At 64.0% G+C, this 111,238-nt stretch carries 106 protein-coding genes, 1 tRNA gene and 2 pseudogenes (1 of these 109 only partly in view); 68 read left to right on the forward strand and 41 right to left on the reverse strand.

Annotated features, from left to right (window positions below):
* Nucleotides 1-123: 123 nt before the first annotated feature.
* Entirely contained in the window at nucleotides 124-999 is an 876-nt protein-coding gene (panE, locus tag AC0L2F_RS16090) for a 2-dehydropantoate 2-reductase (RefSeq protein WP_473249095.1), read from the forward strand.
* Here panE and recG read toward each other — a convergent pair.
* Nucleotides 996-3,104 carry an ATP-dependent DNA helicase RecG gene (gene recG, locus AC0L2F_RS16095; RefSeq protein WP_473249003.1) on the reverse strand — a complete coding sequence of 703 codons (2,109 nt, stop codon included), beginning with the start codon at nucleotides 3,102-3,104 and terminating at the stop codon, nucleotides 996-998. The genes panE and recG overlap by 4 nt on opposite strands.
* 184 nt (nucleotides 3,105-3,288) lie before the next feature.
* On the opposite strand from recG, the gene AC0L2F_RS16100 reads away from it, so the two are divergent.
* The 3 genes from AC0L2F_RS16100 to AC0L2F_RS16110 all read left to right on the forward strand — a co-directional run bounded on the left by AC0L2F_RS16100 (nucleotide 3,289) and on the right by AC0L2F_RS16110 (nucleotide 7,546).
* Nucleotides 3,289-3,579, forward strand: a complete 291-nt coding sequence (locus AC0L2F_RS16100) for an FAD assembly factor SdhE (RefSeq protein WP_473249004.1) — start codon at nucleotides 3,289-3,291, stop codon at nucleotides 3,577-3,579.
* The gene (gene mfd / locus AC0L2F_RS16105) at nucleotides 3,576-7,094 is read left to right on the forward strand and encodes a transcription-repair coupling factor (RefSeq protein WP_473249005.1); all 3,519 of its coding nucleotides are present in this window, start codon (nucleotides 3,576-3,578) and stop codon (nucleotides 7,092-7,094) included. The genes AC0L2F_RS16100 and mfd overlap by 4 nt, the downstream gene beginning before the upstream one ends.
* Nucleotides 7,095-7,336: 242 nt before the next feature.
* Complete coding sequence (locus AC0L2F_RS16110; protein WP_007610535.1) at nucleotides 7,337-7,546, forward strand: cold-shock protein; 210 nt, start codon at nucleotides 7,337-7,339, stop codon at nucleotides 7,544-7,546.
* Between the two features lie 196 nt (nucleotides 7,547-7,742).
* Here the strand turns inward: AC0L2F_RS16110 and AC0L2F_RS16115 are convergent, their stop codons facing one another.
* The 3 genes from AC0L2F_RS16115 to AC0L2F_RS16125 form a co-directional block, all read right to left on the reverse strand.
* Nucleotides 7,743-8,969: a GGDEF domain-containing protein gene (locus tag AC0L2F_RS16115; protein ID WP_473249006.1), complete on the reverse strand. Its 1,227-nt coding sequence runs from the start codon at nucleotides 8,967-8,969 to the stop codon at nucleotides 7,743-7,745.
* A gap of 85 nt (nucleotides 8,970-9,054) precedes the next feature.
* Entirely contained in the window at nucleotides 9,055-10,557 is a 1,503-nt protein-coding gene (locus tag AC0L2F_RS16120; protein WP_007610533.1) for a class I adenylate-forming enzyme family protein, read from the reverse strand.
* Nucleotides 10,558-10,561: 4 nt separating this feature from the next.
* A complete protein-coding gene (locus AC0L2F_RS16125; protein ID WP_473249096.1) occupies nucleotides 10,562-12,430 on the reverse strand; it encodes an extracellular solute-binding protein in 1,869 nt (622 codons plus the stop codon).
* 259 nt (nucleotides 12,431-12,689) lie between these two features.
* Here AC0L2F_RS16125 and AC0L2F_RS16130 point away from each other — a divergent pair, with 259 nt between their 5' ends.
* Nucleotides 12,690-13,490 (forward strand): invasion associated locus B family protein, encoded by an 801-nt coding sequence (locus AC0L2F_RS16130; protein ID WP_007610528.1) that lies wholly within the window; start codon nucleotides 12,690-12,692, stop codon nucleotides 13,488-13,490.
* Between the two features lie 79 nt (nucleotides 13,491-13,569).
* Here the strand turns inward: AC0L2F_RS16130 and hspQ are convergent, their stop codons facing one another.
* Nucleotides 13,570-13,902 carry a heat shock protein HspQ gene (hspQ, locus tag AC0L2F_RS16135; RefSeq protein WP_007590865.1) on the reverse strand — a complete coding sequence of 111 codons (333 nt, stop codon included), beginning with the start codon at nucleotides 13,900-13,902 and terminating at the stop codon, nucleotides 13,570-13,572.
* Between the two features lie 106 nt (nucleotides 13,903-14,008).
* Between hspQ and AC0L2F_RS16140 the strand changes: the two genes are divergently transcribed.
* Nucleotides 14,009-14,962 carry an AEC family transporter gene (locus AC0L2F_RS16140; protein ID WP_007610526.1) on the forward strand — a complete coding sequence of 318 codons (954 nt, stop codon included), beginning with the start codon at nucleotides 14,009-14,011 and terminating at the stop codon, nucleotides 14,960-14,962.
* Between the two features lie 7 nt (nucleotides 14,963-14,969).
* Here the strand turns inward: AC0L2F_RS16140 and AC0L2F_RS16145 are convergent, their stop codons facing one another.
* A complete protein-coding gene (locus AC0L2F_RS16145; protein WP_473249007.1) occupies nucleotides 14,970-16,154 on the reverse strand; it encodes a UbiH/UbiF family hydroxylase in 1,185 nt (394 codons plus the stop codon).
* 87 nt (nucleotides 16,155-16,241) lie between these two features.
* Between AC0L2F_RS16145 and pcsA the strand changes: the two genes are divergently transcribed.
* The 3 genes from pcsA (at nucleotide 16,242) to AC0L2F_RS16160 (ending at nucleotide 18,790) form a co-directional block, all read left to right on the forward strand.
* Nucleotides 16,242-17,009 (forward strand): phosphatidylcholine synthase, encoded by a 768-nt coding sequence (gene pcsA / locus AC0L2F_RS16150; RefSeq protein WP_007610518.1) that lies wholly within the window; start codon nucleotides 16,242-16,244, stop codon nucleotides 17,007-17,009.
* Nucleotides 17,006-17,740 (forward strand): TerC family protein, encoded by a 735-nt coding sequence (locus tag AC0L2F_RS16155; RefSeq protein WP_007610517.1) that lies wholly within the window; start codon nucleotides 17,006-17,008, stop codon nucleotides 17,738-17,740. The genes pcsA and AC0L2F_RS16155 overlap by 4 nt, the downstream gene beginning before the upstream one ends.
* Nucleotides 17,741-17,815: 75 nt before the next feature.
* A complete protein-coding gene (locus AC0L2F_RS16160; protein ID WP_007610513.1) occupies nucleotides 17,816-18,790 on the forward strand; it encodes a quinone oxidoreductase family protein in 975 nt (324 codons plus the stop codon).
* A 97-nt stretch (nucleotides 18,791-18,887) separates the two neighbouring features.
* Here AC0L2F_RS16160 and AC0L2F_RS16165 read toward each other — a convergent pair whose 3' ends face one another.
* Nucleotides 18,888-20,084 carry an acetylornithine transaminase gene (locus AC0L2F_RS16165; RefSeq protein ID WP_473249008.1) on the reverse strand — a complete coding sequence of 399 codons (1,197 nt, stop codon included), beginning with the start codon at nucleotides 20,082-20,084 and terminating at the stop codon, nucleotides 18,888-18,890.
* Between the two features lie 430 nt (nucleotides 20,085-20,514).
* On the opposite strand from AC0L2F_RS16165, the gene AC0L2F_RS16170 reads away from it, so the two are divergent.
* The 3 genes from AC0L2F_RS16170 (at nucleotide 20,515) to AC0L2F_RS16180 (ending at nucleotide 22,375) form a co-directional block, all read left to right on the forward strand.
* Nucleotides 20,515-21,462 carry a hypothetical protein gene (locus tag AC0L2F_RS16170; RefSeq protein WP_473249009.1) on the forward strand — a complete coding sequence of 316 codons (948 nt, stop codon included), beginning with the start codon at nucleotides 20,515-20,517 and terminating at the stop codon, nucleotides 21,460-21,462.
* A 129-nt stretch (nucleotides 21,463-21,591) separates the two neighbouring features.
* Nucleotides 21,592-22,023 (forward strand): MerR family transcriptional regulator, encoded by a 432-nt coding sequence (locus tag AC0L2F_RS16175; protein WP_473249010.1) that lies wholly within the window; start codon nucleotides 21,592-21,594, stop codon nucleotides 22,021-22,023.
* On the forward strand, nucleotides 21,956-22,375 hold the full coding sequence (locus AC0L2F_RS16180; RefSeq protein WP_473249011.1) for a carboxymuconolactone decarboxylase family protein: 420 nt from the start codon (nucleotides 21,956-21,958) through the stop codon (nucleotides 22,373-22,375). The genes AC0L2F_RS16175 and AC0L2F_RS16180 overlap by 68 nt, the downstream gene beginning before the upstream one ends.
* A gap of 84 nt (nucleotides 22,376-22,459) precedes the next feature.
* Here AC0L2F_RS16180 and rimO read toward each other — a convergent pair whose 3' ends face one another.
* Entirely contained in the window at nucleotides 22,460-23,785 is a 1,326-nt protein-coding gene (gene rimO, locus AC0L2F_RS16185; protein WP_473249012.1) for a 30S ribosomal protein S12 methylthiotransferase RimO, read from the reverse strand.
* Between the two features lie 111 nt (nucleotides 23,786-23,896).
* Here rimO and AC0L2F_RS16190 point away from each other — a divergent pair, with 111 nt between their 5' ends.
* From AC0L2F_RS16190 to AC0L2F_RS16210, 5 genes are all read left to right on the forward strand, one after another.
* Entirely contained in the window at nucleotides 23,897-24,487 is a 591-nt protein-coding gene (locus AC0L2F_RS16190; protein ID WP_007610503.1) for an ANTAR domain-containing response regulator, read from the forward strand.
* Entirely contained in the window at nucleotides 24,484-25,647 is a 1,164-nt protein-coding gene (locus AC0L2F_RS16195) for a CmpA/NrtA family ABC transporter substrate-binding protein (RefSeq protein WP_473249013.1), read from the forward strand. The genes AC0L2F_RS16190 and AC0L2F_RS16195 overlap by 4 nt, the downstream gene beginning before the upstream one ends.
* A gap of 331 nt (nucleotides 25,648-25,978) precedes the next feature.
* Nucleotides 25,979-27,760: a NirA family protein gene (locus AC0L2F_RS16200; protein WP_473249014.1), complete on the forward strand. Its 1,782-nt coding sequence runs from the start codon at nucleotides 25,979-25,981 to the stop codon at nucleotides 27,758-27,760.
* A complete protein-coding gene (locus AC0L2F_RS16205; protein WP_473249015.1) occupies nucleotides 27,757-29,364 on the forward strand; it encodes a sulfite reductase subunit alpha in 1,608 nt (535 codons plus the stop codon). Before AC0L2F_RS16200 ends, AC0L2F_RS16205 begins: the two co-directional genes overlap by 4 nt.
* A 200-nt stretch (nucleotides 29,365-29,564) precedes the next feature.
* On the forward strand, nucleotides 29,565-29,717 hold the full coding sequence (locus AC0L2F_RS16210) for a hypothetical protein (protein WP_007590908.1): 153 nt from the start codon (nucleotides 29,565-29,567) through the stop codon (nucleotides 29,715-29,717).
* Between the two features lie 86 nt (nucleotides 29,718-29,803).
* Here the strand turns inward: AC0L2F_RS16210 and AC0L2F_RS16215 are convergent, their stop codons facing one another.
* From AC0L2F_RS16215 to pxpB, 3 genes are read right to left on the reverse strand one after another with little or no spacing between them, the layout of a single operon-like run.
* Nucleotides 29,804-30,574, reverse strand: a complete 771-nt coding sequence (locus AC0L2F_RS16215; RefSeq protein WP_473249016.1) for a LamB/YcsF family protein — start codon at nucleotides 30,572-30,574, stop codon at nucleotides 29,804-29,806.
* Nucleotides 30,575-30,604: 30 nt separating this feature from the next.
* Nucleotides 30,605-31,642 (reverse strand): 5-oxoprolinase subunit C family protein, encoded by a 1,038-nt coding sequence (locus AC0L2F_RS16220; protein ID WP_063996309.1) that lies wholly within the window; start codon nucleotides 31,640-31,642, stop codon nucleotides 30,605-30,607.
* The gene (gene pxpB, locus AC0L2F_RS16225; protein ID WP_473249017.1) at nucleotides 31,639-32,370 is read right to left on the reverse strand and encodes a 5-oxoprolinase subunit PxpB; all 732 of its coding nucleotides are present in this window, start codon (nucleotides 32,368-32,370) and stop codon (nucleotides 31,639-31,641) included. Before pxpB ends, AC0L2F_RS16220 begins: the two co-directional genes overlap by 4 nt.
* 247 nt (nucleotides 32,371-32,617) lie before the next feature.
* On the opposite strand from pxpB, the gene AC0L2F_RS16230 reads away from it, so the two are divergent.
* Complete coding sequence (locus AC0L2F_RS16230) at nucleotides 32,618-33,316, forward strand: ribonuclease activity regulator RraA (RefSeq protein ID WP_473249018.1); 699 nt, start codon at nucleotides 32,618-32,620, stop codon at nucleotides 33,314-33,316.
* A 25-nt stretch (nucleotides 33,317-33,341) separates the two neighbouring features.
* On the forward strand, nucleotides 33,342-33,746 hold the full coding sequence (locus AC0L2F_RS16235; RefSeq protein WP_473249019.1) for a (R)-mandelonitrile lyase: 405 nt from the start codon (nucleotides 33,342-33,344) through the stop codon (nucleotides 33,744-33,746).
* A 143-nt stretch (nucleotides 33,747-33,889) separates the two neighbouring features.
* Here AC0L2F_RS16235 and AC0L2F_RS16240 read toward each other — a convergent pair whose 3' ends face one another.
* The 3 genes from AC0L2F_RS16240 to AC0L2F_RS16250 form a co-directional block, all read right to left on the reverse strand.
* The gene (locus AC0L2F_RS16240; RefSeq protein WP_473249020.1) at nucleotides 33,890-34,240 is read right to left on the reverse strand and encodes a hypothetical protein; all 351 of its coding nucleotides are present in this window, start codon (nucleotides 34,238-34,240) and stop codon (nucleotides 33,890-33,892) included.
* A gap of 179 nt (nucleotides 34,241-34,419) precedes the next feature.
* Nucleotides 34,420-35,322, reverse strand: coding sequence for a DUF2147 domain-containing protein (locus tag AC0L2F_RS16245; protein ID WP_473249021.1), 903 nt, complete (start codon nucleotides 35,320-35,322; stop codon nucleotides 34,420-34,422).
* Nucleotides 35,323-35,494: 172 nt separating this feature from the next.
* Entirely contained in the window at nucleotides 35,495-36,277 is a 783-nt protein-coding gene (locus AC0L2F_RS16250) for a transporter substrate-binding domain-containing protein (protein ID WP_473249022.1), read from the reverse strand.
* A 138-nt stretch (nucleotides 36,278-36,415) separates the two neighbouring features.
* Between AC0L2F_RS16250 and AC0L2F_RS16255 the strand changes: the two genes are divergently transcribed.
* Nucleotides 36,416-36,913, forward strand: coding sequence for a DUF1993 domain-containing protein (locus AC0L2F_RS16255; protein WP_063996957.1), 498 nt, complete (start codon nucleotides 36,416-36,418; stop codon nucleotides 36,911-36,913).
* A 33-nt stretch (nucleotides 36,914-36,946) separates the two neighbouring features.
* On the opposite strand, the gene AC0L2F_RS16260 is transcribed toward AC0L2F_RS16255, so the two are convergent.
* The 6 genes from AC0L2F_RS16260 to AC0L2F_RS16285 form a co-directional block, all read right to left on the reverse strand.
* Nucleotides 36,947-37,462: a hypothetical protein gene (locus tag AC0L2F_RS16260; RefSeq protein ID WP_007590921.1), complete on the reverse strand. Its 516-nt coding sequence runs from the start codon at nucleotides 37,460-37,462 to the stop codon at nucleotides 36,947-36,949.
* A 185-nt stretch (nucleotides 37,463-37,647) separates the two neighbouring features.
* A complete protein-coding gene (locus AC0L2F_RS16265) occupies nucleotides 37,648-38,637 on the reverse strand; it encodes a hydroxyacid dehydrogenase (RefSeq protein WP_473249023.1) in 990 nt (329 codons plus the stop codon).
* A gap of 34 nt (nucleotides 38,638-38,671) precedes the next feature.
* Nucleotides 38,672-39,772 carry an ABC transporter ATP-binding protein gene (locus AC0L2F_RS16270; RefSeq protein ID WP_063996314.1) on the reverse strand — a complete coding sequence of 367 codons (1,101 nt, stop codon included), beginning with the start codon at nucleotides 39,770-39,772 and terminating at the stop codon, nucleotides 38,672-38,674.
* Between the two features lie 6 nt (nucleotides 39,773-39,778).
* The gene (locus AC0L2F_RS16275; RefSeq protein WP_018457902.1) at nucleotides 39,779-40,690 is read right to left on the reverse strand and encodes a carbohydrate ABC transporter permease; all 912 of its coding nucleotides are present in this window, start codon (nucleotides 40,688-40,690) and stop codon (nucleotides 39,779-39,781) included.
* Nucleotides 40,690-41,628: a carbohydrate ABC transporter permease gene (locus tag AC0L2F_RS16280; RefSeq protein ID WP_007590928.1), complete on the reverse strand. Its 939-nt coding sequence runs from the start codon at nucleotides 41,626-41,628 to the stop codon at nucleotides 40,690-40,692. The genes AC0L2F_RS16275 and AC0L2F_RS16280 overlap by 1 nt, the downstream gene beginning before the upstream one ends.
* A 147-nt stretch (nucleotides 41,629-41,775) precedes the next feature.
* Nucleotides 41,776-43,116 carry an ABC transporter substrate-binding protein gene (locus AC0L2F_RS16285; protein WP_063996315.1) on the reverse strand — a complete coding sequence of 447 codons (1,341 nt, stop codon included), beginning with the start codon at nucleotides 43,114-43,116 and terminating at the stop codon, nucleotides 41,776-41,778.
* Nucleotides 43,117-43,600: 484 nt separating this feature from the next.
* Between AC0L2F_RS16285 and AC0L2F_RS16290 the strand changes: the two genes are divergently transcribed.
* Both AC0L2F_RS16290 and AC0L2F_RS16295 read left to right on the forward strand, forming a co-directional pair.
* Nucleotides 43,601-44,389 (forward strand): Spy/CpxP family protein refolding chaperone, encoded by a 789-nt coding sequence (locus AC0L2F_RS16290; protein ID WP_473249024.1) that lies wholly within the window; start codon nucleotides 43,601-43,603, stop codon nucleotides 44,387-44,389.
* A gap of 111 nt (nucleotides 44,390-44,500) precedes the next feature.
* Nucleotides 44,501-44,878, forward strand: coding sequence for a response regulator (locus AC0L2F_RS16295; RefSeq protein ID WP_063996316.1), 378 nt, complete (start codon nucleotides 44,501-44,503; stop codon nucleotides 44,876-44,878).
* 61 nt (nucleotides 44,879-44,939) lie between these two features.
* Here AC0L2F_RS16295 and AC0L2F_RS16300 read toward each other — a convergent pair whose 3' ends face one another.
* The 3 genes from AC0L2F_RS16300 to glk all read right to left on the reverse strand — a co-directional run bounded on the left by AC0L2F_RS16300 (nucleotide 44,940) and on the right by glk (nucleotide 46,556).
* The gene (locus AC0L2F_RS16300) at nucleotides 44,940-45,095 is read right to left on the reverse strand and encodes a hypothetical protein (RefSeq protein WP_473249025.1); all 156 of its coding nucleotides are present in this window, start codon (nucleotides 45,093-45,095) and stop codon (nucleotides 44,940-44,942) included.
* A gap of 143 nt (nucleotides 45,096-45,238) precedes the next feature.
* Nucleotides 45,239-45,442, reverse strand: coding sequence for a hypothetical protein (locus tag AC0L2F_RS16305; protein ID WP_063996317.1), 204 nt, complete (start codon nucleotides 45,440-45,442; stop codon nucleotides 45,239-45,241).
* Between the two features lie 142 nt (nucleotides 45,443-45,584).
* The gene (glk, locus tag AC0L2F_RS16310; protein ID WP_473249097.1) at nucleotides 45,585-46,556 is read right to left on the reverse strand and encodes a glucokinase; all 972 of its coding nucleotides are present in this window, start codon (nucleotides 46,554-46,556) and stop codon (nucleotides 45,585-45,587) included.
* Nucleotides 46,557-46,810: 254 nt separating this feature from the next.
* Between glk and pncA the strand changes: the two genes are divergently transcribed.
* From pncA to ilvD, 12 genes are all read left to right on the forward strand, one after another.
* Entirely contained in the window at nucleotides 46,811-47,449 is a 639-nt protein-coding gene (pncA, locus tag AC0L2F_RS16315) for a bifunctional nicotinamidase/pyrazinamidase (protein ID WP_473249026.1), read from the forward strand.
* A gap of 16 nt (nucleotides 47,450-47,465) precedes the next feature.
* Nucleotides 47,466-48,581, forward strand: a complete 1,116-nt coding sequence (locus tag AC0L2F_RS16320; RefSeq protein WP_473249027.1) for an alpha/beta fold hydrolase — start codon at nucleotides 47,466-47,468, stop codon at nucleotides 48,579-48,581.
* Between the two features lie 141 nt (nucleotides 48,582-48,722).
* On the forward strand, nucleotides 48,723-50,756 hold the full coding sequence (locus AC0L2F_RS16325; protein ID WP_473249028.1) for an NAD(+) synthase: 2,034 nt from the start codon (nucleotides 48,723-48,725) through the stop codon (nucleotides 50,754-50,756).
* 14 nt (nucleotides 50,757-50,770) lie between these two features.
* Nucleotides 50,771-51,175, forward strand: coding sequence for a GrlR family regulatory protein (locus AC0L2F_RS16330; protein ID WP_473249029.1), 405 nt, complete (start codon nucleotides 50,771-50,773; stop codon nucleotides 51,173-51,175).
* Nucleotides 51,176-51,267: 92 nt separating this feature from the next.
* Entirely contained in the window at nucleotides 51,268-52,530 is a 1,263-nt protein-coding gene (locus AC0L2F_RS16335; RefSeq protein WP_473249030.1) for a DUF1236 domain-containing protein, read from the forward strand.
* Nucleotides 52,531-52,995: 465 nt separating this feature from the next.
* Nucleotides 52,996-53,811, forward strand: coding sequence for a sugar phosphate isomerase/epimerase family protein (locus tag AC0L2F_RS16340; RefSeq protein ID WP_007610437.1), 816 nt, complete (start codon nucleotides 52,996-52,998; stop codon nucleotides 53,809-53,811).
* Between the two features lie 29 nt (nucleotides 53,812-53,840).
* On the forward strand, nucleotides 53,841-55,478 hold the full coding sequence (locus AC0L2F_RS16345; RefSeq protein WP_473249031.1) for an ABC transporter substrate-binding protein: 1,638 nt from the start codon (nucleotides 53,841-53,843) through the stop codon (nucleotides 55,476-55,478).
* Between the two features lie 3 nt (nucleotides 55,479-55,481).
* Nucleotides 55,482-56,465 (forward strand): ABC transporter ATP-binding protein, encoded by a 984-nt coding sequence (locus AC0L2F_RS16350; protein WP_473249032.1) that lies wholly within the window; start codon nucleotides 55,482-55,484, stop codon nucleotides 56,463-56,465.
* Nucleotides 56,462-57,454 carry an ABC transporter ATP-binding protein gene (locus tag AC0L2F_RS16355; protein ID WP_473249033.1) on the forward strand — a complete coding sequence of 331 codons (993 nt, stop codon included), beginning with the start codon at nucleotides 56,462-56,464 and terminating at the stop codon, nucleotides 57,452-57,454. Before AC0L2F_RS16350 ends, AC0L2F_RS16355 begins: the two co-directional genes overlap by 4 nt.
* Nucleotides 57,454-58,383 (forward strand): ABC transporter permease, encoded by a 930-nt coding sequence (locus tag AC0L2F_RS16360; protein WP_473249034.1) that lies wholly within the window; start codon nucleotides 57,454-57,456, stop codon nucleotides 58,381-58,383. The genes AC0L2F_RS16355 and AC0L2F_RS16360 overlap by 1 nt, the downstream gene beginning before the upstream one ends.
* Nucleotides 58,380-59,240, forward strand: coding sequence for an ABC transporter permease (locus AC0L2F_RS16365; RefSeq protein WP_473249035.1), 861 nt, complete (start codon nucleotides 58,380-58,382; stop codon nucleotides 59,238-59,240). Before AC0L2F_RS16360 ends, AC0L2F_RS16365 begins: the two co-directional genes overlap by 4 nt.
* A gap of 256 nt (nucleotides 59,241-59,496) precedes the next feature.
* Nucleotides 59,497-61,347 (forward strand): dihydroxy-acid dehydratase, encoded by a 1,851-nt coding sequence (gene ilvD / locus AC0L2F_RS16370; RefSeq protein ID WP_063996328.1) that lies wholly within the window; start codon nucleotides 59,497-59,499, stop codon nucleotides 61,345-61,347.
* Between the two features lies 1 nt (nucleotide 61,348).
* On the opposite strand, the gene AC0L2F_RS16375 is transcribed toward ilvD, so the two are convergent.
* Nucleotides 61,349-64,759 (reverse strand): autotransporter outer membrane beta-barrel domain-containing protein, encoded by a 3,411-nt coding sequence (locus AC0L2F_RS16375; protein ID WP_473249036.1) that lies wholly within the window; start codon nucleotides 64,757-64,759, stop codon nucleotides 61,349-61,351.
* A 516-nt stretch (nucleotides 64,760-65,275) separates the two neighbouring features.
* Here AC0L2F_RS16375 and AC0L2F_RS16380 point away from each other — a divergent pair.
* The 13 genes from AC0L2F_RS16380 (at nucleotide 65,276) to AC0L2F_RS16440 (ending at nucleotide 74,972) form a co-directional block, all read left to right on the forward strand.
* Nucleotides 65,276-65,602, forward strand: coding sequence for a hypothetical protein (locus tag AC0L2F_RS16380; RefSeq protein WP_035969507.1), 327 nt, complete (start codon nucleotides 65,276-65,278; stop codon nucleotides 65,600-65,602).
* 187 nt (nucleotides 65,603-65,789) lie between these two features.
* Nucleotides 65,790-65,876 (forward strand) — tRNA-Ser (locus AC0L2F_RS16385).
* Between the two features lie 188 nt (nucleotides 65,877-66,064).
* Nucleotides 66,065-67,402: a tyrosine-type recombinase/integrase gene (locus AC0L2F_RS16390; protein ID WP_473249037.1), complete on the forward strand. Its 1,338-nt coding sequence runs from the start codon at nucleotides 66,065-66,067 to the stop codon at nucleotides 67,400-67,402.
* A gap of 3 nt (nucleotides 67,403-67,405) precedes the next feature.
* Complete coding sequence (locus AC0L2F_RS16395) at nucleotides 67,406-67,942, forward strand: hypothetical protein (protein ID WP_473249038.1); 537 nt, start codon at nucleotides 67,406-67,408, stop codon at nucleotides 67,940-67,942.
* Between the two features lie 111 nt (nucleotides 67,943-68,053).
* Nucleotides 68,054-68,317, forward strand: a complete 264-nt coding sequence (locus tag AC0L2F_RS16400) for a helix-turn-helix domain-containing protein (protein WP_473249039.1) — start codon at nucleotides 68,054-68,056, stop codon at nucleotides 68,315-68,317.
* Between the two features lie 111 nt (nucleotides 68,318-68,428).
* Nucleotides 68,429-69,289: a hypothetical protein gene (locus AC0L2F_RS16405; protein ID WP_473249040.1), complete on the forward strand. Its 861-nt coding sequence runs from the start codon at nucleotides 68,429-68,431 to the stop codon at nucleotides 69,287-69,289.
* Nucleotides 69,286-69,744, forward strand: coding sequence for a hypothetical protein (locus AC0L2F_RS16410; protein ID WP_473249041.1), 459 nt, complete (start codon nucleotides 69,286-69,288; stop codon nucleotides 69,742-69,744). Before AC0L2F_RS16405 ends, AC0L2F_RS16410 begins: the two co-directional genes overlap by 4 nt.
* Nucleotides 69,741-70,154 (forward strand): hypothetical protein, encoded by a 414-nt coding sequence (locus AC0L2F_RS16415; RefSeq protein ID WP_473249042.1) that lies wholly within the window; start codon nucleotides 69,741-69,743, stop codon nucleotides 70,152-70,154. Before AC0L2F_RS16410 ends, AC0L2F_RS16415 begins: the two co-directional genes overlap by 4 nt.
* Nucleotides 70,151-70,543, forward strand: coding sequence for a hypothetical protein (locus AC0L2F_RS16420; RefSeq protein WP_473249043.1), 393 nt, complete (start codon nucleotides 70,151-70,153; stop codon nucleotides 70,541-70,543). Before AC0L2F_RS16415 ends, AC0L2F_RS16420 begins: the two co-directional genes overlap by 4 nt.
* Before the next feature lie 29 nt (nucleotides 70,544-70,572).
* On the forward strand, nucleotides 70,573-71,718 hold the full coding sequence (locus tag AC0L2F_RS16425) for a hypothetical protein (protein WP_473249044.1): 1,146 nt from the start codon (nucleotides 70,573-70,575) through the stop codon (nucleotides 71,716-71,718).
* A 161-nt stretch (nucleotides 71,719-71,879) separates the two neighbouring features.
* A complete protein-coding gene (locus AC0L2F_RS16430) occupies nucleotides 71,880-72,344 on the forward strand; it encodes a hypothetical protein (RefSeq protein WP_473249045.1) in 465 nt (154 codons plus the stop codon).
* A complete protein-coding gene (locus tag AC0L2F_RS16435) occupies nucleotides 72,304-74,253 on the forward strand; it encodes a phage terminase large subunit family protein (RefSeq protein ID WP_473249046.1) in 1,950 nt (649 codons plus the stop codon). The genes AC0L2F_RS16430 and AC0L2F_RS16435 overlap by 41 nt, the downstream gene beginning before the upstream one ends.
* 137 nt (nucleotides 74,254-74,390) lie before the next feature.
* Nucleotides 74,391-74,972 carry a histidine phosphatase family protein gene (locus AC0L2F_RS16440; protein WP_473249047.1) on the forward strand — a complete coding sequence of 194 codons (582 nt, stop codon included), beginning with the start codon at nucleotides 74,391-74,393 and terminating at the stop codon, nucleotides 74,970-74,972.
* Between the two features lie 137 nt (nucleotides 74,973-75,109).
* On the opposite strand, the gene AC0L2F_RS16445 is transcribed toward AC0L2F_RS16440, so the two are convergent.
* From AC0L2F_RS16445 to AC0L2F_RS16460, 4 genes are all read right to left on the reverse strand, one after another.
* The gene (locus AC0L2F_RS16445) at nucleotides 75,110-75,760 is read right to left on the reverse strand and encodes a hypothetical protein (protein ID WP_473249048.1); all 651 of its coding nucleotides are present in this window, start codon (nucleotides 75,758-75,760) and stop codon (nucleotides 75,110-75,112) included.
* Nucleotides 75,761-76,028: 268 nt separating this feature from the next.
* The gene (locus tag AC0L2F_RS16450; RefSeq protein WP_473249049.1) at nucleotides 76,029-76,748 is read right to left on the reverse strand and encodes a PEPxxWA-CTERM sorting domain-containing protein; all 720 of its coding nucleotides are present in this window, start codon (nucleotides 76,746-76,748) and stop codon (nucleotides 76,029-76,031) included.
* Nucleotides 76,749-76,890: 142 nt separating this feature from the next.
* Nucleotides 76,891-78,501 carry an ORC-CDC6 family AAA ATPase gene (locus AC0L2F_RS16455; RefSeq protein WP_473249050.1) on the reverse strand — a complete coding sequence of 537 codons (1,611 nt, stop codon included), beginning with the start codon at nucleotides 78,499-78,501 and terminating at the stop codon, nucleotides 76,891-76,893.
* The gene (locus tag AC0L2F_RS16460) at nucleotides 78,464-78,847 is read right to left on the reverse strand and encodes a hypothetical protein (protein ID WP_473249051.1); all 384 of its coding nucleotides are present in this window, start codon (nucleotides 78,845-78,847) and stop codon (nucleotides 78,464-78,466) included. The genes AC0L2F_RS16455 and AC0L2F_RS16460 overlap by 38 nt, the downstream gene beginning before the upstream one ends.
* Before the next feature lie 700 nt (nucleotides 78,848-79,547).
* On the opposite strand from AC0L2F_RS16460, the gene AC0L2F_RS16465 reads away from it, so the two are divergent.
* Complete coding sequence (locus AC0L2F_RS16465; RefSeq protein WP_473249052.1) at nucleotides 79,548-79,964, forward strand: tyrosine-type recombinase/integrase; 417 nt, start codon at nucleotides 79,548-79,550, stop codon at nucleotides 79,962-79,964.
* A 110-nt stretch (nucleotides 79,965-80,074) separates the two neighbouring features.
* Nucleotides 80,075-80,413: a tyrosine-type recombinase/integrase gene (locus tag AC0L2F_RS16470; RefSeq protein WP_473249053.1), complete on the forward strand. Its 339-nt coding sequence runs from the start codon at nucleotides 80,075-80,077 to the stop codon at nucleotides 80,411-80,413.
* Between the two features lie 223 nt (nucleotides 80,414-80,636).
* On the opposite strand, the gene AC0L2F_RS16475 is transcribed toward AC0L2F_RS16470, so the two are convergent.
* Nucleotides 80,637-81,860 carry a glycosyltransferase gene (locus tag AC0L2F_RS16475; RefSeq protein WP_473249054.1) on the reverse strand — a complete coding sequence of 408 codons (1,224 nt, stop codon included), beginning with the start codon at nucleotides 81,858-81,860 and terminating at the stop codon, nucleotides 80,637-80,639.
* Between the two features lie 195 nt (nucleotides 81,861-82,055).
* Here AC0L2F_RS16475 and AC0L2F_RS16480 point away from each other — a divergent pair, with 195 nt between their 5' ends.
* Genes AC0L2F_RS16480 through AC0L2F_RS16495 form a run of 4 tightly spaced genes read left to right on the forward strand, consistent with a single transcriptional unit; the run spans nucleotide 82,056 to nucleotide 86,409 of the window.
* Nucleotides 82,056-83,342 carry an efflux RND transporter periplasmic adaptor subunit gene (locus AC0L2F_RS16480; protein WP_473249055.1) on the forward strand — a complete coding sequence of 429 codons (1,287 nt, stop codon included), beginning with the start codon at nucleotides 82,056-82,058 and terminating at the stop codon, nucleotides 83,340-83,342.
* Nucleotides 83,339-84,070 carry an ABC transporter ATP-binding protein gene (locus AC0L2F_RS16485; RefSeq protein ID WP_473249056.1) on the forward strand — a complete coding sequence of 244 codons (732 nt, stop codon included), beginning with the start codon at nucleotides 83,339-83,341 and terminating at the stop codon, nucleotides 84,068-84,070. Before AC0L2F_RS16480 ends, AC0L2F_RS16485 begins: the two co-directional genes overlap by 4 nt.
* A 9-nt stretch (nucleotides 84,071-84,079) precedes the next feature.
* Complete coding sequence (locus tag AC0L2F_RS16490; RefSeq protein ID WP_007610423.1) at nucleotides 84,080-85,240, forward strand: ABC transporter permease; 1,161 nt, start codon at nucleotides 84,080-84,082, stop codon at nucleotides 85,238-85,240.
* Nucleotides 85,241-85,242: 2 nt separating this feature from the next.
* Entirely contained in the window at nucleotides 85,243-86,409 is a 1,167-nt protein-coding gene (locus AC0L2F_RS16495) for an ABC transporter permease (RefSeq protein WP_473249057.1), read from the forward strand.
* Between the two features lie 133 nt (nucleotides 86,410-86,542).
* Here AC0L2F_RS16495 and AC0L2F_RS16500 read toward each other — a convergent pair whose 3' ends face one another.
* The 7 genes and pseudogenes from AC0L2F_RS16500 to AC0L2F_RS16530 form a co-directional block, all read right to left on the reverse strand.
* Nucleotides 86,543-87,580 carry a hypothetical protein gene (locus AC0L2F_RS16500; protein WP_473249058.1) on the reverse strand — a complete coding sequence of 346 codons (1,038 nt, stop codon included), beginning with the start codon at nucleotides 87,578-87,580 and terminating at the stop codon, nucleotides 86,543-86,545.
* 744 nt (nucleotides 87,581-88,324) lie between these two features.
* The gene (locus AC0L2F_RS16505) at nucleotides 88,325-89,713 is read right to left on the reverse strand and encodes a hypothetical protein (RefSeq protein ID WP_473249059.1); all 1,389 of its coding nucleotides are present in this window, start codon (nucleotides 89,711-89,713) and stop codon (nucleotides 88,325-88,327) included.
* The gene (locus AC0L2F_RS16510) at nucleotides 89,706-91,094 is read right to left on the reverse strand and encodes a hypothetical protein (protein ID WP_473249060.1); all 1,389 of its coding nucleotides are present in this window, start codon (nucleotides 91,092-91,094) and stop codon (nucleotides 89,706-89,708) included. The genes AC0L2F_RS16505 and AC0L2F_RS16510 overlap by 8 nt, the downstream gene beginning before the upstream one ends.
* A gap of 2 nt (nucleotides 91,095-91,096) precedes the next feature.
* A complete protein-coding gene (locus AC0L2F_RS16515) occupies nucleotides 91,097-92,515 on the reverse strand; it encodes a condensation domain-containing protein (protein ID WP_473249061.1) in 1,419 nt (472 codons plus the stop codon).
* Nucleotides 92,516-92,548: 33 nt separating this feature from the next.
* Complete coding sequence (locus AC0L2F_RS16520; protein ID WP_473249062.1) at nucleotides 92,549-92,830, reverse strand: acyl carrier protein; 282 nt, start codon at nucleotides 92,828-92,830, stop codon at nucleotides 92,549-92,551.
* 208 nt (nucleotides 92,831-93,038) lie between these two features.
* A pseudogene (locus AC0L2F_RS16525) lies at nucleotides 93,039-93,260 on the reverse strand (PIN-like domain-containing protein); the annotation flags it as partial.
* 8 nt (nucleotides 93,261-93,268) lie between these two features.
* Nucleotides 93,269-94,000 carry a hypothetical protein gene (locus AC0L2F_RS16530; RefSeq protein WP_473249063.1) on the reverse strand — a complete coding sequence of 244 codons (732 nt, stop codon included), beginning with the start codon at nucleotides 93,998-94,000 and terminating at the stop codon, nucleotides 93,269-93,271.
* 384 nt (nucleotides 94,001-94,384) lie between these two features.
* Here AC0L2F_RS16530 and AC0L2F_RS16535 point away from each other — a divergent pair, with 384 nt between their 5' ends.
* Nucleotides 94,385-95,140, forward strand: coding sequence for a DUF7168 domain-containing protein (locus tag AC0L2F_RS16535; protein ID WP_473249064.1), 756 nt, complete (start codon nucleotides 94,385-94,387; stop codon nucleotides 95,138-95,140).
* 29 nt (nucleotides 95,141-95,169) lie between these two features.
* Here AC0L2F_RS16535 and AC0L2F_RS16540 read toward each other — a convergent pair whose 3' ends face one another.
* Both AC0L2F_RS16540 and AC0L2F_RS16545 read right to left on the reverse strand, forming a co-directional pair.
* Nucleotides 95,170-95,415, reverse strand: a complete 246-nt coding sequence (locus AC0L2F_RS16540) for a hypothetical protein (RefSeq protein WP_473249065.1) — start codon at nucleotides 95,413-95,415, stop codon at nucleotides 95,170-95,172.
* A gap of 241 nt (nucleotides 95,416-95,656) precedes the next feature.
* Nucleotides 95,657-95,911 carry a DUF3551 domain-containing protein gene (locus tag AC0L2F_RS16545; protein WP_084777566.1) on the reverse strand — a complete coding sequence of 85 codons (255 nt, stop codon included), beginning with the start codon at nucleotides 95,909-95,911 and terminating at the stop codon, nucleotides 95,657-95,659.
* Nucleotides 95,912-96,123: 212 nt separating this feature from the next.
* Between AC0L2F_RS16545 and AC0L2F_RS16550 the strand changes: the two are divergent.
* From AC0L2F_RS16550 to AC0L2F_RS16570, 5 genes and pseudogenes are all read left to right on the forward strand, one after another.
* A pseudogene (locus tag AC0L2F_RS16550) lies at nucleotides 96,124-96,507 on the forward strand (DUF7168 domain-containing protein); the annotation flags it as partial.
* A gap of 368 nt (nucleotides 96,508-96,875) precedes the next feature.
* The gene (locus tag AC0L2F_RS16555; RefSeq protein ID WP_473249098.1) at nucleotides 96,876-97,163 is read left to right on the forward strand and encodes a hypothetical protein; all 288 of its coding nucleotides are present in this window, start codon (nucleotides 96,876-96,878) and stop codon (nucleotides 97,161-97,163) included.
* A gap of 187 nt (nucleotides 97,164-97,350) precedes the next feature.
* Nucleotides 97,351-99,384 (forward strand): VTT domain-containing protein, encoded by a 2,034-nt coding sequence (locus AC0L2F_RS16560; protein ID WP_473249066.1) that lies wholly within the window; start codon nucleotides 97,351-97,353, stop codon nucleotides 99,382-99,384.
* Nucleotides 99,384-100,079 (forward strand): endonuclease/exonuclease/phosphatase family protein, encoded by a 696-nt coding sequence (locus AC0L2F_RS16565; protein ID WP_473249067.1) that lies wholly within the window; start codon nucleotides 99,384-99,386, stop codon nucleotides 100,077-100,079. Before AC0L2F_RS16560 ends, AC0L2F_RS16565 begins: the two co-directional genes overlap by 1 nt.
* 129 nt (nucleotides 100,080-100,208) lie before the next feature.
* On the forward strand, nucleotides 100,209-100,400 hold the full coding sequence (locus tag AC0L2F_RS16570; protein ID WP_007610384.1) for a hypothetical protein: 192 nt from the start codon (nucleotides 100,209-100,211) through the stop codon (nucleotides 100,398-100,400).
* Between the two features lie 49 nt (nucleotides 100,401-100,449).
* Here the strand turns inward: AC0L2F_RS16570 and AC0L2F_RS16575 are convergent, their stop codons facing one another.
* Complete coding sequence (locus AC0L2F_RS16575) at nucleotides 100,450-100,674, reverse strand: hypothetical protein (protein ID WP_007610373.1); 225 nt, start codon at nucleotides 100,672-100,674, stop codon at nucleotides 100,450-100,452.
* 250 nt (nucleotides 100,675-100,924) lie between these two features.
* On the opposite strand from AC0L2F_RS16575, the gene AC0L2F_RS16580 reads away from it, so the two are divergent.
* Nucleotides 100,925-101,242: a DUF1476 domain-containing protein gene (locus tag AC0L2F_RS16580; protein ID WP_007610371.1), complete on the forward strand. Its 318-nt coding sequence runs from the start codon at nucleotides 100,925-100,927 to the stop codon at nucleotides 101,240-101,242.
* Nucleotides 101,243-101,260: 18 nt separating this feature from the next.
* Here the strand turns inward: AC0L2F_RS16580 and AC0L2F_RS16585 are convergent, their stop codons facing one another.
* Entirely contained in the window at nucleotides 101,261-101,845 is a 585-nt protein-coding gene (locus AC0L2F_RS16585; RefSeq protein ID WP_007610369.1) for a TIGR00645 family protein, read from the reverse strand.
* Nucleotides 101,846-102,004: 159 nt separating this feature from the next.
* Between AC0L2F_RS16585 and AC0L2F_RS16590 the strand changes: the two genes are divergently transcribed.
* Together AC0L2F_RS16590 and AC0L2F_RS16595 are read left to right on the forward strand one after the other, a co-directional pair.
* Nucleotides 102,005-102,307 carry a hypothetical protein gene (locus tag AC0L2F_RS16590; RefSeq protein ID WP_063996340.1) on the forward strand — a complete coding sequence of 101 codons (303 nt, stop codon included), beginning with the start codon at nucleotides 102,005-102,007 and terminating at the stop codon, nucleotides 102,305-102,307.
* Nucleotides 102,308-102,980: 673 nt separating this feature from the next.
* Nucleotides 102,981-103,916: a septal ring lytic transglycosylase RlpA family protein gene (locus AC0L2F_RS16595; protein WP_473249068.1), complete on the forward strand. Its 936-nt coding sequence runs from the start codon at nucleotides 102,981-102,983 to the stop codon at nucleotides 103,914-103,916.
* Here the strand turns inward: AC0L2F_RS16595 and AC0L2F_RS16600 are convergent.
* A complete protein-coding gene (locus tag AC0L2F_RS16600; protein WP_007610365.1) occupies nucleotides 103,913-104,866 on the reverse strand; it encodes an alpha/beta fold hydrolase in 954 nt (317 codons plus the stop codon). The two genes, AC0L2F_RS16595 and AC0L2F_RS16600, sit on opposite strands and share 4 nt — an antisense overlap.
* Before the next feature lie 151 nt (nucleotides 104,867-105,017).
* Here AC0L2F_RS16600 and AC0L2F_RS16605 point away from each other — a divergent pair, with 151 nt between their 5' ends.
* The 6 genes from AC0L2F_RS16605 to AC0L2F_RS16630 all read left to right on the forward strand — a co-directional run.
* Nucleotides 105,018-106,280, forward strand: coding sequence for a D-alanyl-D-alanine carboxypeptidase family protein (locus tag AC0L2F_RS16605; protein ID WP_473249069.1), 1,263 nt, complete (start codon nucleotides 105,018-105,020; stop codon nucleotides 106,278-106,280).
* Nucleotides 106,281-106,282: 2 nt separating this feature from the next.
* Nucleotides 106,283-106,969, forward strand: a complete 687-nt coding sequence (gene tmk, locus AC0L2F_RS16610) for a dTMP kinase (protein ID WP_007610357.1) — start codon at nucleotides 106,283-106,285, stop codon at nucleotides 106,967-106,969.
* The gene (locus tag AC0L2F_RS16615; protein WP_473249070.1) at nucleotides 106,966-108,012 is read left to right on the forward strand and encodes a DNA polymerase III subunit delta'; all 1,047 of its coding nucleotides are present in this window, start codon (nucleotides 106,966-106,968) and stop codon (nucleotides 108,010-108,012) included. Before tmk ends, AC0L2F_RS16615 begins: the two co-directional genes overlap by 4 nt.
* 109 nt (nucleotides 108,013-108,121) lie before the next feature.
* Nucleotides 108,122-110,128: a methionine--tRNA ligase gene (metG, locus tag AC0L2F_RS16620; protein ID WP_473249071.1), complete on the forward strand. Its 2,007-nt coding sequence runs from the start codon at nucleotides 108,122-108,124 to the stop codon at nucleotides 110,126-110,128.
* Nucleotides 110,129-110,141: 13 nt separating this feature from the next.
* A complete protein-coding gene (locus tag AC0L2F_RS16625; RefSeq protein ID WP_063996346.1) occupies nucleotides 110,142-110,918 on the forward strand; it encodes a TatD family hydrolase in 777 nt (258 codons plus the stop codon).
* Between the two features lie 13 nt (nucleotides 110,919-110,931).
* Nucleotides 110,932-111,238, forward strand: partial view of an MBL fold metallo-hydrolase gene (locus tag AC0L2F_RS16630; protein WP_473249072.1) — the 5' portion only. 491 nt of this gene lie beyond the right edge of the window; the window shows 307 of its 798 coding nt (coding positions 1-307); its start codon is at nucleotides 110,932-110,934; its stop codon lies off the right edge, out of view.

A 111,238-nucleotide genomic window follows, 5' to 3' on the forward strand; every position in this document is an offset into this window, starting at 1 on the left:
GGAGGAGACGGCGCGCGGCCCATCTGTTATTGTTTCTGCGGAAGCAATTCTTCCGCAATGGGAGTTCGAATGAGAGTGCTCGTCATCGGCGCGGGAGCGCTTGGAGGCTAATACGGAGCGCGCCTGGTCCGAGCCGGCGGCGACGTGACCTTTCTGGTGCGGACCGGGCGTGCGGAGCAATTGCGGCGGAATGGATTGCAGGTCGTGAGCCCGCACGGCGATTTCGCCGTGCAGCCGAAGGTCATCCTGGCCAACGATCTCAAGGAAACCTTCGACGTCGTGCTCGTCGGGGTGAAATCCTACTCGCTCGACGAGGCGATGGCCCAGTTTGCCCCGGCGGTTGGTGCCCAAACGATGATTTTGCCGATCCTCAACGGGTTGAAACATGTCGACGCCCTGACTGCGCGGTTCGGCGCCGCTCAGGTTCTCGGCGGGCTCGCGAACGTCAGTGCCGGGCTCGATGCGGACGGCCGTGTCGTTCAGTTCATGGCCAATCAGACCATCGTCTTCGGCGAGATCCAGGGTTCGTTGAGCGAGCGCGTGCTCGCGCTGGAGACACTGCTGCATGTGCCCGGTATCGACGTGCGCGCCAGCGAAGCGATCATGCAGGACATGTGGGAGAAATTCGTCCAGCTCTCGACGCTCGCCGGCATCACCTGCCTGATGCGTGCAAGCATCGGAGACATTCTGGCCGTGCCGAACGGCGAGCAATCCATCTTCCGCCTGTTCGCCGAATGCTGCGCCGTCGCGACGGCCTCGGGTTTCGAGCCGCGAGCGCCTTTCATCGAGTTTGACCGGAAGCTGTTCACGACCCTGGACTCCCCGCTCAAGGCCTCGATGCTGCGTGACATCGAGCGCGGCTCGATTACCGAGGCAGAGCACATCCTCGGCGATATGGCCAACCGGGCCCGTGCACTTGATATCGACACGCCCTTGCTGGATCTCGCCCGGGCGCATGTGGCGGCTTATGAGATTGGGCGGCAGAGAGCGGCCAGCTAACCCGCCCCGATCAGCGGGATCGCCTCGTCCCGCTCGTAGAGATACAGCAGGCACCGCAGCGCCTCGCCGCGCTCGCCCTTGAGCTTTGGATCGTCCTTGAGGATGCGCAGCGCCTCGTCGCGGGCCTGGGTGATGAGCTGGCCGTGCACCTCCGAGCGGGCGATGCGGTAGCCAGGCAGGCCGCTCTGGCGCACACCGAGCACATCGCCTTCGCCGCGCAGCTTCAGATCTTCCTCGGCGATGCGAAAACCGTCGGTGGTCTCGCGGATCACCTTCAGCCGCGCCTTCGACATCTCGCCGAGCGGCTCGGAGTAGAGCAGCAGACAGGTCGAGGCCTCCGAGCCGCGCCCGATGCGGCCGCGCAATTGGTGAAGCTGGGCGAGGCCAAAGCGTTCGGCGTTCTCGATCACCATGATGGTCGCCGCCGGCACGTCGACACCGACCTCGACGACGGTGGTCGCGACCAGCAGGCCGATCTCGTGGGCGGCGAACTGGCCCATCACGCGGTCCTTCTCGGTGCCCTTCATCTGGCCGTGGACGAGGCCGACGCGGTCGCCGAAACGCTTTTGCAGGCTTTCGAAGCGCTTGGTCGCATTGGTCAGGTGCTCGGTACCCTCGGCCTCGGATTCCTCGACCAGCGGGCAGATCCAGTAGACCAGCTTGCCGGATTCGAGCGCGCGGCCGACGCTATCGGTGACCTCGCCGAGGCGGCTCATCGAGATGGTGCGGGTTTCGATCGGCTGGCGGCCGGCGGGCTTCTCCCTGAGCTCGCTGATGTCCATGTCGCCGAAATAAGTCAGCACCAGCGTGCGCGGGATCGGCGTTGCGCTCAGCACCAGCACGTCGACTGCCTCGCCCTTTGACGTCAGCGCCAGCCGCTCGCGCACGCCAAAACGATGCTGTTCGTCAACGACGGCGAGGGCGAGATCCTTGAAGATCACGTCGTCCTGGATCAGCGCATGGGTGCCGACGAGCAGGTCGATCTCGCCGGCTTCGATGTGTGCCAAGAGTTCCCGCCGCTCCTTGCCCTTTTCGCGGCCCGTGAGGATCGCGACGCGCATGCCCGCGCGCTCGGCGAGCGGCGTGATGGTCTTGATGTGCTGACGGGCCAGAATTTCGGTCGGCGCCATCAGCGCCGCCTGCTTGCCGACCTCGGTGACGGCGGCGGCGGCGAGCAGCGCGACCACGGTCTTGCCGGAGCCGACGTCGCCCTGGAGCAGGCGCAGCATGCGCACGGGTTGTTGCAGATCGCTCGCGATGGCCGCCGCGGCGTCGCGCTGGGAGGACGTCAGCGCATAGGGCAGGGCATCGATGATCTTGTTGCGGAGCTGCCCGTCGCCTGCATTGCGCACACCGGCCGGGCGCCGCAATTGCGCGCGAATGAGGGCAAGCGCAAGTTGCCCGGCCAGGAGTTCGTCGAAGGCGAGGCGCGACCAGAACGGCTGGTCGGGCAGAATGTCGGTGAGCTCGACCGGCTGGTGCACGCGGGTGAGCGCCTCGGCGATCGGCGGGAAGCCGCAGCGGCGCAGCACCTCCGGGCTGATCCATTCCGGCAGCGCCGGCAGCTTCTGCAGCGCCTGCGCGACCGCGCGGCGCAGCGAGCCGAGTGCAAGGCCTTCGGTCAAGGGATAGACCGGATCGATGCCGGACAGTTTTGAAATCGCCTCTTCGTCCAGCACCCGGTCGGGATGCACGATCTGGGGGATGCCGTCGTACATCTGGAGCGTGCCGGAGACGAAGCGCTTCTCCCCGATTGGCAGCAGCTTTTCGACATAGCCGGGCTTTGCGCGGAAGAACGTCAGCACGACGTCGCCGGTATCGTCGCTGGCGTAGACGAGGTAGGGCGCGCGCGCATTGCGCGGCGGGGGCGGGCGGTGGCGGTCGACGGTGACCTCCAGCGTCACCATGGTTCCCTGCGTGGCGTCGCGGATCTTCGGCCGTGCCCGGCGGTCGATGACCTGGCTCGGCAAATGCAGCAACAGATCGACCAGCCGCGGCGTCTCATTGCGGCTCAGCAGATATTGCAGCAGCTTGTCCTGCTTCGGACCGACGCCGGGCAGGCTGGTCACGGGGGCAAACAGCGGATTGAGCAGGCTGGGGCGCATCAGGCGAACCTAGGATCGTTTTCGCTCGTCATGCCCGGCTTTATGCCCGGCATCCACGTGTTTTTTCGTGCCCCTGCGGCGGCAGCGGGCCATGATAAATCGAGGGCTGACAGGGCCCGCCCGAGTGGCTATATCACCCCGGCCCGGCACGTCCGGGCTTTTGGCGTTTGACTGGAATTGAGACATGACGGGAACGACACGATCGAGCGACGGGCTGGACGACCGCCGCAAGCGGCTTCTGTTCCGCTGCTGGCACCGCGGCACGCGCGAGATGGACCTGATCCTCGGTCGCTTCGCGGATGCCGAGATCGGCAATCTGTCCGAAGACGAGCTGACGCAGCTCGAGGCCCTGCTCGAAGAGGCCGATCCCGACCTCTATGCCGCCATCACCGGCGACAAGGTGCTTGCCGCCGAAATCATCGGCCCGCTGTTTGCGCGCATCAAGGCGTTTCCGATCGCGGACCGCGACGTATGAAGCAGGGGATGAAATCGCCGGCCGAGCTGCTCACGCCCGGCCGCGCGCTGACGCTTGCCAATGTCGCCGAGGGTGCCGAGGGCCTCGTTGTCTCCGATCTCGCGCGCGCCATCGCGGCGCGGCCGAAGAAGCCGGCTGTCAGCCTCGCGGTGGTCTGCCGCGACGGGCCGCGGATGCAGCAGCTCGAACGGGCCCTGCAATTCTTCGCGCCCGATTTGCCCGTGCTGACCTTCCCGGCCTGGGACTGCCAACCCTATGACCGCGTCTCGCCCCATGGCGGTGTCCTCGCGCAGCGCCTGACGACGCTGGCGCGCCTTGCGTCACTGACCGGCAGCGACAAGCCGCTGATCGTGCTGACCACGGTGAACGCCGTCGTCCAGCGCGTGCCGGCGCGCGAGCTCGTCGCGGCGCAGGCGCTGTCGGTCGCGCCGGGCAACGTCGTGCCGATGGACACCATCATCGCCTGGCTCGAGCACAACGGCTACAACCGCTCCTCGACCGTGCGCGAGCCCGGCGAATATGCCGTGCGCGGCGGCATTCTGGACCTGTTTCCGGCCGGCCTCGACCAGCCCGTCCGCTTCGACTTCTTCGGCGACAGCCTGGAATCGATCCGCACCTTCGATGCCGAGACCCAGCGCACGCTGCTCGACATGCGCGCGCTCGATCTCGTGCCGATCTCCGAATTCCAGCTCGTCACCGACACCATCCGCCGCTTTCGCATGGGCTATGTCGCCGAGTTCGGCGCGCCCGAGCGTGACGATACGCTGTACGAAGCCGTCAGCGAAGGCCGCCGTCATCCCGGCATGGAACATTGGCTGCCGCTGTTCCAGGACCGGATGGACACGTTGTTCGACTATCTTCAAGGAGCTTGCGTGGCGATCGAGCCGCAGGCCGAGGACGCCATCCGCGAGCGCTTCAAGCAGATCCTCGACTATTATCAGGCCCGCCGCGATGCCATGGAGCATCCGGGCGGCGGTGCCATCTACAAGCCGCTGCCGCCTGACAGGCTCTATCTGACCGAGGAGGAGTGGGGCAAGCGCGAGAGCGGAATGCCGCTGGTGCGACTGACGCAATTTTCGGTGCCTGCTGATGGTACCAGCGTGGTCGATGCCGGCGCACGCAAGGGACGAGACTTTGCGCCGGAGCGCAACGACAACAAGGTCAATGTCTTCGAAGCCGTCGTCGCACATGTGCATGGGCTGCTGACTAACCGCAAGAAAGTGGTCATCGCGCTCTGGACGGAGGGCTCGCGCGACCGCATGATTTCGATGCTGCGCGATCACAAGCTCACCCCTGTGACCAGCGTCAACAGTTGGCGCACGGTGCAGGCGACCCCGCGCAACGAGACCATGCTCGCCGTGCTCGGCCTCGAAAGCGGTTTCGAGACCGACGAGATCGCGCTCATCAGCGAGCAGGACATTCTTGGCGATCGCCTGGTCCGGCCGCGCAAGGCGAGCCGCAAGCTCGACAATTTCATCTCGGAGGTGACGAGCCTTGCCGCCGGCGACATCGTGGTTCACGTCGATCACGGCATCGGCCGCTTCATCGGCTTGCAGACGCTCGACGTCGCCGGCGCGCCACATGACTGCCTCGAGCTGCATTATGCCGCCGAGACCAAGCTGTTCCTGCCGGTCGAGAACATCGAGCTGCTGTCGCGCTATGGCTCCGACCAGACCTCGGTCGAACTCGATCGTCTCGGCGGCTCGGGCTGGCAGACGCGCAAGGCCAAGCTCAAGAACCGCATCCGCGAGATCGCGGGCGAGCTGATCAAGATCGCCGCCGAGCGCCACCTGCACGAGGCGCCAAAGCTGCCGGTGCAGCCGGGCCTCTATGACGAATTCTGCGCGCGCTTCCCTTATGACGAGACCGAGGATCAGCTTGGCGCGATCGAGTCCACGCTGAAGGACCTCGAGCTCGGCCGTCCCATGGATCGGCTGATCTGCGGCGACGTCGGCTTCGGTAAGACCGAGGTGGCGCTGCGCGCCGCCTTCGCGGTGGCGCTCGAAGGCAAGCAGGTCGCGGTCGTGGTGCCGACCACGCTGCTAGCTCGCCAGCACTACAAGACGTTCACCGAGCGTTTCAAGGGTTTCCCGGTGCAGGTCGCGCAGGCCTCGCGGCTGGTCCCGGCCAAGCAGCTCAATCTGGTCAAGAAGGGCCTCACCGACGGCGCGGTCGATATCGTCGTCGGCACCCACGCGCTGCTCAGCAAGTCGATCAAGTTCCGCGATCTCGGGCTGCTGATCGTCGACGAGGAGCAGCATTTCGGCGTCACCCACAAGGAGCGGCTGAAGCAGCTCCGCGCCGAGGTGCACGTGCTAACGCTGTCGGCGACGCCGATCCCGCGCACGCTGCAGCTCGCGCTCACCGGCGTGCGCGAGCTCTCGATCATCGCATCGCCCCCGGTCGACCGCCTCGCGGTCCGCACCTTCGTCGCTCCGCACGATCCCTTGATGATCCGCGAGGCGCTGCTGCGCGAGCGCTATCGCGGCGGCCAGGCGTTCTACGTGGTGCCGCGTATCGACGACCTCGCCGAGGTCAAGGACTTCCTCGACAAGAACGTGCCGGAGATGAAGGTCGCGGTCGCGCACGGGCAGATGCCGCCCGCCGTGATCGAGGACATCATGACCGCGTTCTACGACGGCAAGTTCGACATCCTGCTGTCGACCACGATCGTGGAATCCGGCCTCGACATCCCCAACGCCAACACGCTGATCGTGCATCGCGCGGACATGTTCGGCCTCGCTCAGCTCTATCAGCTCCGTGGCCGCGTCGGCCGTTCCAAGCTGCGGGCCTATGCGCTGTTCACGCTGCCGGCGCAGCAGAAGATCACGGCGCAGGCCGAGCGCCGGCTCACCGTGCTGCAATCGCTGGAGACGCTGGGCGCGGGCTTCCAGCTCGCCTCGCACGACCTCGACATCCGCGGCGCCGGCAATATCCTGGGCGAGCAGCAGTCCGGCCATATCAAGGAGGTCGGCTTCGAGCTCTACCAGTCAATGCTGGAGGAGGCGATCGTCAACCTCAAGGCTGGCGTTTCGGAGCCCGCCGCCGATCGCTGGTCGCCGACCATCACCATCGGCATGCCCGTGCTGATTCCGGAGGACTATGTCGGCGATCTCTCGGTGCGACTGTCGCTCTACCGGCGGCTCGCCGACCTCGACAGCGAGGAGGAGATCGAGAACTTCGGCGCCGAGATGCGCGACCGTTTCGGCGTGCTGCCGGACGAGGTGCGCTATTTGTTCAAGGTCGCCGCGATCAAGGCGTTCTGCCGCCAAGCCAATGTCGGCAAGATCGACGCCGGCCCGAAGGGCGCCGTCATCGCCTTCCGCGACAATTCCTTTGCTCACCCCGATCGCCTGGTGAGCTTCATCCGCAGCCACGGCCAGGCCGCGAAGGTGCGGCCGGACATGAAGGTGGTGTTCCTGCAGGACTGGGAGACGCCGGAAGAGCGGCTGGCCGGCACCACCGAGATCATGCGCCAGCTGGCGCAGCTCGCGCAGAGCAAGAAGGCGGCGTAGAAGTTTCCGGAGGCGGCGCGGCGCGAAACGACGCGCCGCATCCGGATCCCCGAACAGCGACATATGATCACTTGCGGAATGATCGAACAGTTGCTACGTTCAGTCTATCGAGTTTCGGCCGAACGACTTGGCCTCGCCGCTGAAAAGCGCGCCTGACTGACGACCCTCCCTCCAGATCTCGACGACACACGCCGCGCTTCTGAGCGCGGCTAAACGTTTATCTATCTTAAAGGACGATCCCCATGACGACGGGAACTGTGAAGTGGTTTAACAGCCAAAAGGGCTTCGGATTCATTCAGCCGGACGAGGGCAGCCAGGATGTCTTCGTTCATATCAGCGCCGTTGAACGCGCCGGCATGAATACCCTCAACGAAGGGCAGAAGGTTTCCTTCGAAATCGTTGCAGATCGCCGGACCGGCAAGTCTGCTGCTGAAGATCTGCGCGCCGCATAGGCTGCCGCAATCTCAATGACGTTGCTTTGACCACGGATGTACTGGCAGAGCTTCGGATCTTTGGACCCGCGACCGTTTATCGGCCGCGGGTTTTTTGCGCCGGCTGTCGCCCGCCGCGAATGAGAATGCGAACGGTCACGCAACGATTCCATATATGAGCAGTCGAGCTCCGACGGCAGCGAGCGCTGGCGGATGACTACGACGCCGCCCGCGACGCGTCGGCCGACAGCCGTCCCAGCAGCGACCTTGCCGTATCCGACGGCGACAGCGAATCCACCGAGACGACGGGATCGCTGCGCATCTCGTGCTTGCCGTTCGACGTGTGCCGCATCACCGCGGAGAGACGGCGGGCGATCATGTGGGCGGTGCGGAAGTCGGTCTCGGCGAACACGACGATGACCGAGCCGTCCTTCTGCGCCACGCCAAAATCCATCTGCCGCATCAGGCGGCTGAGAATGCGGGCGGCATCGAGCTGGGCGCGGGAATTGCCGGGGTCGAAGGCGAAGCGCGCGACCGAGAGGCCGCCGCCGCGGGCCAGCGTCTGCTCGACCGTCTTGGCAAAATCGCGCGCAAAAGCTTCCGCCGTGAGCAGGCCGCTGCGCGGATCGAGCCAGCCGCCGGCATCAATCGAGCGCAGCGTGCGGCTCAGCTGGGCTTCCATGGCGTGCTGGCGGATCAAGGGCAGCGCGTTGGCGGCGACCTTCGTCGGCTCGCCCGGGATGAGCTCGAGATTGGGCAGGTCGTAGGTCTGCGTCAACTGATGCGCAGTGACGATCACGGGCAGGCTGCGGAAGCGGGTGTCCTCGGCGAGCACCGTGAGGAAGGCATCGGTCACGCGGGGGGTAAAACCTTCGGCGAGCACGACGCCGTCGAGATCGCGGGTGTTGAGATGCTTGGCCGCCGCCTCGATCGAGAGCGCCCCGATGACGCCGACGCACTCGCCGAGCGCAACGGAAAGCGCGGGGTAAGCCGCGCCGCGACCGATCAGAAGCACCGTGGCATCGCGAACGGGATCGGCCTCCGGCAGCGCGACTTTCACCTCGGGCAGCCGGCGCAGCACCGTGGCATGGAGCGTGCGAATCCGTAGTGCGGCGCGAAGCCGCGCGATCAGGCGTTCGGAATGGCCGGCGCGCGAGGAAGAGAAGGGCAGGGCGTTGTGAGGGAGCGCGCCCGCCGCATCCAGCGCCACGAAGGGAAGGTAAGGCGATTGCTCCGCGATCTTCTTGGCGAGCGGCGCCAGATGCGGCTCGTGCCCGGTGTGCATCGCGGCGAGAACCGCGGCCGGCTGTACCTCTTCGACCGCGCGCACCGCGCCGGCCCAGCTGGTGTCGATCACGGGGAAGAATCGCGCCTCGTCCAGCGCCGCAATGAAGGCCGGCCGCTCGGCATTGGACACAAACAGGATCGGGCCGGCCTGGGACATCGAGGAGCTCTGATCACGCGACAGGTGCCGCGCAATCTAGTCCGGCCGCCTTAATGCAGCGTCAATGGAACCGTCGAAATGACCGTCAACCCGGCCCGGACCGGTCGCGAAAAGCCTCGACCATCAGGGGGTTAAGCCCGAGTTCGCTGAGCGCTTCGCGGGCGCGGGCATTGTCCTGGGCCCGGCCCGCGAGCCGGTGACCGGAGAGCCGGTCGGGCAGCGCGGTCAGCAGGGCGCCCTGGCCGAGCCGGCGCGCCCATTCCTGGAGGTCGTTGGAGAGGAAGCGGTAGCCGCCGACGGCCATGATCCCGGAGGGCGGCGCGGTAATGCAGATCGCGCCGCTGGGGCGGTCGAGCCGTGCGGCATAGCCGGTGTCGACATAGTCGCGTGGCGGCTGCGCGATCAGGCTGTCGCCGACCGGCGGCGGAGGGGCGTAGGCCGCGATCGGCACCATCGGGCCGCGCAGGCCGAGCGTGCCCTTCGGTGTCAGCAGAATCTCGCCGGCGATCGACGAACCCGACTGCTCGCGCGGCGCGCCGTGCGGTCCCGGCATCACCGGCACCGGCATGCCGTCCTCGCCACGCCGGGCGCCGAACAATCCGGCCTCGCCGAACAGATAGACGTCAGTGAACGGCGCGTGAGGCGCGATCCATGCCTCGCTCGCCGCCACCTGCTCGGGGGCACGCCACAGGCCGATGACGTTGCGCAAGGTCGGCATCCGCGCCGCCAGTTCGGAATCGCCGAGCCGCTGGGCGAACTGTGCCGGTGCGATCAGCACGTCGCATTCGTGCGCGTTGACCTGCTGCTCCAGCACGTCGTTCTCGAACGGATGATGCAGCGCCAGCGTGCCGCCGCACAGCAGCCACACCGCGAGCGAGGAGGCGAGCCCTGCGAACGACATCGGCGTGAACGCCGCCATCACGGTCGCGCCCTGCCTGATGTCGGCTTCCAGCGACATCGCGAGCCCCCCGGCGATCAGGCTGAAATGCGGCCGCGGCACCGGACGAAAGCCTTCCGCGGTGACGTCGAAGGAGATCATCGCCGCCTTGCGACCATCCTGAATCACGGCGCGCGCGGTGCCGGGCGGACGGGCCTGCACGTCGTCGAGCGAGGCCATGCCTTCGGGCAGGTTGGTGCCGAAGCCGCAGACGTGGCGGATCGAGAAGGCCTCCGCGGCCGCGTGCATGGCGAGATCGGCATAGCTGACGCCGTCGACCGTGCTCATGGTGACGATGGCGCGCGCCGCGGTGCGGTTGAGAGCGGCGGTCAGTTCGGCATGGCGCCAGAGCAGCGGCAGCACGGCGACGACGAGGCCGGCGCGATGGGCGGCGAGAACGGTGAGCACGAACTCGACCGTATTCGGCAGCTGGATGGCGATGACGGAATTGGCCGGCAGGCCCGATTCGACGAAATAGGCGGACAGCGCCTCGATGGCCGTGTCAGCCTCGGCATAGCTCATCCGCCGCGGCTGGTGCCCGGTCACGCGGAACTTGTTCAGGGGGTCGAGCAGAGCGGTCGCGTGCGGCTGCCGCATCAGCGTGCGCTGAAACAGCGTGTCGAGCGTCGGCGATACGGCTGGCTGGTTCACGGCGTCACTTTGCTTGATGAGCTTCCGGCTGCCCCTTCGACCACCAGGTCTCCGGCAAATAGCCGGACAGCGAGGTGGCCTCTGGCCGTTCTATCCGATTCCAGCGCGCGATCCATTGCTCGGATACGTTAAACAGGGGGATTGTATAGAAACCGGAGATCAAAGCGCGATCGAGCGCCCGTACCGCGGATACGAAATCCGTATGTTCACGGGCTTCCAGCAGTGCGGCAATCATCGCATCGACCGCGGGATCCCTGGCCCCCATGTAGTTGCGGGTGCCCGGATTGTCGGCGGCAGCGCTCCCCCAGTAGAAATATTGCTCGTTGCCGGGCGACAGCGACTGGTCCCAGCGGTTCTGGATCATGTCGAATTCGTAGGCGAGCCGGCGCTGGTCGAACTGCACAGGGTCGACCGATCGTACGCTGGGCTCGATGCCGGCGCGCCTGAGGTCGCGCTGGAAGGCAAGCGCGACGCGTTCCTGGTCGCGGGTCGTGACCAGGATCTCGAAGGTGAAGGGCGCCTTGGTCGCGCGATTGCGCAGCACGGTTCCGTCGAGATCGTAGCCGGCCTCCGATAACAGCTTCAGCGCCGCGCGCAGCGTGGTCCGGTCGCGCCCAGAGCCGTCGGTTACCGGCAGGCGGTAGCTGCCGTCCAGGATGTCAGGCGGGATCTGCGCGGCGAACGGCTTGAGCAGCTCACGCTCGCGAGCATCCGCAGGCTTGCCATACGCTGACAGGTCCGAGCCGGCAAAATAGCCGGCGACGCGCGAGTAGAGGCTGAAGAAGTAGTTGCGGTTGACCAACTCGAAATCGAACAGCAGCGTCAGCGCCTGGCGCACGCGGATGTCGGCGAAGATGGGACGCCTCGTGTTGAACACCAGAAATTCGGAAGGTTGCGGCACGCCCGGCTTGAAGGTGTCGCGGATCACGTCGCCATTCTTCGCCGCGGGAAAGTCGTAGCCGTCGTGCCAGCGCAGCGGCTCGTGCTCGATGCGGAAATCATAGAGGCCGCGCTTGAAAGCTTCGAACTGGCCGTTGGCCTCGCGAAAATAGTCGAGCCTGATCTCGTCGAAATTGTAGAGCCCGCGATTGATGGGCAGGTCACGGCCCCAATAGTCGGGATTGCGGGTGAGCGTCACGCTGGCACCGGGCCTCACCGCGGTGACGCGGTAGGGGCCGGAGCCGACCGGGGCCGTCAGCGTCGTCTCCTCGAAAGCCGCGACGTCGACGGCGTGTTTCGGCAGGATCGGCATCAGGCCGAGGATCAGCGGCAGTTCGCGGTCATTGGCTCCCGCAAGGTCGAAGCGGACGGTGAGGGGATCCGGCGCCTCGGCGCTTGCGACCTTGCCGTAATATTGCCGGTGGTTGGGGCGGCCGTGGTCGCGCAGCAACTGCCAGGAGAACAGCACGTCCTCGGCGCGGACCGGCTTGCCGTCGGAGAAGCGGGCGCGGGGATCGATGTGGAACGCGACAAAGCTGCGCGCGTCATCGGTCTCGACCGATCTGGCGAGCAGGCCGTAGAGCGTGAACGGCTCGTCATTGCCGCGCGCGAGCAGACTCTCGACCACGTAGTTCCGCATCTGCTGCACGGCCAGTCCCTTGACGATGAAGGGATTGAGGCTGTCGAAGGTGCCGAGAACGCCCCAGGTCAGCCGGCCGCCCTTGGGGGCGTCAGGGTTGACGTAAGGCATATGGGTGAAATCGGCAGGCATCGCCGGCTTGCCGTGCATGGCGATGGCGTGGGCTGCCTCGGCCCCTGCGCCGCTGGCCGGGAGCCCCAAGGCGAACGGGAGCCCCAAGGCGAAAGCCAGGATACAGAGGCGGACGCAAAGACCTTCAGGACGGCCCTCGAGAAGGCGCTGGAACATGAACATCTGCACACGTTGATTCGAGGACCGCAGGCCTGAATCCTATCACAGGGATTTTCCCCGGGGCGTACGCCAGCGCGCGGCCAAAGACGCTTGTCGGCATTGATCTTTTCGTCGGCCACGTTAAGAAGGCGGGCAATCGCGCACGAGCGCCGAGCCGTCACTTATCCGCCTCATTTGACGGGGAGAGAGCCGCGCCCAACGTGGCCAGGCTCGGTGCGTCGAAGCGGTTCGGGCGCTTCCCGTTCAGAAAGGGTTTTCCGCAATGAATTTCCGTTACTTGGCCGCGTCCGTCCGGCCGCGCGGGCGACTTCTCGCCCTGTTGACGGCGACGGCGTTGGCCGTCCCGTTTGCCGCCGAGGCCCAGGCTCCCGCTCCGGGTGCGCCCGCGCCCAAGGCGGCTCCGAAGGCCGCTCCGAAGGCCGCCCCAAAGGCGCCGGCCCCGGCCGCTCAGGCACCCGCCCAGCCGGCTCCCGCCCAAGGCGCTCCGGCGCAGCAGGGCGCGGCCCAGCCGGCCGATCAGCAGATCCAGCTGATCTACGCCCCCTGGACCAAGTTCTGCCTCAAGGGCCAGGACGCCAATGCCAAGCAGGTCTGCTTCACCGGCAAGGACGGTCGTATCGAGTCGGGCCAGCCGGTCATTGCGGCCGTCATCATCGAGCCGGAAGGCGAGCCGAAGAAGATCCTGCGCGTGACGCTGCCGCTCGGCATGCAGCTGGTGCACGGTACCCGCATCATCGTGGACAACAATCCGCCGTTGCAGAGCCCGTATGTGATCTGCTTCCAGAACGGCTGCATGTCCGACTACGAGGCCACGCCCGAGTTCATCAACAACATGAAGAAGGGCCAGAACCTCGTTGTTCAGGCGATCAATGCCAACGGCGCACCGCTGACCTTGCCGCTGCCGCTCGCCGGCGAATTCCAGAAGGCCTATGACGGTCCGCCGACGGATCCGAAGGTGTTCGAGGAAACCCAGAAGAAGCTTCAGGAAGAGCTTCAGAAGAAGGCTGACGAGCAGCGCAAGAAGCTCGAGCAGCAGGGCACGCCGCCCGCCGGCCAGAAGTAATCGGGACCCGATCCCGGACATGAAAAAGGCGCTCGGTTTCGAGCGCCTTTTTTGCTGGCCAGCTGATGGCTGCGAAAACTCAGTTCAGCGACGGATTGCGCGGGCGGTAACCGCCGGTCTTGTCCTTGACGAAGATCTCGGCGACCTGGGAATGCCGGACCGGCTCGCCAGAATCGTCCGGCACGAGATTCTGCTCGGAGACATAGGCGACGTATTCCGATTCCGAGTTCTCCGCGAGCAGGTGATAGAACGGCTGGTCCTTGTGGGGCCGCACCTCCTCCGGGATCGACAGCCACCACTCCTCGGTGTTGTTGAATTCCGGATCGATGTCGAAGATCACGCCCCGGAACGAGAAGATCCGGTGGCGCACGACCTGTCCGATCTGGAATTTGGCGGTCCGCGCTTTAATCATTCCCCGTCGATAGACCAGGATTGTGGCCGATGCTAGTGCCCTGATCTGGAATTAACCCGCGGTTGCGGGGCAGATAACCCCCCAATCTTCAGAAAACGCTTCATCAATGGTCGATATCCTCAATCTGGCTCTACCTTATTTCGGCTTGATCTTCGTTGGATTCGCCTGTGGCAAGGTCAAATCGCTGCCGGAATCGGGCCTCGCCTGGATGAACTTCTTCCTGCTCTATGTGTCGCTGCCGGCGCTGCTGTTTGCGATCATGTCGAAGACGCCGTTCTCGGAATTGAACAACCCGCCATTCCTGGTCGCGACCACGCTGTCGACCGTTGCGGCGTTCACACTCGCGCTGGTCGTCGGCAAGGTTCTCGGCGGGCTGACGCTGCGCGAGGCGACGCTCGCCGGGCTCTCCGGCGGCTACGGCAATATCGGCTACATGGGACCTGGGCTGGCGCTTGCCGTGCTCGGGCCGAAGGCCTCGGCGCCGACTGCGCTGATCTTCTGCTGCGACAGCATCTTCCTGTTCACGATCGTGCCGCTGCTGATCGAGCTTTCCGACCGCGATCATCCCTCGATCGTGCATGCCTTCGGCGTCGTGCTGAAGCAGATTGTGCTCAACCCGCTGATCATGTCGGCCTGTTTCGGTGCGGCCTTCGCATCGCTGCATGTCGAGATGCCGGTCGCGCTCGATCGCACCATCACGTTCCTCCAGAACGCAGCCGCCCCGACCGCGCTGTTCGTGCTCGGCGTGACCGTGGCGCTCCGTCCGTTCGATCGGGTCCCGTGGGAGGTGCCGGGCGTGATCGCGATCAAGCTCCTGGTCCATCCGCTCGCAGCGTTCGGCCTGATGCTGGCGTTCGGCCCGTTCGCGCAGCCCTGGGCCGCGACCGCCGTGCTGATGGCCTCGCTGCCGCCGGCGCTGAACGTGTTCGTCATCGCCCGGCAGAACGACGCCTGGATCGAGTCGGCCTCCGTCGCGGTGTTGCTCGGGACCTTTGCGTCCGTGGTTACGCTGACCAGCGTGATGTGGGCGATCCAGACTGGCCGGTTGGCGTTTCCCTGAGCGGCGGTTACTTCCGCCAAGTCGGCGTCAGGCCTTCGCGCATCGCAAAACGCCGGAGCGGGCCGATCGCGCCGAGCAGGTGCATGCCGACCGCGCGGACCGGCTGCAGCGGGAGGAAATCGTTGAGCAGCGAGCGGTTGGCGATATCGATCGCAAAGGTCCGGCTCAGAATGTCCGGACGCCGGGCCCGGTCGTAACGCTTGAGCACGTCGGGTGCGCCGGGATCCTGGCCTGATGCGATGGCCTCGCCTGCAAGCCTCGCAATGTCGGCGGCATCGCGGAGGCCGAGATTGAGACCCTGGGCGCCGATCGGGGGAACCACATGGGCGGCTTCGCCGATGAGCGCGATGCGGTCGCGGCCAAAGGATTTTGGACGCTCGATCGCCAGCGGGAACAGATGGCGGCCCGGCTCGACCGTCATCCGTCCGAGGATCGAATGCGACTGCTTCTCGATCGCGGCGGACAATTCCTCATCGCCCAGGCCGCGAAGCCGCTCGGCGTCCGCAGGCGCCGAGATCCAGACGACGCTGGAGCGATCGCCTGGCAGGGGCACGAACACGCAAGGGCCATGCGGGGTGTGGAACTCGGTCGAGACGTTGCGATGGGGCCGCGCGTGGCCGACATTGAAGGTCAGCGCCGTCTGGGTCAGCTCGCGCTGCGTCACCGCGATGCCGGAAGCTTCGCGGCACAGCGAATGCCGGCCGTCGGCGCCGACCACGAGGCGGGCCGAGAGAAATTGCGCAGCGGCGGTGCGGATGGCGACGTCATCGGCTTCGATGACCACAGTTTCGGCCTCGTCGTCGAAACGGACGAGCTCGGGCAGTTCGGCCGCGCGCGCTTCCAGCGCCAGCATCAGCGAGCGGTTGTCGATATTGTAGCCGAAGGCATCGAGGCCGATTTCGTGGCAGGAGAACCGGACCTCCGGGCTGCGAAACAGCCGGCCGGTGTCGTCGACGAGCCGCATGATTTCGAGCGCGGACGCCTTGTCCTTGCAGCGCGGCCAGACGTCGAGGCTCTCCAGCAGATCGACGGAGGCGCCGAGTAGCGCCGTGGTTCGATTGTCGGCATAGGGCACGCGACGCGCCACCAGCGCGGTCCGTGCGCCCGCCTGCGCCAGTGCGATGGCCGCGCTAAGTCCCGCCGGTCCGCCGCCGATCACGGCCGCGTCAAAGAGTGTCGATACATCTGTCATGGAACGACATTGGACACGCCCCGCAGCAAATTCAAGCCCGCTGATATTTCCCTGATTTTATGACGAATTGTGCGACCGGACGCCGCAATGGCTTATGTGCAAACCGGTGTCATTCTGATAGCAGAAGCCATGGACAGCCAAGAGGATTCCCTGAAACCCAGGCCCGCGATCCGCGCCGCTGCCTTCTCGGTGCATATCTTCACCGCGTTCGGTGCGGCGATCGCGCTGCTGGCGATGCTTGAGGCCGTGCGCGAGCACTGGGCGGCGATGTTTCAGTGGCTGGGCGTCGCCCTCATCATCGATGCGATCGACGGGCCGATCGCGCGCCGACTCAACGTCAAGGACGTGCAGCCGAACTGGTCGGGCGACGTGCTCGATCTCGTGGTCGATTTCGTCACCTACGTCTTCGTGCCGGCCTATGCGATCGTGGCCAGCGGCTTGCTGCTGCCGGTCGCGGCTCCCTTACTCGGCGTCGCCATCATCGTCACCAGCGCATTATATTTCGCCGATCTGCGCATGAAGGCGGACGATAATCATTTTCGCGGTTTTCCGGCGCTGTGGAATGCGGCGGCGTTCTACCTGTTCCTGCTGCACTGGCCGCCGCTGCTGTCGACACTGCTGGTAGCGGCCCTGGTGGTGCTGACCTTCGTGCCGTTCCACGTGCTGCATCCGGTGCGCGTCGTGCGGCTGCGCTGGCTGACGATGACGCTGATTGCCATCTGGGCTCTGCTCTCCTTCTACACGCTGCAGATGGACTTTCGCGTCGGCACCGGCGTGACTGTTGCGCTCTGCGCGATCGCGCTCTGGATCAGCTTCAGCGACGCATTGATACGGCTGACAAGATCCTTCGCATGATGCACCTGTTGACCAGCCCCGAAGCCTGGGCCGCGCTCCTCACTTTGACCGCGCTCGAGATCGTGCTCGGCATCGACAACGTCATCTTCCTGTCGGTGATCGTCTCGCGCATTCCCGAGAAGCAGGCGCACCGCGCCCGCCAGATCGGGCTCGCGCTGGCGTTGATCTTCCGCATCATCCTGCTCAGCGTCCTGGTCTGGCTGATCGGCCTGACCGCGCCGGTGTTTTCGTTTTCGGGTTACGGCTTCTCCTGGCGCGACCTCATCCTGATCGGCGGCGGCCTGTTCCTGATCGCGAAGGCGACGCACGAGATTCATGGCGAGGTCGAAGCAGACGAGGGCGCGGGCGACGCGAAGTCCCCTCGTAACGCTTTCTTCTGGGTCATCGTCCAGATCGTGATCATCGACATCGTATTCTCGCTGGACTCGATCATCACGGCGATCGGCATGGCGCAGGACATCGAGATCATGATCGCGGCCGTCGTGATCGCCTGCCTGATCATGTACATTTCGGCCGGGCCGGTGTCGCGATTCGTCGCGGAGCACCCGACAACGAAAATGCTGGCGCTGGCCTTCCTGGTGCTGATCGGCGTCGCGCTGGTTGCGGACGGATTCCAATTCCACATCCCGCGCGGCTACATCTATTTCGCGATTGCGTTCTCGGCGGCGGTCGAGTTCTTCAACGTGCTGGCGAAACGCAACCGCAGGAACACCCGCAAACGGTCGGTCTAGGCGTTCCAGCCGGCGTCGAGTTGACAAGGCGGGCGCGATGTCTTTCGCTGGCCCGCGAGAAGAGGAGGTCAGGTGATGACCAAAGCCGTCCGTGTGCACAAGGTCGGAGGCCCCGAAGCCCTGGTCTATGAGAGCGTCGATGTTCCGGCGCCCGGGCCCGGCGAGGTGCGCATCCGCCAGCATGCCGTCGGCCTGAATTTCATCGACGTCTACTATCGCACCGGCCTCTACAAAGCGCCGGGGCTGCCCTTCATCGCCGGCAACGAGGCCTCGGGCGAGGTTCTCGCGGTCGGGCCGGGCGTGACGAATTTCCATCCGGGCGACCGCGTCGCCTACTACCACAATCTCGGCGCCTATACCGGGGAGCGCAACATCCCCTGGGAGCGGCTGGTCAAGCTGCCCGACCACATCACCTACGAGCAGGGCGCCGTGCTGATGCTGAAGGGGTTGACGGTCTGGTATCTCCTGCACAAGACCTTCAAGGTCGAGCCGCATCATCGCGTGCTGATCCATGCCGCGGCCGGCGGCATCGGCCTGCTCGCCTGCCAATGGGCGAGGGCAATGGGTGCCCACGTCATCGGCACCGTCGGCTCGCGCGAGAAGGCTGCGCTTGCCGAGGCCAATGGCTGCGACCATGTCATCCTCTACAACGAGGAAGACTTCGTCGCGCGCGTCAAACAGATCAGCCGCAACGAGGGTTGCGATGTGGTCTATGACGGCGTCGGCAAGGCGACGTTCCCGGGCTCGCTGTCCTGCCTGAAGCCGCGCGGGATGTTCGTCTCCTTCGGCAATGCCTCGGGCCCGGTGCCGCCATTCTCGATCGCCGAACTCAACACTCACGGATCGCTGTTTGCGACCCGGCCCAAGCTCAACGACTATATCGGTACCCGCAAGGAGTTGCTGGAAGGCGCCGACACGCTGTTCGCCGCCGTGATCAACGGCAAGCTGCACGTGCCGATCAACCATGCCTACGCGCTCAAGGACGCCGCCAAGGCGCATATCGATCTCGAAAGCCGCAAGACCACGGGCGCATCGATCTTGAAGCCGTAACTCACCGTCATTGCGAGCGAAGCGAAGCAATCCAGAATCTTTCCGTCGAGGCAGTCTGGATTGCTTCGTCGCTTCGCTCCTCGCAATGACGAACGCGTCACGCCACGCGCCGTGCCGCGCCTGCCCTGGTCAAAATCGCGTCGAGACAATCGATCATCTCGGCGATCTCGGCCCGCGTGACGTTCAGCGCCGGCATGAAGCGCAGCGTGTCGACCTGCGGCGCGTTGAGGAGCACGCCGGCCTCGAACGCCTGTGCGACGATGCCGGGTGCGATCGGCAGCTTGAGGTCGAGCGCCAGCAGGAGCCCCCGGCCACGCACTTCGCCGAGCCCGTGCCGCGCCGAGACCTTCTGCAATTCGCTTTCGAGCAGCAGTCCGGTTTCGGTCGCCGTCTTCAGGAAGTCCGGCTTGCTGACCTCGTCGAGCACCGCGAGCCCCACCGCACACATGATCGGGTTGCCGTTGAACGTGCCGCCCTGGTCACCGTGCTCGAAGCAGGCCGCGCGTTCGGTCGCGAGCAGCGCCGCGAGCGGCACGCCGCCGCCGATGCCCTTGCCGAGCGTCATGATGTCGGGCGCGACGCCGGTGTGCTCGTAGTGGAAGAGCTTGCCGGTCCGGCCCATGCCGGTCTGGATCTCGTCGAAGATCAGGAGGAGGCCGTGCGCGTCGGTGAGGGCGCGCAACTCCTGCAAGAACTGATCAGTCGCCGGCCACACGCCTGATTCACCCTGGATCGGCTCGAGCATCACAGCGACGGTGTTGTCGTTGATCAGCTTTTTGACTGAAGCAATGTCGTTGAGCTTCGCCTTCTTGAAGCCGGCGACCTTCGGCTCGAACAGCGGCTCAAAGGCCTTCTTGCCCGAGGCCGACATCGTCGCCAAGGTGCGGCCGTGAAAGCCGCCTTCGAAGCTGATGATCTCGAACGCGCCACCTCTATGCAGGCTGCCATATTTGCGCGCGAGCTTGATCGCGCCCTCATTGGCTTCCGCACCGGAATTGGCGAAGAACACCTGGTCGAACGCGCTGTTTGCGACAAGCTGCTCAGCGAGCTTCAAGCTCGGTTCGTTGTAGAAGGCCGGGCTTGGCGTCAGCAGCCGCTTGGCCTGCGCGGCAAGCGCGTCGGCGATTGCGGGCGGGGAGTGGCCGAGGCAGTTGACGGCCCAGCCCTGCACGAAATCGAGATAGCGCTTGCGGCTGTCATCCCAGAGGTAGGAGCCGGCGCCGCGGACGAACACGGCCTTGGGCCGAGCGGTGATGTCCATCAATGCGTCATACGGATGGGTGGCGCTGGTCATGTCGAACTCCTCTGGAGGCGGGTGGGGAAGGGCGCGCGAAAAGCAAAAAGGCCGCACCTTGCGGGTGCGGCCTTTTCGAGAACGGGGCTGAACTCAGTGGTTCAGCGGCGTCGTCGGACATGGCGCAACCCGTCATCGTCGCGGGAGCGACGACGCATGGCCTGGCGCAGATGGGTCCGAGAATTGATCATGGGGCGGGTCCGTACAGCCGAACGACAGGGCTTGTCAAGCAGGCAGTTTGCGAGACGCTCGTCCGGCGTGTGCCCAAGGGGCGGCATCGTGGGCCGGACTTATTCGTAAGTCTTCAATCGTCCGATCAGAAACCATCGCGCCTCTGGCGCGTTTGTGATCGAAGGACGCGAATTGGTTCGAACCGGATGCATGGCGGTTCAGACCAAGAGGGGCGGGACCAACCAGATAGTTTAAAGCCTTGTCCGAGACGCCTTATCCGATCGACCTCGACAGCATTCGCGGCGCGTTTCCGCCGGGTGTCGAGGCACCGTCGCTCCTGGTCGACTTCGCCGGGTGGCTGAACGGGCGCCCCTGGGGCAGCGTCGGCTGCTTTTCCTTGCAAGGCCAATTCTCCGATCACGCTCCGATTGTCGACGGTAGTCCATTGCGCGACAGGTTTTCGCTGTTCATGCGGCTGCCGGATGGCTCGGCTGTTGGCGGCTGGTATGGCGCGGGTCTCGACCGCGACAATCCCCCGATCGTGGGGCTTGGGTCCGAGGGCGACTACGAGCTGCTGGCGCCCAGTCTCGACGGCCTGCTCGCGAAGTTGACGTCGCAACAGTTCGACAGGGCCTGGAGCGATCTCAAGCCGCATGACGATGTCGAATGCCAGACGGTCGAGCTCGCGCAATGGCTCACCGGACGGCTGAGCGGGGAGATCGCGGCGCCCGATGACGATCCGTCGGAGCTGCCCGACTTTCGCGGCTTCGTGGAAAAATGGAGCCGTGATCGCGAAGACTATTGGGCCAATCATCGCTTGATGGCCGAACTCGGGTGGCGCCTCGCCGCGCATCTGCCGAAGGGCAAGAAGCCCTGGGACAAGACGAGCTTCGAGATCGCGATCGTCGGCAGGCAATACCAGGCGCGCGTCCTGTCGCGCGGACCGCAACCGTTCGAGGAAGCCGCCTCGATTGAATCCCTGCTGCGCGATCTGCGCGAGGAGATGCGGAAGGCGCAGCCCGAGCTCGGGCTGTGGTACGCGATGAAATTCGGCCTCTATGCCGACGGGCGCGTCATGCCGAACTTCGAGTACGATGTGCGCCCGAGCATCGACGGCGAGCCTGCGAAGCTGTCGGAGGCGCAAGCCGATCTTGCCCGCGCGCCGCGGCCGGAGCGCTGGGTACCGAAATGGCTGGCGGGATCCTGAAGCTCGGAATCTCGCGACCTCCGCTGTCGCGCCACCATGACCTCGCGGGAACGGCCCTTTCGATCCCCCTTGACTTAGAGCGCGCTCGAAGGGGTATCTGTATGTGCGTCAGTACGAGAACGGGCACACATGAAGATCGGCGACCTCGCAAAACGGACCGGCCTGTCGACGCACACGCTGCGTTACTATGAGCGCATCGGGCTGCTGCCCTACGCTGACCGGGATCGCTCCGGCCAGCGTGACTTTGACGCATCGATCCTCACATGGATCGCATTCCTTGGTCGGCTCAAGACCACGGGAATGCCGATCCGGGACATGTTGCGTTACGCGGCGCTTCGTGACGAAGGCGACGTTACCGGCACAAGCCGGCGGCAGATGCTGGAAGTCCACCGCGAACAGGTGCGCACGCAGATCGCCGAACTCCAGGAATGCCTGCTCGTCCTTGATACCAAGATCGCCGGCTATGCCAGCGACGAACAGAGGACGAAGGAAAATGACGCACGCCCAGACACAAGACGAAAGCCGCTTCGATCGCGGCCAGCGGGCCCTGTCACGCATTGACGGCAGTGCCGGCGAAAAGGTCGTCGCTTCACTCGCTGACATCGCTCCGGATTTCGCACGATATGTGATCGAGTTTCCGTTCGGCGACATTTACTGCCGCCCGGATCTCGGCTTGCGCGATCGAGAGATCGCCACGATTGCCGCGCTGACGGCGCTCGGAAATGCCGCGCCTCAGCTCAAGGTGCATCTCGAGGCGGGTCTGAACGTCGGGCTGTCTCGCGACGAGATCGTGGAGATCATCATGCAGATGGCCGTCTATGCGGGCTTCCCGGCGGCGCTGAACGGACTGTTCGCAGCCAAGGAAGTATTCGCCGCGCGGGACGAACAGCAGGTGTCGGAAGAAGCGACATGACCTCCTAGTCCCGCGCCCAGCCTCACGCCGGCTGCTGGAATGCCTGAGGCGCGCCGGTCTTGCCGGCGTGCCGCAGCCGGAATCTCAGAATCCCGCCACGCTGCCGTGCAGGTCGTACTGGTCCGCGCGTTCGATCTTGGCGGTGACGATCTCGCCGACGCGCAAGGGGCGGCGGCTCGACAGGTAGACGGCGCCGTCGATCTCGGGCGCATCGGCCTTGGAGCGGCCCTTCGAGACGGTCGGGCCGACCTCGTCGATGATGATCTGCTGCCGCGTGCCGACCTTGCGCTTCAGCCTGCGCGCGGAAATCTTCTGCTGGCGCGCCATCAGCGCGTTGTAGCGCTCCTGCTTGATCTCTTCCGGCACGGGGTTCTCGATCCCGTTCGCGGTCGCGCCGGCAACGGGCTCGTACTTGAAGCAGCCGAGCCGATCGATCTCTGCTTCGTCGAGCCAGTCGAGCAGATACGCGAAATCGGCATCGGTTTCGCCGGGGAAGCCGACGATGAAAGTCGAGCGCAAAGCGAGATCGGGACATTGCTCGCGCCAGCGCTTGATGCGCGCCAGCGTCTTGTCCTGCGCCGCCGGGCGCTTCATCGCCTTCAGCACCTCGGGGCTCGCGTGCTGGAACGGGATGTCGAGATAAGGCAGCACCTTGCCCTCGTTCATCAGCGCGATCACCTCGTCGACATGCGGGTAGGGGTAGACATATTGCAGCCGCACCCAGGCCCCGAGTTCGCCGAGCTCGCGCGCGAGGTCGATGAATTTGGCTCGGACCTGGCGATCCCTCCACGGGCTCTCGGCGTATTTGAGATCGACGCCGTAGGCCGAGGTGTCCTGCGAGATCACCAGCAGCTCCTTGACGCCGGCGCCGACCAGGCGCTCGGCCTCACGCAGCACGTCGTTGGCCGGTCGCGAGACGAGGTCGCCGCGCAGTTTCGGAATGATGCAGAAGGTGCAGCGGTTGTTGCAGCCCTCGGAGATTTTCAAATAGGCGTAGTGCCGCGGCGTCAGCTTGATGCCTTGCGGCGGCACCAGATCGAGATGCGGATTGTGGGCGGGCGGCAGCGCGCGATGCACGGCGTCCAGCACGCTCTCGTATTGCTGCGGGCCGGTGATAGAGAGCACGCCGGGATAGGCCTGCTCGATCTGCTCGGGTTCCGCGCCCATGCAACCTGTTACGATCACCTTGCCGTTCTCGGCCATGGCCTCGCCGATCGCGGACAGCGATTCCTGCTTGGCGCTGTCGAGGAAGCCGCAGGTGTTGACGATGACGATGTCAGCCCCGTCATGCTTGCGGGCGAGCTCGTAGCCCTCGGCGCGCAGACGCGTGATGATGCGCTCGGAATCCACCAATGCCTTGGGGCACCCGAGCGACACGAAGCTGACCTTGGGCGCAGCCGTCTGATCCATATCCAAATCTGCCTGATTGACAGGGTTGAGCTAGTCCCAATTGCCCATAATTACAACCCTTTGCATGGCCGGCGGGCATGCTATGGATGAATCGCTGGTGGTGAGTGAGCAATGAGCGCCGAACAGTCGCCCAAAATCGTGATCGTCGACGAAAGCCCGATCCGGGCTGCGATCCTCGAAGAAGGGTTGCGTGAGGCTGGATTCACGCAGATCGTCCATATCAGCGAGATGCAGAGCCTGCTCGCCCGTATTTATGCGGTCGATCCCGACATCATCCTGATCGATCTGGAAAACCCCAGCCGAGACGTGCTGGAAGCGATGTTCCAAGTCAGCCGCGCCGTGAAGCGGCCGATCGCGATGTTCGTCGACCAGAGCGATTCATCCTCGATCCAAGCCTCGGTCGAGGCGGGAGTCTCCGCCTATATCGTCGACGGGCTGAGGAAGGAGCGCATCAAGCCGATCCTCGACCTCTGCGTGTCGCGCTTCAATGCCTTCGCAAAACTCCAGGAGGAGCTGGAGCGCACCAAGTCGCAGCTCGAGGATCGCAAGGTCATCGAGAAGGCCAAGGGCATCCTGATGAAGGTGAAGGGCCTGACCGAGGACGAGGCCTATGTGCTGCTGCGCTCCACCGCGATGCGCGAGAAGAAGAAAATCGGCGAGATCGCCCAGTCGATCATCACCGCGTCGGAGATGCTGAAATGACCGTTCCCCTCCGCATCGGGTTCATTCCGCTGGTCGATGCCGCGGCGCTGATCGTTGCCGTCGACAAGGGATTTGCCGCGGCCGAAGGGCTCCAGGTCGAACTGGTCCGCGAGGTCTCCTGGTCCAACGTCCGCGACAAGCTCAATATCGGCTTGTTCGACGCCGCGCATCTGCTCGCGCCCGTCGCGATTGCGTCCTCGCTCGGTCTCGGCCACGTCAAGGTGCCGATCGCGGCGCCCTTCAATCTCGGCATCAACGGTAACGCGATCACAGTCTCGCCGGCGCTTCATGCCGCGCTGATGGAGGAGATCGACGGCGACCGCTTCGATCCGCTCGCCACGGCAAAAGCGTTGGCGCGCGTGGTCGCCAAGCGGCGCAAAGCGGGCGCCGATCCGTTGACCTTCGGCATGACCTTCCCCTTCTCGACACACAATTACCAATTGCGGTTCTGGATGGCGGCGGCCGGCGTCGATCCCGACGAGGACGTGCGGCTGGTGGTGCTGCCGCCGCCCTATATGGTCGACAGTCTCGCCAATGGGCATGTCGATGCGTTCTGCGTGGGCGCGCCCTGGAATTCGATCGCGGTCGATCTCGGGATCGGCCACATCCTGCATTTCGTCTCCGACATCCTGGCGCATGCGGCGGAGAAGGTGCTGGCGCTCCGCCAGGTCTGGGCCGACAAGAATCCGGATGTGGTGGCTAGCCTGGTGCGCGCAGCGGTGAAAGCCGCGGAGTTCATCGAGCATCCGGAAAACCGGACCGAAGCGGCGCGGATCCTGGCGCAGCCGGAGCGGATCGGCGTCGATGCCGAAGTCATTCAGCGCACCCTCACGGGACGCCTCAAGATTTCGCCGGACGGCACCTTTCGCGAGAGCGGCAGCTACCTCCTGGTGGGACGCGAGGAAGCAGGGCGCCCCGATCCGGTCCAGGCCGCCTGGCTCTATGCGCAGATGGTGCGCTGGGGGCAGACGACGCTGACGCCCGACGGCGTCAAGACGGCGATGGCCGTGTTCAGGCCCGATCTCTACGACGGCGCTCTCGGCCGCCGGCCACCCGCCCAGGCCCCCGCGGCATTCGGCGCATTCGCCGGCCCCGCCTTTGATCCCGCCAACATTCGGGGGCATCTTGAGGCCTTCGAGGTGGGCCGCTGGAAGGTGTGATTCGGGCCTGCATCGTTTTTGAGCGCTGGAGATCCGAGTCTAAATTTTAGGCCGGCTGCTCGAATTTCATAAAAGTTCAAGAGCCCAAAGTTCCCCAAGGCGCTCTTAATTACCTGATACGACACACATTTTCATTTTGTCGAAGCTGGCACGCAACTTGAATGTTGCAGTGCGGCCAGCCTGTCACAGATGCCTGCTGCGCCAGTCCCCAGCAACGAAGCTGATCGGACCGTTAGGTGCACAGCCGGCTCTCGAGCCAGCCGAGCTCCTCGCGGGTCGTGCACTTTCCGTCGATACCACCCAGGTGGCCGCAGGAGCTTCGTTACTGACCATGAAACTCGACACCGTCTCAGTCGACTTTACCGACGACCAGAAACGCTATCTCGAAGGCTTCACGACCGGTCTGCAGATCAGCCGCGTCGGTCGCGGTCTCGGCGGCGGCGCCGGCAAGGCGAACGCCGAGCCCACCGGTCCCGATGCCGTGCACATCAAGGCGCAGGACAAGGTCATCGCCGCGGGCAAGAAGCTCGCCGACCAGGAGAAGGTCAAGCGCGACGAGCATCCCTTCGATGCCTATCCGCGTCTGCGCCAGCAGGCGCTCGATAATGCGCCGCCGAGCCCGGCGGACAATTTCCGCTGGCGGTATTACGGGATCTTCTATGTCGCGCCGACGCAGGACTCCTACATGTGCCGTCTGCGCATTCCGAACGGCATCATGAAGCACTGGCAGCTGGCCGGCCTTGCCGATCTCGCCGATGAAACGTGCGGGCCCTACAGCCACGTCACGACGCGCGCCAACCTCCAGCTTCGCGAGATCCCGCCGAAGAACGCCGTGAAGCTGATCGAGGGCATTCAGGACCTCGGCCTTTGCTCGCGCGGCTCCGGCGCCGATAACATCCGCAACGTGACGGGAACGCCGACGGCCGGCATCGATCCTCAGGAGCTGATCGACACGCGGCCTTCTGCGCGCGAGTGGCACTACCACATCCTGAACGATCGCTCGTTGTATGGCTTGCCGCGCAAGTTCAACGTCGCCTTCGACGGTGCCGGCAGGATCGCCGTGCTCGAGGAGACCAACGACATCGCTTTCACGGCGGTCGAGGTGAAGGACGGCTTCGGCGTCGAGCCCGGGGTCTGGTTCCGCCTCGGCCTCGGCGGCATCACCGGCCACATGGATTTCGCAAAGTACTCCGGCATTATCGTCAAGCCGGAGCAGGCGACCGCTGTTGCGGACGCCATCGTGCGCGTCTTCATCGAGCACGGCGACCGCACCAACCGTAACAAGGCGCGGCTGAAATACGTGCTCGACGCCATGAGCCATGACGGCTTTCTCAAGCTGGTCGAGGAACGGCTGAAGACACCATTCACGCGTGTGCCGGAAGAGGCGTTTGCGCCGCGGCCGGCCGCCGACCGTATGGCGCATATCGGCGTGCACAGGCAGAAGCAGGACGGCTTGAACTGGATCGGCGTGTCGCTGACGCTCGGCAAGATCAGCTGTGATCAGATGCGGGGCCTCGCCAAAGTGGCGCGGGACCTCGGCGACGGCGATGTCCGTCTGACCGTCTGGCAGAACCTGCTGATATCAGGGGTGCGCGACGAGAATGTCGAGCTTGCCGTCGCGGCGATCAAGCAGATCGGGCTTGCGGTCGAGGCCTCGCACATCCGCGCCGGCCTGATCGCCTGCACCGGCAATGCCGGCTGCCGCTTTGCCGCCTCCAACACCAAGCGTCACGCCGCGGAGATCGGCGACTGGTGCGAGCCGCGCGTCGAGATGGACAAGCCGGTCAACATCCACGTCACCGGTTGCCACCATTCCTGTGCCCAGCATTACATCAGCGACATCGGCCTGATCGGGGCTCGCGTGCCTGTCAACGAGGAGGACACGGTGGAGGGATATCATCTCTTCACCGGCGGCGGTTTCGGTCCTGAAGCCGACGTCGGGCAGGAGGTCTATCACGACCTCAAGGCCGAAGACGCGCCGAAGACGGTCGAAGGGCTGCTCAAGGCCTATATCGCCCATCGCTCGTCTCCCGAGGAAACCTTCCTGTCCTTTGCGCGCCGCCATGACGGCGAAACGCTGCGCGAGCTTGCCGATGCACAGGTGTCCGCATGAACCAGATCAGCCCTCCGCCGAAACTCGACATCATTCCCACGAGCGCCCCGTTCTCCGACGCGCAACGCTCCTGGCTGAACGGCTTCTTTGCCGGGTTGCTGTCGCCTGACGCAGCCACGCCGCTGTCGGCCGAGCAGGGCGCCGCTGTCATGCAGGCCGGTGATGGTGACGACGGCGAAGCGCCCTGGCACGACCAGACCATGCCGATCGCCGATCGGATGAAGCTCGCCGCAGGCCGTCCCGTGCGGCGCAAGATGATGGCGGCGATGGCGCAGCAGGATTGCGGGCAGTGCGGCTACAATTGCCACGACTATTCGGAGGCGATCGCGAGCCGCAGTGAAGCGCGGCTCAACCTCTGCGTCCCCGGCGGCAAGGAAACCGCGCGGATGCTGAAGTCGTTGCACGATGAGCTGGACAAGGCGCCGGCGGCCAAGACGTCCGACAAGGTCGATGCGGTGGCGGCCCCCGCCGTGACCGTGACGATCGCCGAGCCCGGCCGCTCCCGCGACAACCCTGTTGCGGCGACCTTCCTGTCCCGCCGTCTTCTCAACAAGGGAAAGTCGGAGAAGGAAACCTATCACGTCGAGTTCGATCTTTCCGAGAGCAAGCTCGACTATGTCGTCGGTGACAGTTTTGGCGTGTTCGCGCGCAACGAGCTCGGCCTCGTCGACCAGGTGATCGCGTTGCTCGGTGCCTCCCACACCACCAAGGTCAACGGCAAGACACTGCGTGAGGTGCTGATCGACGACGTTTCGCTGTCGCCGGCGCCCGACACGCTGTTCGAACTGCTCTCCTTCATCACCGGCGGCGCGCAGCGCGAGAGGGCACGGGCACTGGCGCAGGGCGAGGATCCCGATGGCGACGCCGCCACGCTCGACGTCATGGCGGCGCTACAGAAGTTTTCGGGCACGCGGCCGCATCCCGAAGCCTTCGTGGAGGCGCTGGAGCCGCTGCAGCCGCGGCTCTATTCGATCTCGTCCTCGCACAATGCGACGCCCGGAAAGCTGTCGCTGACGGTCGATTCCGTGCGCTACGTGATCGGCAAGCGCAAGCGCATCGGCGTCGCCTCGACCTTCCTCGGCGAGCGAATCGCCGAGGGCGAGAAACTCAAGGTCTATGTGCAGAAGGCGCACAATTTCGGCCTGCCACAGGATCCGAAGACGCCGATCATCATGGTCGGGCCCGGCACCGGCATTGCGCCGTTCCGCGCCTTCCTGTTCGACCGCAAGGCGACCGGTGCGCCCGGCAAGAACTGGCTGTTCTTCGGCCATCAGCGCAGCGATTGCGACTTCTTCTACCAGGAGGAGCTCAACGCGATGAAGACCTCGGGCCTGCTCACGCGCATGTCGCTGGCTTGGTCGCGCGACGGCGAGAAGAAGTTCTACGTGCAGGACCGCATGCGCGAGGTCGGCCGCGAACTGTGGACGTGGCTCGCCGAGGGGGCGCATTTCTACATCTGCGGCGATGCCAAGCGCATGGCCAAGGACGTCGAGCGCGCACTGGTCGATATCGTCGCCCAGTTCGGGGCGCGCTCGACCGATGAAGCCGTCAGCTTTGTCGCCGAGCTCAAGAAGACCGGCCGGTTCCAGGCCGACGTCTACTAGCTGTCATCCTGTCGTCATCCGAGCCAGTTCCAACTCGCTCGAATTTGAACGAATAAGATTCTCGGAACTGGCAAGCGAGGAGAATTTGCTCCTGCAATGCGGGGTCTGCAGAGAACTGGCATCGCTATTTCCGCGGGTCTCTTGCTCGCCACCCCGGTCGATCCCTCATAATCCCGCAAATGGGGCGTTGGAGATCGACCATGCGCGAACTATCGGCGGAAGCCAGGCTGCACTTCTACGCGCGTTCGCTCTCGCGGCGGACCGGTGCGAGCGTGCATCATGCCGCGATGTACAGCGCCTTCGCCGTCATCGCCGCGATCGTGTTCGGCACGCTGTCGGTGCACCCGTTCTAAGTTGTCGTTCCGGGGGGCGAAGCCGAACCCGGAACCTCGAGATTCCGGGTCTGATGCTGCGCATCATCCCGGAATGACTGAAAGCCTCACGCCCCGCGCTTGAACGGCGCGACTTCGATGCCTGCATCCTTCAAGGCCTGCCGCAAACCGCGCGCGATGTCGACGGCGCCGGGCGTATCGCCGTGGATGCACACCGTGTCGGTGCGCATCTTGATGACCTTGCCCGTGACCGAGACCACCGCGCCGTCCTGCACCATGCGCACCACGCGGTCGGCGATCGCCTTGGCGTCATGCAGCACCGCGCCTTGCTTCTTGCGCGAGACGAGATTGCCATCGTCCTCATAGGCGCGGTCGGCGAACACCTCATGCACCATCGGCAGATTGGCGGCTTCGCCGGCCTTCACCAGCTTCGAATTGGCGAGCACGACGAAAATCAGGCTCGGGTCGACCGCCTTGATGCCGGCGGCGATCGCCTTCGCCGTCATATCGTCCTCGCAGGCGACGTTGGAGAGCGCGCCATGCGCCTTCACATGCGTCACCTTGTGGCCGGCCGCGGTCGCGATCGCCTGCAACGCGCCGATCTGGTAGGCGACGAGGTTCTCGATCTCGGAGGCTTTCAGGCCCGCGATCGGATGGCGGCCGAAGCCGTGCAGGTCGCGATAGCCAGGATGCGCGCCGACCGAGACGCCGCGCGCTTTCGCCAGCTCGACCGTCCGGCGCATGATATCGGGATCGCCGGCGTGGAAGCCGCAGGCGACGTTGACCGAGCTCGCCAGGTCGATCATGGCGGCATCGTTGCCCATCTCCCACGCGCCAAAACCTTCGCCGAGATCGCAATTGAGATCGATCGTCTTCATGGGTGCTCTCCGCCTCTGGTCGTCTTGTCGTTACGGTTCCACCGCGACCTGCCAGGTCCCGGCATCAACGGCACTCACAGCATAGCCCGCGACATTGGCATCGCTGAGCGCTTCGATGTTGAGCGCGACGGTATCGGCGGAGCGCAGGCGATCGGGCAGGTTGCGGATCAGCTGCGCAAATTTCCTCGCCTCGTCCTGCGCCTCGGCCATGCTGACCGCCTCGAAGCGGAACGCCGTTCCTGCCGAGGTCTGCGCGAGACGGCCGACATCGGCCGTGATCACGGTCGCGATCTTCGGGTAGCCGCCGGAGGTGCCGCGATCCATCATCAGCGCGATCGGCGCGCCGTTGCCGGGCACCTGGATGCTGCCGTTGACCGTTCCGTCGGAGACGATGTTGTGGCCATGCAGATGCTTGATCGCGGGACCTTCCAGTCGGTAGCCCATGCGATCTGACGTCGCCGAGATCTTCCACTCGCTGTCGAGGAACAGCGCCTTGTTGACGTCGTCGAATTCGTCGTCCTGCGGTCCGAGCAGGACGCGAATCGGACCGCTCGATGGCTTCGGCAGTTCGATGCGCAGGTCCGGTGCACCGCTTGCGGCATCGACGGTGAATTCGTCGCCGGCCTGCAACGGGCGCGGGTAGGGGCTGCCGAGACCGGCACGGGCGTTAACCGCGAGACTGCCGAACACCGGCTCGCCCTTGATCCCGCCTTCGATCGCCAGATAAGTGAACGCGCCGCCGCGGGCAAAGCCCAGGGTCAGCGTCTCGCCGTCTTTCAAGGTCACCGATGTGTCCATGGCGACTGGACTACCGGCCACGTCCGCATTGCGCGGTGCGCCTGACATCGCGACGCGCACGGCACCGTCGCGCGCGGTGAACGAGGCGCCGAACGGGCCGACCTCGACAACGGCTGCGAACGGTTCGTTGCCGACAAGCGTGTTCGCCGCCGCGAGCGACAGGCGGTCCATCGCTCCGCTGACCGTCAGGCCATAGCGTTGCGCGCCATGGCGTCCGCCGTCCTGGACCGAGCTTGCGGGCCCGATGCTGGCGATTACGAGCCGGCTCATGCGACCACCTGCTCGGCGATGATCTCGCCGGCCTCGGCGGCGCGGTCCTGTTCCTCGAACGTCTTGTGGTCGATGGCGAAAAACGTCACGCGATCGCCGGGTTCAGTGAGGAAGGTCGGATTGCGGTGGAGCTGATAGGTTCTGACCGGCGTCCGGCCGAGCAGGTGCCAGCCGCTCGGTGCTGCCAGGCACTGGATTCCGGCCTGGATGCCGCCGATCGAGATCGTGCCGGCAGGCGTCAGCAGCCGTGGTGACTGCCGCCGCGACATCTGCAGGGATTTGTCGAGGCCGCTGAGATAGGACCAGCCCGGCGTGAAGCCGATCATGGCGACCTTGTAGTCGCCGGCGACGTGGCGCGCGACGATGTCGTCGGGCGTGGTGTTTAGCGCCTTCGCGACGTCCTCGAGGTCGATGCCGTGCTCGCCGCCATAGGCGACGGGGATGCGCCAGCGGCGCGCTTTGGTGGGCGGCGGCAGCGGCTGGCTGGCGAGCGCGAGCAGCTTTTCGCCAAGAGCACCGAAGCCGATCTTGCCGGGATCATAATGCACCAGCAGCGAGCGATAGGTGGGCACGGACTCGGTGATGCCATCGATCGGGCTTGCTGCGAGCACCTTGTCGAGCGCCAACACGCGCTGGTTGGCGCCGTCGTCGATGGTACGGCTGAACTCGACCGTGACGGCGCTGTCGCCACTGGGCAGAAGGCGGGGCGGGGGAAGCGTCGCGGACATGGGCTGTCGAAATCGGGCTTCTGGAGATGCGCGGGCTCGGCCTTGAGCTCCGCTTGTTCCTGCTTCGCGTAAATGCGCCCGCAAGTCCAATAAATTAATGCAGGGGGAGCCGATAAAGCCTTGTTATCGCGACGCATAACTGCGCTGCGGCCCTGCATGATTGGTATCCTCTTGGCCCTTGACGCAAGGCCCGCACCCCGCAAGATGCGCGCGTTCTTTCCCGCCCATCCGGAGCTCGTCTGTTTCCATGTCGCTGTCCCCCGAAGCCCGCAAGACCCTCGCCGGCATCACCACTGCCACCATCACAACGGTCCTGCTGAAGAAGGGCCTGCGCAACATCTGGATGCGCGGCGCGCGTCCGCTGCGCCCGGGTCTTCCCCGCCTGGTGGGACCGGCCTTCACGCTGCGCTTCGTGCCGGCGCGCGAGGATCTGGCGACGCCGGAATCCTGGTCGTCGCCGATCTCGACCCGCACCGCGATCGAGGCGATGCCGGAGGGCTGCATCGCCGTGGTCGATGCCATGGGCATCACCGACGCCGGCATCTTCGGCGACATCCTGTGCGCGCGCATGATGAAGCGCGGCGTCACCGCACTCGTCACCGACGGTTTCGTGCGCGACGTCGAGGGCGTGCTCGGCACCAACCTGCCGGTCTGGTGCGACGGCTATGCCGCGCCGCCGTCGGTTGCCGGCCTGACCTTCGTCGGCTGGGGCGAGCCGATCGGCTGCGGTGGCGTTGCGGTGTTCCCGAACGACATCGTGGTCGCCGACCAGGACGGCTGCGTGCTGATCCCGCAGGCGATGCTCGAACACGTGCTCAACGAGGGTGTCGAGCAGGAGCGGATGGAAGCCTGGATCGTCAACGAGGTGAACAATGGCGCGGTGCTCCCGGGCCTCTATCCCATGAACGCCGAGACCAAGGCGCGCTACGCCGCAAGCAAGAAGTAATCGGGAAGGAAACGAGGTAAATCCAATGGAGATCACTGTTGCAGGCACGCGGCCGACACGCCGTGCGCCGAAGGAACATTTCACCGGCACCGTGTGGCAGGACCCCGTGATCATGGCGCCCGCGCCGGCGCGGCTGAACTGCTCGCGCGTCTCGTTCGAGCCAGGCGCGCGCACCAACTGGCATCACCATCCGCTCGGGCAGACGCTGTACGTGATTTCCGGGGTCGGGCGCGTCCAGACCAAGGGCGGGCCTGTCATCGAAATCCGTCCCGGCGACACCGTCTGGATTCCACCGGGCGAACTGCACTGGCACGGCGGGTCGCCAACCAACGGCATGACCCACATCGCCATGCAGGAAGCGCTCGACGGCGTGTTCTCGACCTGGCTGGAGCCGGTGACCGACGCGGAGTACGGGGCGGCGGTCGGGTAGCGTCTCGTGTCCCGGACAAGACGCATCGCCGCAAGGCGATGCGGCGCCGATCCGGGATCCAGAGGTTTGGGACCCACGAAGAATGCTGGTCCCGGCTCTGCGGAGCAGCGTTGCGCGCTGCACCGCGTCCAGGACAAGAGCACCTACATCCGCTCCGCCGTCCAGGTGCCCGTGCACATGGTGCCGCGCCATGTGCCGGAGCCCGAGGTGCCGCTGAGCCGGCCGAAGCCGACGGCGCGCTTGATGCCGGTGCTCAAAGTGACGTTGATGCTGCCGGCGTCCGCGACGCGGCCTGACGCCGTCACCATGGCGCTGCTCGAGGCGATCTGACCGTTGTTGATGCCGATCGCGACGGTCGAGCCGTTGCCGCAGGTCTCGCTCGACGACGAGATACGGACATTCCATGCGCCGTCAAAAGTGCTGGCGCTGGCCTGCGCAGCCGGCAACGCGATGACAATGATTGTGGCGAAGAGAGCCTTGCGAAATCCGTTCATGACACGCCCCTTGGGTTGATCATGCGGGGATCGTGTCACGGCCTTGAAACCGGCGATGTGAGGGCTGTCACGCGCGCGACGGGCTCTGTGATGTCGCGCACGCCGCAATCGATTTGGCGGGCGAAAGCAAAAGGGCCCGCATTGCGGGCCCTTTGTCTCGGTCGGAGTGTCGCCGGAAGTCAGTTCACCCGCGTCCAGGTCTGGCCGCCGCAGAACATGCCGCCGAAAGCGCAGCCCTGCACGCGCAGGCGATCGGTGCCCTTCAGCGCGATGGTTGAATCATAGGTCGAGCCGGAGTTCGGATCGAGGATGCGGCCGGACCATTTTGGGTCCTTGTTCTGGTCCTTGCCGGGCTTCATGTTGATCAGAACCTGCTCGCCATTCTGGTTCGATTTCGAATCGACCGAGTAGCCGCAGAGATTGCTGCCGCATTGCTCGATCCGGACCTTGCCTTCCTTCTCCTCGGTGAGCCAGACGCCGAGCGGTGAATTGAGATCGCGCGTGGGCGCGGTTGCGGGAGCTGGCGGCGCGACGGCCGCCGACTGAACGGGGGCAGGTGCCGGCGCCGGGACGGGAGGCGGAGACGGCGCCGGAGGCGCGGCTGCGACGGCCGGGGCTGGCGGTGGTGCGGGCGGTACTGCGGCCACCGTCGGGGCAGCACTTGGGGCCGGCTGAGGCGGCGGCACAAGCGCGTCTTCCGCCGGAGCGTTGTTAGCCGTGGTGGCCGGAGGCGCCGGCGGGGCAGGAGGCGCGACGGCCACGGGAGCTTGGACGGGAGCTTGGACAGGGGCCTGCTCGGCCGCCGGAGGCGCCGCGACAGGTGCCGGCGCCGGATTGGCAGGCGACCGCGGGTCAGCCTTGGCTTGTTGCGGTGCCTGCGGGTCGGCTTTCGGAGCCCCCTTGGCATCGTTCTTGGTTTTCTTCGCCTTGCCCTGGCCGGTGTTGTCGTAGACGCCGGGAATTTGCACCGTGCCGCGGTCGGGATCGATGCGGATGGTACGCCCGCCATAGTCGAATGTGTACTGCGCCTGCGCAGCGGTGCTCGCCAAAAGGAATGCGGCCGTGGCCAACAGCTTCCTCATTTCGCATCTCCTGAAACAGGTGGTCCCCGCACCGACGCTTACGCCCCGGTTCGATCGCAAAAAGTGATCTAGATCACTGTCACCGTATGAGTCGTGCTCCGGCGGCTGCGGGTTCAATAACACCGGAGCCGGTCCAAAGTTTGGCCGGGGCAAGCGACAGGAGGACGCGGTCCTAATCGAACCAGGCGGCGTAAATCTTCTTGTAGCTGCCGTCCTGCATGGAAATGTGCAGCCATTGATCGACGAACGCCTTCAGCGCCATGTCGCGCTGGAGCCAGTAGGCCTTCTCGGAGAAGTCGAACGGCTTGTCGGGATGCACCGCGCAGAGCACGCCTTGATGCTGCTTTTGCTGGTAGCGCGTCTCGGAGGCGTCGGTCATCATCAGGTCGGCATTGCCCTTGGCGATCTCGTCGAAGATCACGGTATTGTCCGGGAAGACGGTGATGTCGGCGTCCTTGATGTTGGCACGCGCGAAGCGCTCGTTGGTGCCGCCGGGATTGACGATCACGCGCGTGCCCTTCTTGTCGATGTCGGTGATGCTCTGGTACTTGCCGACATCGGCACAGCGCGCGATCGGCGTCTTGCCCTCGCGCATGATCGGCGTGGAGAAGAAGCCCTTCTTCTGCCGGTCGAGCGTGACCGAGACGCCGCCCATGGCGATGTCGAACTGATCGGCCTCGAAATCCTTCATCAGCTTCGGCCAGGCCGTCGGCACGAATTCGACCTTGACGCCGAGCGCCTTGCCGAGCGCCTCCGCCATGTCGACATCGAAGCCGTTGAACTGCTGCGTCGTCTTGTCGAGATAGGTGAAGGGCTTGTAATCGCCGGTCATGCCGACGCGCAACGTGCCGCGCTTGACGATCTCGTCGAGGCGGGACGGCGCCGTCTGCTGTGCGTGGGCCGACAGGCTTGCCAGCAGGACCACGGCCAAAGTCGCCAGAATTCGACTGGTCATTCGAACGATCATCTCTTTTCCACCCATGCCCAAGCTGTCATTGTGCAGCTCTCGATGCCTGTCTTGAGGCTTGGATTTAGACCAGATGCCCGTCGCTGGCGAGGCGGAAGTGAAGGGAATTTTGAAGTGACGATCTCGATGTATGACGCCTCGGTCGGACTCTTCGTGCCGTATCTGCGCAACCTGTCCGCACTGCTCGACAAGGGCGTTGCCTATGCCGAAGCGCGGAAGTTCAATCCGGCCGTGCTGCTCGGCATGCGCATGGCGCCCGACATGTACGATCTGGCGCAACAGATCGGCGAGGCCTGCCGCCATGCCACGGTCGCCGCGGCCTTGCTCGCCGACCGCGAGCCGGTGACGCTGCCGGTGCTGGAGCACGACATGGCCGGACTCCAGGCCCGCATCGCGACGTCGATCGAGTTCATCGAAAGCCTGCCGCGCGCGGAGATCGACGCGGCGGCGGACCGGAATGTCTTCTTCAGGCTGAAGAACGGGACCGAGTTGCCCTTCACGGGGCGGACGCTGCTGCTGACCTTCAGCGTTCCGCAGTTCTTCTTTCACGTCACGACCGCCTACGACCTGTTGCGGCACGCAGGCGTCGAGCTCGTGAAGAAGGATTATCTCGGACGACGATGAGCCGAACCGGCATCCAGTTCGCGCGAAAACGCGCTAGGCTTCGCCCTTGCGCTCATAATCGGCGAGCGAGCTGCGGCCGGCGATCTCGCTGCGCAGCTCCTCGAAGCGCCGATGGGCCTCGTCCTCATGCGCGTCGACGAAATGCACCGCGGCTTCGCCGGTCATCGGGCCGCTGACCACGGGCACGGACTGCTCGCCGATGGTCTCGTGGACGTAGAACTGGCCGTCGTCGCCGCGATGGACCGTCCATTTCAGACGGATCGCCACCATCGGCCCGGGGCCGACCTTGCTGTAGCCGTCGGCGTCGGTGTGCTCCGGCACCAGGGGCTGCTCCTCGACCACCGGATGCTCATCGACCGTCAGGTGCTCGTCGACGAACGCGTGCTCGTCCGCGACCCCATGCTCACCGGCAACCACCATTTCGGTCACGGTGACGGTCTCGGTTTCGCGCACGGTCTCGGTCTCGCGCACCACGAGGACGGGTTCGGGATGCTCCAGGATGCTGGCAATGGTCGCCAACGCGTGGTCGGTCGGGTCGATCTCTGACAAGGGTCCATCCTCCAGCTCGACGCGGCCGGCAAGTCTGTCCCACTGCCGCCGCGGCCGGACTATTACGCGGGTTTGATTAAGGCTGAGTGAGGGCTCGATCTGCACCAAAATGGGACTCATTCTGGCGTTCCGAAGGCGGGCGAGTTGATCGTCCGTCCAGAAGAACCCCCGCCCGGGAGACCAGCCTAGCCCAGGACGTCCTGATTGATGATGTTCTGCCGGATGGGATCGCCGTCCAGCACACTCAGGATGTTGCGCGCGGTCTGCTCGCTCATCCGGCTCACCGCCTCGACCGTGACGCCGGCGACATGCGGGGCCATGATGACGTTGGGCAGTGCGAACAGCGCGTTGCTGACCGGCGGCGGCTCGATCTCGAACACGTCGATGCCGGCGCCGGCGAGCTTGCCCGAGACCAGTGCGTCGTACAGCGCCGCCTCCTTCACGATGCCGCCGCGCGCGGTGTTGATGAGATAGGATTTCGGCTTCATCCGGCCGATCCGCGCCGCGTCGAACAGGCCGACGGTCTCCGGCGTCTTCGGGCAGTGGATGGTGACGAAATCTGCGTGCGGCAGCGCTTCATCGAGATCGGCGACCGGCTCGCAGCCAGCGGCCTTGATGTCTGCGGCGGGTTTGTAGGGATCATAGACCTGCACATTCATGTCCATCGCCAGGCAGCGCTTGGCGGTGCGGGTGCCGATACGGCCGAAGCCGATGATGAGGACGGTCTTGCCGTAGAGATCGAACGGCAGCATGCCGAGCCGGTCGGCCCATTTGCCGTCCTTGACGCAGGAATGCATCTCCTGCGCGCGTTTGGCCAGCGTCAGCATCATGAACAGCGCCTGCTCGGCGACCGAGGGCGAGTTCGCGCTGCCCGCGACCATCAGCGGCACCTTGCGGCGGGAAAGGGCTGGGACGTCGACGGCGTCGTAGCCGACGCCGATCCGGGTCACTACCTTCATGTCCTTTGAGGCTTCGAGCTCGGTCTCGCCGAAAGCGGTGGCGCCGAGCGCCACGCCATGGACCGGCGCGTGGCTCTTCAGCAAGGCTTCGAAGTCCCTGGCGGAGATCAGGTTCGGAAACTCGATGAGCTCAATGTCATCTCGCTGGGTGAGGAGGGCGCGCGCCCCTTGCGACAAAGTTTGCGTGACAAAGATTTTCTTCTTGTTGGTCGACATCGTCCCTACCTGCGCGAGCTTCTTGGCCGGGCCGTCACAATACGGCGCCGGTCGCCTCGTTTAGCAGGTGCATATTGTTGAGGTCCATCGCCAAACGCATGGGTGCCCCGTCCTTGGCGCCCGCATTGGGATCGACACGGCCGCAGACGGGCGTGCCTTCCAGTCCGAAATAGACCAGCGTCTCCATTCCCATCGGCTCGGTGACATCAAGCACGGTGTCGAAGGTCTCGACACCCGGCTCGAGATGCGCGTGCGATTCCGTGAGATGTTCGGGACGGATGCCGAGCAACAGGTTTTCAGCTCGGGGCAGCGCGCTGTAACGGGCGGCACGGGCCGGCGGCAGCGGGAACGAGATGCGGTCCGTCAGACGGACGTTGAGGTTGCCGCCGACGTCCTCGAGCCGGCACGGAATGAAGTTCATCGCCGGCGAGCCGATGAAGCCCGCGACGAAGCGCGTCGCCGGCTTGTGGTAGAGCTCGTTCGGGGTGCCGATCTGCTCAATCCGCCCCTTGTTCATCACCACCACGCGATCGGCCAGAGTCATCGCCTCGACCTGGTCGTGGGTGACGTAGACCGTGGTGGTGCGCACCTTCTGGTGCACCTTCTTGATCTCGATCCGCATCTGCACGCGCAGCTTGGCGTCGAGATTGGACAGCGGCTCGTCGAACAGGAAGACCTTTGGGTTCCGCACGATGGCCCGCCCCATCGCGACGCGCTGGCGCTGGCCGCCGGAGAGCTGCTTCGGCTTGCGGTCGATCAGGTCGGTGATGTCGAGGAGGCGGGCGGCTTCGGTCACCCGCGCCTTGATCTCGGCCTTGGGATAGTGCTTGAGCCGCAGCCCGAACGACATGTTCTCCGCGACCGTCATGTGCGGATAGAGCGCGTAATTCTGAAACACCATTGCGATGTCGCGGTCCTTTGGCGGCACGTCGTTGACGACGTCCCCGCCGATCATGATGTCGCCGTCGGTGATGTCCTCTAGGCCCGCGATCATCCGCAACGTCGTCGACTTGCCGCAGCCGGAGGGGCCGACGAGCACGATGAACTCATGATCGGAGATGTCGAGATCGATGCCGCGCACCGCCTCGACGTCGTCGTAACGCTTGATCACCTTCCGCAACGCAACCTCAGCCATAAGACATCAACCCTTTGTCGCGCCGGCGGTCAGGCCGGCAATGTAATAGTCCATCAGGAAGGCGTAGATGACCAGCGGCGGGGCTGCGCCAAGCAGCGCGCCGGTCATGATCTGCCCCCAGTTGAAGACGTCACCCTTGATCAGCGTAGTGGTGATGCCGACCGGCAGCACGAGCTGGTCGATGGATGTCGTGAACACCAGGGGATAGAGGAACTGCGCCCAGGACACGGTGAAGGCGAAGATGGTCGCCGCGATCAGGCCGGGCAGGGCGACGGGGATGAAAATCCGCGTCAGGGTCTGGAGCCAGGAGGCGCCGTCGATGAGAGCAGCCTCGTCCAGCTCCTTCGGGATCGAGGCGAAATAACCGATCATGATCCAGGTGCAGAACGGCACGGTCAGCGTCGGATAGATGAACACCAGCACGTACCAACGGTTCAGAAGAGTGATGCCGGTGACGTCCTGGACCACCGCGAGCATCTTGAACAAGGGAATGAACAGGAGGCTGTCCGGGATCAGATAGGTGAGAAAGACGCCGGTCGCGAGCGTCGCCGAGCCCCAGAACTTCATCCGCGCTAAAGCAAACGCCGCCGGAATGCTGATCAGCATCGTCACGATCACGACCACGATCGAGATCATCGACGAATTCCAGAAGAACCGCAGGAATTGGTTCGAGGTCAGTAGCTCGACATAGTTCGACAGGGTCGGATGAAATACCCACCACGGATTGGTGGCGGCCGAGATCTCCGCGCTGCTCTTGAGCGAGGTGATCAGCATGTAGATTGGCGGGATCAGGAAGAAGATCGCAAACAGCACCAGGAAAAAGTAGGACCAGCGCAGCGCCCAGGTGCGGTCGCGGCTCATGCTTCGAAGCTTGACCTTGCGTGTCGGTCCGGCCTTGTCGATTGCGAGCGTGCTCATCAGGCTTCGTTCCCACGTTTGTTGACATCGCGCAGGATGAAGACCGCTGCGACGGCGAGGATCGGCACCATGAACAGCGAGACGCAGGCGCCGAGCGGAATGTCGCTGCTCTGGATGCCGACCTGGAACGCCCAGGTGGCGAACAGATGCGTCCGGTCGAGCGGACCGCCGGAGGTGAGGATGCGCACGATGTCGAAATTGGCGAAAGTGACGATCAGCGAGAACAACGTGGTGATGGCGATGATGTTGCGCATCATCGGCAGGGTGATGTGCCAGATCTTCTGCCACCAATTGGCGCCGTCGATCGCTGCGGCTTCGTAGAGCTGGTCGGGTACGGATTTCAGCGCGGCCAGGTACATGATCAGGAAGAACGGCGCGCCGTACCAGACGTTGACGAGGATGACGGAGAAACGCGCCCAGAAGGTGTCGCCGAGCCAGGGGATGGGACCGATGCCGAAGAACGAGAGGGTATAGTTGAAGGCGCTGTAGGACGGGTCGAACAGCCACAGCCATGCCAGCGTGCTCATCGCCGGCGGGATCACCCAGGGCACCAGCAGCATGCCGCGCCATTTACGTTGCTTCTTGCCGGGAATGTTGTGGACGAAATGCGCGACGATGAAGCCGATCAGCGCCTTGAAGACCACGGCGGTAATCGCAAAAATGCAGGACTGTCTCACCACCATCCAGAACGTTTCGCGCTTGAACAGGAAGGTGAAGTTGCTGAGGCCGACGAACTTCGTCATCGCCTTGTTCAGCGTTGCCAGGTAGACCGAATAGAAGGCGGGATAGAGCACGAGCAGGGCAATCAGGAGGATCAGCGGCAGCGTCAGGAAGAACGCGACGGTCGATTTCCTTCCCATTGCGTTGCGCAGGCTCGCCCGTTTGCGCGGGCTTGCGGCTCGAGCGGGACGGCCTTGCTCAACGACGACATCGGCCATGACGTTAGCCTCTTTTGCAGGACACGTAGCAGGACATCTGGAACGGCGAAGCCGGCGCAGCCGTCGGCTTCATTCGGCAAGCGGATCGAGCGAGGGTGCCTCGGCGGCTCACGCGCGAAGCGTGAACCGCCATGGCACGTACCCGGCTCAGGTCCGCATGAAGCCTTCGCACTCGCCCTCGGCCCAGGCGAGCGCGGTTTCCAACTTCTCTCCTTGCGCAAAGCGCAGCGCCATCTTGGTCAGCGTCGCCTGGAAGTAGATCTGCTGGGCGATCTTCGGCGGCGCCGGAGACGCGGCGATCGACATCGTCTGCTGCTTGTAGGGATCCGGATAGTGGAAGAGCGTGCCCTTCGGCGGCCCTTCCTCGGCCCAGGTCTTGAACTTCGTCATGTTCGCGTAGGCCGGGAGATCGTACCCGCCGCTCGCCGCGACGAACTTCTCGATCGCCGCTGGCGAGGACAGGTGAACGAGCAAGCTCTTGGCCGCTTCCTTGTTCTTGCCAAAGGCCCAGACGCCCCAGAAGTACGGCAGGAAGGGCGCAAAACGTCCCTTCGGACCGGACGGGAAGCCGTGCGTCCAGCACTGTTCGGCGACTTGCGGTGCGTCGCGCTTGGCGACCGCCCAGGCACTCGGCGGATTCAGGATCATCGCCCCGCGGCCCGAGATCAGCCATTTGTTGTTGGAGGCATCGTCCCAGGACGGTGCATCCGTGGGCAGGACGGCGATCAGCTTCTTGTAGAATTCGAGTGCCTGCCGCACTGCGTCGGTCTTGACGGTGATATCGCCCTTGGCGTTGACGAGCTCGGCGCCGAACGACTGGAAGATCGCGCCGGCGGTGTCGACGCTGTCGGTGGTCTCGCCGAGACCGATGCCGAAGGGGAAGCCGGCCTTGTGGCAGGCCTCGGCCGCCTTCAGGAACGTCTCCATGGTCCAGTTGTCCGCCTTCGGCGGAGCGCCGATTGGATACATCTCCTGCACGTCGATGCCGGCGTGCTTCTTCATCAGATCTATGCGGGAGCAGGGGCCCTTGATCTGGCTTCCCGGCGTCGCGGGAACTGCGAGCCATTTGCCGCCCGACCGCCCGAGATATTTGACGGTGTCGTTCACCTCGCCGTTCTGCTTGATGAGCGGCTCCATGACGTCGTTGAGCGGTTCGAGATTCTCGGAATAGGCGTGCGGCCACCAGCTCGGCATCTGGAGAATGTCGTGACCGGACTTGGCCTGGGCCTCGGCCGCTGCCGTCAGCTCGATCTTCTTGTTGTTGCTGGTGATGTAGTCGATCGAGACCTCGACCTTCTCCTTCTCGCCCCATTCCTTGACGAGCGCGGTGGAGGCATCGTTGGCGCCGGGCACCCAGTGGTCCCAGAAGCCGATCGAGAGCTTGCCGGCGGCGTAAGCGCCTCGGACATAGGGCGCCGTGATCAGCGCCGCGGAGGACAGTGCAGTGGCAGCCACAAATTGACGTCGCGTCAGTGTCTTGCGTGACATCTCGTTTCCTCGCTTGGGTGTTTTATTGTTCTGGCGTTTCCTCTGAACTCTTCCGAGTTCTACTTTTGATTTTCTTTTCCAAAGTTTCTTGTTCGACGTTTCTTGTTGATGCCGTCGGCTTCGAAGGCAAATTGGTAGCGCGATCAGATCATGATTGATTGCGTCTGTCGAGAAAACCGAACGGCTTGCGCCTAGAACTAACGTTGTGTCCGGGAACGCGGCAGCGCCCTCGACATTATGCGCGGGCCATGAACCACGGCGGGTTGTTTTGCGACGCACACTCGGCGCTGGCGCGCCAGGCCGACATGTGCGCAATTACGCCGCACTTTCCAAGGAGCCTGCATAAGCACCTCGCGGCAAAGACTTTTCGGGCGTGGATAGCAATTGCCCTTGGCTAGACCTCGAAGCGGTGAAAACGATAGAGTTGCAACTGGCAAGTGGTTCTCACCCCCAACAGCCTAATCAGATCGAGATGGAGACCAGAATGATCAACCCGGCGCCGCCCGCGCGGCCTAACCTGCGACGATGGTTCGCGCTGGGATCCGTTTTCGTGTTGCTGCTCGGCGCAGCCGCGGCGAACGCTCAAGGCCTGGTCAAAGGGGTTCAGGAAGGAGCGGCGGCCGGGAACAAGGCGGCAGGTCCGGTCGGTGGCGTGCTCGGCGGCGCCATCGGCGGTGTGGTCGGTGTCTTCACCGGCGTGCTCGGCGTTGGCAATAATGGCAATCAGGCGCCTGCAGCCAAAGATGCGAGCAAGGACGCCAGCAAGGATGCGGCCAAGGACGCCAAGCAGGGCGCCGGCAAGGACAAGGATGCCAAGAGCGCCAAGCCGGGCAAGGGCGCCAAGGCGAGCAAGGAGGCGAAGAACGCGCCGCAGGACAAGGATGTCACGGTCCTGACCCAGACCGGCGCGCCGCAATTGACCGCCGACCAGATCGTCACCAACAGCGACTCCTATATCGAGCGGATCAAGGCCGAACTGAACCTCACGCCCGAGCAGGAGAAGCACTGGTACGGCTTCTCGAGCGCCATGCACTACCTCGGGCATAACGGTGCCGAGCGGCTCAACCTGCGGGTTGCGCGCGCCAAGCGGGATCCTCCCGACGACATCGTCGAGCAGATGCGCAACGAAGCCCAATTCCTCATCGACCGCGCTGCCGATCAGCGCAATGTCGCCGACGCCGCCGAGCCCCTCTATTCGAGCCTCGATGACAAGCAGAAGCAGGTGTTCGTACAGGAGATGGTGCGGCTCAGCCACGAACGAGGACTGGATTGATCAAGTTGAATCGGATCGGGCGCGTCTGAATTAACGGCGCCCGCCACGAATTCGTGAATCCTCTTCGCGATTCGGTTATGATTAGCTTCGGAAGCTGATTGCGGGGTTGATATGGCGGACGGACTCTCCGTTTTCCTGGTCGAAGACGAGACGTTGATCCGGATGATGATGACGGACATGGTGGAGGAACTCGGCCACCACGTCGCCGCGGAAGCGGATAATGTTCGGGACGCCAGCGCTTTCGCCATGACCGCGCAGTACGATCTTGCGATCCTCGACATCAATCTCAAGGGCCTCTACGTCGATCCGGTCGCCGATTTGATCGAGCGTCGCGGCAAGCCGTTTTTGTTCGCCACGGGCTACGGTCCGGAGCTGCTGCCGTCCTTGCTCAGGCGCCGGCCGATCCTGCGCAAGCCGATTTCGATCGATCAGCTAAAGGCGATGATCGATTCGATGTTTCCGGAAGCGGCAGCGAAGACGCCGCACTGAAACCAAGAACAAAATGGCCGCCCGTCAGGGGCGGCCATTTCGCGACGGAATGCGTCGCGTCTCACATCAGGCCGGCGCCGAGATCGATGCCGTGCGCCATCAGGCCGAACGAGGCGACCAGGCCCGTGCAGCAAAACAGCAAGATGGTCTTGAACGAAGAATCAGCCAAACGCCTTTCGATGGTGGCCGGCATCGCGGCGATCGAAATCATGCTCATGTTCATTCCCCCCTTTGTTGCCCCTGAATTGGATCAGGTGAGGGAACTTCTAGAGCAAAAAGTTTGACGCGAGCTTTCGAGGGATCGTTAACGAAATGGCAATTGATGCCGCGTTTTCCGGCACCGTAGCGCAATCATTCGTTTCACTGGCGCCCGTTCTTCAGCACGGTAGCGATAGTGTGGGCTGTCATGGCGGCGCGGTCCGAAGCGCGCTGGGCGGCAAGCCGGTCACGCGCCTTTTCCTCGATCAAGAGCTCGATCAGCGCCAGCCGCTTGCCCTCGTCGTCCGCCTCGAGCAGAAGGCGGTGATAGCGGTGATAGTCGAAACCCAAATCCTGCTTACGCATGTCACGCCCCCGCAACTACGCCACACACAAGCCAAGATTGTTTCTCATCCGGGACGTGCGCGCAAGCACGATCCCGCGCCGAACGCGCGTCCTGTGCAATCAGCTGTGCATGACTGGAACCCGCGGGCGGAGGCGCGCGCCGTTAAGGCTGGTTGTGCTCGGCGAACATCGTCAGGCCAACAAAACTCGCATCGGGTTTCGTGACCAGTCTGGTCGGGATTTCGCGGAGATAGTCCTGGAAGCGTCCCTTGGCTTCGAAGCGCGCCCGGAATGCGGAGGCTGCAAGGAAGTCGGGAAAGCGCGGCACGATTCCGCCGGCGATATAGACGCCGCCGCGTGCGCCGAAGGTCACCGCGAGGTTGCCCGCGACCGAGCCGAGAATGGCGCAAAACATCTCCAGCGTTTTGCGGCTGAGCTCGCAACTGCCTTCCAGGGCCGCCTTCGTGATGGCGGCAGCATCGCGATGCGGCACCTGAGCGCCTTCCACCTCGGCCAGCGCCTCGTAGAGGCTTTGCAGGCCGGAACCGGACAACGCGCCACGCTCGATGGAGACATGGCCGAGGCGTCGGCGCATGCACGCGATCACGCGTTCCTCGCGCTCGTCCTCTGCCGGCAGGGTCGCGTGGCCCGCCTCGGTGACGACGGCCAGCCGTGAGCCGTGGCGCTCGACCAGGCAGGAAACGCCAAAGCCGGTTCCGGGTCCGACGACCAGCAACGGCTCTCCGGGAAGACCCTGCTGTCCGCCGAGCGGGATCAGGTCGGCGGGCTGCAGGGCGGGCAGGGACCAGGCCACCACCTCGAAATCGTTGAGAACATGGACGCTGTCAAAGCCGAGGGCCGGCTGAAGCTCGTTGCCGTCGATGACCCAGGGGCTGTTGGTCATGACGCAGCGGTTGTTGGTCACCGGCCCCGCGACGGCCAGCACGACCCTTGAGGGAGGTTTGCCGTCGGAGCGACGTGCGAGAACATCGGCAATGGCTTCGCGGACGGTCGGGAAGTCCGCCACTTTGACGTAGTCGATCGGTCCGGTCTGATCGCCCTGACTGAGCGCGAAGCGCGCATTGGTGCCGCCGATATCGGCGAGAAGAATCTGTCCTGTCTTGCCGATGGTCATGTCCATATGGCTGCCGCGGCCTTTCGGGCTGCGGGAACCGCTTCCTCCGCTCTATCCGATCGCAAAATGCGAACGGCTTTCAGAATCCGCCCCCGGCGGGATCTAGTCAACACGCATCAGCCCAAACCGTTGCATCCCGGGGCCGACGGGGTGCATTCGCGCAGATGGCCGCACCTGCGGGTGGTTGCGAAGCAGCGCGGGAAGATCGACACTGGAGACGTGCCTTCGGCGCCGGTCGCGCGGGATGGCCTGGAATGGACCATGCGATGAAGATTTCCGACCGCGACGTGCTGCTGGTCATCGACGTGCAGAACGATTTTTGCACGGGCGGGGCGCTCGCGGTGCCGGGCGGCGAGAAGGTCGTCCCCGCCATCAATCGGATCGCCCAAAAATTCGCCAATGTGGTGCTGACCCAGGACTGGCATCCCCGCGATCATGTCTCCTTTGCGCCGAACCATGCGGGCAAACAGCCGTTCGAGACCATCGTGCTCGACTACGGCGTCCAGGTGCTGTGGCCGAGCCATTGCGTCCAGGGCACGGCGGGCGCTGAATTTCATCGCGATCTCGACACCGCCCGCGCAAGCCTGGTGGTGCGGAAAGGGTTTCGGCGCGGCATCGATTCCTATTCGGCGCTGTGCGAGAACGATAAGAAAACGCCGACCGGCCTGCTCGGATTTTTGCGCGAACGCGAGTTGAACACCGTCTTCGTCGCCGGCCTCGCGTTCGACTACTGCGTCCGCTTTTCGGCGGAGGATGCCCGCAAGGCGGGGTTCGAGGTCGCCGTCATCGAGGACGCCTGCCGCGGCATCGATCTCGACGGCTCGGTGGCCGCGACCCATCAGAGTTTTCGGGAGCGCGGTATTTCGCTCGTCAGCTTCGAGGCCTTCCTGTGAAGACCGTAAAATAGCCATGGCGGAGAAGACCGGTAAACAGCTGCGCGCACCGGGCCCGGTCCCGGATGACCCGCTGCTGTGGCCGTTCGCTGCTGCTCGGCTGGCCATGGACGCCTGCTTCGGATGGCTCGAGCGCGGTTCGCCGGAGCAGGCCGACAGCAGCCTGCCGTGGACCACGCCCAACTCCGTCGCGCTGGAGCTTGCGACCATGCGCCTGCGCAATTGCGCGCGGACGGGGGCCGGTCAGCCGGCACTGGTCTGCGCGCCCTATGCGCTGCATCGGGCCCTGATCGCCGACTTCGCCCCCGGCCACAGCGTGGTGCAGTCTCTGCAAAATGGCGGCATCGACCGGGTCTATCTTACCGACTGGCGCTCGGCCGCACCCGACATGCGCTATCTCTCGATCGACAGCTATCTCGGCGATCTCAACGTCGCCATCGACGAGATCGGCGCGCCGGTCGATCTCGTCGGCCTGTGCCAGGGCGGCTGGCTGTCGCTGCTCTATGCGGCGCGCTTTCCCGCCAAGGTGCGGCGGCTGGTGCTGGCAGGCGCGCCCGTCGACCTCTCGATCGAGTCCAGGCTGTCGCACCTCGCCCGCAACGCGCCGGAGATGGTCTATGACCAACTCGTCGCGCGGGGCGGCGGCAATGTCAGCGGCGACGAGATGCTGCGTGTCTGGTCGAAGGCGCCGAGCCGCGACGACATCGTGACGGCGCTGCAAAGCGACCTCTCCGGGGAGGAAGGCGCGGCGTTGCTGGCACGCTTCGAGCGCTGGAACGCCGAGCCTCTTAATCTGCCCGGCACCTATTATCTCGAGATCGTCAATTGGATTTTCCGGGAGAACCGGATCGCGCGCGGCGAATTCACGGTACTCGGCCGCGTGATTGATCTGAAGGACGTCAAGGCGCCGGTCTTCCTGCTGGCCGGGCTCGATGACGACGTCGTGCCGGCTGCGCAGGCGCTCGCCACCGCCGGCTTGCTCGGCACACGACCGGCCTTCATTGCGGCGGCCTCCCAGCCTAGCAACCATCTTGGCCTGTTCATGGGCGCGCGGACCCACACCCATGCCTGGCCCCGGATCGCCGAGTGGCTGCGCGACGATCTGCCCGGCATGCTGGTGCGCAGAGCCTGAGACGACCCCAAGGGCCGGGCGGCGAAGCTGCAAATCCGTTATGCATGCCGTCGAATGGCCTGCACGGGGCCATGTCGATGGGTTAAATGGAGTCCAGAACTGGCGGAGGCCGGTCGCGACGAGACAAAGGGACTGTGCTCGATGAGTTTCCACTCGATCTATGCCCACGGATTTGCGCGCGTGGCAGCCTGCGTTACCACTTCTCATGTGGCCGATCCCACGGCCAATGCGAAAGCGGTTCTGGCGGCGGCGAAGGACTGCCACGCGCAGTCGGCGGCGGTTGCCGTGTTTCCCGAGCTCTGCCTGTCCGGCTATGCGATCGAAGATCTCGTAAAGCAGGACCCGCTGCTCGATGCGGTCGAGCGCGGGCTTGTGGCCATCGTCGAGGCATCCTCGGCGCTGATGACCGTCCTGATCGTCGGCGCGCCGCTGCGCTTCGGCAACCGCATCTACAATTGCGCGGTCGTGATCCATCGCGGCAAAGTCCTCGGCGTCGTGCCCAAGAGCTACCTGCCGACCTATCGCGAATTCTACGAAGGACGGCATTTCGCCTCCGGCGCCGGCATCGTCGGAGAGATGGTCGCCTTTGGCGGGCTGCACGCCCCGTTCGGCGTCGACCTCCTGTTCGCGGCCGAGGACGTACCGGGCCTGACCATCGGCGTCGAGATCTGCGAGGACATGTGGATCCCGGTCACGCCGGCCTCCGAGCTCGCGCTCGCGGGCGCGAGCGTGCTGATCAATCTCTCGGGCAGCCCGATCACGATCGGCCGCGCCCGCTCGCGCGCGCTGTTGTGCCAATCGACTTCGGCGCGCTGCCTTGCGGCCTACGTCTATTCAGCAGCCGGGGCAGGGGAATCGACCACCGATCTTGCCTGGGACGGCCAGACCTCGATCTACGAGAACGGCGTCCTATTGGCCGAGGGTGAGCGGTTTCGGCAGGGCGGCCAGATCACGCTGGCCGACGTCGATCTCGACCTGCTCAGGCAGGAACGCGCGCTGATGGGAACCTTCGACGACAACCGCCGGCAGCGCGAAGCCTTCTTTCGGAAAGTCGGCTTCGCCCTGAAGCCGCCGACGGCCGATATCGGCTTCCTGCGCAAGGTCGAGCGCTTTCCGTTCGTGCCGAGCGACGAGAGCCTGCTCGAGCAGGACTGTTATGAGGCCTACAACATTCAGGTCGCGGGCCTCGTTCAGCGCATGCGCGCGACCGGCACCAGGCGCGTCGTCATCGGCGTCTCGGGCGGGCTCGATTCCACCCACGCTTTGATCGTCGCCGCCAAGGCGGTCGATTTGCTCGGCCTGCCGCGTGAGAACATTCTCGCCTACACCATGCCGGGCTTTGCGACCGGCAGCGAGAGCAAGACCAATGCGCTGGCGCTGATGAAGGCGTTGCAGACGAGTTGGCAGGAGCTCGACATTCGCACCACGGCGACGCAGATGCTGAAGGACATCGGCCATCCCTTCGGCAAAGGCGAGAAGGTCTACGACGTCACCTTCGAGAACGTGCAGGCGGGCCTGCGCACCGACTATCTGTTTCGGCTCGCCAACCATCAAGGCGGCATCGTGATCGGCACCGGCGATCTCTCCGAGCTCGCGCTGGGTTGGTGCACCTATGGCGTCGGCGACCAGATGGCGCACTACAACGTCAACGCCGGGGTCCCGAAGACGCTGATCCAGCATCTGATCCGCTGGGTGATTGCCTCGAAGCAGTTCGGCGACGACGTCAACCGGACGCTTGGTCTGATCCTGGTTGCTGAAATCTCGCCCGAGCTGGTTCCTGCCGAGCCGGGCGAGAAGCCGCAGAGCACGGAAGCTTCCGTCGGTCCCTACGAGCTCCAGGATTTCAACCTGTTCTACACACTGCGGTTCGGCATGCGGCCGTCCAAGATCGCCTTCATGGCGCTGCAGGCGTGGAAGGACGTGGCCCACGGCGAATGGCCGCCGGCATTTCCGACCGATAAGCGCAAGGCATACGATCTCAAGGAGATCCGCCGCTGGCTGGAGGTGTTCCTGCGCCGCTTCTTCGCATTCAGCCAGTTCAAGCGCTCGGCGATGCCGAACGGACCCAAGGTTTCGGCCGGCGGCTCGTTGTCGCCGCGCGGCGACTGGCGCGCGCCGTCGGATTCGAGCGCAGCGGCGTGGCTTGAAGATCTCGAGCGGAATGTGCCGGTTTGAACGGGAGATGAGCGATGTCGGCCGGCGATGGGCCCGAGCAGGGCGGCAACCCACAGAAGGTCCTCAACGGCCTCTACATCTTTGAGATTGAGATGCGCGACGGCAAGCGTGGCCAGGCCAAAGGCGTCGTCGTGCTCTGCGAGGGCCGCATCATGGGCGGCGACAGCTATTTCTACTACACCGGCAGCTACACCTTCCGGAACGGGAAATGGCGCGGCGACATGACCGTCAATCAGCACACCGAGGCCGTCGGCAAGCCACTCGCGTTCGGCGGCAGGGAAGTGACCTGCGGCTTTTCGGGCGACTACTCCGCCGACGGCGCCGAGGTCGAAGGCATGGCGCTGGTTGGCAAGACCAGCGTGACATTCACGGCGCGGCTCACGCTGAAGGACTCGATGCGAGACCCGCCTGAGATGTGACACCCGCGTGATCGTCCCTCGTTCCTGATCAGGAACCTTCGCACCCACAGAACGTTCGCGTCGGTTGTTGCGAATTTCCGAGGAGAGGGACCATGCGCAAGCACTTGATGTTATCGACCGCAGCTATCGGACTGATGCTTGCTTCGGGCATCGCCTACGCCCAAGCGCCCGGTGAGCGGAGGGACGAGCCGAGACGGACCGAGGAGCCGGCGAAAGGCGCTGCGACGCAACGCGGCGGCGGCGCCCAGGAACGTGTTCAAGAGCGCGCGCAGGGCGCCCAGGAGCGATTGCAGGGCGCCGGCCGCGAGGAGAAGGGCGGCGCTGCCAAGCAGGAGGCGAGTGACGATAAGCGCCAGCCGGCCGGTTCTGCAGAGCGCAACCAGCCGAAGTCGAAGGATCAGGCCCAAGACTCCCGCGAGCCCTCCCGCGAGCCTTCGCGCGATCGCAACGCGGAAAGCACGAAACCCGGACGCGACAGCAAGAGCAGCGCCGAGACGAAGCAGGACAAGTCCGCGCCGCAGAAATCAACAGCGGAGTCCGAGAAGTCCAAATCCGGTACGTCTAGCCAGCAGAACGAGCGCACGGGAGCTGCGGCCAACCAGAACGAGCGCAACCAGACGCAGCCGCCGCGCAACGCGGCTGAGCAGCAGCCGTCCGCCCAACAGCACAACCGGCCGGCCACCGCGACCGACACGAACCGCACGGCGCCGACCAACAATGCGCAGACCGCGCCTGCCAATTCGGGCACGCAGACCAATCAAGCCAACCAGACGACCCAGACCAACTCGCAAACCAATCAGCAGACGCAGGTCTCGTCCGAGAAGCAGGTGCGGATCTCCGAAACGGTGAGCCGTGCTCACCTGGCGGAGCCGGAGCGCAATCTGAACATCTCGATCCGTGTCGGCGAGACCATTCCCTCACGCGTGCGCCTCCACAGGCTTCCGCCCGAGATCGTCTCGATCGAGCCCGAATATCGAGACTATGAATACTTCACGACCGGTGACGACGTCGTCATTGTGGAGCCGCGGACGCATCGCATCGTCAGCCAGGTGCCTCGCGATCCCTCACGAGCCCGCGCCCAGATGAGCGGCGGCACCTCATCGAGCGTGGCGGCCGCCGGCGGCAGCAATGTGAACTGCCAGATCATGCGGCGTGACGCCTCGGGCAATGTGGCCCAGGCAGAACCCTCGACCGTAGGCTCGACCGCGCGAAGCGATTCCCTGAGCGTGACTGTCCAGATGCCCGGCGGCGGCTCGTCCGCGCCAATCGCCCTCGGTGCTCCCGCGGGCAACATCGTGGTCGCGACGCAAGGGCAGGGCGACTGCACGGTGACGATCGAGCCGCAGACGCGCTAGCGCCCGTGTCGGCATAACGACGCTAAAACGACTTCGCGCCGCACGGCTGATCAAGCCGGCGGCGCGAAATCACGTTCAATCTAGAAAGTCCCGAGGTCCGGAGTGCCTAGGAGTCCGGACCTCGTAACCTTGCCCCAGCCTTTGATCCCCCCGCCCCATGTGGTCCCCCAACCCCGTGGTGCGCGATCAGAGGGTGATGCCCTTGGAAGGCCGCCGATCGATGTCCCGCGATGTACGCGACATCGAAATAGGATTCCATTCCGGATCACTACGGACTCGAACGCGCTTGATCCGCGCGCGGATGCATGCGTCTGCACGCGCCGCACTCGCTGTGCCTGAATTCGATGCACGCGACCGCGGGGATGTCCACACCTCCTCATCGCTGCGGAACCTGCATTTCACCGGCCTGTCATTGAACTGGTCTAGCGCTGCTCCCGTGATCGCTGACGGTCAAAGGAGCAAGCCATGTCAAAGCCGGTACTGGGCGCCGCGTTGTCCATCAAATCGATCCCCGCGCACCGCGACTGGCTCCTGGAACGGCAGCGCGATCTCGAGATTCAGGATTTCTTTCGCGCGGATCTGCTCGACGGCGACTGGCGAAGTGCTGCTAGCGAAATCAAGCAGATGCTCTCAGGTCACACCGGCCGGCTCGGCATCCACGGACCGTTCTGGGGCTTCGCGATCGGGAGCCACGACCCGATGATCCGCCAAGTCGTGACGAAACGCCTGCTTCAGGGCCTCGAAGCCGCCGAGTTTCTCGGCGCGACGCAGATGGTGATCCATTCGCCGTTCACGACCTGGGACCACAACAACCTCGACCTCTATCCGGATAATCGCGGCAATCTCGTCGAACGCGTCAAGGCGACACTGGCCGAGGTGATCGTGCGCGCCGAAACCATCGGCTGCGAGATCGTCATCGAGAACATCGAGGACAAGGATCCGCGCGATCGCGTGCGTCTCGCCAAGGCGCTCGAAAGCAGCAAGGTGCGCGTCTCCCTCGACACCGGCCACGCCAACTACGCGCACATCTCCACCGGCGCGCCGCCGGTCGACTACTATGTCGAGACTGCCGGCGACATGCTGACGCACGTCCACCTGCAGGACACCGACGGTTTTGCCGACCGGCACTGGGCCCCGGGCGAAGGCAATATCCCGTGGGTCGCAGTGTTCCGCGCGCTGGGCCGGCTGAATTCCAACCCCCGGCTGATCCTCGAACTTCGCAATCACGACGACGTCCGCGCCGGCGCAGCCCATCTCGCCGCGCTTGGTCTCGCCGAATAACCGCATCATCCAGGGCAGGGGTTCCCATCATGAGCAAGCTTACCCGTCGCACCGTTCTGAAATCCGGCGGCGCTGCCGCAAGCACGCTGCTGCTGCCGCGTTTTGCCATCGCGCAGGCCGACAACCGTCCTTCGGTGACGATTGCCGTGCAGAAGGTGACGAATTCGAACGTGCTCGACGTGCTGCGTGAGCAGTCCAATGTCGGCGAGCGCGTGTTCTTCTCCTCGATCTGGGAAGGCCTGATCTCCAAGAACTGGCGCGGCAGCCTTGAGGCGGTGCCGGGGCTTGCCACCGAATGGCGCCGCATCGACGACCAGACTGTCGAGGTGAAGCTGCGCCAAGGCGTCAAATTCCACAATGGCGACGAACTGACGTCCGAGGACGTCGTCTTCACGTTCAGCCGCGAGCGCATGTTCGGTGAGAGCGAGGCCAAGAGCCGCAGCACCATCCAGGCTTTTGAGAAGATCCCGACGCCGCGGCCGGGCAAGGAGCTGCCGCCGGACGTGCCCGCGGTCGCGCGCCGGATCTGGCCGGACCTCGTGCGCGTCGATGCCGTCGACAAGTACACGGTGCGCTTCTACAACGCGACGCCCGACGTCACGATCGAGGGTCGGCTGTCGCGCTACGGCTCAGATATCGCGAACCGCCGCGCCTGGGCTGAATCCGCGAGCTATCTCGACTGGGCGCGCAAGCCTGTTACCACCGGTCCCTACAAGGTCGTCGAACTCAAGCCCGACGTGTGGCTGACGCTGGAAGCCCACGACGAATATTGGGGCGGCCGTCCACCGCTCAAGCGCATCCGCTTCCTCGAAGTGCCCGAGGTCGCGAGCCGCATCAACGGGCTGCTCTCGGGCGAGTATCAGTTCGCCTGCGACATCCCGCCGGACCAGATCGCGGGCATCGAGAAGAACGCGGCCTTTGAAGTGCAGGGCGGCACCATCCTCAATCACCGCCTGACCGTGTTCGACAAGAACCACGCCCAACTCGCCAATCCGCTTGTAAGGCGCGCCTTCACCCATGCGATCGACCGCCAGGCGATCGTCGACAGCCTGTGGGCCGGGCGCACCCGCGTCCCGAAGGGCCTGCAGTGGGAGTTCTACGGCGACATGTTCAATGCCGACTGGAACGTGCCGGCCTACGATCCCAAGCTGGCGCAGGACCTGCTGAAGCAGGCCAACTACAAGGGCGACCCCATTCCCTATCGGCTGCTCAACAATTACTACACCAACCAGGTCGCGACCGCGCAGGTGCTGGTCGAGATGTGGAAGTCGGTCGGCCTCAACGTCCAGATCGAGACCAAGGAGAACTGGTCGCAGATCATGGAGCGCGCGCCGACGCGCGCGGTACGCGACTGGTCGAACTCGGCCGCCTTCAACGATCCGGTGTCGTCGCTGGTTGCCCAGCATGGCCCCAACGGCCAGCAGCAGCAGATCGGCGAGTGGACCAATGCCGAGCTGAACACGCTGTCGGAGTTCCTGGAAACCTCGATCGACCGGGCTGCCCGCAAGAAGGCGTTCCGTCGCATGCTGGAGATCGCCGAGCGCGAAGACCCGGCCTATACGGTGCTGCACCAGAACGCGACCTTCACGGCCAAGCCGAAGTCGATCAAGTGGAAGGCGTCGCCCGCCTTCGCGATGGATTTCCGCGCCGGCAATTTCGAGGCCTGATCGGTGTCGCCGCTGATCAGCATCAAGGACCTCAGCGTCGCCTTCCACGGCGTGCCAGTCCTGCGCGGTGTCGATCTCGCCTTGCACAAGGGCGAGGCCCTTGGCCTCGTCGGCGAGTCCGGATCGGGCAAGTCGGTGACGTGGCTTGCGGCCCTCGGCCTCTTGCCGCGGAATGCCCGCGTCTCGGGCTCCGTTCGTCTCGACGGTCGCGAGATCCTCGGTGCGCCCGCCGCCGAGCTCGACCGTATCAGGGGCGGGCGCGCCGCCATGATCTTCCAGGATCCCGCGAGCGCACTCAATCCCGTGCTGACCATCCGCAGGCAGCTCTGCGAGTCCCTGGCGCTGCATCGCGATCTCTCGGGCGGCGCGGTGAAAGCGGAAGCGCGGCGGCTGCTCGATCTCGTCGGAATTCCCGACGCGGCGCGCAGGCTCGAAGCCTATCCGCACGAATTTTCCGGTGGCCAGGTCCAGCGCATCATGATCGCGATGGCGCTCGCCGGAAATCCCGACCTGCTGATCGCAGATGAACCGACGACGGCACTCGACGCCACGATTCAGGCGCAGATTCTGGAACTGCTCTCGACCATCCGCCGCGAGATGAGCATGGCGATGGTCCTGATCAGCCACGATCTCGGCGTGGTCGCGGAAAACTGCGACCGCGTCGCCGTGATGTATGCTGGCCGCATTGTCGAGGAAGCGCCGGCGAACCAGCTCTTCGCCGATCCCGTCCATCCCTATGCGCAGGGCCTGATCGGCGCGTTGCCGCCGCTCGACGGGCCGAGGCGCCGCCTGACCGCCATTCCCGGAACGGTCCCCGATCCCGCGAGGATGCCTGACGGATGCGCCTTCGCGCCGCGTTGTGCGCTCGCAGAGGCGCCGTGCGGACGTGTGGCCCCAACCCTTGCGCCGATCGCGGAGGATCGCGCCGTCGCCTGCGTCCGCGCCGAGGCTTCGCGTCGCGCGCTGCTCGGGGTCGCTGCCGAATGAACGGTCCCCTCGTCGACGTGTCGTCAATTTCGCGTAGTTATAGCATGCGCTCCGGGATGTTCGGCCGAAGTGCCGCCGTGCATGCGGTCGATGGCGTGTCGCTGACGATCCGCAAGGGCGAGACGCTGGGCCTCGTCGGCGAGTCCGGCTCGGGAAAATCGACCACCGGCCGCATCGTGCTCGGCCTCGAGCGGCCGGACCATGGCGAGGTGCGGTTCGACGGCAAGCCGATGGCCACGCCCGGAACGCCTGCATGGCGTGCGCAGCGCGCGCACATGCAGATGATCTTTCAGGATCCGCTGGGGGCGCTGGACCGGCGGTTGCCGGTCGCAGCCCAAATCCGCGAGCCTCTGGACATTCACGGCCTCGGTACGCCCACCGAGCGCGAGGAGCGTGTCCGCGAATTGCTGCGCGCCGTCGAACTGACACCCGCACATGGTGCGCGCTATCCGGGTGCGCTCTCCGGCGGACAGCGCCAGCGCATCGTGCTGGCGCGGGCGCTGGCGACTAAGCCGGATTTCCTGGTCTGTGACGAGCCGGTCAGCGCGCTCGACGTCTCGATCCAGGCGCAGGTGGTGAATCTGCTCGCCGATCTCCAGGCGCAGCTTGCGCTGACCTTGCTCTTCATCAGCCACGATTTGCGGGTCGTCCGGCAGATCAGCAATGTGGTAGCCGTGATGTATCTCGGCCGCATCGTCGAGATCGGCAGCGCCGATGATCTGTTCGCGCGGCCGGAGCACCCTTACACGCAAGCACTGGTCTCGGCATCGCCCGCGCCGGGCCGCCGCAGCGCAGGCCGCATTGTGCTGGCGGGCGACCCGCCGAACCCGGCGGCGCGTCCCCAGGGCTGCGCCTTCCATCCGCGCTGCCCGCGCGCGATCGCGCGTTGTGCCAGCGACGTGCCAGCGCTGTCGAACGTCGGTGGCAACAGGCAGGTTGCCTGCCACCTCGTGACCGGGCCGCAAGTCGAGACGCGGGACGCGGCCTGATGGGACGCTATTTCGCCCTTCGCATCGGACGCGCGGCGTTGACGATCGTGCTCGTCGTCACCTTCGCCTTCGTGGTGCTGCGTCTCTCGGGCGATCCCGCGCTGATGATTTTGGGACCGGAAGCGCCGCCGGAAGTCCTCGCCGCCTTCCGCAAGGCGTGGGGTCTCGATGATCCAATCTGGTTTCAGTATCTCGACTATTTTAGCGCGATCGCCAAAGGCGAGCTCGGCCGTTCCATGCGTGACGGGCGGCCTGCGATCGAGCTTGTGCTGGAGCGGATTCCGGCAACGCTGGCGCTGACGCTGCCGGCCTTCGCATTCAAGGTCGCGCTCGGCATTCCCGCCGGCATTTACGCGGCGCTGCACCGCGGCTCGGGAATCGACCGCGCGGTGATGATGACGGCGGTCGCCGGCTTCACCGTGCCGAGTTTCGTGCTGGCGCTACTGCTCGTGCTCGTCTTCGCCGTCCAGCTCGGATGGCTGCCCTCGGGCGGGCAGGACAGCTGGCGTCACGCCATCCTGCCGATCGTGACACTCAGCTTTGGCGGTGCCGCGGTGCTGGCGCGCTTCACCCGCAGCGCCATGCTGGAGGTGCTGGGCCAGCCCTACATCCGCACCGCCTCGGCGAAGGGCGTGCCGTGGCGAAGAGTCGTGACGTCGCATGCGCTGCCCAACGCGGCGATTCCGACCGTCACCATTCTGGGCTTCATGGTGGGCACGCTGATCGCGGGCGCGGTCGTGGTCGAGAGCGTGTTTTCGTGGCCGGGGGTAGGGCGCCTGCTCGTCGTCGCCGTCGCCAACCGCGACCTCGCCGTCGTGCAGTGCATCCTGTTGCTGGTGGCGATGACCATGGTCACCTCCAACCTGATCGTCGACTTCCTCTACGGCTTCCTCGACCCGCGGCTGCGTGCCAAAGGAGCGCATGCATGACGGACACCACGCTGAAGGACGCAGGCGTCCGCCGCCGCATGAGCCTCCCGGCGATCCCGGTCTCGGTCGCCATCGCGATCGGCTGGATCGTCGCGATGCTGGTGATCGCGGCCTTCGCCGAGAAGATCGCCCCCTACGGCTATACCCAACTCGACCTGCGCAACCGTCTCGCTGCACCCGGCAATGTCGCGCACTGGCTCGGCACCGACGAGCTCGGCCGCGACGTGCTGTCGCGGCTGCTCGTGTCGATCCGCATCTCACTCCTGATCGCCTTCGGCGCGACGGCCATCTCGGCCATCGTCGGCACCACCCTCGGCTTCCTCGCCGCGCATTTCCGCGGGCCCGTCGAGCAGCTCGTGCTGATGCTGTCCGACTTCCAGGCCAGCATGCCCTTCCTGATCCTGGCGCTCGCGGTGCTCGCCTTCTTCGGCAATTCGCTGCCGCTCCTGATCGGCCTGATGGGATTTTTCGGCTGGGAGCGTTACGCCCGGATCGCGCGGGGCCTTGCCATCTCGGCCAATGCGCAAGGCTATGCGGCGGCGGTCCGCCAGCTCGGCGCGACGCCGGCGCGGATTTACCTCCGGCATATCCTGCCCAACATCGCCTCGACCCTGATCGTCTCGACTACGCTGGTCTTTCCCGAGGTGATCCTGATGGAGTCGGGCCTGTCGTTTCTCGGCCTCGGCGTGCAGCCGCCGATGACCAGCCTCGGCAACATGGTCGGCTACGGCCGCGAGTACCTGACCCGGGCGCCCTGGATCATGCTGGCGCCGGCCACCACCATCGTGGTGACCACGCTGGCGGTCTCCGTCATCGGCGACTGGCTGCGCGACCGGCTCGATCCCGAGCTGCAATAGAGCCAAGGGCGCCCTTGTAGCCTGGATGGAGCGAAGCGTAATCCGGGGCCGGTCCCGGCCGCCGGCGCGCACTTGCCCCGGATTGCGCTGCGCTCCATCCGGGCTACGAAGTCCCCGCGCCGGGAGCAGGGGAGCCCTGTCCGGCCCAAGTTCCCGTTGCGCCTGACCAGTCCGTGCGCTATCCGGCCGGAAACGCCTGAGGCGGCTTCGAAAATTTGCCGCGCCCGGCCAGCCAAACCCGAGGACGGAAACCGCCATGCCAGCCTATCGCTCCCGCACCACCACCCACGGCCGCAACATGGCGGGCGCCCGCGGCCTCTGGCGCGCGACCGGCATGAAGGATGGCGATTTCGGCAAGCCGATCATCGCGGTGGTCAATTCCTTCACCCAGTTCGTGCCCGGTCACGTCCATCTGAAGGACCTCGGCCAGCTGGTCGCCCGCGAGATCGAGCAGGCGGGCGGCGTGGCGAAAGAGTTCAACACCATCGCGGTCGACGACGGCATCGCCATGGGCCATGACGGCATGCTCTACAGCCTGCCGTCGCGCGAATTGATCGCCGACAGCGTCGAGTACATGGTCAACGCCCATTGCGCCGACGGCATGGTCTGCATCTCCAATTGCGACAAGATCACCCCCGGCATGCTGATGGCGGCGCTGCGGCTCAACATCCCCGCCGTGTTCGTCTCGGGCGGACCGATGGAGGCCGGCAAGGTGACGCTGCAGGGCAAGACCAAGGCGGTCGACCTGATCGATGCCATGGTCGCCGCCGCCGACTCCAAGGTCAGCGACGAGGACGTCAAGGTGATCGAGCGCTCGGCGTGCCCGACCTGCGGCTCGTGCTCGGGCATGTTCACGGCCAATTCGATGAACTGCCTCACGGAAGCCCTTGGCCTTGCGCTCCCCGGCAACGGCACGGTGGTCGCAACCCACGCCGATCGCAAGCGCCTGTTCGTCGAGGCCGGCCACACCATCGTCGACATCGTGCGCCGCCACTACGAGCAGGACGACACTAGCGTGCTGCCGCGCAATGTCGCGAACTTCAAGGCGTTCGAGAACGCGATGACGCTCGACATCGCGATGGGCGGCTCGACCAACACCGTGCTGCATCTGCTCGCGGCCGCCCATGAAGGCCAGGTCGAGTTCACCATGCAGGATATCGACCGGCTGTCGCGCCGCGTGCCCGTGCTGTGCAAGGTCGCACCATCAGTCGCCGACGTCCATGTCGAGGACGTGCATCGCGCCGGCGGCATCATGGGCATCCTGGGGGAGCTCGACCGCGCCGGCCTGATCGACACGTCGGTCTCGACCGTGCACGCGCCGACCATGAACGACGCGCTGGAGCGCTGGGACATCAAGCGCTCGAAGAGCGAGTCTGTCCGCACCTTCTTCCGTGCCTCGCCCGGCGGCATCCCGACCCAGGTCGCGTTCAGCCAGGAGCGTCGCTACGACGAGCTCGATGCCGACCGCGAGAAGGGCGTGGTGCGCAACCTCGCGCACGCCTTCAGCAAGGACGGCGGCCTCGCCGTGCTCTACGGCAATCTCGCGCAGGACGGCTGCATCGTGAAGACCGCCGGCGTCGACGCCTCGATCCTGAAATTCTCCGGCCCCGCGCGCGTGTTCGAGAGCCAGGACGCGGCGGTCGAAGGCATTCTGGGCGGCAAGGTCGTCGCCGGCGAGGTCGTGGTCATCATCTATGAAGGCCCGCGCGGCGGCCCCGGCATGCAGGAGATGCTGTATCCGACCAGCTATCTGAAATCGATGGGCCTCGGCAAAGCCTGCGCGCTCGTCACCGACGGACGCTTCTCGGGCGGCTCGTCGGGCCTGTCGATCGGCCATCTGTCGCCCGAAGCGGCCGAAGGCGGCAACATCGGTCTGGTCAGGACCGGCGATCGCATCGCCATCGACATCCCGAACCGCAGCATCACGCTGGAGGTCTCCGACGAGGAGCTGGCCAAGCGCCGCGCCGCGGAAGAGGCGAAGGGCGATGCCGCCTGGCAGGCGATCGGCCGCAAGCGCAATGTCTCGACCGCGCTTCAGGCCTACGCTGCGCTCACCACCAGCGCCGCGCGCGGCGCGGTGCGCGAGGTGAAGCGGCGCTCGCGCTAGATCAGAACGCCCAGGAGAATTTGCCCTTGGCGGCGTGATCGGTGACCGTGTTGCCGACCTGGCCGACATAGGAGAGGCCGACCGTGATGTGTCGGCCGATCGCAAGATCGAAGCCCGCCTCCGCGAGCAGCGAGTCGCGCGCAACCGGCACACCCGCGATCGTGAACGGGGCCGGGGCGACCTGGAACGCCATCACGGCAGCCGGGGTCACGTTGTTGAATGCATGCTGCCAGGCGACGGTCGTGCGGGGGATCAGCGTCATGTCGTGCGCCAGCGGCACGAAGGTCGCGGCGCGCCCGCCGAGCGTCGCATAGCCGGTTTCGAAGGTCTGCGCCGCAACGTTCAGCGCCGCCGGGCCGCCGAGTTCGGCGGTGGCATCGGTGTGCACACGCACCCATGCGGCGCCGGCGAACGGTTCCAGCGCCAGCTTGCCGAATGCGACGCCGTAGCCGATCTCGCCGAAGATCTGCCCGGTGTTGCCATCGGTCCGTGAGGTCAGGCGATCGGCGAAGCCGATGAAGTTCGCCAACCGGTCGGTATCGATCGAATGGAACGCATAGGCGCCGCCGCCGCGCAGGTTGATGCTGCCGAAGCGCCATCCGCCATAGCCCGCGATGTGGGCGGTGTCGACATTCGAGGCGCCGCGGCCGTCGAGTGTGTTCTTGCTGCCGGTATAGCCAGCCGCGATGCCGAGGCGACCAGCACCGCCGATGCGGGTGTCGAAGCCGGTGATGAAGCCGGCAAGATCGCGCCGCACGCTGGCCGCGTTGCCATCGCTGTTGAACGTGCCCCGGCCGCCGAAGCCCTGGCCCCAGAACACCGTGTCGGAGGTCGGCCGCTTGGCCGTCACCGGTGCCTTCGTCAGGATCGGAGATTTGCCGTAGGCGAGTGCGCTCTCCATCGCGTATGCGGCGAACGCGGTCTGCGATCCGCCGAACGACAGCGCGGCCATGGAGTCGATGTCGCCTCCATACGAGGCCTGCCGCAGCCGCCCCAGGATCGCGCCGCGCATCGCCAGGCTGTCATTCGCCAGCGTGCCGACCGTCGAGGCGTGCACCTCGCCCGAAAGTTGATCGAGCGCGGCGTTAAGCTGCGGAGACGTCAATCCAATCAGTGCGGAGAAAGCGCTGCTGCCCGCAAGGAAGGCGGCATCAACCGCTCCCGCCGTCGCGACCTGGTTGCGGGTGCCGTTGATCAGGAAGGGCGAGACGAGCGCCTGATCAAGCACGAGATAGACGTTGTTGGCGTCGTATTCGACATGCGGCCGCGTAACGCCGAAATTGCCCGAGATCGCCAGCGCGCCGAAGCTGCCGCTGAGCGTGCCTGCTGCATTCATGACGGTGTAGTGCGTGCCCGGCGTGTAGGTCCCGCCGGTGCCGATGGCGCGGAGCGTGCCGGCGAGCGTCGCGTTGCCGGTCACGTTGGTGCGATCCGCCGTGGCCGGCGAGACCTCGACCACGTAATTGCCGCCGCCGGCGAGGGTCAGATTACCGCTCACCGTGAGCGTGCCGATCGAGTTGCCGGGCGCAAGCGAGCCGCCGGCATTGATGATGGTGGACGACACCGTGCCGATCCCGCCCAGCGTGGCGCCGGCATTCACCGTGACGCCGCCGGTCGAGCTAATGTCGCCGTTGACCGACAAGGTGCCGCCGTTGACCGTCACGAATGCGGTTGTCGTCGACGTTCCGGTCAGCGCCCAATTCGAGGAGCCTGTCTTGTCGATCAGCCCCCAGCCGGCGTCGATCTGGCTCGCATCGAATGTGTTGGAGCCGGTGCCGGAGAAACGGATCGTATCGGAGCCGCTGCCGACGACCTGGCCGGTGAGAGTGGCGTTGGATCCCTGCATCTCCAACGTGCTGCCGGCGCTATCGAACCGGACCCCCTCGGAAAAACTCGCGATCGTGCCGGCATTGACGATCGTGGTCGCGCCGGTGGCACGGACACCGCCGAATCCGCTGATGGTGCCGAAATTGTTGATCACGTTGTTCGTGCCGCTGACCGTGATGCCCTCGAACTGAGACCCGGTGACGGTCGCGCCCGCCGCGATGTTGATGGTGGCGCCGCCGCTGCCGGATGCGGTCGCCGCGATGCCTGGGGCGAGAAAGCCGGCGGCGCTGCCGCGGACGGTGCCGGCGTTCACGTTCACGGTGATGCGGCCGTCTACCGCGTTTGCGACAATGCCGCCGCCGAAGGGGCCGTTGATCGTGCTTGAGGTCGTGATGTTGATGTTGCCGCCTCCCGCGGTGACGGCGTTGATGCCTGTGAATGTAGCATCGACCGTGCCGCTGCTCGTGACGGTGATGTCGCGAGAATTGGCGGCGTTGAAGATCACGGCATTGATGCCGAGGGCGCCGCCCGTGATCGCGCCAGCCTGGTGCACGGTCACGGCACCGGTGCCGTTCGTGCTGGCGTCGATGCCGCTCGCCGCCGGATCGGTGAGCGTGATCGCGCTGCCGGACGCCGTGTTGACGATGACGGAGCCCGATCCCGTGGCGCCGCTGCTCGCGTTGATGCCGAAGTTTGTCGCGAAGATCGTGCCACCGGTCTGATTGACTGTGACGTCGCCGCTGCCGGCGGTCGCTATCGCGAGGATGCCGGTGCCGAACGACGTGGCGGCGCTGGCGCCGCCGATGGTCGCATTCGACGTCACGGTCATGGTCCCGGTGCCGAAGACGTCGAGACCTCTGGCCGCGGTAGCGCCGCTCGCGTTGACGATGGCGCCGTTGCCGGTCAGTGCGACGGAGACGTCCCCGCCGCTGATCAGGGCGCCATCGCCGAAGGACGACAGCGTCGTCAGCGAGCCTCCGTTCAGGGTCATGTTGATCGAGCTGGCCGCGATGAGCTGCATGGTCGTCGATCCCTGGAAGTTCGGCGTGACGGGAGTTCCGCTCGTCCCCATCGTGATGGTGCCGGCCCCGTTGGTGTTCATGTTGAGGCCGATGCCGGAGCCGGCCGTATTGCTGGCGCTGCCGTTGCCCGAATAAACGATGTTCCCGGTGCTGGTGCTGATGTCGAGCGCGTGCACGGCCTGGGTCGTGGTCACGGCGCCGTTGTTGACGACGTTGATGCCGGCACCGTTCGCGCTGATCGCAAGTCCATAACCGCTGACCGTCTGGCCCGGATTGATCGTGGCGCTCACGGGCCCCGCGCTGAATGCCTGCGAGCGGTCGACTGACGACGCCGTTGCGGCGTCGGTATTCGTGGTGTTGGTCGTGACGGTGCTGTTGCAGGTGACTGTGTTGGGACCCGCCGTGACGGCGCAGGCGGCGAGCGCGCTGCCGGGATGCCCGGCAATGACGGCAATGAATGCGCCCGTGAAGGCCGTGCTGGCGAGCAGGGCGCGCCTGTTGCCGAGGCCGAGCTTCCCGCTCAAGGCGCGCTGGTGGCGCCGTGACACTGGTCGATGATGCATCCTTCCATCCCCTGCCGGCGGGTTCGCTTAAGTAACTGGCAGTGATTCCCAACCACGAATTATGGCAAATCCGGCTACGGGCGTCAGCAGGACGCGATGCAATCAACGCGCGAGAAATGCACAAGATGCGGTCACACCCCGGGGCTGTTGGCGGATTTTCCGGCGAGTGTGATCCGGCGGCAACGCCAACCCGCACCGAGACCGGCCGGGCGCGAGCGGCAGCGGAAGACATCTGATCGGGCGTTGCGGATGCGCCAGGGCGGCCCATGATCGTCGTCGGCGAGCCCCGACCATTGCTCGACCGATCGACAGGCGCGCCCGAATGGTCAACGAGTCCTTAGCGGCCGGCGCACGCCGGCTGTTTGCATTAAGGATGCCCCGACGAACTTCGGCAGCTCAGAATTTGGCGGCGTATACTGATGCGACCTTCGCAAATCCATTTCGGGCAATTGGGGCACCACAATAATGTCTCGCACTCTCGCTGTCGTTTTCTCGACCGTCGTCGCTGCGATTTCCATGACGAGCGCTGCTTCCGCCGGCTGCTACAATTGCTACACGCCGCCGCCGTGCACGACCTGCTACCAGCAGCAATACGTGCAGCCGCAATACCGCACCGTCGACGAGACCGTGATGGTGTCGCCCGGCGCCGTCGTGGCGCACCGCGCGCCGGCGCAGTACCGCACCGTGATGGTGCCGCAGACCGTGATGGTGGCGCCGCCGAGCGTCCAGTACGAGCGCATCCCGCCGCAATACGCCACGCGCCAGCGCGTCGAGATGGTCCAGCCGGGGTATTCGTATTACGCGCCGGTGCAGATGGGGTGTGCGTCCTGCGGCGGCTATTGAGCTGACTAGGCTACGAAGAGTTTCCAGCGGCGCTCCCCCGTTTCGTTTGAGGACAGCAAACGAGCCCCGGGACGGAGGCGATCCAAACCGGGCCTCGCAATCAGCGACGCCCTGCGAGATGGGGTGGGCGCCAACTTCGCGTTGCCATGCGCCGTCGACTACGTTAAGCGACAGCCATTCCGGGTTTGGAAGGGTGGCCGAGTGGTTTAAGGCACCGGTCTTGAAAACCGGCGTGCCCGCAAGGGTACCGTGGGTTCGAATCCCACCCCTTCCGCTCCCTCGCCCCCTCAAGTCGCTGGTAGGTCTAGCTAAATCTACGCTAACCGATTGGATATGCTAGCGTGCCCTTGTTTTCGTGAATTGTTGATAATTTTCTGAGTTCCACTACATATCGACGCTGGGTGGGGGAAGGGGTGGGGGAAGCCCCATCGCTACGCCGCCGGCACCGATTGGAGGTGGGAAATGGCGAAGCAAGCTTCTACCGGAAAGCTTACGGCTCTCGGCATCGGACGGCTGGGCCCTGGTCGGCATGGGGACGGCAACGGCAATGGCTTGTACTTGGTGGTCGGTGCAAACGGCGGACGATCGTGGATCGTGCGTTACAAAATCAATGGCCGCTCACGGGAGATGGGGCTAGGCGCCCCGCCGGTGGTTACCTTGGCTGATGCGAGGGACAAGGCCATTGATGCTCGGCGGTTTCTGGCGAAGAGCATCGATCCTATCGAGCACCGCAAAGCGGAACGTGCCGAGACGAAGCGGGCTTCGGTGACGTTCGGCGCGTTTGCCGGCGACTACATCAAGGGCAAGGAGAGCGGTTGGCGGAATTCAAAGCACCGCGACCAATGGCGCATGACGCTTCTCGGTGTCGATCCGAAGGGAGAGGCGGCCAAACACGATTATTGCAAATCGCTGCGACAACTGACCCTCGACGCTATCGATGTCGCTGCGGTGCTCAAAGTGTTGCAGCCGATCTGGTCGGCAAAGCCAGAGACGGCGAACCGGATCAGAGGGCGGATTGAAGCTGTCCTCGACGCCGCAAAGGTTGCCGGCCTGCGATCGTCAGGCGAGAACCCGGCGCGGTGGAAAGGCCAGCTTGCGCACATGCTGCCAGCGAAGCAGAAGGTTCGGCGCGTGCAGCACTTCCCGGCACTGCCCTATGCTGAGATCCGTGCTTTCATTGCCGAATTGCGGAAGCATCAGGACAGCATTGCCGCTGCCGCGCTCGAATATTGCATCCTGACCGCGAGCCGCCCTGGCAACGTGCAGATGGCGCGCTGGCGGGAAATCAACCGCGCGAGCAAAACTTGGTCGATCCCGGCCGATCTGATGAAGGGCGAAGCGGAGCACATTGTTCCGTTGTCCGACGCGGCGCTCGCCGTGCTCGACCGGATGGAGAAGGTCGGGAACAGCGAATTCATCTTCCCTTCGCTGATGGGCAAGGGCAAGGGCCGCCGTCCCAGTGTCGCGGGGGGGCCGATCTCGAATGCTGCGATGGCCGCTGTCATCGATCGCATGAACGCCGAGACGAAGGAGCCGCGCTGGATCGATCCCACCTCCGGACGCGCGGCAACACCGCATGGCACCGCACGATCGAGCTTCCACGATTGGGCGAGCGAAACGGGTGCAGCGCCCGAACCGGTGATTGAAAGCTGTCTCGCGCACGTTGTGGCCGACGAAACGATCGCCGCATATCGCCGAACGAAATTCCAGGACTGGCGGCGGCGCGTGATGGTGGGGTGGGCCGACTACATCGCGGGCACGGTTGCCGGTAACGTTGTGCAGTTGAGGCCGGAGGCCTGAGCGGTGGCCGGTTTCAAATACAGTCAGGCCGACTGGCAGGCGATTCTCAACGAACTCGGCGACATCGCGACAGATGCTGCTGCGGCTGAGGCGCTCCGGCGAGAAATCGAGCTGGCGGCTGGTTGGTATCTCGAAAGTGCAGAGCGGCCAAGACCCGACACACGCGCCGATCTCAAACGGTTGAGCGATGCGCTACGCGGCTTGAAGGGGCTGCGCGATCTCAAGGGCATGTCGAGCCTGCGGAGCAACGCGGCTGACCTTGAAGCGCACGTGTCGACAATGATTGAGGAGCTACGCGACTACAGCAAGCGACATACGGGCCGCGCCAACCCGCAACGCGAGATGTTATACGCCTTTGTGCTCAACATCTGGACTGATCGGCTTGGGCAGCAAGCGAAGGTTTCGCGGGACCGCTGTAACATGCCGTCCGGTCCTACATTGCGCTATCTCGAGGCCGTGCTCTCGCCGATCATGGGCGATCAGACGCCGGCGCCGGAGACCTTGCGCAACGTCATAGACCGGTATGCGTTTAACCGCTAGATCGCCTCCGACATGGTGGATTGATCGCTGAAAATCGCATTCTAATCCACAACGTCACTGGCTCGTTTTTCTGTGTTTCTTGTTCTGTCAACCGTTCGAGAGGAGGTTGGCATGATCACGTTATCCGGAACTCCGGCCATCACTGGACTGAAGCGAGGTCGGGGCCGCCCGAAGGGCTCGCCCAACAAGCCGCGTCCGCAGCCGCAGGTCAGCCGACTTGGTTATCGGATTGCGGAGCTTGCCGTTGCCGTCGGCGTCTCGCGTACGACCGTTGCTCGGTACGTGGCCGAAGGAACTATCAAAACGGTTTTGATCGGCAAGAACCGCATCATCCCGGTTACTGAGGCGCAACGGTTGATGACGCCTCAATCTTAAAAAACGAAACCGCCGCCCGTCGTTGTGCGACTGGCAGCGGTCCATTCTGAAATACGAGGGGCAGCCGGGGCGGGCCGCCTTCCTCTCGCCACGGGATCAGCCGGAGGCGATATGAATTACATAAAACAGGGACAACGGGTGCGCAAGCTTGCGCAACGCGGGCGCGAGAGGCGGCATGCAGTCGGGTTTTTCGAGGCCCGCCTAAAAGACATTCGCATCGTTTTGGAGAGGCGTAATCGCGGCACGTCGTTGCCCGATGACGACGCGGTCCGCGCGGATGTTGCGATTTATGCGCAGCACTTAGCCGCCTCAGGCGAGACGATCTCAAACATTGTTCGCGCTCTGCGTTGTTGGTGCGAGTGGATGACGGACGGGACCGCGCGAGACGTCGCCGAGCGAGCCAAACCGATCATGTGGCGAGCCCGGCGGCTCGGCATTGAGTTCCGGTTGACGGCTGCCGAGCGCGCCGCGTGGCACATCACCACGATTGCAGCTTTTGATCAATCGCCGGAGGAGGCGGCGGCAGCGGCGAAGGAACACAAGCGCGAGAGGGACCGAGCCCGACGCGCTCGCAAAAGCAGGGGCAGGCTGCCCGGCCGGCCGCCGCGATCTGAGACGGCGCCGTGGGTGCTCGCCGGGGTCAGCCGTGCCACCTTTTTCCGGCACAAAAGGGCCGCCGAAGCTGCGAAAGGTGAGACTAAAACCCCGCGCCGAATTTCAAAAAGCCGAAGCGTAACGCGTGAGACTAAAACCCCGCGCGAGCCTATTCTTAATAGCGGCGCGCAGTTTCGGTCTCACGTCACCGCCGCCGCAGCCACGGTTTCAAGGGATGCACCGGACGGCCCGCAGGCTCCGTCAACGCAAAGCCAAACACTCTTGCCGCGAGCCAAGGCCGGTAACGTGGAGGCTGTTTCCCTCCGCGTTGCGTCCCGCGCTTTTTGGGTCCGTGTCGACATAGGGGGAGCCCCATGAAACCGTCGCTCGAAATGGCGCGATCGGCTGCCTTTTTGCCACTGGGCGCGTCCGCGAGGTCAGTGCTTCGTGTGCTCCTGGAGGAGTTCGACAGTCCTGCCGCGAGTGTGCAGTTGGAGACGGAGTTTTTCCTCGCGGCCGGGTTGTCGAGCACCGCTTTGAGCACCGGCATCGTCGATCTGACGGCGGCGGGCTTCATCAAGGTCTCAGGCGTTGGGACTGCGGCCAGGACGTTCGCTTTGGCCGACGGTTGGCGCTCCATTTCTGATCAGACTGAAGCCACGAGCCGCATCGCCACGGCTCGGACGGCCAAGGCGGCGCAGGGGCCGGCGCGGCGTCCTCGTGTGGCGGTTGCGGTAGAAGCAACCGTTGATGCCGGGCCGACGGCTCGTCTGCCTGAAGGCATTCGGCGAAGCACATGGCCGGCGATGCCGTGGCATGGTGACGTTTCATGACGGCCTTGCGGGAAACTGAGCAGCACGTCGAGCGTGGCAACCGCGCGCAGCGTCGTGCCCGCCGCGCAAAGGTCGAAAGATTTGGACGAGGCAAAAAGACGATCACCACGGCGCTGTTAGATGCGCACGACGTCAACCTGCACCCGCTTGCGGACGTATTTCACAGGGCGGCCACAAGATGCCGGACGTGTTCGGCGGACTGTTTCGTCTGCCGTGGCTCCAACCCTTATGCAGGCGCGTTTTTGTTCGGATGGTCGGGCGCGGCGCCATCAACGGTGGCGGTCGCCGGCATGTGTGCCTCTTGCTGGCAGTTCGCCGACGAACCCACGATCGACGACAGCGCTGCGCGCGTACTGCGTGAAGCGCTGCCCGATGGCAAATTCATCGATCCGATCAGGGCAGCACCGTGAAGCCGCTGCTCGCCGACGAACTCGACACCGCCGAGCCGATCGGCCATCGCGGGCCTGGGAAGCGCACGCCAGACACGCGGGCGGCGATCTACATCCGCAATGCGATGCTGGTTGAGGCAGCGGCGCTGTTCTGCGCCGGCATGTCATCCAACGCGGCGGCTCAGGCGCTCCATAGGCAACTTGCGCGCTATCGCGAAGGCGCATGGCGTCGGCACCGAAGCGAAGAGCGCATGCCGGCGGAAGTGGTGGGCAAAGCCGCCGAGCTATTTTGGCACTGCTTGAAGGCGAGCGACGTGGTGCCGGCCGCGCGATCAATCCGCGCCGCGATCGACGCTGCGAAAAAAAGAATAGTCGGGCGCATCCCTTGCCAACGGCGCCCGTTACGGTGATGGCGACAACGACCGAGAGGAGATAGGCCATGCCATTTGAGAGAGTACCAAACGCGAGCAATGTCGTTGCAGGTTTCATGCCCGGCCTTCCGCCGCCGGTCGACGTCGTCGAGCTGTTGCCGCCATCGCGCCGACCGTTGCTGCTGTCGCTGCGGCAACAGGCGGAAGATGCCCGCCACGTGGCTCATCCGCTGCAAGATCAGCTCGACGACCTTCGCGGCGACAAACACCGGCTGACTGCGCGGCTTACAGACTTGAGGCGACCGCGCGGCCAAGGGGGGCCGGGCCTGTCCGACGACGACGTCCAAGTCATCGACGTTCAGCGCAAGATCGCCGCCGGCGATGCCGAGATGCGCAGGCTGGCCGAGCTGCTCGAAGTCCGTCGAGCTGTCGCTCGCAATCGCGCCGCACTTGTGCAGAGCCTTGAGGCTTGGCTTCGGGCGGGCCGTCCGGGCGGCACTATGATCACCGAAGCGCCAGAGATCGACGTCGCGACAGCAGTTCTGAAGAAGGGCGAGACCGCAGCGACCGCCCTCGACCGACTGCGCCATCGGCTCCGCGAACTGGACGCTGATGCGCATCGCACCGAGAGCGCGCCGTTTCCGGCCGGGTATTCCAAGGCAAAGATGAGGGCAATGATCGGCGCCATCGCCGATCGTGGCGCGCCGGACCTTTCCGCACTCGTCGAGGCTGACCGCCCTGATCTTGGTTGGCCGCTCACCTTGCAAAGGCTACCGCTGTCCGGCGTCGTCGGGCGGAGCGGCGACATGCTCGTCGGCAATGCTACGGGCGAGATCGTCGACACACAGGCACTGATCACATGGCTGTTTAAGGACGCCTTGATCGCGCGGCTGGAGCAGGAGATCGACGGCGTGAGCGACGACAAGTCCGCGCTGTCGCTTCAACAAAGGGAAGAGATCGCCGCACAGATAGCGGCGGACACACTGGCGATAGAGCGCGCGGAATGCACCTTGATCCGCAAGATGCAGGCCGATGGCGCGCTGGTCGAATTCAGGACCGACAGCGACCCGCTCGCCGTGCTCGGCATCGAGTTGGTCGCGGGCGCACCCGCCGTTGTCGGGCCGGTCGGCATGGCTGCGGCGGCGCTGGAGCATGCTGCTCGGATATTGCAGATCCAACCTCCGGCCGATGCCAGCGAGAGGGCCCCGCGATGACGCAGCGCGGGCCGTGTGTGAGGCGACGGTCGAAGGTCGGGCAAGGGCACTGGCTGCGGCGGGAGGCCCCAGCGGCTCGTTTGGGTCCCCCCAGCGCCAAAAAGGAACTCGGGGAACGCGCCACCTGGGCATGCCCCTAGCCACAACGTTGAAATCACACCATGAAAACTGAACCCGTCACCGCTGCCGAACTGGCCCGCCTGCTCGGCATTGCTCGGGGCACCGTTAGCAATTTGGCGAGCGATGGCATTCTGCCGCGCGACGGCCGTGGCACTTTCGATCCATCGCATGCCGTGCAGGCGTTCATCAAATACAAGGTGGCGTCGGCGACAGCGGGCGATGAGAACGCGGCGAACCTGACAGCGGAGCGGAGCCGCTTAGCTCGATTGAAGGCCGACCGCGCCGAGATCGAGGCCAAGACGATTGCCGGCGAGCTTGTCCCGGCCGCCGATGTCGCGGCGGCCTGGGTAAAGGTGGCCGGAGTGGTTCGCTCCCGCGTGCTGGCGATCCCGACCAAGCTCGCGGCGAGGATCGTCGCGGCAAGGACGCCCGCTGAGGCGCAGGCAATGCTCCAAAAGGAAATTCATGCAGCCCTCACCGAGATCAGCGTCACGCCCACGATCTAACGTGCCGTCACAGTCTAACACGTTAGACTGTGTCTCCGGTCGGACGTTGGCCGCGTTCGCGCCGCCGCCGGTGTTGACCGTGTCGGCATGGGCAGATGCTAACCGCATGCTGTCGCCGGAGGCGAGCGCGGAGCCTGGTCTTTGGGACACCGGACGCGCCGAATACTTGCGCGGCCCCATGGACGCGATGACGGACGCCTCGATCAGCCGCGTCGTGGTCGCGAAGTCTGCACAAGTCGGATTTACCGAGGCATTGAACAACATCTGCGGATTTTTCATTGCGGAAGACCCGTGCTCGATGCTTGTCGTGATGCCGAACGTCGAGGCCGGCGAGATGTGGTCCAAAGATCGCTTCAGCCCCATGCTTCGCGACACGCCAGCGTTGATTGAGAAGGTTTCGGCGCCGTCATCGCGGGATAGCTCGAACACGCTGCGCATGAAGCAGTTCCAGGGCGGCCGCTTGGCTGTTGTCGGCGCCAACGCGCCTGCTGGTCTCGCCTCGCGCCCCGTTCGGATCGTGCTCGCCGACGAAGTCGACAGATATCCCGTCTCCGCCGGCAGCGAGGGCGATCCTCTGTCGCTCGCGGCCAAGCGGCAATCGACATTCTGGAACAGGCGGACGCTAATCGGCAGCACGCCGACGCTGAAAGGCGCGTCTGTCGTTTGGCGCGAGTGGTTGGCGTCCGACCAACGCAAGTTCTTTGTGCCGTGCCCCGACTGCGAGCATGCGCAGGTCTTGGCATGGTCGAACGTGCGATGGGACAAATCGCCGTCCGGGAAGCACCTGGCGCATACCGCGCACTACGTTTGTGAGCACTGCGGATCGATCTGGAACGACGCCGATCGTCACGATGCGGTCGCGCGCGGTGATTGGCAGGCAACGAACGCGGACGGCGCACCGGGCGTCGCGGGCTTCCACATCAGCGCACTGATGTCACCGTGGGTGGCGCTGTCGGAGGTGGTGACGGAATTCCTCGCAGCGCGGAAGGACGCCGCGCTGTTGCAGGTCTGGACGAACACCGTCCTGGGCGAACCATTCGAGGAGGAGCGCGAAATGATCGAAGCAACATCGCTGATGACGCGCGGCGAGAACTATGGCCCGCAATCGATCCCAGAGGCCGTGCGCTTCCTCACAGCCGGCGTCGACACGCAAGGCGACCGGCTCGAAGTGCAAATCGTCGGCTGGGGACCGTACGAGGAAGCCTGGGCCGTGCGCTATGCGGTGCTTCCCGGCGACCCGGCGCAACAGCATGTTTGGGATCAACTCGACGCCGTTCTGCGGGAAGCGTATTGCCGCGAGGATGGCCGCGAGATGCGGGTCAGGTTGGCCGCGATCGACAGCGGCGGCCACCATGCGCACGCCGTGTATTCCTATTGCCGTCGCCGCAAGGGCGTCGTGGCGATCCGTGGCACCGCCGGTCCGAAGCCGATCTGGTCGGGTCGCGCGAGTAAGACCAAACATGGGCACCGCGTCTTTTGGGTTGGCGTCGACACGTGCAAAGACACGGTCTATGCGCGGCTCCGCTTCGGCGAGGCCGGTCCGGGCTACATGCACTTTCCGGTCGGCGGCATGTTCAACGAGGATTTTTTTCGGCAACTAACAGCGGAGCAAGTGCAGACGCGCTACGCCGAGGGCCGTCCCTATCGCGTCTGGATGCTGCCGGGCGGCAGGCGCAACGAAGCTCTCGACACGATGGTGTATGCCTTGGCCGCGCGCACCGCATTGCCGTATCGGCTCGACATAGTGCCGTCTCCGAAGCCTCCAGCGCCGAAGCCGCCGCCGCCAATGACCACGATGGCCGAATTCACCAAGGTTGCGGAGAACGTGCCTCCCGCGCCGTCGCCGCTCCAATATCGAACCGGTATGCGGCGGGGCCGGATGATCGTGCGCAGCTCGTTCCTGGGATGATAACCGATGCCCATCTTGGACCCGCGCGCGCTGGTGCCTGGTCCGGTCGAACGGAGATAGCAGACTTCACAATAGCCTAAGGCTTCTTCGGCTAAGAGCAACTTGCAGTCGTTCAGGCCATCATTCATTCTATCCTCATGTCAACGCTTGTTCGTTACTTGACTCATCCGCAGGTGCAAGTCGATCCCGCAGTGCCCGTACCGTCGTGGGGGTTGAATGCCATTGGTCTTGGGCGTGTATTGGCAATAGTCGCTTCTGGTTGGCTGCACGGAACAACGCAGGTCGTAGCAAGTGCTGAGAAGAAGGCATTGCAAACAGCGGAACCGATTGCGGGCGCTCTCGGTGTACAGGTCGAAGTCCGCGAGGCGATGCACGAGAATGATCGTTCGTCCACTGGCTTCCTTGCGGCCGAAGAATTCGAATCCGTCGCCGACGAATTCTTTGCTCGTCCAGACACGAGCATTCGTGGATGGGAGCGTGCTATAGACGCCCAAAACCGTATCGTGCGCGAAGCCGAGGCCGTGCTCGGCCGAAGTCACGAAGGCCACGTACTTTTTGCTGGTCATGGGGCAGTCGGCACGCTTCTCTATTGCCATTACGCCAACGTCGAGATCAATCGGGCGCACGATCAGCCACCCGGGGGTGGTCACTACTTCACAATGATCAAGTCCAGCCGCGAGGTGCTGCATTCGTGGCGGCGCATGGAAGACGCGTCCTAAGCCCTCGGTCCAAAGTCAGCGGCCTTTCGGCAACCCGCCTGCTTACGTCCGGTTGAGCACCGGGAGCGGACATCTCCTGCGCCGGTCGGGAGGTCCGAGATGGATCATAAGCGGACCCATCCAATCCGCGTGGTGATTCAGGGGTTCTTCCCTAAGATGTATTCAATCGCAGCCGAAACCCATTGAGTTAGAAGTGAGCGTGCTTCCCATAACTCCATGGGGCGCCTGTGCGGCTTGATCTTTTCATTGGGGTGATGCCGCTGCCCGGCATTTGCGGTCTGTTTAAAGCGCGTGATCTCACTGTCAGATATGCCGCCGTTCGGCATATTCTTGAGAGCCTCATATGCCTTGTACAACTCGAACCAGCTAGGCTTATCCTGCAGGTAGCGCAGGGCGCTGCCAATTTCGGGCTCCAAAGCCGCCGCGCGCATCCAAAGCTGCGCTCTGGATGGTGCAGGTGGCTCAATCACATTGCCCTGCGCGTCTTTCGCCGTTAGCTCGGCAATTCCGCCACGCAAGCCCATCGCGATGCCTTCCACTTCTAAGTAATGATTTCTGCGGGGCTGGGCGCCGGGGACAAACTCGATCACCGCACCGTTGGTTACGGGATCGGCGTCCGCGTTCTTCGACATCACCACGTTTAGCGTATTGAACAACTGCTTGGCCGCCCGATGGACCTCTTTCGCAGTCGTCATCCCATCGAACGCTGATGATCGCAGGGCCAGATAGTCGCCGCGCTCATCCTTAAGTTCGTCGACGAACGGATCGAAAGGCGGCTTCAGCAGCATGAGCCAAGCCTTCTGATCCGCTTCATGGCCGTTCAGCTCTATGCCCCACCGGTTACCCACTTAGCTCACCTCTAGGCGTACCGGCCGGAGAGCAGATCGCGGAGCACGGTCTCTCGGTTGGTGGCCTGCTCCATCCGTCTCCCGCCAAGCTCAGCCGAGACGGACGCCGAAGTCCTCCAAACCGGATAAATGTGACCGTCCAGACGATCGATCGATAAAATTGAGCGGCTGGCGCAAGACGCCGTCCGACCTGCGGGCGAGCAGCCTTTTAAAGTGGTCTTGCGCAGGTGGGGCGGCAAAGGGCATACTCCAACGTCTTCGCCTCCGATTTGAGAAGCCTGCGTCGAGCCACAATTCCTAGTGAGGCGAATCCGATCAACAGCATCGCCCAGGTCGACGGCTCAGGAACCGCAGCGGGGAAAAACGAGTCAGGAATTTCGCTTGCGCTTAAGATTGTGAACCGCAAGAAGGTCGGTGTGGGATTAGTCCTATCCCAAGGGGGCCGATCGGTGAAATCGAGAGTACCCGAGCCGGTTTGACCAAACGTGTACTGAAGGTCTAGGTCGGCAGTGAAGAACGCTGCCATGTGGTACCATTCTTGGAGGACATGAAACGTTTGTGTCACTCCAGTCCGGCTCAGGGACATCTCCGCTCGACCGAGATTGGCGATGTCGTATGTGTCTAATGACGGAATTTTCGAGCCCGAAAAAGTCGCGTATATTGGCGAATACGAGGAGGGGTTGAACGGGTCGAAGTCAGGCTCCGAAAGTTTAAAGCCGTCCGATTTGGCCTGATAAATGCCGGTTGACGTTTCGAACGAGGTCGTGATCGTCGTCGGCCCCAAGAATGTCGAAGCTTCGCTGTTTTGGCCATCACTGTAGACGGCGCTTGTCACATTGACCAAGTAGGCAATTTTGAGGACGCTGGCGCGCGCCCCTGAAAGGCAAAGCGCAAGAAAAAGCGCTGCTAAGATAATAACCGATCGCATGTCCGATCTCCCAAAGAATGCAATTTCATGCTCCCGCCGTGGTTGCGTCAATGTGACATTAGTTCTATTTGGCAGCGACGCCTAATATGAAGGAGCGATGGTTCAACTCAATCTCCGGCGCTAATATGCTCGCTGAGTCCTGCTACGCATCGAAGGGGATTATGTCCTCAGGTCTAAGGATCGCCCGACGAATAGAACGGTAGTCGTCGGGGGGGACGTCGACGTAGGAGCCCTCGTTCTCACCAGCGAGAAGTCCGCCCGGCGCACGAGAGGTCGAGATGAGATCGACATAACAGCCATAGTCGATCTTATATACGTGATAGCGTTTGCCGGGCTCGTCGTTTGAAGCGATGCTTTTCTTTAGCAGGTGAAGAAGGCGGGCATCGTACAAGCGGTCGATCTCGGCCGAACTGGAGGCTGCGGGAAAAAGGAACGCCCTGGTACGCCTATTTTCGATGACCTCGTTAATGATGTGATGGAGAACCTCTGCTAGCATGGGCGCGCTCTTAGTGACCGACATCTTGTCCTGTTGATACCACTCTCGCGCGGCCTTCCTCACGTCTGTAACAGCGATCTTGCGGCCGAAAGCGATACGTCCCATTGCCGCAGCCAAATTGAGAGCGTCGCGCGGGACCCCTTCGATTGCGCGAACATACTCCTCAAACGCCGTGACCTGAGTGAACGTTGCAGAGATCAACTTATCGGCTGTGTCGATGGCTGGATCGGCTCGCTCGCTTACCTGGTAGTGCTTAAAGAGTAGGTTCTTGAAGAACTCGGTGGCTCGACGCTGATCCACGTCGTACACGACGAAATCATCAAGGTTGATATCGGCGGTCACATCGGCTCCGATTTCGATGCCTACATATGATCCGCCATGGCCAAGCTCTGCGAATTGCGATCTGTGCTCGATCGCTGCGATTTTTACGATCATACGCGGTTGCGGGAGGATCGTGCGCCGTATCAGATCAGCTAGGTAGGGTTGCAGATCGATTGGTATCTCGCTCCATTCGTCGATGAGCAGCCAAATTGTTGGCGAACCGAGGACGTCCACCAACCCCGACAGCGCACCCTGAAGCGGCCCGAAATCTATGCTTATTGAAGCTTCTCCCGAATGTTTCGTCCGGCTCGTGTCACTGATAGCGTTTTTTCTGCTAAACCCGCCGGATAGCTCCACGGTCTTGCCGTCAGATTTCGCAGAAAGTGATTTGCTCGCTTCCTTAGCTTCCGAGGTGGTCCTTTCTTCCTCGACCGTCCCTTTAACTTCAACGGAGCGAATTGCGGAGCCGAGATCGTCAAGGCGCAAGGTGATTTGCTGAGCATCTCTCGCACTGTCGATTTGCTCAATAGCGATCGCGGTCAATTCCTGTTCGACAGCCTCAAGCACATCGATGATCAAGCGGGATGCCCGCTCAGCAAGAGTGCGCTTTCCATCCGCATAGATCGATCCGTTTGACCCAACAGACCGAAGGTCAATGTATATCGGCATGTCCTGACGAGCGCGGAGCGTCTCCGCCAGGTACTTAAGGGCGTGGGTTTTGCCTGTACCCCGCCTTCCGTAAAAAACCTGATGATTGCGGCTCGATAGTTGGATGAAGAGAGGCTCAGCATCTACGAATGTGCGAGCAAGTATATCCTGAGAAACCTTCTCGGCTCGACGATCGAATTGCATAAAGGCCGCTTGGATTTGCTGTACGATCTCGGCTTCGCCAGTAGCGTCAGGCATTGTCGCTTCCTCCAGTGCGCTGATCGACACGTCCTTCGCCAGAAGAGCGCCTCGTCATCACATCACATACCCGCGATAGGAACTCTTCCACCGTTAGCAACGTGTCGTCGATCCCAACCTCGTCTGCCACTTCCCATGTGGCGCGCTTCACGATGTGGTCGTCATGTGAAGTCGCATGGACGGCTCGCTCAAATAGGTCCCGAGTAGGAGGCGACACCTGCAACGCGGTGCGTGCGAAGGTGACGAACAGCCTCGCCTGTTTCAGCAGGTCCCGCGTTTGTTCGGGAACCACTTCGCACTGTTTGCTGCGAAATTCGGCCATATCGATGAAGTACTTTTGCAGCGTCTCAAGGGGGGCGTCGGCGTATAGTGTCATTGAAGATGGTCTCCCCATCCGAACTCAGATAGCCAGCCTAAAATTGAAGTGGCTCCTTCTCGCGGGCGTGACGGCCGTCAGTTTTTGGAGGAGGATGCCCAGGCTAGCTGTGCCCTGGCGAGTATAGCATCAGTATCACCGCGAGCATCAGCCATCAGGCGCGGTTTCGTCGTCACGGGCCTTGAAGTGCCTCGGTGCAGGACTTCTTCATTCTTGGCATGGTCGTCCGGGCCGATTACTCATCCATTCTTCAAAGGCGTTCGCGAGGGCGATGATCTGACCTGATCCGCGCGCGGCGACGGCTGGCAAAATCATTCTGCATCCGCTTAATAGGTCGGAACAACCAAGCTGGGTGGTGACGGGGCGGTAGGGGACCGAGCAGGGGAACGAGTGGAAAGTTTAATCAACTAATTGTAATATAATGGAATATTTTACGGGTTCGAATCCCACCCCTTCCGCCAGTATATTGTTTTCCACTGTTCGCAGTCGTTCGAACTCCACAGCAAATTCAGTAACTTGCGCCGAAGATCTGTACTTCGCAGTTCGTCGGTGTTCTCCCTACTCGGGATGCTGACCGTAGCTTTAGACCGTGGGTTCGGAGGACGATTTTCTCGGAGGAACGATGGCTGGAAGACTGAAACCACTTGACGCTGAGCGCCAAGACAAGCCCGGCAAATATGCCGACGGCGGGGGTCTCTAGTTGATCGTCAACGGACCGACCTCGAAGAGCTGGTCCTATCGATATTGGAAAGACGGCAAGGAGCGTTGGCACGGCCTCGGCTCGTTCAAGGATGTGTCGTTAAGGGATGCGCGGCTGGCCCGAGATGCAGCCCGTCTGCGCGTGAGAGGCGATCGTAGCACCGCTGGCGTGGACATCGTCCAGGAGAGGCGAAAGGAACGCGAAGAAACGAAAGCCGTCGAAACAAAAGAGGCGTTATCGACTTTCGAGGAGTGCGCGGAAGCCTACATCCGGACGAACTGGTCGACCTGGAGCGAGAAGCATCGCGACCAGTGGCCGTCCTCGCTCAAGCGCTACGCTTATCCCACCATCGGCAAGCTGACGATCCCGGAGATCAAACCGAGTCACATCCACGACCTTCTGAAGCCATCTGGGTAGAGAAGCGCGAGACTGCGAACCGCGTCCGCGGCCGAATTGAAACGATCATTGCGAAGAACGTCGATATCGACGATCCGGACTTCCGTAATCCGGCAGAGATCACAAGGCAGTTGCGCGAGAAGCTGCCAAAACGAGGCAAGCGGGTGGTTCGGCATCATCCGGCGTTGCCTTATTCCGAAGCGCCGGCCTTCATGAAGCTCCTTGCCGGCGCGCCCGGAACTGCCGCTGCCATGCTGCGCTTCTTAATCCTCACGGGGTGTCGCACCAACGAGGCGGTCGAAGCGCATTGGTCTGAGATCGATCGGCCGGGCTCGACCTGGAAAATCCCCGGCGAACGAATGAAGATGGACCAGGACCACCACGTTCCCTTGACGGATCCGGCGCTGTCGGTCCTCGACGGTATGCGCGCGAACGACGATGAGCAAAGCTTCGACGTCGTTTCCGCTTAGTGGTGATTGAACGAAGATGTTCGCTAGCCCCATGGGGCGCACGGGCCGTGAACGCCATGACACCGGCGGCCTCGCTAATTTCCAGCAAGTCGGCGGTGAGATCACCATGGGAGACATCGTCCTCCAGCAGACGTACGAGTTCGGCTCGGGATGCGACGGTTGCCATTCCCTCCTGTTCGCTCGCGTCCGGCCTGCTGCTCATTCGGCGAGGTACAGGCAGACATCACGCGCGCTTAGCGGCCAGCCGTTCGAGGAGGGCTACGGTAGTTGTCAGGCTCTGGGTCGGCGGTGTCATCTGATTGCCCACCTCGCGCGCCCGAGCGGCGCATCGTGACCCGAGAACGGTCCGCAGGTCATCGTGAAGGGTCTCCCGCGTCATGGCGGAGAAACGACGCGAGGTGCCGACCCCCAGGCGTTTGATCTGTGTAGCCCACACCGGCTGGTCGGCGCCCACCCAGAGCACAAGAGTTGGGACGCCGGATCGCACGCTGGCGGCAGTGGTGCCGGCGCCGCCATGGTGAACGATGGCCCGGCAGCGCGGTAAGAACTCGGCGTGGTTGACCGAAGGCACCATCATGGCGTCCTTCGTGGGAGCTCTGCCTTCAAGGCGCAAGACTCCCGAACAGATCAGCGCGCGCTCGCCGAGCTCCCGACACGTGTTTATGATCAGCGCAATGGTCTCGGCCGGTTTGTCGACCGGCATGCTGCCGAACCCGAAGTAAATTGGCGGGCGGTCAGCTCCGATCCAGGAACGCACGGACGCGTCGGAATGCGTGGCGGATTCCAGGGTCATCGCGCCGACCAAAGGTCTCTTCCAGCCCCATTGCTCCTCAAGCCCGGGAAAGAACACCTTGTCGTAGGCTTGAATCTCCAGCGCGCCATAGGCGACGAGTCGGCGCACGGCACGAATTTTGGACTCCGGAAGTCCCAAGGTCTGACGCTGTTCATCGTAGGCCGGCTTCAATAGGCGCCAGTGCGACCACTCGGCGACTGACCACAAGGGCTCGATCAAACTCGGGGGCAATTGAACCGGCAGCATGTGATTATTCGCCCTGACGGGGAAGTAATGCAGGGCGGCAAGGGGGACCCCTTGGGCCTCGGCCACATTGCCGGCGACCTCTTGATAAGTCGTTCCGCTGAGTATCAAATCAGAGCCGACTGCCAGCCTGGTGAGAGTCTCGCTCATTTCGGCCCAGCCGTTGGTGAGGTACTCTCGAGCCTGCCGCAGGACCTTGATGGGATTGCGCAACTTGAACCAGTCGTGGAAAATCTCCGCCTCTAGTTGCTGTTGGGAATCCGGGCCGTAAGAATCCACCGAAGATAAGCCAGCCGATTCAGCGAACCCAACGAGATTGGGAGGCACGGCCATGTTGATCTCATGACCGCGGCGCTGCAACTCGCGTGCAACGGCAGCGGCGGGTTCGATGTCTCCCCGTGTCCCGTGCACTGCGACGGTGAATTTAATAATCGCGCTCCGGTTTTCGCAGTTTCAAGTCATAGCAATCGCTTTGGTGTGGGCGCCGTCGGCTTGTTTCAGAGCTTACAGAAGAGCAGAACACGTGGATGTCAAGAGCCGCCTTTAATGCTAATTGACAGTCGTCCAGCGCATGGCTTACGGCTTTCTCAACGAGATATTTTCTTCATGGTCTGCGCGGATTGCTCGGAAATTGATGATAAAATGATGTCTCTGCCCCAAACCCTGAGCGATGGCGTACCCGCCGCCTCCGATCTATCCGCGCTAGCGATCGACCGCAGCGCCGGCTCGGGGCGCCGCAGCCGATTGCGCCGCATCCTGGTGCGGGTACTTCTCCTCGCCATGCTTGTCGGCATTGGGGTCGGAACGTGGGCGTGGCGCCGGCATGCGCAGATCGTCGTCGAGACGGCGGTCATCTACTCCGTCTATCCATCACAAGCATTGACGCTGTTGAACGCGACCGGGTACGTCGTTGCGCAACGCAAGGCATCCGTCGCCTCGAAGGCGACAGGCCGTCTCGAGTGGCTGGGCGTACTCGAAGGCAGCAAGGTGCAGGAGGGTGAGGTGATCGCCCGGCTCGAGAGCAGCGACACGCAGGCGATGCGCGACCAGGCAGCCGCTAACGTGCAGGTTGCGGAAGCCAACCTCGCCCAGGGGCGGGCGGAGCTCACCCAAGCGGAAATCGCGTTCAGGCGCTCCGAGGCCCTCGGCGAGAAGAACATCATAAGCGACTCGACGCGCGAAACCGCTGAGGCACGCCTCGCCAAGGCGCGAGCAGCGTTTGCCGGGTACGGGGCCGCCATCGCCGCTGCGCAAGCCAATCTCCGCGTGTCCGACGTTGCCGTCGGCCAGACCCTTATCCGAGCGCCCTTCGACGGCGTTGTCCTCACGCGGCACGCCAACGTAGGCGACACGATCACACCGTTCTCGCAGGCGGTCGACACCAAGGGCGCGGTCGTCACCATTGCCGACATGGACTCGCTTGAAGTGGAGGCCGACGTGGCGGAGTCGTCGTACCTGAGCATCCATGTGGGGCAACCGGTGGAGATCCAGCTGGACGCTATCCCCGCCGAGCGCTTCGAGGGCGTGGTTAGCCGGATGGTCCCAACCGTGGATCGCGCCAAGGCGTCAACCCTCGTAAAGATCCGGTTCAAGCAGCGCGACTCGCGGATGCTTCCGGAAATGAGCGCAAAGGTGGCCTTCCTCGATCGTGAACTCGCCGAGTCAGAGCGCAAGCCTATTCTTGCAGTGCCGATGGCGGCCGTCGTTGAGGAGGGTGGACGACAGCAGGTCTACGTCGTCGAGAATGGCAAAGCCCGTCTGCAGCCTGTGGATCTCGGTATGAAGGTGGGCGACCAGATCGAGGTACGTGACCTAAAGGCCGGCACACGAGTGGTGATCCGACCGCCGGAGGATCTTGATGATGGGCGCGCAGCCAAGCAGGCCACGAAGTGAGCATAACTGGCGTCTCCGAGGCGCCGAACGGGGAAGATGTGCTCATCGCGCTGCGCGACGTCAGCAAGGGCTATCGGCGCGGTGGGCAGATCGTCCCTGTCCTTTCCAAATTCACATTCGACATCCGTTGTAAGGAGTTCCTCGCCTTGATGGGCCCGTCGGGGTCGGGCAAGTCGACACTGCTCAACCTGATCGCCGGCATCGACAGTCCAGATCACGGCTCGATCAAGGTGGGTGGCGAGGACATCACGCGCCTCCCGGAAGCCGATCTCGCTGACTGGCGCGCGGCGAACGTGGGCTTCATATTCCAATTCTACAATCTGATGCCTGTGCTCACAGCGCTGGAGAACGTCGAGTTGCCTCTCACGCTCACCGGCCTAGGGCGGCGCGAACGCCGAGACCGCGCGCAACTCGCGCTCAGTCTCGTTGGCCTGAGCGATCGCGTCAAACATTTGCCCTCGGAACTCTCGGGCGGACAGCAGCAACGCGTGGCGATCGCGCGGGCGATCGTCACCGACCCGACGATGCTGGTGGCCGACGAGCCGACGGGCGACCTTGACCGGCAGTCCGCGGAGGAGGTGCTTGGAATTATGCAGCGGTTGAACCGCGAGATGGGCAAGACGATCGTGATGGTGACCCATGATGGCCGCGCGGCGGCGCATGCGAAGCGCATCATGCATCTGGAGAAGGGCGAGCTTTCTTACCTGGTGGAGCAGCGCCTTGAGTGAGTGCCAGCGATGAGCCAATGGCTCAAGCTCGTGGCGCGCAACGTCTTGCGCCACCGGCTCCGCACGTCACTGACGCTCTTCGGGCTCGTTGTTGCGATTCTCGCCTTTGGTGTGCTCCAGACCGTCGTCGACACGTGGTACGCGGGGGTTAATGGCGCCGTTCCTTCGCGGCTGCTGACCCGCAACGCCATGTCTTTCGCACTGCCGCTGCCACAAGCATATCACAAGCGCATAAGCGCTGTCGACGGCGTGCGACGCATCACCTACATGAACTGGTTCGGCGGCATCTACAAGGATCCGAAGAATTTCTTCCCGCAGTTTGCGATCGACGCCGCGAGCTATCTCGATATGCACCCCGAGATCCTCGTTTCGGACGAGGTACGGCGCGCCTTCCTGCGCGACCGCCGCGGCGCGATCGTAGGACGCAAACTCGCCGACCGCTACGGCTTCAAGCCAGGCAATGTGATTCAGCTACGCGGGACGATTTTCCCCGGTAACTGGGAGTTCGTGATCGATGGCGTCTTTGACGGCCGAGACCCTAAAACCGACACCTCGCATCTTTACTTCCGCTGGGATTACCTGAACGAAACACTCCGTGTGCGTTCCAAGGCACAGGCTGACCAGGTTGGGTTCTTCGTCGTGGACGTCGTCAGCATTGACCGCGTCGCGGAAGTCAGTCAGGCAATCGACGCAGTGTTCCGGAACTCGTTTGCCGAGACGCTCACCGAGACTGAGCGCACTTTCCAGATCGGCTTCGTGAAGCAGACCGAAGCGATGCTCATTTCCATTCGGATCGTCTCATTCGTGGTTATCTTTATAATCTTGTCCGTTATGGCAAACACAATGGCGATGACGGCGCGCGAGCGACTCCGCGAGTATGCAACGCTGAAGGCCATTGGCTTCAGCCCCGGCTACGTGGCACGATTGATCCTTGGCGAATCCGTCGTGATAGCATCGATCGGTGGCGCGATCGCTATCGGGCTCACGCCCCCGGTTGCCGCGCACCTGGCCGTACTCTCCGCGACGCTCTTCCCAGCACTGATCGTGAGCGTCAGCACTGTCATGTTGCAGGCACTTTCGGCCTTGGTGGTCGGGGCCCTCGCCGCGGTATTTCCAATGCACCGGGCAGCACGTGTCAGCATCGTCAATGGTCTTCGGGCGTTGGGCTGAACATGCCGTTGCTGCTCGCCTACAGCTGGCGCAACCTGCAGATGCGCAAATTCACCAATTTTCTCACCGCGACAGGCATGGCCCTTGTGGTGTTTGTCTACGCTGCCGTGCTCATGCTTGACTCCGGACTCAAGCGAACTCTCGTCGCCACCGGCGAGGACACGAACGTCATTTTCGTACGCCGCTCCGCGGAAGTCGAGATCCAGAGCCTGATCGACCGTCTGCAGGCCAGGATCATCGAAAGCCAGCCCGAGGTGATCATCGGGGCCGAAGGCGCGCCGCTCGTATCGAAGGAAGTGGCTGTGCTGATCGCGCGGCCAAGAAGCAAGACCAAACAGGCGAGCAACATTTTGGTCCGCGGCGTTGGTCCAGCCGTTCTGGCTGTGCGTCCGCAGGTGCGGCTCGCGGAGGGACGCATGTTTCGCCCGGGATCGGACGAGATCGTAATGGGCGGAGCGCTCGCGGGGCGTTTCGAGGACCTCGAGATTGGATCAAGCCTCAGGTTCGCTCACCGCGAATGGAAGATCGTAGGCCGGTTCGACGCGGGGGGCAGCGGGTTCGACTCCGAGATCTGGTGCGATAACGAGCAGCTCATGCAGTCGTTTCGGCGAGACTTTTTCTCCTCGGTCACGGTGCGCCTCGCTGATCGCTCCAGCTTTGATGCGCTCAAGGCGCGCCTCGAATCGGATCCCCGCCTTACCATCCAAGCCAAGCGCGAGCGCGTCTTCTATGAGGAGCAGTCGCGCCTGCTCTCCGGGTTCATTCGGCTGCTCGGGATCACTCTCTCGGTGATGTTCTCACTGGGCGCGGTCATTGGCGCGACGATAACGATGTACGCGGCCGTCGCCAGCCGCATGGTGGAGGTCGGGGTCCTGCGCGCGCTCGGATTTCGGCGCTCGCGGATCCTCATGGCTTTCCTTGTCGAGGCGCTGCTGCTCGCGCTGGTCGGCTGGGTGGTGGGGCTTTCGTTCGCATCGCTCATGATGCAGGTGAAGATAACGACGCTCAACTGGACGTCGCTCTCCGAGCTCGCATTTCGGTTTGTCCTGACGCCCGGGATCGTGCTGCGGTCGCTCGTCTTCGCGCTTGTGATGGGCTTTCTCGGCGGCTTCCTGCCGGCTGTACGGGCCGCCCGCATGAAGATCGTTGACGCGCTACGCGTCGCTTGAGTGTTCGGCAGCCGCTTTGGCCGGCATGCGGTGCACCTTGGTGCTCGGCAACAGTTAATCGGTCAAGCCCCACCTTCCGTTGCGCCAAGTCTTGGCCAAGGATGTAACGTCCCCTCTTGTTTATCCGTTATCGTCAACTGACCGTCCCGCACAGGCCCATGTCCGCGAGCGCATCGCGCACCAATGGTGCCAATTCGGCGCGTGTCGTTGCGCCGTCTGGCACGTAGCCGGACACGGTAAAGCAAAGCCGTTCACCGAGACGGTAGCACCCGATGAACAGCACGCCGCCCAGCCGTTGGAGGTCCGGGACCGTGTAGTGCTCCAGAATGGAGAGCTGCAGAAGCAATGCCTCGCCGCAGGGGCGGTTCACGTCCAGCGGCAACTCGCCTACCAGGCTACAGCCAACGGGCAGGCCCGCGCCGAGCGCCTCCCGCTCCAGACGACGCACCAGCCACAGCGGCACATACGGAATCAGCGGAAACAGCGGCGACAGATCATCGCCGTGCCGGATCAGCGAGGCCAGCGCAGCCTTGAGATCTCGCTGTAAGCCGCGCGGATCGTTGCGGCAAGCCTCGGGGTCCGCCATCACTGTGATCGACCGCAGCGCGTTGCCGCGCCGGTCATCTGAACGGCGGTCACTGACCGGCAGCACCAGCTTCGCCCGTCCTGAGGCGTCCACGCGGCCCACCCGGAAAGCGATCCGTGCTGCGAACGCCACGATCAGCGTGTTGCTTGCCACGCCCAGATCCGACGCGCGCTGTTGGCAAGCCGCTGCGTCCATGACCACCTCAACAAGTGGCACATCCGCTGCCGGCTCAAAGTGATCGTGGCTGGTTCGAGCGCGGGAGCTCGGACGCGACACGCCCGCGCTCCCATTGCGCGACCGCCGCACGAGAGCCACCAGAGCGCGCCAAACGCCAGGCAGGGCGCGTAAGCTCTCTACACCGTCGCGCGCCAGCATCACTGGAGACCAGCGCCACGACGGGGTTGGGAGTCCATGGTCGGCATGTCGTCCAGCCACCGCGTCAGCGATGGCCAGATTGGTGGCTTGCATGTCAGCGATCGTGTGCGACACCAGCATGATCAGTGCGCAGCCACCGTCCTCAAGCGCTTGGACGGCCAGGCGCCAACCTGGTCCGCGCTCGGGATCCACAGGTAAATCGAGCAGCATACGGCGCAACTCAAGCAGCCTCTCATTGGGGAGCGGGTCGCGAAACCATGTCACTGGGCCCGGCACAGGGTTGGCCACCCAACGGTGCCGCCCCCATGGCAATGGTGAACGCTGCAGGAGGCGTCCTAGCAACCCTCGTGCGAGGCGCTCGCTGAACTGTCTCACGGCGGCTTCGTCGATCGGGTGGGGATATAACCAGGTGATCTGCAGCGCTGGCCCGCGTCCGAGCGCGCGCAATCCAACGAATGAGCCTTGGTCCATATAGCACAGCACGTCATCTGCGCCGGCGTCGCGGGCCCCGCTGCGGCGTTCGCGCAACTTGTTGGCAGAAGAAGGGTTCACCTCTTGAGCCCCTGTCTCTTAGCTGCACGATGAGATTGCCGCATCAAGGCCGGTAATTCCAGGCGATGTACGAACGCTGCGCGCCGCGTGTTCCCGACAGCCCGGTCTCCGGAAGCCACCGCACGGCATCACCCTTTGCCAGCAGGCGAGAGCGTTGGCAACGATGAAAACGCAGGTCGCGCGTGCGCGTGGGCTCGGGCGGTTGTCGAGCAGATCGGTGGTGTGGCGGTCGAGCAGTCGCAATCGGCCGGGATAAGTCGGATGCGGGATCACGAACCTCAGACGCTATCAGGCTAAATAGTTGTCGTACTTCAGAGCTCAGGAATTGCCGCAGCCCGAAAAAACGATCTCTGACGACGCTATCGGCTTGTCAGTCGCTTGTCGAAAGGCAGCCCCAAAGCTTCAGGCCTCAATGATCGCATCGAGTCCGAAGTCGGCGAGTATCAGGGAGGTCACGCGACGAAGTTCGTCGGTCGTGGTTGGCGTTGGTTCCAACTGGCAGGCCTCGATGCAGAGGGAAATGGTCTTCTCGAAACGCGAGGCCACAACAACGAGATGACCGTGGGAGCGCTCCAGGTCTTGGCGCGTGACGTTGACATCCACCGCTCGTGTCAGCACATGGCGGCACGGCGCGCCGTCTATGCGCGCGAGCCCGCCCGGCAGCATTCCCAGGTCGGAACAGCTTACTGGCAGCTCACCGCCATAATTGAACACCCGGTTCACGAGCATCTTCGCGGCCGTGCGCGGCATCCAGGCGATCGCCGGCAGGGACGAAACCAGTGCGGCGGTCGGATTGTTCTTCGCACCGCGAAGAAGCGCCTTGAGCGGCGCATTCACGGGCCGCAGGTCGGTGGTCAGGCCTGCAGGCGCGATGTTCATCATATGGAATTCGATCGCCAGCGCTCGTTCGTCCTCCAGCCCACGCCTTCGGTTTATGGGAACAAGCAGGCTGATAGCGCCGTCGGAGAAACGGCGCCTGCCGAGAGTCGACGCGAGCGACGCTACGAAGCCCGGCAGCAGCGTATTCAAGCCGCCCCCCAGCCGCTGCTCGCACGCGAACCAGGCACGCGATTCAACAGTGACCGCGACGGCCGGAAGCTCGACGATCGTTGATGGGTCATGACCCGGTTCGGCGGCAGTAACCGCCGGCCTCTGTAGAGAGGCGGCGGGCCTGTACCAGTACGCGTGCGCACTCTGAGCGAGTGCGGCAATCGTGCGCGGAGCGTCGGCGAGGATCTGCCAAGCGTCCGACACGCACCCGGACAGCCGCCCGCGGGCGCCTTTAGGCAAATACCGGTTCGGGACGCCGATGCCGTTTGTAGCAGCCTCGATAGCGCGCAAGGCTCCCATTCCGTCGAGGAGTACGTGGGATCCGACGATGCTCACGGCTGTGCTGCCATCGTCGAACGGCTGGATGGCCATTCGCCAACCCGGACCGATGACCGGGTCTATGGGCGTGCGCGCGTGCCGATTAGCCCACTGCAGGAGCCGCGATCGTGGCAGCAGGTCCGAACTCTGCTCGGGCAGAATGGGCGTCTCCGCCGGCTTCACCCAACGAGGCCTTCCACCAGGCAAGGCTGACGGCTCAATGAGCCGATTGAAGGACAGTGCGGAGAGCCGTTCAATTGTTCGCGCCAGCGGGGCAAGATTCACGTCACGATCATAGAGCCAGAGGCATTGCATCAACTGCCTCCGGCCGGTGACCCTGAACAATTCGTAGGCCACCTGGTCCACCCAGGCGAGGCGGTGCCGCGCGTATGCAGGGGCGTCGGGCGTGCTCGTCTCAAGCATCGAAAAACTCGCCATGGAGTTCGTAGTCAGCCAAGAGGCGTTCGACGAGGGCACGAAGATGCTGAGGGCTCGTTACCACGCCGGGCTGGTAGGCAACGAAGCTCAGGACGATAAACCCGGGAATGATGCCTGCGAAGAGGGTCGCCACACCATGGCGCTCCTCGATCGCGCGCCGCTCGACCGGACGGTCGATGCCGCGAAAGCAGAAACGATCGGCCGCGCCGCCATCGATCCGGAGCACGCCCTCGGGACAGTGACCCAAGTTGGAACAGGTGACCGGCAGGTCACCGAGCGCGGCAAACGCCAGACGGGTGGCAGCCGAAAATGCGCGTCTGGGCACAAAAGGCACCAAGGGCAGCAGTGCGGCAAGTCGATTGGGTTCGCGTCTCGTCCGCAGCAGCGTAGCCCGCAGACGCCGCTGAAACGTATGCAGGCGCCCTCGCAGTTCGCCGACACGCACCTTCAAAGTGGCAAGCGCGACCCCGTTCCCGCCGGTGTGCGGCAGACCCGCTCGTTCACTCACGGGAATCAGCAAGGTGACATTATCATCGCGAACGCGACCGAGCGCTTCGGCAAACGCCGCGGTGACCGCGGTCAGGAGCGTGAACCGGCTCCCACCGCGGCACTGTGCTCTGGCGTCCCAGAGGGATGTGGGCAGGCGTATGAAGGCCGACGGAAATACGATTCTCTGGTTGTCGGCGATCGTCACGACTGGCAACGCGGTGGGTGCGGTGTATGTGGGGCGCGAGGTGTATGCCGCATCGGCCAGTTGGGCGAGCGCCCGGAGCGTCGCCGGCGTGTCCCGCACCATGCGTTGGAGTTCGGCACCCAGTATTGTCGCGGCGCGGCGCGCCGACCAGACTGACCATGCGGGAGAGAGTGGCGGCCGTCGCACGCCTCGCACGGCTTCGCTGATGGCCGTTAAAACTGTCAGTCCGTCCGAGATGCAGTGCGAAACCACGAGCGAGACCACGGTGGAGCCGTCGGTGAAGGTTTGGAACGTGAAGGTCCATGCTGGTCCCCGCGCGGGGTCCAAGGGAAGCTCCACCTGCGCGTCGGCCCACGCCTGCATCGCCTCAAGGGCAAGCGGCGCCTCGGCAACAGCGAGAGCAGCGGATGGGGCTGGCGCGCTCACCCATTGGTGCCGCCCGAACGGAAGCAGCGCCGGCCGGATCAGCCGCGCGAGCAGCCCGAGCGCGAGATTGTCGCGGAACTGTGTCAGCGCGTCCAGGTCCACAGGCCGGAGATAGCGCCACAGCGCCTGAATGACCGCATGCTGCCCGAGTGAGGTATGCGCAAGGTAAATGCCCTGGTCCGCGAAAGACACGAAGGGCGGCGGCAGGTTCGGCACGTTCTCTGGATGAGACGTCGCGTGGGTCATCGTTAACCGCCGACATGAGAGTACGTCGGCATCAATGCGTCGGCCGCCTGGCGGCATGCGCCCGTAAGCGTCTTGACATACCGGTGCATCGAGGCGCGGGCTGTCCCGTTTGCCGGATAAGCCGCCGTCAGCGAGAGCCCGCGATGCGTACGGAAGAACCAGAGCGCAACCTGCGCGGCCATGCCTTGGTTGATATAGCCTCGCCCATTCCCCTGCTGCAATTCGCGCGCAACGTGCGCACTGCGCGGAGGAAAGTTCGCGTCCATATAGGATAGCATGACGCCACCTGTGGCGACGGATCGAATCGTCGGCAGCCCGGCGGCGAGTTCAAGTACGAGCTCGATCGGCACGTGGGCAAGGCCTCGCCGTTCGTCAAAGTTACGCTGGGCTGTGAAGGCGAGTTGCGCAAACGTTCGTTCCTGGACCTCGAAATCGATGGGCACCAATCCCACGCACCAGCCGGTCGTCCTGAAACCCGGTGCCGATCTTCGCGTCGTTGTGGGAGTGACAATACTGTAGCGCAAGCGCCCAGCCAATTCCCGTTCGGTCAGGGCCGCGCAGGCCAACAGGCCGCCGATCACTCGCGCGCCGGAAGCGTGGCATGCGGACTCGAACGCGGCCATGACGGCATCATCGAGGACATCCACGTGTACATACTCGGCCTGATAGCGATCCTCCAGCACCCCGAGCGGCAACGCGAAAGACGGCGTCCGCCCATCGTTGCGATGCAGGAACGCGATCCACTCCTTCACCTCAGGATCCGCTAACGTTGTCGCGGCCGCGCGCTGGCGCTGACTGCTGCAGTAAGCTAGATAGCTCCCCGGCGGACCGAATTGAAGCGACGTCTGGCCGTCGCGCACAGCGCGATACGCTGAGCGGATCTCCGCCATCAGAAAAGCGACAACGGTCGCATCGGCGTGCAAGTGGTCAATGCTTGCGAAGCAAGTGAACCCCGTTGTGTGCTGGAGAGCGCCGAAGCGAAAGCAATCCCACGCGAACGGTGCAGGGGTCGCAATGACATGCTCTTGCCAATCCTCCGCGCTGACCTCACCCAGCGTCGAACAGTCCATCTCGATCGCCGCTGGATTGGTCAGCACGTGTCGTACTATTGCTTCGCCGCGCTCCTCGAACCAGCTATGATAAGTGTCGTGCCTACGCAGATGTGCAGTCACGACATGGGTCATGGCCCTGAGGTCACACCGGCCGGCTTCGTCCCACACAACGACAAGCAGCCGCGCCATCGACTCGTGCCGCTGCTCACACGCGCGGAAGGCGCGCAGATGCTGTTGCTGTTCGTAACTGGGTAACACGGGCGACACCGGTGCGAGCTTCGCACTTTCCATTGATGCAGCAGACGGGCGCCAGAGAGTCAGCGTCGCAGGAGGTCCTGACCAGTCGTGCAGCGGACGCAGATCAGTCATGGGCAACTGCTTCGGCCAGATGCAGTTCTTGCATCACCCCAGCTTGTCGGCCAGTGCGCGTACAGTCGTCACGTCCCGGGCGGGGAGCCGAATGCCGGTGTCCGCTTCGAGTGCGATCAGCAGTTGGAGCGTCCCGAGTGAGTCGAGGTCGCAATCGCAAAATGCGCGGCCTGGATTCCCTCTGCGGCGCAAGATGACACCGAGATCCTCGATGATCAGATGCCGCAACAACGCGGGCCGCTCGACGGGCGGCGTGCGTCGGAACTCCAGGCGAAGGCGGCCCGCCGATTCGGCCGCTGCCCCCAAATCCCGCAACGTGGCCGCTCCGGATGGACTCCGCTGCGTCTGGCGAGACGATATATCCCGGTAGTCTGCAGCCGATGCCGACAGCAATAGCACTCACAATCGAAACCTTCTTCCGGCAGATAATTACAATCCAAATGCAATGATAAACTAGAAGCCGTATGAGGCGCCATGCCATTTCTGGCACTGAGCATTTGAGCCAAGAGCCGGTGAGAAAAAAGAAAACAATGTTTGATCGGTCGAGCGCGAGGCGCTCATGCGGTCGAGTTTTCAACTTCCTCTCTGCCGTAAGGGCGGCCCAACCGCCTTCGGTATCGAGCGCAGAGATCCAACCAACGTCTTTTGTATTTGCCGGGAATTTGTCGCGAAGCGCGACGAATTCATGCTCGTCCAATAGAGGTTGAAAACTTCGCGCAAGCGATGGACTGGGGTTATTGTCCACCAACAGCTTCAAGCAGCGAGCTTTCTTTCGAACGTGACCGCGCTACGCACCTCAGCGGCGCTTACCTCGTACAGCTTGACAACCTTGGCGACCGACCCTTCTACCTCGACTGCCCGATTTAACACCTCGGTCGGAACGCCGGACGCGGCGATGGGGCGGCCAAATGAGCGTGTTGGGTCAATGACGACGGACTTATGAGGCATCCCGAGAGGGAGCCATCGCGCGACGGCAGACGCATCGAATTCCAAATCCTTGAGACTCGGTTCGACGATGGTACGAAAGACATTTTGCCGTCGGCGAAGGTCGACCAGCTTTGCTTCCTGAATGCCTTCGGTGATTTCAAGGAAGATCGTTTTGCCATCGGTGCGAAACTTTTGCGTCGAGAACGGACGCTCGTCATGCACTTCTTCGGCCGCGCGCTGATAACATTCTCGAATAGTTGGCAGGGCCAACCCGATGTCGCGAAATGCCTTGACGAACCGAAGCTCGATCAGGTCGCGGAAGCTGAGTTCGATTAAATCGTCGTCCTTCGAATAGTCCGGCCGCCAGAGCGGCTCGGAGTGCCCTCCGGCTTCTTCGGTCCCGAAGTCATACCCGCGCAGCCAGCGAACCACGGTGCTCCGGGAAACGTGACGAACAGGCGCGGAGCCGCGGCTGAAATTCAGAAGGCGCAGGCCCTCAGAGGCGCTATAGGCCCCCCGGCTTAAGGCATCAGATTCCTTCGACTCTGGCTTACGCATTCTCAAACCTTTAGCGGATTGCCTTGGCCGATGGAAGCGCCGGCGGCAGCGCTGAGGACACAGCAGACGGGTTTTAGGCGCTCGGAGGTACGCAAGCCACCCCACTGAAGCAGCGGGCTTTAGTCCTTGATTCGGCTCTCACCCACATCTTTCAGGATCGCCTCGCAAGTCGTAATCACTTGCCTCTTGCGTTCGATTGCCTCTTGGGTCACGTCTCTCCAGGCCTTGCTAGCCTCGCGCTCTCCAAGCTCCATTCTGCCTGAGATCGGTCGCGAGGCCGGCGGAGAAGTCGAATAATTCAGCGAGATTGACAGGCCCCCCTTCCGCCAATCCATCCGACCGGACCGGAGTCTCTCGGTCAGGCTTTCCCCGGACAGGTGATCCGTGAATCAAACATCCAATCCAGCCGGGCTCGACAAGCTGAAGCTCCGCATTCAGGCGCTGCGCGCCAAGACCATCGCCAATGGCTGCACCGAGGACGAGGCGCTGTCGGCGGCCGCCAAGGTCGCCGAACTGCTGGATCGCCACGTTTTGTCGCTCTCCGACGTCGAACTGCGCGCGTCGCCGTGCGAACGCAGGGTCTACGAGACTTTTCGCAAGAAGCGAATTCCACTGGACGACTGCATCGGCGCGATCGCTCATTTCTGCGATTGTCGGGTCTGGCGCGAGAAGAACGCGGCCGGCGAGAACCACTATGTGTTCTTCGGTCTCGGTGCGGATGTCGAGGTCGCGCATTATCTGGCCGAATTGATCGACGGGGCCGTGCGCGCCGAACTTGGCCGGTTCAAGACGTCGGTCGAGTACAGCAGGTTCCGGCACCAGCAGCGGCATCTGGCCAATGCCTCCTTCGCGCTCGGGATGGTGGCGTCGATCGCGGACAAGCTGGTAGCCATCAAGGCCGGTCGCGATCAGGTCAACGAAAGCACCGGCCGCGGGCTGGTGGTTCTCAAGACCTCGGTGGTCGATGCGGAGTTCGACAAGCTCGACCTGAAGATGCGGACCCAGCGCAGCGCCAGCCGGATGGTGTCGATGACGGCCTATGAAGCCGGCGGCGCCGCCGGAGCGTCGCTCGCCATCAACCCCGGCCTTGGCAAGTCCCTTGGCGAGCCGCAGTCAAGGACCACTCCCAAAGGAAGCTGAACGCATTGGGGGAGGCGTACGACCTCCGGTCAGTGCAGCGTCGGTTGACCTTGGTCGCTTGGAAGTCGCAACCGAGCATGGCAGGCGTCGACTTCCGATTGATGGGGCGCGGGAAGCGCAGCGAAGTTTTCCAGCGCTTCAATCAATTCTGGCAGCCAAGCAGCGCTGGTGACGGCGGCTCTCGAACGTGCAGCGCCTGGTCCCTGGATCTTCATCCTAGGAACCGAGGCCGAAATGACGCCCCCGTAGATCGCGTCCATAAGCATATTCAACATGATCGCCGTCCCCATTGTTGATTGGCAACGAGGCTAATCGCGGATTGTTTCGGGGGTGCTTCGTGGCCCTGCGAAATGGCTTCGTGGGCTGCCCTGCACACGGCAGCGGGCGGGGCGCCTGGTCGTTTCTTGAGCCGCGCAGATTGCCCGCGCGGGAAGCGGAAAATACGAGCATCGGTCAGGTCACCCATGCCAGTCGCACCCGGGGCGGCGCCTTGTCGACTTCCCGCCGGACCTGTCGCTAATGCCCACGTCGTTCCTGCAGCTTCTTTGTGGTGGGTTGGGCCTGCTGGTTGAACCTCACGCGCGGATTGATGTCGCACGTCGTGTTCCAGCGGCCGGATGCCGAAGCCATGCATTGCTCCCGGGTCTCGTACATGCACTCGCCGGGCCAGCTGAGATCGTCGCCAACGACACACCAGGGATAGTCGCGCTCTGCACGCGCGGCAGATAGAAATCCCAGAAGCATCAATAGGACGAGGAGTGTGGTGCGCATCTGAATTCTCCGAGTATGAAGCCCTCAAGGAGAGCTTTAAGGTGGCAGAAGCTAATGGCAGGTCTGGGCCTTGGTTCCTGCAAGGCCCAAAGCTCACCCAAGCGACCGGGCACGTTAAATCACGTCCGCGCTATCGCGGCAGATAATCAGTGCATCAGACCTCCAATCCGGCCACGCTCGACAAGCTGAAGCTCCGCATCCAGGCGTTGCGCGCCAAATTGATCGACGGCGCCGTGCGCGCCGAACTTGGCCGCTTCAAGACCTCGGTCGACTACAGCAGGTTCGGGCACCAGGAGCAGCATCTGGCCAATGCCTCTTTCGCGCTCGGAATGGTGGCCTCGATCGCGGACAGGCTGCTGGCGATCAAGGCCAGTCGCGATCAGGTCAACGAAAGCACCGGCCGCGGGCTGGTGGTTCTCAAGACCTCGGTGGTCGATGCGGAGTTCGACAAGCTCGACCTGAAGATGCGGACCCAGCGCAGCACCAGCCGGATGGTCGATGACGGCCTATGAAGCCGGCGGGCCGCCGGCGCGTCGATCGCCATCAATCCAGGCCTCGGCGCGTCGCAGTCAGGGACTGCTCCCAAAGAGAGCTGAACAAAGCGCCCGGACCGCATGCGCTCGGAAATAATCAAAAGCGTCTGACATCGCGGACTCAACGTCCCGCTCAATGAATGGTTCTTGGATTGGTTCTTGTTCGCGCCTCCCAAAAGCCCTCCAGGAACGCTGTCGAATGGGAGAACTTAGCCCGTCACCAAGCTATGGGGATGGGCGAGGCATGTTCTTCTTTTTCTCGAATCGGCTGGGATGTCTCGGCTCGCTGCTGGTCTCGGGGGTGATCACGCTCGCGCTGCTTGTCGTGTTCGGGATCGTTCGGTTCTAAACGCGCGCGCGTTCAGGAACCTGGCCCTCGCTGGCCTGTTGTTCGCACTCTGGTCCAGCCACGGAGGGCGCCCTTGGAAAGCATGATCATCGGAGAATTCGACACGCGCCGCGGCGCCGAGCTTGCGGTTGAGCATGTCGTGCAGGAATGCGGCGTGCCGCGAAGCGACGTCTTCGTCCAGGCCGCCGGTGGCGCGAACACGTCGGGGACACGCCCGGCCGGTCCTGACGCCAAGACCGCGCCTGCGCCGGAGGGGCATCAGAAGCTGGAAGGTCCAATCGAGGTCTCCGTGGACTTTCACGGCGATGCGCCTGAGAAGATTGCAGACGCCTTGAAGGGCGCAGGTGCAAAGGCGGTCCGAACCAAGTAGCGGCGAGGGGAGACTGTGGCGCCGGAATCCTCACACGCTGAACATTGACCCATGGTTCTGAGTTGGGGAACACGTTGCGTGTTCAGCGCGTTTCAACGCGAACGCAACTTGCGAGGTTTCCCTGCTTCAGAGCTCATCGACCCTGATCCCCGGCGACACCGTCTGGCGGCGGTGCGAGGCGCGGCGTGTGGCGGTTCTCAACGATGCCGCCGCTTATTTCGCGGCCCTGCGGGAGGCCCTGCTGCAGGCGCAGGATCTCGTTTATATCGTCGGTTGGGATATCCACAGCGAGACCAGGCTGGTCGGCGAGTCCGGGCGAGCGGATGATGGCTTGCCGGAACAGCTCGGCCCATTCCTGGGCGCGCTGGTCCAACGACGTCCGACCTTGCGGATCAACATTCTCGTCTGGGACTTCGTCTCGTTCTACGCTTCCGAGAGGGAATGGAATTCCGCGGCCAAGTTTACCGCCGACACAGATGGCCGCGTCCGGTTTCACCTGGATTCCACACTTCCCTTTGGGTCGGCCCAACACCAGAAGATCGTCTGTGTCGACGGTTCGCTGGCATTCGTCGGCGGGCTCGATCTGACGATCAGGCGCTGGGACACCAGTGATCATCGCGCCGATCACGCGTCGCGCTGTGATCCCCAGGGCAAGCCCTACCTGCCGTTTCATGATGTTCAATGCATGGTTGACGGGGATGCGGCGGCGTGGCTGTGCGAACTTGTGGAGCAACGCTGGCGCGCGGCAGGCCAACAGATTGATGATCGGGGCCCGCTGAAAGGCTTGCGCTGGCCGGCGAATGTGCCGGTCGAGGCTGAGCATATGCCAGTGGGCATCGCCAGGACCGAGGTGGTTTGTCCGGCAGGTTCGACGCTCCGGGAGGTCGAACGCTCATTGATAGCAGCGATCCGGTCCGCGACGAGCTTCCTGTACATCGAGAACCAGTTCACCAGCGCCACCAGGATCGCGCGCGAATTGGCGGAGCAGATGCAGCGCGTGCCTTCGCTTCGGGTTCTGGTCGTTACGCCGAAACTGCATTCGTCCTGGTTGGAATCCCAAGCCATGCAGAACGGCCGCGGCGCTTTCATCGATTGCTTCAGTTCGGCCGGCGTCGCCGATCGCATCCGCTTCGTCTACCCGCTGTCGGGGAGCGGGGACACGGAAGCGGCGGTGATGGTGCACAGCAAGCTCATGATCGTCGACGATTGGATCTTGAGGATCGGTTCGGCCAATTTGAACAATCGATCGATGGGCGCCGACAGCGAATGCGACCTGATCTTTGAGGCCGCATCAGGTGAGCACCGCGAGTTCATCTCCTCGGTCCGCCGGCGCCTGATCGCTCATTTCTGCGGCCTCGATGAACAGGCCGTCGCGCAAAACGAAGATCGTCTTTTTGCGCTCCTGGACGACATCTCGAGAACCGGTGGGACGAAGGCGCTGCGGCAAGTGGAGTCCTCCGTGCTGACCAGCACTCTGGCCACGATGGTTCAGCCGGTGGCGGACCCCGAGCGGCCTCTGCATCTGGAGCGGGCGGCATCGCGCATGTGGAGCACGAAGACGATCATCGGGATGGTCTCGATAGCCGTCGCGCTTTTGGGACTGGCGATGGCCTGGTCGTACACCTCCTTGAGCGATTTCGCCGACGCGGGCCGGATGTCGACATTCCTGTCTGCCTACGCGCAGTCCATCTGGGGGCCGCCATTCGCGATTGCAGCTTTCGTCGTCGGCGGGTTGGTCGTGTTTCCGGTTCTCGTGCTCATTGCGGCAACTGCTGCCGCACTCGGACCATGGCTGGGCTTCGTCACCGCCATGACGGGCGTCGTGCTCAGCGCCTTTGTCCTGTTTGCGATCGGACGGGCACTCGGCCGCGAACGTCTGCAGCGTTTGCTGGGGCGACGTACCGCGCGAATCCAGGAGCGTGTTGTCGGCAAGGGCATTCTGGCCGTCGTCGTCATCCGGATGATTCCGATCGCGCCGTTCTCGGTGGTGAATGTCGTGGCGGGCGCGAGCACGCTGCCTCTGCGTGACTTCCTGGTCGGAACGCTGCTCGGCATGACGCCCGGCATTCTCGCCATGGCAGTTCTGGGGGCTCAGATCGCAGATCTCGCCAGGAATGCGTCCTGGGTCAACATATTGCTCCTCGCACTGGCCTTCCTGGGCTGGCTCGCGATCTGCGCAGGCGCGCAATTCGTCGCGACGTGGCTCGCCGGGAGGCGCTGATGCGCTTCATGACGTGGAATGTGCATGGCACCTTCAACCTCAATCCGAAATTCGATCTCGAGGGTATCTGTTCCATCATTCGCAAATGGGCTCCCGATGTCGTCGCGCTTCAGGAGGTGGATTCGCGATCGCGATCAGACGATCCGTTTGCGAAGCTGGCGAGTGTCGTCGGCGATCACCGTGTTCACGCCAAATCGATCGTCACGGCCGATGGCGACTACGGCCAGACGCTGCTGAGCCGCTTCCCATTCTCCGGCCCGCCCGAGATCGTCGACGTGTCGTATCGTGAGCGCGAGCCGCGCCGAGCGATCGCCGCGGGACTGCTGACGCCCGTCGGCGATGTCCGCGTGGTGGCGACGCATCTCGGCTTGAGCATCCACGAGCGCCACGCGCAGGCTCAGGCGCTGGTAAGCCTGGTGAAACCTGGAAGGACCGTGGTCCTCGGGGATTTCAACGACTGGTTCTGGATCAAATCGGTGCGGCGCGTGCTCGCGCAGGTCTGCCCAAACCGGACGCGGCTGCGAACTTTCCCATCGCATCTGCCCCTGCTGCGGCTTGACCGGATCTATGCGACGTCCGACAGCCCGATCGGGAAGGTTTGGACCGACCAAGGGGCGAGGGCCTATTCAGACCATTTGCCTGTGATTGCAGACATCGAGATCGCTGCGGGGTCAAACGCATCGAAAGCGCGATAAAAAAGTGCTGTCTGCAGAAGGACTTGGCTACTGTGCATGGGGTTGTTTTCGCACATTTATGCAGTCCGCCCACACTGCCGCCCGGCGGGACGAAGGGGAACCCTTCCCTGACCTCCGCGTTATCTGGCCATGACGGAAGACATTTCCTACCGGCGCAAGCCCTTGACCCCCGAACAGCGGCAGGCGCGTGATGCGACACGCCGTATCGAAGCCGAAAAAGCCATGCGCGAGCACGAAGCGGCGCAGAAGGCGTTTTATGCCAACAAGGAACGGCTGAGGGCCGAACGGTTGGCTCGTGAACAGACGGAAGCGAAGGGCTGACCGCACGCGGTCGCCCCGTCAAAGATGTCCTTGCCCGCGAGCGCCAACCTCAGTGCCGGTGCGGGATGCGCGTCACGCTCAAAGCCTGCTTCAGCGCCTGAACGGCACTTGCAAAAGGTCTGCGAGGCGATTGCGCCTCGATCGCTTCGGCCGCGACGCGACAATCGTCGGCGACCTTGAGCAACCCGCTTCGCGCGAGGTCCATGGTGGAGAGGGCTGCCTGCTCCAGGCAGACCCGTTCAAGCCGTCGAAACTCCCGCAGTTCTTTGTTCATGCGTCAGCTCTCGATGTCCCCGGGCCATGCGGCGCTGAGTCTGCTTAACGAATAGTAAATATCCCTGCCTAGCCGAGCTGGCTGGCCTAGAGCTGGTCCGTGTCCTGCACGGGCCCGGTGGGCGCAGCCGAGCGGGCTTGACGGCGTTTGGCTTCCGCCGGAGACTTCATATGATCCTGATTTGAACCACGGAGACGTTCGCTTCCAGCCAGTCCGAACCCGATCAGCGAAAACGACAATGGAGCTGACCATGACCACGTTCGACAAGCGCGAGCAGGGCTTTGAGGCCAAATTCGTCCACGACGAGGAGCTCATGTTCAAGGCCACGGCCCGGTCCAACAAGCTGCTCGGGCTCTGGGCCGCAACCGAGCTCGGCCTCAGCGGCGATGCCGCAGCCGGCTACGCGACGGCGTTGGTGACGGACCATCTGGAGAACCGGACGATGGACGAGATCCTCGACAAGGTGTCAGGTGATCTTGCCGCCAAAGGCGTCGCCCGCGAACAGGTCGCAGCCAAGCTTCAGGAATGCTTGCATCAGGCGTTGCAGCAACTCGAAGCGGACAAGTAGCAAGCCGGCGCACGAGGCTCACTCAGCATGGTTACGCGCCCCGGAGTCGCTCAGTCGGTCGACATAGGCAATGCCGATCGCCGAGACGACGAAGGTGAGGTGGATCAGCACCTGCCACATCACGCCGGTCTCGGTAAAGCCGGCGCGGTTCGATCCCAGATTGCCGGCCTCGATGAAGGTCCGCAGCAGCGCGATCGAGGAGATGCCGATGATGGCCATGGCGAGCTTGATCTTCAGGACGCTCGCGTTGACGTGGCCGAGCCATTCCGGCTCGTCGGGGTGGCCCTGGAGCTCGAGCCGCGAGACGAACGTCTCGTAGCCGCCGACGATCACCATCACGAGCAGGTTGGAGATCATCACGACGTCGATCAGCGCCAGCACGCTCATCATGATCTGCTGCTCGGTGAGGTCGAGGGCGTGCCAGGAGAGATGCCAGAGCTCCTTGAGGAACAGCGCGATGTAGACGCATTGCGCCACGATCAACCCGAAATAGAGCGGCAGTTGCAGCCAGCGCGAGCCGAAGATGACCATTGGGATCAAGCCCAGGCGCGGCAAGGGCAGGCGCGGTTCGGTGCGGAGTTCGGGTCCAGGCTCAACCGACATTCAGCAGCATCCTCGCACCAAGATCATCTTCCATTCCTGTAACCCGACAAGGTGGCCCGCGGAAGACGTGAGGCGCGTGTCGCTTTCCGAAGACCGTGCTGTTTCGTGCTATCGTGCCCGAGCGGCCTTCGTGCGACGGCCAGGATCGGGAGGCGGGGTGTGGCTTGCGGAGTATCTTGGAGCGGCTTCGGCAAATGGCCCGGCGTGATCGCGCTCGCCGTTGCGATCTTGGTCGGCTGCAGTGGCGCTGAGGTATCGGCCACACCGCTGACGCCATTTCGCTACGAGGCGCAGGCGCAGCGTCATTGCCCGCACGACCGGGTCGTCTGGCTCGATTTCAGCAAAGGTATCTACTACGGCAAAAGCCAGAAGCGGTACGGCCAGGGTTTTACCGGCAGCTTCGTCTGCCTGAACGAAGCCCGTGACAGCCTCTATCGGCGTTCGCTGCTTGGACTGCGGTAAACGTATTTCTCGGGAATGCTGGGGTGCTCAGGCGAAGGCCAATGCCACGAGGCTGGAGCACAGCAGGACCAAACCACCGGCGGTCAATGCCAGGAAGCCATCGGATACGAGGTCATGGTTGCGCATGGGACACCTGCCGCTCTCGTCTGCGATGCTCGATCGGATCGATTAAAAATCTCCGAACGTGCCGTCTTGAAAGGGTGATGCTTGCCGCCCGCGCGAGCGCCTCAGGCCCTCGTGCGGTAACCTTCGAACGCATGGGCCAGGAAGATCCCCGCGCTTACCAAACCCATCAGTGCCGAAACCGTCTCGATCATCGTCTCATTCCATTCCGCCCTGCACGCGAGAAAACGCGGGCGGCCTTGCACAGTCAAAAGAATTCCAGTGAGCGGCGCGACAATGGGGGTGGAGTGAGGATTTGGCGCAACAGAATGTCCAGCCGTGGCGCGGAGTAGGGTGCCCGCCCCCCGTAGTTCAACGGGGCGGACGCACACGCCCCGTTTACCATCCCGGCGTGAACGCTGTGCGCTCCCCATTTCCGCCGTGTTCGGGTTGCGTTATCGTTACCACGTCCGACGCGGTGGTGGGCCGCCTCGGAGCAAAGGACCGGACAGCGCTGCCCCGTAGCCAAAGCGGGTTAGGTACGCCTCCGGCAAAGTGGTATTTGGGGCGAATGGGGATCCGAGGGTCAGATTCGGTGTTGCGGGTCGCGCGCGCTGCAGCGATGGCAGCGACCTGCCTTGCGCTCGCCAATTGCGCGTCCTCCAATAAATTCGCCAGCCGGGTCGATCCGAAATACGGCGTGTCCTCAAGCCCCCGGGTCGTGGCTTTCGGTGATCCGGTCCCGAAGGGCGGCGGCGCCTACCGCGTCGGCAAGCCCTATGTGGTGGGTGGCCGGACCTATGTGCCCGAAGAGGACGTCAACTACCGTGCCGAGGGCATGGCGTCCTGGTACGGCGACGATTTCCACGGCCGCCTGACCGCCAATGGCGAAGTGTTCGACATGGGCTCGCTGACCGCGGCGCATCCGACCCTGCCGATGCCGTCCTATGCGCGGGTCACCAACGTTTCGAACGGCAAGTCGCTGATCGTCCGCGTCAATGACCGCGGGCCCTATCACGGCAACCGGCTCATCGACGTCTCGAACAAAGCCGCCGAACTGCTTGAATTCAAAGGCAATGGGGTCGCCAAGGTCCGCGTCGAATATGTCGGCCGGGCGCCGCTGGAAGGCTCCGACGACCGCCAGTTGATGGCGACCTTGCGCACCGGGACCCCGGCGCCGTCACCGTCGATGGTCCGGGTCGCCTCCGCGAGACCCTTCGTGCCGGAGCTGTCATCGTCGAACCGCGGCGCCATGCGCGGCGAAATTCCGACCCCGGAGGGACGGCCCTACAATCTCGGCAACACCTCCGCCGACATGGCTTCACTCAATGCGACCTCGGAAATGTCGGCCTCGAGCCGCAACCGGGGCCGGGCGCTCCAGAACGCGCGCGCCGTGTCCTATGACGGGGACGGCCGCTATGCCACCGAGAGCGCGCCGTCCGGCGCCTACGCCTCGGACGGCGCTGCCGAGGCCCGCGGCATCCTGAGCGGTCGCGGCCTCTACTAGGCCGCGCTTTCCTTCAAGAACTTCACCAGCGCCGCATTCACTTCGTCGGGCCGCTCCTGCTGGACCCAATGGCCGGCGTCCTCGATGATCAGCTTTCGCTTGAGATTGGGCAGCACGCGCTCGAGCTCGTTGACACGCTTGGCTCCGATCAGGCCGGTGATGACGGCGTCTTTCGAACCGGCAATGAAGAGCGAGGGCTGGTGGATTAGCGCGTCCTGCCAGGGCGCCGTCAGCTCCCAATTGCGATCGAGGTTGCGATACCAGTTCAGCCCGCCGCGGAAGCCGGACTTACGGAAGGCTTCGGTGAAATAGGCAAGGTCAGTCTCGCCGAGCCAGACCGGCAGAGGCTCCTCCGGATTGCCGTGGCCGAGAAAGCCCTTGCCCTCCTGCACGAACATGGCCGCGGAGGGATCGGCAAGGCCCCGCCCGCCGAGCACGATGCGCATGGTGCGCGCGACGTCATGCTCGAACTCGGCTTCGGCAACGCCGGGCGCCTGGAAATACTGCCAATAGAAATTGGTGATGCCGCCCTGGCGCAGGAGGTCGAGCGGCTTGCCGCGGCCGCGGAACGGCGGCGGCACGCTCAGGCCGGCGACCGCCGTGAAGATGTCCGGCCGGAACAGCGCCGCGTGCCAGGCCACCGGTGCACCCCAGTCGTGACCGACCACCATGGCCTTGGTCTCGCCAAGCGCCTGCACGAGGCCGACGATATCGCCGACCGTGTCGAAGATCGAATAGGCCGTCGCCTCGGGCGGCGCTGAGCTCTGGCCATAGCCGCGCATGTCGGGGGCGACGACGCGAAACCCGGCCAGCGCCAGCGCCGGGATCTGGTGGCGCCAGGAGTAGGAGAGTTCCGGCCAGCCGTGGCACAGCACCACCAGCGGCCCCTGACCGGCTTCGCGGATGAACAGGTCGATCCCGTTGGCCTTGATCACGCGGGTGGAGGACATCGCTTTTCCGCCTTGTTTCAGGGGTTTGGTCAGAAAATCTGAGGTGCCACGATAGGGGCCGGACGAGAATCGTGCAATCTCGGGACAAGCGGCCACCCCTTGTTGTTCGCACCGGCTCCAACTGTTAGAACGCCGCTCTCAGGGCTTGGCCATGGAATTTCATCTTTCCTCGTTGGGGCGCAGCCGGTTCACCGCCGGAGCGCTGGCGCGTGGGCTGATCGCGACGGCTCTGGTGGCGACCATTGGCTGGGGCGGGGCGCTCTACGCGGCCAACCAGAGCGTCCAGGGCGCCAAGAAAACAGATGATGCCGGCTTCGACGGCGACGCACCGACCGCGATCCTGATCGAAGCCTCCAGCGGCAGCGTGCTGTTCGAGAAGAACGCCGACGAGCTGCGCGCGCCCTCCAGCATGATGAAGCTGATGACCGCCGAGGTCGTCTTCAACGCGATCAAGAAGGGCGACATCAAGCTGACCGACGAATACCGGATCAGCGAGAACGCCTGGCGCAGGGGCGGCGCGCCCTCCGGCGGCTCAACCATGTTCGCCGCGATCAACAGCAAGGTCACAGTCGACGATCTCCTGCACGGGGCGATCATCCAGAGCGGCAACGACGCCTGCATTGCGCTCGCCGAAGCCATGGCGGGCAACGAGCGGATTTTCGCCGCCGACTTCATGACCAAGCGCGCCCGTGAGCTTGGCCTGACGAAATCGACCTTCGGCAATTCCAACGGTCTGCCCGACCCCGCCAACAAGATGACGGTGCGCGAGCTCGGCATCCTCGCCCGGCACATCATTCTCGATTTCCCCGAATTCTACAAACTGTTCGGCGAGAAGGAATACACCTGGAACAAGATCCGCCAGCCCAACCGCAATCCGCTGCTCAATTCCATGGAAGGCGCCGACGGTCTGAAGACCGGCTACACCAAGGAAGGCGGCTACGGCATGGTCGGCTCCGCGGTGCAGAACGGCACGCGGCTGATCGTCGTCATCAACGGGCTGGAAGACCCCGAAGATCGCGCGACCGAAGCCAAGAAGATGCTGGAATGGGGTTTTCGCAATTTCGAGACCCGCACGCTGATCGCGGCCGATCAACCCGTCGGCTACGCCAAGGTGTTCGGCGGCGAGAGCCGCTCGGTGAAACTGGTGGCCAAGACGCCTGTGAAGGTGATGGTGCACAAGAACGGCAGCGACAAGCTGATTGCGCGCATCGTCTATAGCGGTCCGGTGCGCGCGCCGGTCGGGGCCGGCCAGAAGGTCGGGCTGGTCAGGGTCTGGCGCAGCGGCAACATCGCGGTGGAGACGCCGGTCTATGCCGCTGACGCGATCGGCACCGGCTCGACCGTGCGCCGTGCGATCGACGGCGCCAGCGAGCTTGTGATCGGCATGTTCCGTGCGGGCGCCGAGAAGCTCTGATCATGAGTGAAAGCGCGGTAAAGTGGCCGTCCGGACGCGGGCGTTTCGTCACCTTTGAAGGCGGCGAGGGCACGGGCAAGTCGACCCAGATCAAGAAGCTCGCCGACCGTCTCAAGGCGGCCAGGATGCGCATTCTCGTCACGCGCGAACCGGGCGGCTCGCCGGGCGCCGAGATCATGCGCCATCTGGTGTTGTCGGGCATGGGCAAGCTGCTCGGACCCGAGGCCGAGACGCTGCTGTTCGCGGCCGCCCGCGACGATCATGTCCGCACCGTGATCCAGCCCGCGCTCAACCAGGGCACCTGGGTGCTGTGCGATCGCTTCGCCGACTCGACGCGGGCCTATCAGGGCAGCCTCGGCCAGGTGCCGGCGGCGCTGATCAACGCGATGCAGCGGGTCACGATCGGCGATCTCAAGCCGGACCTCACCATCATCCTCGACCTGCCGGTCGAGATCGGCTTGCAGCGCGCAGCGGCACGCCGCGGCAGCGGCACGCCAGACAGGTTCGAGGCCGAGAAGCTCGGTTTCCATCAGGGCCTGCGCGAGGCCTATCGCAAGATCGCGGCGGACGATCCCGCGCGCTGCGTGCTGATCGACGCCAATTCCGATCCCGACACGGTTGCCGGACGCATCTGGAACGCGCTGCGTGATCGCCTGCTTCCAACGCCGGCATCGGTGGTGTCCATATGAGCCCGCGTCAGACCGAGCGCGAAACCGCCATTTCTCATCCGCGCGAGACGAGCCTTCTGTTCGGCCATCGCGAGGCCGAGACCGCGCTGCTCGCTGCCTATCGCAGCGGGCGCATCCCGCATGCCTGGCTGATTGGCGGGCCGCAAGGCATCGGCAAGGCAACGCTGGCGTATCGGATGGCGCGCTTCGTGCTCGCGCACGGCCAGCCTTCGGCGCCGTTCGTGCAGCGCGCCGAAGATCTCGCCATCAATCCTGATGACGCCGTGGCGCGGCAGGTTGCGGCGAGCTCGCATGGGGGCCTGCTGACGCTGGAGCGCACCGCCAACGATCGCGGCGTGATGCGCACCGTGATCACCGTGGACGAGACGCGCGAGACGATCGGTTTCTTCGGCTCGACCGCAGCGGCCGAAGGCTGGCGCGTCTGCATCGTCGACACCGTTGACGAGCTCAATCCGAATGCCGCCAACGCGTTGCTGAAAATTCTCGAGGAACCACCGCAGCAATCGCTGTTCCTGCTGGTGAGCCACGCGCCCGCGCGCGTGCTCGCCACGATTCAGTCGCGGTGCCGCAAGCTGCGCCTGCGCGCCCTCGCAACCGACGATGTGATTGCCGCAGCCGCAACCGCTGCCGATCTCGACCCGAACGATCCGGCATTGCGCGAGGCGGCCGAGGCTTCCGAGGGCAGCGTCGCGCGGGCGCTGACGCTGCTCGGCGGTGACGCCCTGAAGCTCCAGCAGCGCACGGCCGCGCTGCTGGCGCGACTGCCGCAGGTCGATCCGCGCGAATTGCACACGCTCGGCGATTCGCTCGGCACCAGCGACCGCGTTGCGCTTGCCGCCTTCATCGACGGCATCGATCGCTGGATCGCGGAACGCCTGCACGCTGACGAAGCCAATGCCAACCAGAATCTGCCGCGCCTTGCGCGCCTAGCTGAGGTATGGGAAAAGATCGTCCGCGCCGCGCGCGACACCGAAACCTACAATCTGGAGCGAAAGCCCTTGGTTTTCTCGGTGTTCGGCTGGCTGGCGGACGCAACGCGCTAGAGCATGATCCGGGAAAGTGTGCGGCGGTTTTCCGATGGGATCACGCTCAAGACAATAAACTAACGCAGGTTCGTTTCCCAATTTCGAGAAGCCGGTAAAGGAATTCGCCGTGGCAGCGCGAGCTAAGAAAATCGCTAAAGGCAAGAGCAGCAAGAAGAAGGCTGCCACGAAGGCCGTCAAGAAAGCCGCGAAGAAGGCTGTGAAGGCGCGCGCGCGCAAAGCTGCCAAGAAGGTCAAGAAAGCCACGAAGACCAAAAAGACGGCCGCCAAGAAATCCGGGAAGAAGAGCGCCGGGAAGACGGCAAAGAAGGCAGCGAAGAAGCAGGTCGTCGCCAAGAAGACGGTCAAGACAGCGACCAAAAAGCCTGCCAAGGCTTCGGCGAATAACAAGGCTTCGGCGAAAAACAAGGCCCCGGCGAAGACGATAGCCAAGACGGCGAGGGTGGCTGCGCCTGCCGTGACCACCACACTAGCTCCTGTCGCCACACCGCCGAAAATTGCCAAGCCCAAGGCCCCGCGCGCACCGAAGTCCGACGCCGGGCCGCAGGCCACCACGCCCGTGGCCGTGCCCGCGCGCGACAACGTCTTCTACATCACGACCGCGATCGCCTATCCCAATGGCAGCCCCCATATCGGCCACGCCTATGAGGCGATCGCGACCGATACGTTGGCGCGCTTCGCGCGACTCGACGGCAACGATGTGTTCTTCCTGACCGGCACCGACGAGCACGGCCAGAAGATGGTTCAGACCGCGGCCAGCGAAAAAATGTCCGTCTCGGAGCTCGCCGCCCGCAATGCCGGCCGTTTCAAGCAAATGGACGAGCGCCTGAACGTGTCGTTCGACCGCTTCATCCGCACCACCGAGGAGCAGCATCATCGCTCCAGCCAGGAGATCTGGCGGCGCATGGAAGCGAACGGGGACATCTATGCCGACATCTATGCCGGCTGGTATTCCGTGCGCGACGAAGCCTATTACGCCGAGGACGAGACACGCCTGAACGACGACGGCGTGCGGCTCGGGCCACAGGGCACGCCGGTCGAATGGGTCGAGGAGAAGAGCTACTTCTTCCGCCTGTCGGCCTATCAGGACAGGCTGCTCAAGCTCTACGAGACGCAGCCCAATTTCATCGGCCCCGACTCCCGCAAGAACGAGGTGGTGAGCTTCGTCAAGGGCGGCCTGCGCGATCTCTCGATCTCGCGCACGACGTTCGACTGGGGCGTCAAGGTGCCCGGCGACGAAGAGCACGTGATGTATGTCTGGGTCGACGCGCTCACCAACTACATCACCGGCGTCGGCTTCCCCGACGAGAGCGACAACAACTGGCGTTATTGGCCTGCCGACGTGCACATCATCGGCAAGGACATCATCCGCTTCCATGCGGTGTACTGGCCGGCTTTCCTGCTGTCGGCCGGGATCCCGCTACCGAAGCGGGTCTATGCCCATGGCTTCCTGTTCAGCAGGGGCGAGAAGATGTCGAAGTCGGTCGGCAACGTGGTCGATCCCTTCAACCTCGCCGACCAGTACGGCGTCGACCAGATGCGCTATTTCTTTCTGCGCGAGGTGCCGTTCGGCCAGGACGGCAACTACAATCACGAGGCCATCGTCGCGCGCATCAATGCCGATCTCGCCAACGATCTCGGCAACCTCGCGCAGCGCTCGCTGTCGATGATCGCCAAGCAGCTCGGCGGCGTGCTCCCGGATCCCGGCGAATTCAGCGACAACGACAAGGCGATCCTGTCACAAGCCGACGGCATGCTCGCGGCGTCCCGCGAAGCGATGGCGACGCAGCAAATCCATCACTGGCTCAATGCCGTGTGGGCCGTGGTCGCGGAAGCCAACCGCTATTTCGCGGGCGAAGCGCCGTGGGCGCTCGCCAAGACCGATCCTGTCAGGCAGAGGACGGTGCTCTACGTCACCGCCGAAGTCGTGCGCCAGATCGCGATCCTGGCCCAGCCGGCCATGCCGACGGCCTCGGGATTGCTGCTGGACAGCCTCGGTATCCCCGAAGGGGAGCGCAACTTCGCTGCGCTCGGCGGCGCGACGCGCATCGCGCCCGGTACGACGCTGCCCGCGCCGACGCCGGCCTTCCCGCGCTACATCGAGCCGGCAGCCTAAGGGCGTTCGCACCATGCTGGTCGACAGCCACTGCCATTTGGATTTTCCGGACTTTGCGGAGGATCTCGACGGGATCGTGTCGCGGGCGCGAGCGGCCGGCATCGGCCGCATGGTCACGATCTCGACGCGGGTGAGAAAGCTGAACCAGCTTTTGGCCATCGCCGAGCGCTACGACGACGTCTATTGCTCGGTCGGCACCCATCCGCACAACGCGGATGAGGAAGACGGCATCGCGCCGGACGAGCTGATCGCACTGACGCAGCATCCAAAGGTCGTCGCGCTCGGCGAGGCCGGGCTCGACTATTTCTACGACAACGGCTCGCCGGAGGCGCAGGCGAGGGGCTTTCGTGCCCACATCGCCGCGGCCCGCGCCACCGGCTTGCCGCTGGTGATCCACACCCGTGAGGCGGACGAGGATTGCGGCCGCATCCTTGAAGAGGAGACGGCAAAGGGATCGTTTCGCGCCGTGTTGCATTGTTACACCGGCGGGCGCGAGCTGGCGCTGAAGGCGGTCTCGCTCGGGCTCTATATCGGTTTCACGGGCATCCTGACCTTCAAGAAGTCCGAGGCCTTGCGCGCGCTTGCGGCCGAACTGCCGTCCGACCGTATTCTGGTTGAAACGGACTCGCCCTACCTTGCGCCGGGCAAGTTCCGGGGCAAGCGCAACGAACCGGCCTATGTGGTCGAGGTCGCAAAAGTGCTTGCCGAAACACGTGGCGTGTCGTTTGACGAGATCTCGCGCCAGACAAGCGACAACTTCTTTCGCCTGTTCTCGAGGGTGAAAGCTTAGAACTGGGAGCCGCATGACGCTGACGCTGACGATCCTGGGCTGCGGCTCCTCCGCCGGCGTGCCGCGCCCGGCACTCGGCTGGGGTGCCTGCGATCCCAACAATCCCAAGAACCGCCGTCGCCGCTGTTCGCTGCTGGTCGAGCAGACCTCGGACGAGGGCACCACGCGTATCGTGATCGACACCTCGCCGGACCTGCGCGAACAATTGCTCGCGACCAATGTCGACCACATCGATGCAGTATTCCTGACCCACGAGCACGCCGATCAGACCCACGGTATGGACGATCTGCGTTCGGTGGTGATGCACATGCGCCGGCGGA

The sequence above is a fragment of the Bradyrhizobium sp. Ken64 genome (assembly GCF_055807555.1).

Excerpts from the sequence above, each read along its gene's own strand:
- recG (WP_473249003.1), bottom strand. The coding sequence starts at position 3,104 with ATGCGCCCCAGCCTGCTCAATCCGCTGTTTGCCCCCGTGACCAGCCTG.
- AC0L2F_RS16100 (WP_473249004.1), top strand. The coding sequence starts at position 3,289 with ATGACGGGAACGACACGATCGAGCGACGGGCTGGACGACCGCCGCAAG.
- mfd (WP_473249005.1), top strand. The coding sequence starts at position 3,576 with ATGAAGCAGGGGATGAAATCGCCGGCCGAGCTGCTCACGCCCGGCCGC.
- AC0L2F_RS16110 (WP_007610535.1), top strand. The coding sequence starts at position 7,337 with ATGACGACGGGAACTGTGAAGTGGTTTAACAGCCAAAAGGGCTTCGGA.
- AC0L2F_RS16115 (WP_473249006.1), bottom strand. The coding sequence starts at position 8,969 with ATGTCCCAGGCCGGCCCGATCCTGTTTGTGTCCAATGCCGAGCGGCCG.
- AC0L2F_RS16125 (WP_473249096.1), bottom strand. The coding sequence starts at position 12,430 with ATGTTCATGTTCCAGCGCCTTCTCGAGGGCCGTCCTGAAGGTCTTTGC.
- AC0L2F_RS16130 (WP_007610528.1), top strand. The coding sequence starts at position 12,690 with ATGAATTTCCGTTACTTGGCCGCGTCCGTCCGGCCGCGCGGGCGACTT.
- hspQ (WP_007590865.1), bottom strand. The coding sequence starts at position 13,902 with ATGATTAAAGCGCGGACCGCCAAATTCCAGATCGGACAGGTCGTGCGC.
- AC0L2F_RS16140 (WP_007610526.1), top strand. The coding sequence starts at position 14,009 with ATGGTCGATATCCTCAATCTGGCTCTACCTTATTTCGGCTTGATCTTC.
- AC0L2F_RS16145 (WP_473249007.1), bottom strand. The coding sequence starts at position 16,154 with ATGACAGATGTATCGACACTCTTTGACGCGGCCGTGATCGGCGGCGGA.
- pcsA (WP_007610518.1), top strand. The coding sequence starts at position 16,242 with ATGGCTTATGTGCAAACCGGTGTCATTCTGATAGCAGAAGCCATGGAC.
- AC0L2F_RS16155 (WP_007610517.1), top strand. The coding sequence starts at position 17,006 with ATGATGCACCTGTTGACCAGCCCCGAAGCCTGGGCCGCGCTCCTCACT.
- AC0L2F_RS16160 (WP_007610513.1), top strand. The coding sequence starts at position 17,816 with ATGACCAAAGCCGTCCGTGTGCACAAGGTCGGAGGCCCCGAAGCCCTG.
- AC0L2F_RS16165 (WP_473249008.1), bottom strand. The coding sequence starts at position 20,084 with ATGACCAGCGCCACCCATCCGTATGACGCATTGATGGACATCACCGCT.
- AC0L2F_RS16175 (WP_473249010.1), top strand. The coding sequence starts at position 21,592 with ATGAAGATCGGCGACCTCGCAAAACGGACCGGCCTGTCGACGCACACG.
- AC0L2F_RS16180 (WP_473249011.1), top strand. The coding sequence starts at position 21,956 with ATGACGCACGCCCAGACACAAGACGAAAGCCGCTTCGATCGCGGCCAG.
- rimO (WP_473249012.1), bottom strand. The coding sequence starts at position 23,785 with ATGGATCAGACGGCTGCGCCCAAGGTCAGCTTCGTGTCGCTCGGGTGC.
- AC0L2F_RS16190 (WP_007610503.1), top strand. The coding sequence starts at position 23,897 with ATGAGCGCCGAACAGTCGCCCAAAATCGTGATCGTCGACGAAAGCCCG.
- AC0L2F_RS16195 (WP_473249013.1), top strand. The coding sequence starts at position 24,484 with ATGACCGTTCCCCTCCGCATCGGGTTCATTCCGCTGGTCGATGCCGCG.
- AC0L2F_RS16200 (WP_473249014.1), top strand. The coding sequence starts at position 25,979 with ATGAAACTCGACACCGTCTCAGTCGACTTTACCGACGACCAGAAACGC.
- AC0L2F_RS16205 (WP_473249015.1), top strand. The coding sequence starts at position 27,757 with ATGAACCAGATCAGCCCTCCGCCGAAACTCGACATCATTCCCACGAGC.
- AC0L2F_RS16210 (WP_007590908.1), top strand. The coding sequence starts at position 29,565 with ATGCGCGAACTATCGGCGGAAGCCAGGCTGCACTTCTACGCGCGTTCG.
- AC0L2F_RS16215 (WP_473249016.1), bottom strand. The coding sequence starts at position 30,574 with ATGAAGACGATCGATCTCAATTGCGATCTCGGCGAAGGTTTTGGCGCG.
- AC0L2F_RS16220 (WP_063996309.1), bottom strand. The coding sequence starts at position 31,642 with ATGAGCCGGCTCGTAATCGCCAGCATCGGGCCCGCAAGCTCGGTCCAG.
- pxpB (WP_473249017.1), bottom strand. The coding sequence starts at position 32,370 with ATGTCCGCGACGCTTCCCCCGCCCCGCCTTCTGCCCAGTGGCGACAGC.
- AC0L2F_RS16230 (WP_473249018.1), top strand. The coding sequence starts at position 32,618 with ATGTCGCTGTCCCCCGAAGCCCGCAAGACCCTCGCCGGCATCACCACT.
- AC0L2F_RS16235 (WP_473249019.1), top strand. The coding sequence starts at position 33,342 with ATGGAGATCACTGTTGCAGGCACGCGGCCGACACGCCGTGCGCCGAAG.
- AC0L2F_RS16240 (WP_473249020.1), bottom strand. The coding sequence starts at position 34,240 with ATGAACGGATTTCGCAAGGCTCTCTTCGCCACAATCATTGTCATCGCG.
- AC0L2F_RS16245 (WP_473249021.1), bottom strand. The coding sequence starts at position 35,322 with ATGAGGAAGCTGTTGGCCACGGCCGCATTCCTTTTGGCGAGCACCGCT.
- AC0L2F_RS16250 (WP_473249022.1), bottom strand. The coding sequence starts at position 36,277 with ATGACCAGTCGAATTCTGGCGACTTTGGCCGTGGTCCTGCTGGCAAGC.
- AC0L2F_RS16255 (WP_063996957.1), top strand. The coding sequence starts at position 36,416 with ATGTATGACGCCTCGGTCGGACTCTTCGTGCCGTATCTGCGCAACCTG.
- AC0L2F_RS16265 (WP_473249023.1), bottom strand. The coding sequence starts at position 38,637 with ATGTCGACCAACAAGAAGAAAATCTTTGTCACGCAAACTTTGTCGCAA.
- AC0L2F_RS16270 (WP_063996314.1), bottom strand. The coding sequence starts at position 39,772 with ATGGCTGAGGTTGCGTTGCGGAAGGTGATCAAGCGTTACGACGACGTC.
- AC0L2F_RS16275 (WP_018457902.1), bottom strand. The coding sequence starts at position 40,690 with ATGAGCACGCTCGCAATCGACAAGGCCGGACCGACACGCAAGGTCAAG.
- AC0L2F_RS16280 (WP_007590928.1), bottom strand. The coding sequence starts at position 41,628 with ATGGCCGATGTCGTCGTTGAGCAAGGCCGTCCCGCTCGAGCCGCAAGC.
- AC0L2F_RS16285 (WP_063996315.1), bottom strand. The coding sequence starts at position 43,116 with ATGTCACGCAAGACACTGACGCGACGTCAATTTGTGGCTGCCACTGCA.
- AC0L2F_RS16290 (WP_473249024.1), top strand. The coding sequence starts at position 43,601 with ATGATCAACCCGGCGCCGCCCGCGCGGCCTAACCTGCGACGATGGTTC.
- AC0L2F_RS16295 (WP_063996316.1), top strand. The coding sequence starts at position 44,501 with ATGGCGGACGGACTCTCCGTTTTCCTGGTCGAAGACGAGACGTTGATC.
- AC0L2F_RS16300 (WP_473249025.1), bottom strand. The coding sequence starts at position 45,095 with ATGAGCATGATTTCGATCGCCGCGATGCCGGCCACCATCGAAAGGCGT.
- AC0L2F_RS16305 (WP_063996317.1), bottom strand. The coding sequence starts at position 45,442 with ATGCGTAAGCAGGATTTGGGTTTCGACTATCACCGCTATCACCGCCTT.
- glk (WP_473249097.1), bottom strand. The coding sequence starts at position 46,556 with ATGACCATCGGCAAGACAGGACAGATTCTTCTCGCCGATATCGGCGGC.
- pncA (WP_473249026.1), top strand. The coding sequence starts at position 46,811 with ATGGACCATGCGATGAAGATTTCCGACCGCGACGTGCTGCTGGTCATC.
- AC0L2F_RS16320 (WP_473249027.1), top strand. The coding sequence starts at position 47,466 with ATGGCGGAGAAGACCGGTAAACAGCTGCGCGCACCGGGCCCGGTCCCG.
- AC0L2F_RS16325 (WP_473249028.1), top strand. The coding sequence starts at position 48,723 with ATGAGTTTCCACTCGATCTATGCCCACGGATTTGCGCGCGTGGCAGCC.
- AC0L2F_RS16330 (WP_473249029.1), top strand. The coding sequence starts at position 50,771 with ATGTCGGCCGGCGATGGGCCCGAGCAGGGCGGCAACCCACAGAAGGTC.
- AC0L2F_RS16335 (WP_473249030.1), top strand. The coding sequence starts at position 51,268 with ATGCGCAAGCACTTGATGTTATCGACCGCAGCTATCGGACTGATGCTT.
- AC0L2F_RS16340 (WP_007610437.1), top strand. The coding sequence starts at position 52,996 with ATGTCAAAGCCGGTACTGGGCGCCGCGTTGTCCATCAAATCGATCCCC.
- AC0L2F_RS16345 (WP_473249031.1), top strand. The coding sequence starts at position 53,841 with ATGAGCAAGCTTACCCGTCGCACCGTTCTGAAATCCGGCGGCGCTGCC.
- AC0L2F_RS16355 (WP_473249033.1), top strand. The coding sequence starts at position 56,462 with ATGAACGGTCCCCTCGTCGACGTGTCGTCAATTTCGCGTAGTTATAGC.
- AC0L2F_RS16360 (WP_473249034.1), top strand. The coding sequence starts at position 57,454 with ATGGGACGCTATTTCGCCCTTCGCATCGGACGCGCGGCGTTGACGATC.
- AC0L2F_RS16365 (WP_473249035.1), top strand. The coding sequence starts at position 58,380 with ATGACGGACACCACGCTGAAGGACGCAGGCGTCCGCCGCCGCATGAGC.
- ilvD (WP_063996328.1), top strand. The coding sequence starts at position 59,497 with ATGCCAGCCTATCGCTCCCGCACCACCACCCACGGCCGCAACATGGCG.
- AC0L2F_RS16375 (WP_473249036.1), bottom strand. The coding sequence starts at position 64,759 with ATGCATCATCGACCAGTGTCACGGCGCCACCAGCGCGCCTTGAGCGGG.
- AC0L2F_RS16380 (WP_035969507.1), top strand. The coding sequence starts at position 65,276 with ATGACGAGCGCTGCTTCCGCCGGCTGCTACAATTGCTACACGCCGCCG.
- AC0L2F_RS16390 (WP_473249037.1), top strand. The coding sequence starts at position 66,065 with ATGGCGAAGCAAGCTTCTACCGGAAAGCTTACGGCTCTCGGCATCGGA.
- AC0L2F_RS16400 (WP_473249039.1), top strand. The coding sequence starts at position 68,054 with ATGATCACGTTATCCGGAACTCCGGCCATCACTGGACTGAAGCGAGGT.
- AC0L2F_RS16405 (WP_473249040.1), top strand. The coding sequence starts at position 68,429 with ATGAATTACATAAAACAGGGACAACGGGTGCGCAAGCTTGCGCAACGC.
- AC0L2F_RS16410 (WP_473249041.1), top strand. The coding sequence starts at position 69,286 with ATGAAACCGTCGCTCGAAATGGCGCGATCGGCTGCCTTTTTGCCACTG.
- AC0L2F_RS16415 (WP_473249042.1), top strand. The coding sequence starts at position 69,741 with ATGACGGCCTTGCGGGAAACTGAGCAGCACGTCGAGCGTGGCAACCGC.
- AC0L2F_RS16425 (WP_473249044.1), top strand. The coding sequence starts at position 70,573 with ATGCCATTTGAGAGAGTACCAAACGCGAGCAATGTCGTTGCAGGTTTC.
- AC0L2F_RS16430 (WP_473249045.1), top strand. The coding sequence starts at position 71,880 with ATGAAAACTGAACCCGTCACCGCTGCCGAACTGGCCCGCCTGCTCGGC.
- AC0L2F_RS16435 (WP_473249046.1), top strand. The coding sequence starts at position 72,304 with ATGCAGCCCTCACCGAGATCAGCGTCACGCCCACGATCTAACGTGCCG.
- AC0L2F_RS16440 (WP_473249047.1), top strand. The coding sequence starts at position 74,391 with ATGTCAACGCTTGTTCGTTACTTGACTCATCCGCAGGTGCAAGTCGAT.
- AC0L2F_RS16445 (WP_473249048.1), bottom strand. The coding sequence starts at position 75,760 with ATGCTGCTGAAGCCGCCTTTCGATCCGTTCGTCGACGAACTTAAGGAT.
- AC0L2F_RS16450 (WP_473249049.1), bottom strand. The coding sequence starts at position 76,748 with ATGCGATCGGTTATTATCTTAGCAGCGCTTTTTCTTGCGCTTTGCCTT.
- AC0L2F_RS16460 (WP_473249051.1), bottom strand. The coding sequence starts at position 78,847 with ATGACACTATACGCCGACGCCCCCCTTGAGACGCTGCAAAAGTACTTC.
- AC0L2F_RS16480 (WP_473249055.1), top strand. The coding sequence starts at position 82,056 with ATGGTCTGCGCGGATTGCTCGGAAATTGATGATAAAATGATGTCTCTG.
- AC0L2F_RS16490 (WP_007610423.1), top strand. The coding sequence starts at position 84,080 with ATGAGCCAATGGCTCAAGCTCGTGGCGCGCAACGTCTTGCGCCACCGG.
- AC0L2F_RS16495 (WP_473249057.1), top strand. The coding sequence starts at position 85,243 with ATGCCGTTGCTGCTCGCCTACAGCTGGCGCAACCTGCAGATGCGCAAA.
- AC0L2F_RS16500 (WP_473249058.1), bottom strand. The coding sequence starts at position 87,580 with ATGCTGCTCGATTTACCTGTGGATCCCGAGCGCGGACCAGGTTGGCGC.
- AC0L2F_RS16505 (WP_473249059.1), bottom strand. The coding sequence starts at position 89,713 with ATGCTTGAGACGAGCACGCCCGACGCCCCTGCATACGCGCGGCACCGC.
- AC0L2F_RS16510 (WP_473249060.1), bottom strand. The coding sequence starts at position 91,094 with ATGACCCACGCGACGTCTCATCCAGAGAACGTGCCGAACCTGCCGCCG.
- AC0L2F_RS16515 (WP_473249061.1), bottom strand. The coding sequence starts at position 92,515 with ATGACTGATCTGCGTCCGCTGCACGACTGGTCAGGACCTCCTGCGACG.
- AC0L2F_RS16530 (WP_473249063.1), bottom strand. The coding sequence starts at position 94,000 with ATGCGTAAGCCAGAGTCGAAGGAATCTGATGCCTTAAGCCGGGGGGCC.
- AC0L2F_RS16540 (WP_473249065.1), bottom strand. The coding sequence starts at position 95,415 with ATGTTGAATATGCTTATGGACGCGATCTACGGGGGCGTCATTTCGGCC.
- AC0L2F_RS16545 (WP_084777566.1), bottom strand. The coding sequence starts at position 95,911 with ATGCGCACCACACTCCTCGTCCTATTGATGCTTCTGGGATTTCTATCT.
- AC0L2F_RS16555 (WP_473249098.1), top strand. The coding sequence starts at position 96,876 with ATGATCATCGGAGAATTCGACACGCGCCGCGGCGCCGAGCTTGCGGTT.
- AC0L2F_RS16565 (WP_473249067.1), top strand. The coding sequence starts at position 99,384 with ATGCGCTTCATGACGTGGAATGTGCATGGCACCTTCAACCTCAATCCG.
- AC0L2F_RS16570 (WP_007610384.1), top strand. The coding sequence starts at position 100,209 with ATGACGGAAGACATTTCCTACCGGCGCAAGCCCTTGACCCCCGAACAG.
- AC0L2F_RS16575 (WP_007610373.1), bottom strand. The coding sequence starts at position 100,674 with ATGAACAAAGAACTGCGGGAGTTTCGACGGCTTGAACGGGTCTGCCTG.
- AC0L2F_RS16580 (WP_007610371.1), top strand. The coding sequence starts at position 100,925 with ATGACCACGTTCGACAAGCGCGAGCAGGGCTTTGAGGCCAAATTCGTC.
- AC0L2F_RS16585 (WP_007610369.1), bottom strand. The coding sequence starts at position 101,845 with ATGTCGGTTGAGCCTGGACCCGAACTCCGCACCGAACCGCGCCTGCCC.
- AC0L2F_RS16595 (WP_473249068.1), top strand. The coding sequence starts at position 102,981 with ATGGGGATCCGAGGGTCAGATTCGGTGTTGCGGGTCGCGCGCGCTGCA.
- AC0L2F_RS16600 (WP_007610365.1), bottom strand. The coding sequence starts at position 104,866 with ATGTCCTCCACCCGCGTGATCAAGGCCAACGGGATCGACCTGTTCATC.
- AC0L2F_RS16605 (WP_473249069.1), top strand. The coding sequence starts at position 105,018 with ATGGAATTTCATCTTTCCTCGTTGGGGCGCAGCCGGTTCACCGCCGGA.
- tmk (WP_007610357.1), top strand. The coding sequence starts at position 106,283 with ATGAGTGAAAGCGCGGTAAAGTGGCCGTCCGGACGCGGGCGTTTCGTC.
- AC0L2F_RS16615 (WP_473249070.1), top strand. The coding sequence starts at position 106,966 with ATGAGCCCGCGTCAGACCGAGCGCGAAACCGCCATTTCTCATCCGCGC.
- AC0L2F_RS16625 (WP_063996346.1), top strand. The coding sequence starts at position 110,142 with ATGCTGGTCGACAGCCACTGCCATTTGGATTTTCCGGACTTTGCGGAG.